This is a genomic window from Hymenobacter arizonensis, from assembly GCF_900115775.1.
Taxonomy (GTDB): domain Bacteria; phylum Bacteroidota; class Bacteroidia; order Cytophagales; family Hymenobacteraceae; genus Hymenobacter; species Hymenobacter arizonensis.
In genome coordinates this window covers 173015-288357 of the sequence record NZ_FOXS01000006.1, presented here as the reverse complement: position 1 = coordinate 288357, position 115343 = coordinate 173015, and the positions used below count along the sequence as shown (strand labels likewise).

Annotated in this window: 92 protein-coding genes (2 of these 92 running past the window's edge); 44 read left to right on the top strand and 48 right to left on the bottom strand. The window is 57.1% G+C overall.

Going from position 1 to position 115343, the window contains the following annotated elements:
- The 4 genes from BMZ66_RS19775 to prfB form a co-directional block, all read right to left on the bottom strand.
- Positions 1 to 2650 carry the 5' portion of a SusC/RagA family TonB-linked outer membrane protein gene (locus BMZ66_RS19775; RefSeq protein WP_092677554.1) on the bottom strand. Its footprint begins 728 nt before the window's first position, so 2650 of the gene's 3378 nt are visible here — the first part of the coding sequence; it begins with the start codon at positions 2648 to 2650; its stop codon lies off the left edge, out of view.
- A 544-nt stretch (positions 2651 to 3194) separates the two neighbouring features.
- Positions 3195 to 4622 (bottom strand): SusD/RagB family nutrient-binding outer membrane lipoprotein, encoded by a 1428-nt coding sequence (locus BMZ66_RS19770; RefSeq protein ID WP_092677552.1) that lies wholly within the window; start codon positions 4620 to 4622, stop codon positions 3195 to 3197.
- Between the two features lie 24 nt (positions 4623 to 4646).
- Positions 4647 to 7847: a SusC/RagA family TonB-linked outer membrane protein gene (locus BMZ66_RS19765; protein WP_092677550.1), complete on the bottom strand. Its 3201-nt coding sequence runs from the start codon at positions 7845 to 7847 to the stop codon at positions 4647 to 4649.
- Positions 7848 to 8045: 198 nt separating this feature from the next.
- Positions 8046 to 9123, bottom strand: a protein-coding gene (prfB, locus tag BMZ66_RS19760) for a peptide chain release factor 2 (protein WP_143080300.1) whose coding sequence is annotated in 2 segments (ribosomal slippage) — positions 8046 to 9062 and positions 9064 to 9123 — 1077 coding nt in all. Because the reading frame shifts where the segments join, the coding sequence is not laid out codon by codon here.
- 254 nt (positions 9124 to 9377) lie between these two features.
- On the opposite strand from prfB, the gene BMZ66_RS19755 reads away from it, so the two are divergent.
- Genes BMZ66_RS19755 through BMZ66_RS19745 form a run of 3 tightly spaced genes read left to right on the top strand, consistent with a single transcriptional unit; the run spans position 9378 to position 11834 of the window.
- Positions 9378 to 9752, top strand: a complete 375-nt coding sequence (locus BMZ66_RS19755) for a CZB domain-containing protein (protein ID WP_092677548.1) — start codon at positions 9378 to 9380, stop codon at positions 9750 to 9752.
- Positions 9753 to 9775: 23 nt separating this feature from the next.
- Positions 9776 to 11332 carry a sensor histidine kinase gene (locus BMZ66_RS19750; protein WP_234795173.1) on the top strand — a complete coding sequence of 519 codons (1557 nt, stop codon included), beginning with the start codon at positions 9776 to 9778 and terminating at the stop codon, positions 11330 to 11332.
- Between the two features lie 58 nt (positions 11333 to 11390).
- On the top strand, positions 11391 to 11834 hold the full coding sequence (locus BMZ66_RS19745) for a response regulator (protein ID WP_092677546.1): 444 nt from the start codon (positions 11391 to 11393) through the stop codon (positions 11832 to 11834).
- Positions 11835 to 11878: 44 nt separating this feature from the next.
- Here BMZ66_RS19745 and rnhB read toward each other — a convergent pair whose 3' ends face one another.
- Both rnhB and BMZ66_RS19735 read right to left on the bottom strand, forming a co-directional pair.
- Positions 11879 to 12469, bottom strand: a complete 591-nt coding sequence (gene rnhB, locus BMZ66_RS19740) for a ribonuclease HII (protein WP_092677544.1) — start codon at positions 12467 to 12469, stop codon at positions 11879 to 11881.
- A gap of 108 nt (positions 12470 to 12577) precedes the next feature.
- The gene (locus BMZ66_RS19735) at positions 12578 to 12829 is read right to left on the bottom strand and encodes a hypothetical protein (protein ID WP_092677542.1); all 252 of its coding nucleotides are present in this window, start codon (positions 12827 to 12829) and stop codon (positions 12578 to 12580) included.
- A 460-nt stretch (positions 12830 to 13289) separates the two neighbouring features.
- Here BMZ66_RS19735 and BMZ66_RS19730 point away from each other — a divergent pair, with 460 nt between their 5' ends.
- The 9 genes from BMZ66_RS19730 (at position 13290) to BMZ66_RS19690 (ending at position 22694) form a co-directional block, all read left to right on the top strand.
- Positions 13290 to 13871, top strand: a complete 582-nt coding sequence (locus tag BMZ66_RS19730; RefSeq protein ID WP_092677540.1) for an NUDIX domain-containing protein — start codon at positions 13290 to 13292, stop codon at positions 13869 to 13871.
- 68 nt (positions 13872 to 13939) lie between these two features.
- Entirely contained in the window at positions 13940 to 14758 is an 819-nt protein-coding gene (locus tag BMZ66_RS19725) for a lysophospholipid acyltransferase family protein (protein WP_092677538.1), read from the top strand.
- A gap of 25 nt (positions 14759 to 14783) precedes the next feature.
- Entirely contained in the window at positions 14784 to 15071 is a 288-nt protein-coding gene (gatC, locus tag BMZ66_RS19720) for an Asp-tRNA(Asn)/Glu-tRNA(Gln) amidotransferase subunit GatC (protein WP_092677536.1), read from the top strand.
- Positions 15072 to 15124: 53 nt separating this feature from the next.
- Positions 15125 to 17851 carry a tetratricopeptide repeat protein gene (locus tag BMZ66_RS19715; protein ID WP_092677534.1) on the top strand — a complete coding sequence of 909 codons (2727 nt, stop codon included), beginning with the start codon at positions 15125 to 15127 and terminating at the stop codon, positions 17849 to 17851.
- Between the two features lie 13 nt (positions 17852 to 17864).
- Complete coding sequence (locus BMZ66_RS19710) at positions 17865 to 18584, top strand: ABC transporter ATP-binding protein (RefSeq protein WP_092677532.1); 720 nt, start codon at positions 17865 to 17867, stop codon at positions 18582 to 18584.
- Between the two features lie 240 nt (positions 18585 to 18824).
- Positions 18825 to 19373 (top strand): cob(I)yrinic acid a,c-diamide adenosyltransferase, encoded by a 549-nt coding sequence (locus tag BMZ66_RS19705; protein ID WP_092677530.1) that lies wholly within the window; start codon positions 18825 to 18827, stop codon positions 19371 to 19373.
- Between the two features lie 166 nt (positions 19374 to 19539).
- Entirely contained in the window at positions 19540 to 20604 is a 1065-nt protein-coding gene (locus tag BMZ66_RS19700; RefSeq protein ID WP_092677528.1) for a branched-chain amino acid aminotransferase, read from the top strand.
- 157 nt (positions 20605 to 20761) lie between these two features.
- Positions 20762 to 21865 carry a glycine cleavage system aminomethyltransferase GcvT gene (gene gcvT / locus BMZ66_RS19695; protein WP_092677526.1) on the top strand — a complete coding sequence of 368 codons (1104 nt, stop codon included), beginning with the start codon at positions 20762 to 20764 and terminating at the stop codon, positions 21863 to 21865.
- An 88-nt stretch (positions 21866 to 21953) separates the two neighbouring features.
- Complete coding sequence (locus tag BMZ66_RS19690; RefSeq protein WP_092677524.1) at positions 21954 to 22694, top strand: 2-phosphosulfolactate phosphatase; 741 nt, start codon at positions 21954 to 21956, stop codon at positions 22692 to 22694.
- A gap of 14 nt (positions 22695 to 22708) precedes the next feature.
- On the opposite strand, the gene BMZ66_RS19685 is transcribed toward BMZ66_RS19690, so the two are convergent.
- Both BMZ66_RS19685 and dtd read right to left on the bottom strand, forming a co-directional pair.
- Positions 22709 to 23035, bottom strand: coding sequence for a nucleotide pyrophosphohydrolase (locus BMZ66_RS19685; protein ID WP_092677522.1), 327 nt, complete (start codon positions 23033 to 23035; stop codon positions 22709 to 22711).
- An 11-nt stretch (positions 23036 to 23046) separates the two neighbouring features.
- The gene (gene dtd, locus BMZ66_RS19680; protein WP_092677520.1) at positions 23047 to 23493 is read right to left on the bottom strand and encodes a D-aminoacyl-tRNA deacylase; all 447 of its coding nucleotides are present in this window, start codon (positions 23491 to 23493) and stop codon (positions 23047 to 23049) included.
- 157 nt (positions 23494 to 23650) lie between these two features.
- On the opposite strand from dtd, the gene BMZ66_RS19675 reads away from it, so the two are divergent.
- Positions 23651 to 24577 (top strand): glycosyltransferase family 2 protein, encoded by a 927-nt coding sequence (locus tag BMZ66_RS19675; RefSeq protein ID WP_092677518.1) that lies wholly within the window; start codon positions 23651 to 23653, stop codon positions 24575 to 24577.
- Between the two features lie 160 nt (positions 24578 to 24737).
- Positions 24738 to 26249, top strand: a complete 1512-nt coding sequence (locus tag BMZ66_RS19670) for a hypothetical protein (RefSeq protein WP_143080298.1) — start codon at positions 24738 to 24740, stop codon at positions 26247 to 26249.
- An 81-nt stretch (positions 26250 to 26330) separates the two neighbouring features.
- Here BMZ66_RS19670 and mltG read toward each other — a convergent pair whose 3' ends face one another.
- Together mltG and BMZ66_RS19660 are read right to left on the bottom strand one after the other, a co-directional pair.
- A complete protein-coding gene (mltG, locus tag BMZ66_RS19665) occupies positions 26331 to 27365 on the bottom strand; it encodes an endolytic transglycosylase MltG (protein WP_092677512.1) in 1035 nt (344 codons plus the stop codon).
- A 153-nt stretch (positions 27366 to 27518) separates the two neighbouring features.
- Complete coding sequence (locus tag BMZ66_RS19660) at positions 27519 to 29024, bottom strand: helix-turn-helix domain-containing protein (protein ID WP_092677510.1); 1506 nt, start codon at positions 29022 to 29024, stop codon at positions 27519 to 27521.
- 243 nt (positions 29025 to 29267) lie between these two features.
- On the opposite strand from BMZ66_RS19660, the gene aceB reads away from it, so the two are divergent.
- Both aceB and aceA read left to right on the top strand, forming a co-directional pair.
- Positions 29268 to 30893 (top strand): malate synthase A, encoded by a 1626-nt coding sequence (aceB, locus tag BMZ66_RS19655; RefSeq protein WP_092677507.1) that lies wholly within the window; start codon positions 29268 to 29270, stop codon positions 30891 to 30893.
- 214 nt (positions 30894 to 31107) lie between these two features.
- Positions 31108 to 32391, top strand: coding sequence for an isocitrate lyase (aceA, locus tag BMZ66_RS19650; RefSeq protein WP_092677505.1), 1284 nt, complete (start codon positions 31108 to 31110; stop codon positions 32389 to 32391).
- Positions 32392 to 32568: 177 nt separating this feature from the next.
- On the opposite strand, the gene BMZ66_RS19645 is transcribed toward aceA, so the two are convergent.
- Both BMZ66_RS19645 and BMZ66_RS19640 read right to left on the bottom strand, forming a co-directional pair.
- Positions 32569 to 33738 (bottom strand): ribonuclease D, encoded by a 1170-nt coding sequence (locus BMZ66_RS19645; RefSeq protein WP_092677502.1) that lies wholly within the window; start codon positions 33736 to 33738, stop codon positions 32569 to 32571.
- Positions 33739 to 34049: 311 nt separating this feature from the next.
- Positions 34050 to 34517 (bottom strand): hypothetical protein, encoded by a 468-nt coding sequence (locus BMZ66_RS19640; RefSeq protein WP_092677500.1) that lies wholly within the window; start codon positions 34515 to 34517, stop codon positions 34050 to 34052.
- Positions 34518 to 34662: 145 nt separating this feature from the next.
- Here BMZ66_RS19640 and BMZ66_RS19635 point away from each other — a divergent pair, with 145 nt between their 5' ends.
- Positions 34663 to 34893 carry a hypothetical protein gene (locus BMZ66_RS19635; protein WP_092677498.1) on the top strand — a complete coding sequence of 77 codons (231 nt, stop codon included), beginning with the start codon at positions 34663 to 34665 and terminating at the stop codon, positions 34891 to 34893.
- A 195-nt stretch (positions 34894 to 35088) separates the two neighbouring features.
- On the opposite strand, the gene BMZ66_RS19630 is transcribed toward BMZ66_RS19635, so the two are convergent.
- From BMZ66_RS19630 to BMZ66_RS19620, 3 genes are all read right to left on the bottom strand, one after another.
- Positions 35089 to 35445 (bottom strand): hypothetical protein, encoded by a 357-nt coding sequence (locus tag BMZ66_RS19630; RefSeq protein ID WP_092677496.1) that lies wholly within the window; start codon positions 35443 to 35445, stop codon positions 35089 to 35091.
- A gap of 73 nt (positions 35446 to 35518) precedes the next feature.
- Positions 35519 to 36799 (bottom strand): S-adenosylmethionine:tRNA ribosyltransferase-isomerase, encoded by a 1281-nt coding sequence (locus BMZ66_RS19625; RefSeq protein WP_092677494.1) that lies wholly within the window; start codon positions 36797 to 36799, stop codon positions 35519 to 35521.
- 69 nt (positions 36800 to 36868) lie between these two features.
- Complete coding sequence (locus BMZ66_RS19620) at positions 36869 to 37528, bottom strand: class I SAM-dependent methyltransferase (protein WP_234795172.1); 660 nt, start codon at positions 37526 to 37528, stop codon at positions 36869 to 36871.
- A gap of 352 nt (positions 37529 to 37880) precedes the next feature.
- On the opposite strand from BMZ66_RS19620, the gene BMZ66_RS25230 reads away from it, so the two are divergent.
- On the top strand, positions 37881 to 38513 hold the full coding sequence (locus BMZ66_RS25230) for a hypothetical protein (RefSeq protein ID WP_143080296.1): 633 nt from the start codon (positions 37881 to 37883) through the stop codon (positions 38511 to 38513).
- 75 nt (positions 38514 to 38588) lie between these two features.
- Here BMZ66_RS25230 and priA read toward each other — a convergent pair whose 3' ends face one another.
- From priA to rpsF, 6 genes are all read right to left on the bottom strand, one after another.
- Positions 38589 to 41132 carry a replication restart helicase PriA gene (gene priA, locus BMZ66_RS19610; protein WP_092677488.1) on the bottom strand — a complete coding sequence of 848 codons (2544 nt, stop codon included), beginning with the start codon at positions 41130 to 41132 and terminating at the stop codon, positions 38589 to 38591.
- Positions 41133 to 41199: 67 nt separating this feature from the next.
- Positions 41200 to 43299: a thioredoxin domain-containing protein gene (locus BMZ66_RS19605; protein WP_092677486.1), complete on the bottom strand. Its 2100-nt coding sequence runs from the start codon at positions 43297 to 43299 to the stop codon at positions 41200 to 41202.
- Positions 43300 to 43379: 80 nt separating this feature from the next.
- Positions 43380 to 45848 carry a GSCFA domain-containing protein gene (locus BMZ66_RS19600; RefSeq protein WP_234795184.1) on the bottom strand — a complete coding sequence of 823 codons (2469 nt, stop codon included), beginning with the start codon at positions 45846 to 45848 and terminating at the stop codon, positions 43380 to 43382.
- Between the two features lie 166 nt (positions 45849 to 46014).
- Positions 46015 to 46458, bottom strand: coding sequence for a 50S ribosomal protein L9 (gene rplI, locus BMZ66_RS19595; RefSeq protein WP_092677482.1), 444 nt, complete (start codon positions 46456 to 46458; stop codon positions 46015 to 46017).
- Between the two features lie 90 nt (positions 46459 to 46548).
- Entirely contained in the window at positions 46549 to 46782 is a 234-nt protein-coding gene (gene rpsR / locus BMZ66_RS19590) for a 30S ribosomal protein S18 (protein WP_035561439.1), read from the bottom strand.
- Between the two features lie 54 nt (positions 46783 to 46836).
- Positions 46837 to 47214 (bottom strand): 30S ribosomal protein S6, encoded by a 378-nt coding sequence (rpsF, locus tag BMZ66_RS19585; protein WP_092677480.1) that lies wholly within the window; start codon positions 47212 to 47214, stop codon positions 46837 to 46839.
- A 494-nt stretch (positions 47215 to 47708) separates the two neighbouring features.
- Here rpsF and BMZ66_RS19580 point away from each other — a divergent pair, with 494 nt between their 5' ends.
- The 19 genes from BMZ66_RS19580 (at position 47709) to BMZ66_RS19490 (ending at position 73592) form a co-directional block, all read left to right on the top strand.
- Entirely contained in the window at positions 47709 to 49073 is a 1365-nt protein-coding gene (locus BMZ66_RS19580; protein ID WP_092677477.1) for a c-type cytochrome, read from the top strand.
- Between the two features lie 97 nt (positions 49074 to 49170).
- A complete protein-coding gene (locus BMZ66_RS19575; protein WP_092677475.1) occupies positions 49171 to 52209 on the top strand; it encodes a TAT-variant-translocated molybdopterin oxidoreductase in 3039 nt (1012 codons plus the stop codon).
- A 21-nt stretch (positions 52210 to 52230) separates the two neighbouring features.
- Complete coding sequence (gene nrfD / locus BMZ66_RS19570; RefSeq protein WP_234795171.1) at positions 52231 to 53691, top strand: NrfD/PsrC family molybdoenzyme membrane anchor subunit; 1461 nt, start codon at positions 52231 to 52233, stop codon at positions 53689 to 53691.
- Positions 53684 to 54211 (top strand): DUF3341 domain-containing protein, encoded by a 528-nt coding sequence (locus tag BMZ66_RS19565; protein ID WP_092677473.1) that lies wholly within the window; start codon positions 53684 to 53686, stop codon positions 54209 to 54211. The genes nrfD and BMZ66_RS19565 overlap by 8 nt, the downstream gene beginning before the upstream one ends.
- Positions 54211 to 55011, top strand: coding sequence for a c-type cytochrome (locus BMZ66_RS19560; RefSeq protein WP_092677471.1), 801 nt, complete (start codon positions 54211 to 54213; stop codon positions 55009 to 55011). Before BMZ66_RS19565 ends, BMZ66_RS19560 begins: the two co-directional genes overlap by 1 nt.
- 3 nt (positions 55012 to 55014) lie before the next feature.
- Positions 55015 to 56349, top strand: coding sequence for a quinol:cytochrome C oxidoreductase (locus BMZ66_RS19555; protein WP_234795170.1), 1335 nt, complete (start codon positions 55015 to 55017; stop codon positions 56347 to 56349).
- Positions 56350 to 56442: 93 nt separating this feature from the next.
- Positions 56443 to 57516 carry a cytochrome c oxidase subunit II gene (locus BMZ66_RS19550; RefSeq protein ID WP_092677469.1) on the top strand — a complete coding sequence of 358 codons (1074 nt, stop codon included), beginning with the start codon at positions 56443 to 56445 and terminating at the stop codon, positions 57514 to 57516.
- Positions 57517 to 57548: 32 nt separating this feature from the next.
- Entirely contained in the window at positions 57549 to 59429 is a 1881-nt protein-coding gene (locus tag BMZ66_RS19545) for a cytochrome c oxidase subunit I (protein WP_092677804.1), read from the top strand.
- Between the two features lie 123 nt (positions 59430 to 59552).
- Positions 59553 to 60701, top strand: coding sequence for a COX15/CtaA family protein (locus BMZ66_RS19540; RefSeq protein ID WP_092677467.1), 1149 nt, complete (start codon positions 59553 to 59555; stop codon positions 60699 to 60701).
- Between the two features lie 66 nt (positions 60702 to 60767).
- Positions 60768 to 61619, top strand: coding sequence for a heme o synthase (gene cyoE / locus BMZ66_RS19535; RefSeq protein WP_092677465.1), 852 nt, complete (start codon positions 60768 to 60770; stop codon positions 61617 to 61619).
- A gap of 93 nt (positions 61620 to 61712) precedes the next feature.
- On the top strand, positions 61713 to 62300 hold the full coding sequence (locus BMZ66_RS19530; RefSeq protein WP_092677463.1) for a cytochrome c oxidase subunit 3: 588 nt from the start codon (positions 61713 to 61715) through the stop codon (positions 62298 to 62300).
- 21 nt (positions 62301 to 62321) lie between these two features.
- On the top strand, positions 62322 to 63092 hold the full coding sequence (locus BMZ66_RS19525) for a cytochrome c oxidase subunit 3 (protein ID WP_092677461.1): 771 nt from the start codon (positions 62322 to 62324) through the stop codon (positions 63090 to 63092).
- A 98-nt stretch (positions 63093 to 63190) separates the two neighbouring features.
- Entirely contained in the window at positions 63191 to 63532 is a 342-nt protein-coding gene (locus BMZ66_RS19520) for a cytochrome C oxidase subunit IV family protein (RefSeq protein ID WP_092677459.1), read from the top strand.
- A 3-nt stretch (positions 63533 to 63535) separates the two neighbouring features.
- On the top strand, positions 63536 to 64210 hold the full coding sequence (locus BMZ66_RS19515; protein ID WP_092677457.1) for a thioredoxin domain-containing protein: 675 nt from the start codon (positions 63536 to 63538) through the stop codon (positions 64208 to 64210).
- A complete protein-coding gene (locus BMZ66_RS19510) occupies positions 64194 to 64763 on the top strand; it encodes a DUF420 domain-containing protein (protein ID WP_092677455.1) in 570 nt (189 codons plus the stop codon). Before BMZ66_RS19515 ends, BMZ66_RS19510 begins: the two co-directional genes overlap by 17 nt.
- A 65-nt stretch (positions 64764 to 64828) precedes the next feature.
- On the top strand, positions 64829 to 65083 hold the full coding sequence (locus BMZ66_RS19505; protein WP_092677453.1) for a hypothetical protein: 255 nt from the start codon (positions 64829 to 64831) through the stop codon (positions 65081 to 65083).
- Positions 65083 to 65475, top strand: a complete 393-nt coding sequence (locus tag BMZ66_RS19500) for a DUF983 domain-containing protein (RefSeq protein WP_234795169.1) — start codon at positions 65083 to 65085, stop codon at positions 65473 to 65475. Before BMZ66_RS19505 ends, BMZ66_RS19500 begins: the two co-directional genes overlap by 1 nt.
- Before the next feature lie 250 nt (positions 65476 to 65725).
- Positions 65726 to 69610 (top strand): ATP-binding protein, encoded by a 3885-nt coding sequence (locus BMZ66_RS19495; protein ID WP_234795168.1) that lies wholly within the window; start codon positions 65726 to 65728, stop codon positions 69608 to 69610.
- Positions 69611 to 69770: 160 nt separating this feature from the next.
- Positions 69771 to 73592 (top strand): DUF8818 domain-containing protein, encoded by a 3822-nt coding sequence (locus tag BMZ66_RS19490; protein ID WP_092677451.1) that lies wholly within the window; start codon positions 69771 to 69773, stop codon positions 73590 to 73592.
- Positions 73593 to 73601: 9 nt separating this feature from the next.
- Here BMZ66_RS19490 and BMZ66_RS19485 read toward each other — a convergent pair whose 3' ends face one another.
- From BMZ66_RS19485 to BMZ66_RS19430, 12 genes are all read right to left on the bottom strand, one after another.
- The gene (locus tag BMZ66_RS19485) at positions 73602 to 74576 is read right to left on the bottom strand and encodes a hypothetical protein (protein ID WP_143080295.1); all 975 of its coding nucleotides are present in this window, start codon (positions 74574 to 74576) and stop codon (positions 73602 to 73604) included.
- Between the two features lie 122 nt (positions 74577 to 74698).
- Positions 74699 to 75310 (bottom strand): 3'-5' exonuclease, encoded by a 612-nt coding sequence (locus tag BMZ66_RS19480; protein WP_092677447.1) that lies wholly within the window; start codon positions 75308 to 75310, stop codon positions 74699 to 74701.
- Between the two features lie 48 nt (positions 75311 to 75358).
- A complete protein-coding gene (locus BMZ66_RS19475; protein WP_092677445.1) occupies positions 75359 to 76834 on the bottom strand; it encodes a DUF6056 family protein in 1476 nt (491 codons plus the stop codon).
- Positions 76835 to 76937: 103 nt separating this feature from the next.
- On the bottom strand, positions 76938 to 77588 hold the full coding sequence (locus tag BMZ66_RS19470; protein WP_143080294.1) for a hypothetical protein: 651 nt from the start codon (positions 77586 to 77588) through the stop codon (positions 76938 to 76940).
- A 139-nt stretch (positions 77589 to 77727) separates the two neighbouring features.
- Positions 77728 to 79782 carry a beta-N-acetylhexosaminidase gene (locus BMZ66_RS19465; RefSeq protein WP_092677440.1) on the bottom strand — a complete coding sequence of 685 codons (2055 nt, stop codon included), beginning with the start codon at positions 79780 to 79782 and terminating at the stop codon, positions 77728 to 77730.
- Positions 79779 to 81128, bottom strand: a complete 1350-nt coding sequence (locus BMZ66_RS19460) for a DUF58 domain-containing protein (RefSeq protein ID WP_439645768.1) — start codon at positions 81126 to 81128, stop codon at positions 79779 to 79781. The genes BMZ66_RS19465 and BMZ66_RS19460 overlap by 4 nt, the downstream gene beginning before the upstream one ends.
- Before the next feature lie 108 nt (positions 81129 to 81236).
- The gene (locus tag BMZ66_RS19455) at positions 81237 to 82277 is read right to left on the bottom strand and encodes an AAA family ATPase (protein ID WP_092677436.1); all 1041 of its coding nucleotides are present in this window, start codon (positions 82275 to 82277) and stop codon (positions 81237 to 81239) included.
- A gap of 6 nt (positions 82278 to 82283) precedes the next feature.
- On the bottom strand, positions 82284 to 82547 hold the full coding sequence (locus BMZ66_RS19450) for a hypothetical protein (protein WP_092677434.1): 264 nt from the start codon (positions 82545 to 82547) through the stop codon (positions 82284 to 82286).
- 148 nt (positions 82548 to 82695) lie between these two features.
- Positions 82696 to 84021 carry a DUF4350 domain-containing protein gene (locus BMZ66_RS19445; protein WP_092677432.1) on the bottom strand — a complete coding sequence of 442 codons (1326 nt, stop codon included), beginning with the start codon at positions 84019 to 84021 and terminating at the stop codon, positions 82696 to 82698.
- A gap of 96 nt (positions 84022 to 84117) precedes the next feature.
- The gene (locus tag BMZ66_RS19440) at positions 84118 to 84957 is read right to left on the bottom strand and encodes a DUF4129 domain-containing protein (protein ID WP_177204819.1); all 840 of its coding nucleotides are present in this window, start codon (positions 84955 to 84957) and stop codon (positions 84118 to 84120) included.
- A gap of 129 nt (positions 84958 to 85086) precedes the next feature.
- The gene (locus tag BMZ66_RS19435) at positions 85087 to 86037 is read right to left on the bottom strand and encodes a hypothetical protein (protein WP_092677428.1); all 951 of its coding nucleotides are present in this window, start codon (positions 86035 to 86037) and stop codon (positions 85087 to 85089) included.
- Positions 86038 to 86069: 32 nt separating this feature from the next.
- Positions 86070 to 87026 carry a stage II sporulation protein M gene (locus tag BMZ66_RS19430; RefSeq protein WP_092677426.1) on the bottom strand — a complete coding sequence of 319 codons (957 nt, stop codon included), beginning with the start codon at positions 87024 to 87026 and terminating at the stop codon, positions 86070 to 86072.
- A 173-nt stretch (positions 87027 to 87199) separates the two neighbouring features.
- On the opposite strand from BMZ66_RS19430, the gene BMZ66_RS19425 reads away from it, so the two are divergent.
- Entirely contained in the window at positions 87200 to 87934 is a 735-nt protein-coding gene (locus BMZ66_RS19425) for an RDD family protein (RefSeq protein WP_092677424.1), read from the top strand.
- 109 nt (positions 87935 to 88043) lie between these two features.
- On the opposite strand, the gene BMZ66_RS19420 is transcribed toward BMZ66_RS19425, so the two are convergent.
- From BMZ66_RS19420 to BMZ66_RS19410, 3 genes are all read right to left on the bottom strand, one after another.
- Positions 88044 to 89546, bottom strand: coding sequence for a RagB/SusD family nutrient uptake outer membrane protein (locus BMZ66_RS19420; RefSeq protein WP_092677422.1), 1503 nt, complete (start codon positions 89544 to 89546; stop codon positions 88044 to 88046).
- A gap of 15 nt (positions 89547 to 89561) precedes the next feature.
- On the bottom strand, positions 89562 to 92759 hold the full coding sequence (locus BMZ66_RS19415; RefSeq protein ID WP_234795183.1) for a SusC/RagA family TonB-linked outer membrane protein: 3198 nt from the start codon (positions 92757 to 92759) through the stop codon (positions 89562 to 89564).
- 747 nt (positions 92760 to 93506) lie between these two features.
- Positions 93507 to 94220, bottom strand: coding sequence for an SDR family oxidoreductase (locus tag BMZ66_RS19410; RefSeq protein ID WP_092677418.1), 714 nt, complete (start codon positions 94218 to 94220; stop codon positions 93507 to 93509).
- A gap of 249 nt (positions 94221 to 94469) precedes the next feature.
- Here BMZ66_RS19410 and BMZ66_RS19405 point away from each other — a divergent pair, with 249 nt between their 5' ends.
- Positions 94470 to 95000, top strand: coding sequence for a GNAT family N-acetyltransferase (locus BMZ66_RS19405; protein ID WP_092677416.1), 531 nt, complete (start codon positions 94470 to 94472; stop codon positions 94998 to 95000).
- A gap of 101 nt (positions 95001 to 95101) precedes the next feature.
- Here the strand turns inward: BMZ66_RS19405 and BMZ66_RS19400 are convergent, their stop codons facing one another.
- From BMZ66_RS19400 to BMZ66_RS19345, 12 genes are all read right to left on the bottom strand, one after another.
- Positions 95102 to 96739: a bifunctional GNAT family N-acetyltransferase/carbon-nitrogen hydrolase family protein gene (locus BMZ66_RS19400; RefSeq protein ID WP_234795182.1), complete on the bottom strand. Its 1638-nt coding sequence runs from the start codon at positions 96737 to 96739 to the stop codon at positions 95102 to 95104.
- A 488-nt stretch (positions 96740 to 97227) separates the two neighbouring features.
- Positions 97228 to 97887: a CoA transferase subunit B gene (locus BMZ66_RS19395; RefSeq protein WP_092677414.1), complete on the bottom strand. Its 660-nt coding sequence runs from the start codon at positions 97885 to 97887 to the stop codon at positions 97228 to 97230.
- A gap of 80 nt (positions 97888 to 97967) precedes the next feature.
- Positions 97968 to 99302: a serine hydrolase domain-containing protein gene (locus BMZ66_RS19390; protein WP_092677412.1), complete on the bottom strand. Its 1335-nt coding sequence runs from the start codon at positions 99300 to 99302 to the stop codon at positions 97968 to 97970.
- Positions 99303 to 99353: 51 nt separating this feature from the next.
- Positions 99354 to 100049 (bottom strand): CoA transferase subunit A, encoded by a 696-nt coding sequence (locus tag BMZ66_RS19385; RefSeq protein WP_092677411.1) that lies wholly within the window; start codon positions 100047 to 100049, stop codon positions 99354 to 99356.
- On the bottom strand, positions 100046 to 101290 hold the full coding sequence (locus BMZ66_RS19380; RefSeq protein WP_092677409.1) for a carboxypeptidase-like regulatory domain-containing protein: 1245 nt from the start codon (positions 101288 to 101290) through the stop codon (positions 100046 to 100048). The genes BMZ66_RS19385 and BMZ66_RS19380 overlap by 4 nt, the downstream gene beginning before the upstream one ends.
- A 184-nt stretch (positions 101291 to 101474) precedes the next feature.
- Complete coding sequence (locus BMZ66_RS19375; protein WP_177204818.1) at positions 101475 to 102701, bottom strand: carboxypeptidase-like regulatory domain-containing protein; 1227 nt, start codon at positions 102699 to 102701, stop codon at positions 101475 to 101477.
- 78 nt (positions 102702 to 102779) lie between these two features.
- Positions 102780 to 103772, bottom strand: a complete 993-nt coding sequence (locus BMZ66_RS19370; protein ID WP_439645767.1) for a bifunctional riboflavin kinase/FAD synthetase — start codon at positions 103770 to 103772, stop codon at positions 102780 to 102782.
- 83 nt (positions 103773 to 103855) lie between these two features.
- On the bottom strand, positions 103856 to 104701 hold the full coding sequence (gene truB, locus BMZ66_RS19365; RefSeq protein WP_092677403.1) for a tRNA pseudouridine(55) synthase TruB: 846 nt from the start codon (positions 104699 to 104701) through the stop codon (positions 103856 to 103858).
- Complete coding sequence (locus BMZ66_RS19360; RefSeq protein WP_092677401.1) at positions 104698 to 105507, bottom strand: undecaprenyl-diphosphate phosphatase; 810 nt, start codon at positions 105505 to 105507, stop codon at positions 104698 to 104700. Before BMZ66_RS19360 ends, truB begins: the two co-directional genes overlap by 4 nt.
- Positions 105508 to 105595: 88 nt before the next feature.
- Positions 105596 to 105922, bottom strand: a complete 327-nt coding sequence (locus BMZ66_RS19355) for a DUF3098 domain-containing protein (RefSeq protein ID WP_092677399.1) — start codon at positions 105920 to 105922, stop codon at positions 105596 to 105598.
- A gap of 116 nt (positions 105923 to 106038) precedes the next feature.
- Positions 106039 to 106938, bottom strand: a complete 900-nt coding sequence (locus BMZ66_RS19350; protein ID WP_177204817.1) for a cell division protein FtsX — start codon at positions 106936 to 106938, stop codon at positions 106039 to 106041.
- A gap of 162 nt (positions 106939 to 107100) precedes the next feature.
- Positions 107101 to 111702, bottom strand: a complete 4602-nt coding sequence (locus tag BMZ66_RS19345; RefSeq protein ID WP_092677398.1) for a translocation/assembly module TamB domain-containing protein — start codon at positions 111700 to 111702, stop codon at positions 107101 to 107103.
- Positions 111703 to 112145: 443 nt separating this feature from the next.
- Between BMZ66_RS19345 and tsaD the strand changes: the two genes are divergently transcribed.
- The 5 genes from tsaD to BMZ66_RS19320 all read left to right on the top strand — a co-directional run.
- On the top strand, positions 112146 to 113159 hold the full coding sequence (gene tsaD, locus BMZ66_RS19340; RefSeq protein WP_092677396.1) for a tRNA (adenosine(37)-N6)-threonylcarbamoyltransferase complex transferase subunit TsaD: 1014 nt from the start codon (positions 112146 to 112148) through the stop codon (positions 113157 to 113159).
- 130 nt (positions 113160 to 113289) lie between these two features.
- On the top strand, positions 113290 to 113730 hold the full coding sequence (locus BMZ66_RS19335) for a thioesterase family protein (RefSeq protein ID WP_092677394.1): 441 nt from the start codon (positions 113290 to 113292) through the stop codon (positions 113728 to 113730).
- A gap of 34 nt (positions 113731 to 113764) precedes the next feature.
- On the top strand, positions 113765 to 114223 hold the full coding sequence (smpB, locus tag BMZ66_RS19330; RefSeq protein ID WP_092677392.1) for an SsrA-binding protein SmpB: 459 nt from the start codon (positions 113765 to 113767) through the stop codon (positions 114221 to 114223).
- A gap of 114 nt (positions 114224 to 114337) precedes the next feature.
- Positions 114338 to 115108 (top strand): C40 family peptidase, encoded by a 771-nt coding sequence (locus BMZ66_RS19325; RefSeq protein ID WP_092677390.1) that lies wholly within the window; start codon positions 114338 to 114340, stop codon positions 115106 to 115108.
- Positions 115109 to 115297: 189 nt separating this feature from the next.
- Positions 115298 to 115343, top strand: partial view of an HNH endonuclease gene (locus tag BMZ66_RS19320; protein ID WP_092677388.1) — the 5' end (the start) only. 449 nt of this gene lie beyond the right edge of the window; 46 of the gene's 495 nt are visible here — the first part of the coding sequence; it begins with the start codon at positions 115298 to 115300; its stop codon lies beyond the right edge, outside the window.

Sequence of the window (115343 nt, the reverse complement as noted above, 5' to 3'; positions counted from 1 at the left end):
GCTGGCCCTGCACTGCACGCGACGACGTGCCCGTGAAGCCAGTAAGGAAGATTGATTCGGCACCAGCCAATTCGAGTACTTTGTTGCGGTTCAGCGAGAAGTTGGTTGCAACGTTCCAGGTGAAACCACCAGTTTTGATGACGTCGCCGTCCAAGCTCAACTCAAAGCCGCGGTTCTGAATAGAAGCCACGTTGCCGTTAGTGCTCTGGAAGCCCGTGGAAGCGGCTACTGGCACGGACAGAATGGCATCGACTGTTTTGTTAGCATAGCCAGTTACCGTCAAGCCAACCCGGTCGCTGAAGAAGCGGAGGTCCAACCCACCTTCAATTTCAGTTTTGCGCTCAGGCTTAAGTGTGGCATTGCCTTGGGTAGTGGAGCGTACGAAACCGCCGCCATAGTTGGCAGCGTCAATGGCAGTGCCCCAACCATCACCAATAATGGCGCTGCTGGCGCCGGTGTAGTATGTGCGGGTCAGGTAAGGCGTGGGCTGGACACCCACTGTGCCGAACGAAGCCCGTGCTTTACCAAAGCTCAGAATGCGATTCTCTGCCAAAGCACCGAGCTTGGTGAACTGCCACGCGGCCGAGGCAGCAGGGTAGATGAAGGTGCTGTTTGCCTCGTTACCAAAAGTCGAAGCTTGTTCGCCCCGAACCGTGCCGCTGAGGAACAACTGGTTGAAGAGACCTAGGTCTACTTGGCCGTAAAGAGCGGCCGTGCGCTGCTCTACCACCAAGTTGAAGGGCGAGCGGCTGGAAGCAGGCGTGTTGCTGAGCTGAGGCGGAGAGAAGGGATTGATAAACTGTGTAGCGGTAGCGCCTACCTGAGAACTGCGACGGCCATTAAGGTTATAGCCAATGAGACCTGTTATGGTTATGTTTTCGCTCAAGCTGCGGTTAGCTCGCAAAATCAGGTCATTGTTTACTTGGGTTTCTTGGATAACTTCCTCCGTAAGCGACCCTTGAATTGCAGCAGCAGCGCCCACAGGGAAATAAGCCCGACGATTGTCAGCGTAGGTGTCAACCCCAGTGCGGTTTAGTATGTTCAGCCATGGAGTAATGTCGTAAGTCAGTTCCAGCGCACCCAGAAAACGGTTCACACGGCTGGTGTTTTGCACGCGGTCCAGGGTCCAGAGAGGGTTGTCGTATACCGTGCGGGTGATACCGTCGGCCGAAACAGCTCCAATTTTATTACGGTAGCCCACCTGACGGTCAAGGAAGACGTTCCCATTGCGGTCGGTGTAATCACCCACAAAGCGGCTGTTGTCGAAGTCCGGGGATGTACGCAAACCGCCGAGGTAAATGCCACTGGTGTTGGAGCCCTGTTGAGCACGGTTCGAACGGGTGCGGATATAGGATGTGTTGACCGATGCGCGGAGTTTGTCGCTGAGTTGGCGGTCAACGTTTACACGAGCCGTAGTGCGGTCATAATCGGAGTTAAAGCGAGCAATGCCTCTCTGGTAGGTGTTGCCCAAGCTCACGTAGAAGTTGCCACGGTCATCGCCACCACTAAGAGTAGCAATATTATCCCAGGTAGACCCAGTAGTAAAAGGAGTACGGGCTTGGTCATATGTGTCGCGGCTGTTTTTGCCACCGTGAGGGTTAGCAGCTGTACCATTCGCTAAGGCATACCGACGTGTACCGTCAGCAAATGTTATGAAACCGTTGTAGCCAGGAGCCGATGGGTCAGTGATTTCGGTGTCAGGGCCACCGGTACGGTCGGCAATTTTATCGCCCCAGGAGTTACCCGTGGTTGTGTTGAAAAGGCCGTTAATGCCTTGGCCGAAGGAGCGCTGCAAGCCTGGTACCCGGTTAATCTGGTCGATGCCGTAGCTGGTGCGGTAGCTCAAGTTAAGTCTACCAGCGCTATTGTTACGGCCTTTCTTAGTAGTAATTACAATCACGCCGTTGGCAGCACGCGTACCCCACACAGCACTAGCAGCAGCCCCTTTAAGGACCTCCATGCTCGCAATATCGTCGGGGTTAATGTCACCCAAGCGCGACTGCTGTACTACCCCAGCAACTTGGTTGGAGCCGGCACCACCGTTGCTCACCAAGATGCCTTCATCTCCTACCGATGAGTTGAAGACAGGAATACCGTCCACTACAATCAGCGGCTGTAGGTTGCCGGTGATGGTGCTGGCGCCCCGGATTTGAATGTTAGCGCTAGCACCTGGGTCACCCGAAGTACGAGTGATAAGCACGCCTGGCGTTTTGCCTGACAAGGCCGTGATAACGTTGGTTTCACCTGAACGCACCAGTGCCTGCCCTTGTACCGTGGCTTGAGCCGTGCCCAACTCATCTCGGTTGGCCGTAAGACCTAGTGCCGTTACCACTACTTCGCTCAATTGCTTAGCATCCGTAGCCAAAGTAATGTCAATGGTGTTAGAACTGCCTATTTGCTGCTCTTGTGTAGCGTAGCCAACAAAGCTGAACACCAGAGTAGTAGCGCCGCTGGGGACGGACAAAGAGAAACCGCCATCAGCATTTGTGCTGGTGCCAACAGTAGTGCCTTTGGCCAGCACCGTAACCCCCGGCAATCCTTGGTTTGTGGACCTATCGGTCACCTTACCCGAGATGGTACGGTCTTGCGCTTGTGCCTGCTGCAACAGGGCCACAAAAAGCGCAAAAACCATAAATAATGATTTTTTCATAGGTAAAAAGTTTGGTGAGTGTGGGGAAAAGGGTGAGGAATTAAAAACTGATTATCATCAGCAAGTATAGCATAAAAATGTCTTGTAGCTTGCAACTTACCATTTCAAAGCATGTTGTGATTGCATACTGAGTAAGATAAAACTATTGCTATTCATTTGTAGCTTAGCTATATTGTTGTAATGTTTCATACTAGCGCTGGGACGTAGTTAGAAATTAAAATTGGGTTCAATATTCCACACTTGGATTCATTGACCATCCCTATAATAATCTACGAAAATTTATTGTATTACTTAGTTGCGAGCATATTTGATAAGTCATCGTTAGGTAGTTTAGATGAACCTCGTTCGTTTATTGCAATCCAGCAATTGCACTTACATGATTTTTCTGTCAGTTTAGTTTTGAAAGGGACACCGCAATAGATTCTCATACCAGGACTATACAGTCAGTCCGTTACAGCATGTAGTGTTCAGCATCACAAGGTATAATACAAAAAAGGGCTGCTATTAATAGCAGCCCTTTTCCAATTAAGGTTAAGATATAGTTCTAGAACTTATCCCAGAATATTTTAGTAGTTACAACATCACCGCCAATAGCAGAACCTGCTGATTTCGCATTGGCACCGTTTTGATTGAGCTCTGGCGTTGGGTAAGTGAAACGCTTAGGAATATCACTCAGAGCGTTGGCTGGTTTTACTAAGCTTGGTGAATCCAAACGACGCCACTCCGTCCAAGCTACTACGGGCTGGTCGTACAGAGCAATCCACTTTTGCACGCCAATTTTCTGCTTGTAAGTGCCGGTAGCAGTTGCGTACGCAACAGTAGGGCGGGCCAAGTAAGTAGCAGCAGCGGCTTGGGTGCCGCCAGCATGCAGAATCGAAGCCGTTACAGCAGCATTGTAGTGGGAAGCAGCAGTGCCACCCACAGCGAAACCGCGCTCTACCGATTCGGCCAACAGGAACTCTACTTCAGAGTAAGAGAGCAGCACACCGGGCAGGGTGGGGTCTTCCAACGCTGCGCCGGGAGCAGAGAAATCATCATAGTCGTTCAGGGCACCGTAAACGCCACCGATAAATCGGCCTGGAGCGGCTTCCTTGAAGTAATACGAGCGGCGGGGGTCTTGCAGGGTGTTCAGAACATCAATGAACGGGCTGGCGCCAACGAAGTCTTGACGGCCGCTGTTCACCAAGTCCTCATACAGGGGGTTGGTGTTCGGAACCGACGAAAGGAAAGCGAATTCAGCGTTATCTGCATTCGATGTGAACACCCCAGGAGCCGCCTGAACGGCCGCAGTTCTTGCCTTTGCAACATCGTCGTCGGCAATGGTTAGGGCCATGCGTAGCTTCAGCGAGTTGCCAAACTTTCTCCACTTAGCGATGTCGCCTCTGTAAATTACATCTGCCGAGCCCAAGCCGGCAGCTGTTGGGTCGAGGGAAGCTAAAGCGGCATCCAGACGGGTGAAAAGCGAAGCATAAATGGTCTTAGCATCATCATAAGCAGGCTGTGGCTTGGTGAAATCAAGCGCCTCCGTGTACGGGACGTTGCCGTAGGTGTCAACGAGGGTCTTCCAGGTATAAACGGAGAGAATCTCAACACAAGCCAATTGATTAGCTTTAACCTTATCAGCAGTTGCTTCGCTGGTAATTACCCTTCTGGCTTCGTTCAAGTTGCCCAATGAGTTTAGATATAGAGCGTTCCAGAAGGCATTGTTTATCTGCCGGGTCTGAATGTCGTAATTCGTCTCATCCGTATAAGTCGTTTCAGTCCAGTATTGGACATAAAAGCGGAACGGGTTCAGGTTTACGTTGGTGCTGGTGACGGTGCGAGCAATGGCGCGCTCAGCAGTGGTTACCAACGTGACGCCCGGCACAACAGTTGCCCTTTTGGCATCAACATTATATTCCTCTAAACTATCAACGCAACTCGTGGTAAACACGAGCATTAGGCTTGATAGCAAATAAAAGGCTCTTTTCATAATATGAATGGAGAGGAGATACGATTAAAAATTGAAACGAATGTTCGCGCCAAGGGTGCGGGTGGTTGGGTAAGAACCGGACTGATAGCCCTGGCCCAGGTTGCCCGAACTCAGGCCTTCTTCAGGGTCAGCATCGGGAAGGTTCTTATGGATAATCCACAAGTTCCGTCCGATGATGGAAAGGTCAATGCCTTTCACAAACCCGATGCGGGAAGTAAATGCCGTTGGCAACGAGTAGCTAAGGTTTACTTCACGCAGTTTCACGAAGCTAGCGTCGTACACAAAACCAGCATTGGGGTTGCCACCGTAGCCATAAGGAGCAATTTCACCGTTGTTTTCGATGCGCACGGTGTTGGGGGAGCCGTCAGCAGCTACGCCGGGCAGAATGATACCACCACCCTGTGCAATAGGTAGACGCGACTGGTTGCCCAAATCGTTCAAAGTAGCCGTTTCGGGCTGCAGGCCAGAAGACAGGCCATAGTAGCGGTCGAGCGAGAAGACGCTACCGCCTTTGCGCACGTCAACCAAGAACGTCAAAGACACATTCTTGTAGGAAACCGAATTGGTGATGCCACCGCGCCAGTTGGGGTTGGGGTCGCCGATGATGGCGTTGCCGTCGGTAGTAGCATAGATGCCGGTTTCCTGGTCTACCACGCGCTGACCGTTCAGGTAGATGTAGTCGCTGCCACGGAGGGCGCCAAAAGCTTGGCCCACGGTAGCGTTCGACGAAATACCACCCTGGTAGCTTGCCAGACGAATGGTTTCTACATCATCAAACAGCGACAGCACCACGTTGCGGTTGCGGGTCCAGTTGGCATTTACACGCCAGTTGAAGTTCTCGCTCTTCACAGGCACCACGAAGGCCGCAATTTCGACGCCGCGGTTGCGAACCTCACCAGAGTTAACGTAGCGCTGAGCAAAGCCCGTTGCCGACGAGATGTTAACTGGGATAATCTGGTCTATTGTATTCTGCTGATATATCGTGAAATCAAAACCGACGCGGCTATCCAGGAAAGCGGCTTCGACACCGGCTTCCGCGCTGCGGGTTTTTTCTGGCTTCAACTCAGGGTTGTTCTTAATCGTATTCAGGGCAAAAAGTGGCACGGAACCGAAAGCGGTCGGCTTGCTGTAGGTGTCAAGAACGCTGAGCGGTGCAGCACCTGCACCTACTTGGGCGTAGTTCACACGTACTTTGCCATAGGAGAGCCAGGGCGTTGTTTCCTTCAGGTCTTCGGAGAAAACGTAGCCCAGTGCTGCCGACGGGTAAACGTACGAGTTGTTGGCGGTGGGCAAGGTCGTGGATTTGTCCCGACGAACGGTCAGGTCCAAGTATACCCGGTCGCGGAAACCGAAGGTGGTGCTGGCGAAAATACCATCACGACCAATTCTGCTGAGTCTTTCAGTAGGAGGAGTGAGTGGGTCAACCGTGTTGCTAAGCGAGTACAAGCCCGGTACTACCAAGCCACCGTTGGTATTAGCAAAGATGCTTTCGCTGCGAATCCGGTTGATGTTGGTACCAATCAAACCTGCGAACGAGAAAGCATCACTCAACTGAAACTTGAAGTTACCAATCAGGTCGTAGTTGGCTTCGCGATACGTGTTGTTGTAGCGCGAGTAGTAAGGCAAGTAGCTGGCCGTGGTGCTGCCTACAGCAGAACGCTCTTCCTGCTGCTCGTCGTAGGTGTCAAGCGTAGCCCGGCCGAGGATGTTGAACCACTCACTGACTTTGTAGGTAGCAGAAACGTTGCCGAACGTACGGAAACGCGAGTCGTTTTCGTAGTTAGCAAAGCGCGTGAAATAAGGATTGTTCCAGTAGATAGCCGAAAGGTTGTTGGTTACTGGGTTGGTAAAGTTCCAAGTAGCGTTAGTGCGATTCCGGTGGAAGGCTGCTTCCTGCTCTTTAATGTCTACGTTGGTTGGCCACCACTGGCGAAAGCCTGACACCAAGTTCTCGGAGCTGTAGCCTGTTCCATAACGGCCCAGGCCATTGATGCGCGACACGTTTACCGAAGCGCTAGTCGTCAGTTTTGGAGTCAGATTTAAGGAACCAGCAAAGTTGACTACGTCCTTAGTTATCTTGCTGTTAGGCAGTACACCGCGCTGAATATCATTGATGTAACCAAGCTTGAAAGTAGCGGTTTCATTGCCACCATCAACCGAAAAACTGTTCAGGGTTGAAACGGCAGTTTCAAAAAAGGTGCTTGGGTCATTGGCAGCAGCAACCCATGGGCGGGCTTGGCCAAACGTAGGCGAGCCCGGGGTAAAGGCATCCCATTGTTTGATTTGCAAATTGGGGTCGAAGCGTGGACCATAGGACGCATCATCACCAGTGCGCACTACACGCGAGCCATCAGAAGCGGTTCTGAACGCTTGAAGGTATCCGCCACCGTATTCTTTTTGATACTTTATAAACGTGCTCTTATCAATACGGCCTGCAGTTACACCCGTGTTAATCGTCACGTTCAGTCCTCTGCGGCCTTTCTTGGTGGTTATTAGAATGACACCATTTGAAGCTCGCTCGCCATATAGCGCGGTTGCGGCTGCACCTTTCAGGACTGTAGTAGAAGCAATGTCGTCGGGGTTGAGGTCAGCGGCAGCGTTACCGAAGTCGTAGCCCGATTGACCTTGCTGCTGGCCAGCTGAGTTAGTGTTTTGGTTACTGATGGGCACACCATCAATTACAAACAGCGCTTGGTTATTGCCAAACAGTGACTTTGTGCCACGAATAAGTACGTTGCTCGAACCACCTAGGGTATTGCTCTGGGTAATTGCCAGACCCGCTACTTTGCCCGACAAACCATTGATTGGGTTTGGGTTACGTGCCACAGTAATGTCGCTTCCATCAACCTGAGTGGCCGAATAAGCCAGAGAATTGCGATTCCGCTCTACTCCCAAGGCGGTTACAACTACCTCATTCAACTGTTTGGTATCAGTAACAAGAGTAACGTTGATTGTATTGGAGGCACCAATAGCTTGTTCCTGCGAAGCATAGCCGACAAAGCTAAAAATCAGAGTCGTTGCAGTGCTAGGTACGCTCAGCGAAAAAGAACCATCGGCATCAGTGCCAGTGCCTACCGTTGTACCTTTAGCTAGCACCGTAGCTCCCGGAATGCCTTGGTTAGTAGACCTATCGGTCACTTTGCCTGAAATGGTTCGGTCTTGCGCTTGGGCCTGCTGCAACAGGGCCATTATAAGCGCAAAAACCAAAAATATTGATTTTTTCATGCTCTAAAAGGTTGGTGAGTGTGGATGGATTATTGGAAAAAGTGGGAGATTAAAAAATGATTAATAGTGGCAAGTATAGCATAAAAATGCCTTCTGAACTTAAGACTTGATAATTTTAAACGTCTTTTTGCTCTCTATACAGGGCAAAAAGCCCCGCGTTAATTGACGCGGGGCTTTTTGTTTTGTGTCCAACCGAACTCAACTCTGCATCAAAAACCCTTTGATGTACTCATCCAAATCGCCATCCAGCACGTTCTGCACATCGGTGCGCTCGATGCCCGTGCGCAGGTCCTTGATGAGCTTGTAGGGGTGGAGCACATAGTTGCGAATCTGGGAGCCGAAGTCGATTCGCTTTTTAGTTGCTTCCACTTTGTCGCGCTCGGCGTGGCGCTTGTCCATCTCTATCTGGTAGAGGCGCGACTTGAGCATGCGCAGGGCGTGCTCTTTGTTCATGAGCTGGCTGCGCTCAATCTGCACCGCGATGATGATGCCGGAAGGAGCATGGGTGAGCCGCACGGCGGTTTCTACCTTGTTCACGTTCTGGCCACCGGCGCCGCCGGCCCGGAACGTGTCCCAGGAGATATCGGCCGGATTGATTTCGATGTTGATGGTGTCATCGATTACCGGGTAGGCAAACACGGATGCGAACGAGGTGTGGCGCCGGCCGCTGCTGTCGAATGGCGACATCCGCACTAGGCGGTGCACACCAATCTCACTTTTTAGGTAGCCGTAGGCAAAGTCGCCGTCGATTTCCAGCGACGCGGACTTGATGCCGGCCCCTTCGCCGGGCTGGTAGCTTATTTGGCGCACGCCAAACCCGTGACTCTCGGCCCACATGATGTACATGCGCATGAGCATCTCGGCCCAGTCTTGGCTTTCGGTGCCGCCAGCGCCGGGGTTGATGTCGATGATGGCCGACAGTTGGTCTTCCTCATCGGAAAGCATGCGCTTGAATTCCAAGTCTTCTACTTTCTTCAGAGTGGCCTCGTAGTCGGCCTGCATCTCGTCTTCGGGCACCTCGCCCTCCTTATGGAAGTCGAACAATACTTCGGTGTCGGCCAGGGCCTGTTGCACGGCCTCGAAGTCGTCGGTCCAGGTTTTGATGGCTTTTACTTCGCGGAGCGTGGCTTCGGCGGCTTTGGAGTCGTCCCAGAAGCCAGGAGCGGTGGTTTGCGCCTCAGCGGCGGCTATTTGGGCTTTGCGGGTATCGTAGTCAAAGATACCTCCTCAGGGCCTCAACGCGGCCCTTCAAGTCCTTAATCTGGTCTTGGGTCATGGGTGGGGGAAATAATAAGAGAGCAGCCAACACGGCTCAGACAGGGTTGAGCCATGCCCAAATCGCAGTTAGCTGAGCACGAAAGTACCCAATTCTGACCTGGGAGCAGCCTGCGCTTTGACTTACCCGTGCTCAGTTACTCTAAATGTGAGTAGTGCTCCCTCCTTTTTGCTGCGAGTCGTAGAAGGCAGTAGCCAAAGGTTGAACAAGCTGCGTAAAGCTTCGGGTCCGTGGGGCATTGATTGAAATTAAGTATGACCAAAGAAGAGCTGAAGCAGGATTTTGACTCGGCGCGAATCAAGCATGTTCATTTTAAAGGCAAGCTGCGCACGCTTTTATTTGGCAGCGGCAGCGCAGAGGGCCCCACCCGCGACCCAGAGCAGTGCAGCCTCGGCATCTGGATTGCAAATCGGCTGCGTAATGGGGGGGTGTATGCGCATTTACCCGAAGCCCGCGAGTTTGACCATGCGCATAGGCTCATCCATCAAGTAGCCAATCGGTTGATGGATACGTACAAGGCTGGCCAACGGGAAGAGGCGCTGGCTGGATTCCCTCAGCTTCAAACCATTGCTGACAAGATGATGAGCCAGCTCCAAACCATGGAAGCTAAGATGCGTACGGAAGCCTAATTAATGCACTGGCGTGCAATTGCATGAAAATTACACTCACCACAAAGCTCTTCGCCGGATTCGTATTGTTGCTGGCCCTGTTCGCGATTGTGGTACTGTTCTATTCTCAGCTGGCCCGACAGGTGCTGCGCAACTCCGCTAAAGTGGAGGATTCGCAACGCGTCTCCAACAACGCTTCGACCCTGTTGCGCAACATCATTGACATGGAAACGGGCTTCCGGGGATATTTGCTTATTGGCAATGAGCAGACCCTGGCGCCGTACTATGATGGTGAACGACAGCTAGTGGGCCGGTTTGCACAGATTCGCAGTCTCGTCATCGATTCGCCCGACCAAGTTGCGTTGATTGACAAAACGCAGCGCCTGTTTCAGCAATGGGCTGGGTATAGCCACTTGCTGGTAGCCGAGAAGCGGGAAGCCCGCCGCCTTAATCCTCGGCAAAGCGGATTGGAGGGCATGCCGCATCGCCGCATCGCCGAAGGACTATCCGGCAAGCAGGTGATGGACAACATTCGGCTGCGGCTGGAGGTCTTTGAGCGGAGTGAGGCGCAGAAGCGCCAAATGCTGCGCAATCAGCTTCAGGACAGCATCGAGCGAGCCCAATGGCTGTCGATAGCCCTGGCCGTGGCAGCGCTGGCGCTGGGGTTATTATGGGCCATTTACATTGTGCGGTTGTTTTCCAGGCGCTTGCGCAGCATGTTGGACCTGGCGCGGCGCATGGCCGATGGCGACTACAATACCCAGATTGTGGATAACGCCCGAGACGAGGTTAGTGAGCTTATCTCGGCCCTGAACGTGATGGCGCGCACTGTGGGGGCCAACATCCGGCAGTTGGAAAGCCGCAACCAGGAGCTCGACCAGTTTGCCTACGTGGTGTCGCACGACCTCAAGGCTCCGTTGCGTGGCATAGAAAGCGCCTCGCGCTGGATTGAGGAAGACATGGGCCAGGAGCACCTGCCCGAATCCATTCGCGAGTTTTTGGGCATGATGCGGCAACGGGTGCACCGGATGGAAAAACTCATTACCGGTATTCTGGACCTGGCCCGCGTGGGCCGTGTCGCCCAAGCTGATGAGACCGTGTTTGTGCGCACGCTGCTGCGCGAGGTGATAGACTCCCTAAATCCACCACCCGGCTTTCGCGTCGAATTGCCGTTTTTTCTGCCTACGCTTACTACCAACGTGGTTCAGCTGCAACAGGTGTTCACCAACCTCATCAGTAACGCCCTGAAGTACCACGACCATCCCGAGTCGGGAACGGTGCAGATTGGCTGCGACGATGCAGGCGAATTTTATCTTTTTTCAGTGGCCGATGATGGGCCCGGAATTGACCCGGAATACCACGACCGTATTTTCGTTATTTTCCAGACCCTCACCGAGCGCGACACCTTGGAGAGCACCGGTGTTGGCCTGGCCATTGTGAAAAAAATTGTGGAGCGCCAGGGTGGCCGTATCGGGGTCAAATCGGCAGAAGGGCAGGGGGCTAAGTTCGTATTTACGTGGCCCAAGCAGCCGCCCAAAGCCAAAATTTCGTCGGCTACTATAGACGCTGTGTCCACTTCTGCCGTACCAACCATTACCTAAACCCAGTTTTGTGCTGGTTTTTGCGGGCATATTCCCGCTTGTGAAACTTACTACGCCTATGTCCTCCGACCATCCCACGCCCAGCATCCTGCTCGTGGAAGACGACCAGATGGACGTCATGAACGTGCAGCGGGAGCTGCGCCGTCAAAACATTGACGTGCCATTGGTGCACGCCCGCAACGGCCGCGACGCTCTCAAAATGTTACGCGGTGAGGGCGCTGAGCCCAAAATCGCGAAGCCTGATGTCGTAATGCTCGACATCAACATGCCCCGTATGAACGGACTGGAGCTGCTTGAAGTGCTTCGTTCCGACCCCGAATTTGTGGGCTTGAACGTGTTTATTATGACCACCTCCGACCTTGAGTCGGAACGACTGAAGGCCCAGCAATTGGCGGTGAGCGGCTACATCATCAAGCCCCTGAGTTTCGACAAGTTTGGCGAAGGCGGCACCAGTGTAGATGGTTTCAGCCTGTTTCTGGATTTGCTAAAGCTGAAGCAGTAAGCTTGGAATGCAGCGCGGGTTCGCTTGTGCTGTAAACCGACTTCCTATCCATTCAACGATAGCAGTCGGAACCCCATGCGGTGATGGGCGCTAGGCCCGTGCACCTTGATTGCCGCGCGATGGTTTTGCGTAGGGTATCCCGCATTCTGCTCCCAGCCGTATTCGGGAAACTCTGCGGCCAGGACCTGCATGTGCTCATCCCGAAAGGTCTTAGCCAGAATAGAGGCGGCGGCTATGTTGCGGTAGAGGCCATCGCCGCCGATTACACAGGTGTGCTCATAGCCCGGCAAGGGTCGAAATCGGTTGCCATCGACCAACAGGTGGGCCGGAGCTATTGCCAACGCTTGCACCGCCCGGTGCATGGCCAGATAGCTGGCCTGCGCAATATTGAGAGTGCCTATTTCGGCTACCGAAGCTTGGCCTACTGCCCAAGCCACGGCCTCGGTGCATATCACGGGACGCAGGGCCTCGCGCCGCTTGGCGGTGAGCTGCTTGGAATCGTTGAGAAAGCGAGGATTGAAGTCGCTGGGCAGGATAACGGCCGCCGCAAATACGGGACCCGCCAGACAGCCGCGGCCAGCTTCATCGAGGCCAGCTTCGAGGGCCTGGCCGGTGTAAGAGGACAAAAGGGGCATAGGCCCGCAAAAGTAACGGCTTGAATTTCCACATCACCTTTGAAAAGCAACGCCCGTTAGGCCGCAGTAGAAGCGGCCTAACGGGCGTTGGAGGTAATAGAAGTGCGGTTACTTGCGGTCGCCGGCGTTGCTGCCAATGACATTGTCTTCGCTTTCGCCGCGGCGGAAGCCTTGGCTGTCGCGGGGGCCTTCGTCGATTTCGCTGTCTTCGTCGGTGCTCACGTATTCGTTGGTTACGGGACCCAGGCCACCGGTTTTCGCGGCCAAGTCGGCCTCGGCTTGGGCATGCTTCAGGTTAAAGAGCGGGTCGTGCTCGTCTTGATTTGCGTTTTGGTTAGATTTCGACTTGGACTGAGCCATGGGGAGAGTAGCGACCGGAATGTGGGCGGCCGCTGCCTAGTGGTACGGGGCCACGCTAGCCAAGGTTGAAAGCTCAAGAGCAGGGCTTTTATAGACAGATAGTTACACTGTGCTGCTGGCTTTTTACTAGAGGCTGGGCACAAAAAAAGGCCATCGCACAAGTGCAATGGCCTTAAAGTGGCGGGTCTGGCTTGAAGGTGTCTACCCCACCTTTTCAGCCAGAGCGCCGCCGCACGAGAGGTCCTTCCTTTCCACATTTCCAGCCCGTGCGGGGGTACTTATGATTCAAAGGTACGCCAAGGGGCGGGCGACATGCAATAATTTTCGGACTAAACGTCAACAATAGGCGCCCAATGGCTGATTCGGCACGGTGAATGGAACGATAACATGTTTTATGCTTGCTTAGCTGTTGCGGCTAAAGGTGTAATTTTACGACTCAGTTCTGCTTTATTCAGTACATATGCCACACACTACCGCGCCCGAAGTTGACGAAAACCACAACCCCTGGCAAATCCTGAGCACTGAGGTTAAATATCAAAATCCCTGGATTTCGGTGCGCGAAGACCAGGTGCTGAACCCGGGCGGTGGCCGCGGCATCTACGGGGTGGTGAGCATGAAAAACAAGGCGCTGGGCATCATTCCGGTCGATGCAGAGGGCAATACCTGGCTGGTGGGCCAATACCGCTACCCGCTGAATGAGTACAGCTGGGAAATACCGATGGGCGGCGGCCTCATTGAGCGCGACATACTGGAGTCGGCGCAGCGCGAGCTGAAGGAAGAAACCGGCCTGCTTGCCGCCCGCTGGACGCGCATTGCCCGCCTGCACACCTCCAATTCCGTGACTGACGAGGAAGGCTTCGTGTACTTGGCCGAAGACCTTACCCAGAGCGACTTGGAGCCCGAAGAAACCGAGGACTTGCGCCTTTGGAAACTCCCGCTGGCCGAAGCGGTGCGCATGGCGATGGACGACCGCATCACCGATGGCATTAGCGTAGCGGGTTTGCTGAAGGCTGAAAAAGTGTTGGCTGCGCGAACTGCTTAAGGAAGCGGCTGCCGGCTCCTTATCCTTCCTGCCTTCACCTCCTCGCTTCATCCGCTAACTTTGCCGATATGCGCCACCTGCTTCGTTACATCGGCCAGCGCCTCTACACCACCTGGGCCACGTTCTGGTTTCTGGTGCCGTTTGTCCTCACGTTTCCGCTTCAGTGGTACTTCAGCCGCCGGCCCGATGGCCACGGCGTGGTGCACGCGCTGAACCGGTTTTGGTCGTGGTTTTCGATTACGATGTGGGCGGTGCCCATTGAGGTGGTGCGCGAAAGCAAAGGGCCAACTCCACAGCCTTGCGTGTATGTGGCCAACCACGGCTCGTATGTCGATATCATGATGCTGTTCAAGTATATCCCGGGGTTTTTGAACATGATGGGCAAAGCCTCGCTGGCGAAAGTGCCGGTGTGGGGGCCCATCTTTGGCAACGTCTACATCACCGTAGACCGCACCAGCGCCGTGAGCCGGGGGCGTGCTATGGTAGCGGCCCGGCGCGGGCTGGCGGCGGGCAAGAGCATTGCCATTTTTGCCGAAGGCCGAATTTCTCCCACGCCTGGCAAAGAATTGCTGCCCCTGCTGGATGGGGCCTTTCAGCTAGCTATTGAGATGAGGGTGCCGCTGGTGCCCGTGGGTATGCCCTTGAACCACATGTTCATGCCTGATGTCGCGAAAGACCTCCGCGTACGCTACCACCGCCTCAAAATCGTTTTCCATCCTCCCATTTCTACCGACGGACTTACCCTGGCCGACATCCCAGCCCTGAAGCAGCGCGTAGCTGCCCAGCTAACCAGCGACTTCCTGCCCGAAGGCGCCGTGAAACCCGGTCCGAGCACCTGGCGTGCACCTGCTGTTTCGCAGGAGCAGCCACAGTCCGTCAATTCCTGATTCGTACCCTTTAACACCCACTTCCGTGAGTACTGACCTTGGCACCCTGCGCGGCCTGGCCCATCTGGCCCGCCTCGAATTTGATGAAACCCGCGAGAAGCAGATGCTCGGCGACCTCAACAACATCCTCGATTTTGTGGCCCAGCTCGAAGGCCTCGACACAACCGGCGTGGAGCCGCTGGTGCACCTCTCGCAGGAGATAAACGTGCTGCGCGACGACGAGGCCCGCAACACCGTGAGCCACCAAGATGGCCTGCGCAACGCCCCGCGCAAAGACTCGGATTATTTCCGGGTGCCCAAAGTGCTGGAATAAGGGTGGCGCAACCAACTCCTCAACGGTTCGGACTGCCTACCTGGCTGGCTGTATTGGCCGCGCTGGCCGTAGGGCTGGCCGTGTTTTATTATTTCACAGGCAGCACCGCCACGCTGCCCCTCACGGTGGTGCCCCACCTGGAGGACGTGCCTCTTACGGTGGAGCAAGTGGCGCTAGGCGCTGTGAGCCTGCCGGTGCAGGTGAGCGGCTTTGTAGTGAGCCTGACGCACGATGTAGCGGGGCCCTTTACGCAGCCGCTGGCTGCTAGCTTGTTTTTGCTGCTGCTGGCTTTTGCGCTGGCCGGCTGGCTGGCGGTGGCCAGCACGTTGCCCCGGGCGGGTTTTGTGGCCGGCATGGTGCCGGTCATTTTTCTGCTGATGTCGCTCAACCTCGACGCGGTAGGCGTATTCGAAGCGGGGCAGCGCTATTTCCTATACCTGGCACTGGCGGTGCTGGTGGGGGGCGCCTTTGGGCTCCACGCATTTGCTGAGCGCCTGCGGCTGGGTTGGCGCTGGCTGATTTTTGGTTCTCTCGTTGCGGGGTTGAGTGCGCTGCTGTTTGTGGGGAGCGACTTGCCGCCGACCGAAACAGTCTTGCAGCTGTCAGCCTACGCTACCACGGGGGGCGCCGTGATGGTGGCACTGCTGGTGTTGTGGGTGGGGTTTGAGAATATTCGGGCGCTGCTGTGGTTTAATACCCAGGCCGAGCAACCAGCCAGCCGATTTGGCGTGGTGCCGTTTGTGCTGGCCAGTGGGCTGTACTTGGGTGCGCTTTTCTGGCTAGTTTGGAACAACGGCAGGCTCGAGCTTTTCCCGGGCGTGCAGCTCGACCCGCTGGTGCTGTTGCTGCCCGCCGTGGTTACCGCCGGCCTGGGCCTGCGCTTGCGGGCGCCCTCCTACACGGATTGGGTTCCGTATACGCGGGCGACCCAGTTGTATCCGTTGCTGCTAATGGCCGCGGCCGGAGCTTTGGGCTACGCGTTTGCTACTGCTAACACGCCCTTGCTGCGAGCTGCGCGCGACTTTACGTCGCAGGCGCTGCTATTCTTGGGCGGTGCTTTCCTGGCATATGTGCTCCTGAATTTTGGACCACTTATCCGCAAGCGGCTGCGGGTTTATAAGGTGGTCTTTGAGCCGCGGCGCCTGCCTTTTTACCCAGTCTATATTTTGGCGGTGGGAGGGCTCATTATGGTGCAGGTGCGCAACAACCGTCCCTTAACCGACCAAGTTGCGGCCGGTGAATACAACCACCTCGGCGACCTGACCCGGCAGCAGAGCGAAGCTGACCCCAGCAACCTCAGCCTGGCGTTGCTAGCCGAGCGGTACTATGCCGAGGCGGGCGACGTGCTTTATCGCGGCGACCTGCACGCCCAAATGGGACGTGCGGCTCTTTACCGTTTCCGGCAGCAGCGCCAAAACGAAATCAACGCGCTGCGACGGGCGCTCTTGCGCGGCCCCAACGAGAAAATCTCGCTTCGGCTGGCTGCGCTGTTCAATGACCCAGCCGACTTGTTCGAGGGCCTGGAAGTGCTGCGGCTTGGCTTAAAAGCCGAACCAAGAAGCGCCGCCCTAGCTGGCGATTTGGCGCAGCTTTTCACCCGCACCTCGCTCACCGATTCGGTCGCCTTTTACTTAGACAAGACCGAACAGCTAGCACCAGGCAGCTACGCAAGCCGCACCAATCAACTCGGCTTTTTATTAAGCCAGAACCTACTAGAAGAGGCGCGCAAGCTCAGTATTGACACCAAAGTGCCTGTTGATGAGCCAGGGCTAGCCAGCAATTACACGCTGCTGCAGCTGCAAACGCCCGCCTCGAGCAAGGTCCCTGACGGACCACCTACCAGTATCAGCCTACTCGACGATGCCAGCTTTGCGCAGCTCTATCATTTGGTGCTATTCAATGTAGCCAAGCGCAAAAACCAGCTTACGCCGGCGTTGTTGGGGCGCTTATCAACGCTTGCCAACGAACCAGCTAATGCGAATTATTATGAGCAGCTACTGTTTTTGCAAGCCTTAGCGCGCCACGCAAGAGGGGAGGAGCAGTCGGCCCGACAGCTACTGGCACCGCTAGCGGCCGGCACCAGCGCCAGCGCGGCTTACTACCAACAGCTCTTGGGACTATGGCAGCTGCAGCAAGGGCAGTACGCCACCGCTGCCAACCAGTTGGCCTTTGCGGCTACGCACGGGGCTACGTCGGCCTTACAGGCCCGCGTGTATGCGCTGGCCTTGAGCGGCCGTGCCGACTCGGCCCTGGCAGTGGCTGGCCGACTGGTGGCGTCCTCTGACTCTGTGCAGCGGCAGCAGGGGCAGCAAGTGCAGCAGCAGTTAGCCGCTGGCAGTATTGTCCCGGTCAAGAATACAGCTGGCCGGGTTGGTAATAATTGGCTGGCGCAGGCGCAGCAGGCCGAGCAGCAGAACAAGCCAGTTGAAGCAACTAAGAATTACCAGCGCATTGTGCGCGAGGCTCCCTTCAATGAGGACGCGGTGTTGGCGGCGGCTAGCTTCTACACGCGCCGCCGCAATTACCAAGCGGCTTACGAAGCCGTACGCGCCGGGCTCGACGAAAACCCTCGCTCGCTCCCGCTGTTGAGAAGCTACGCACTGGCCGCGGCCGACGCCGGCCTGAGCGACTATGCCACCGAAGCGTTGGCTCAGCTGAGGCAGCAGCTTCCACCCGATGCCTATGCTACTTTAGCTACTGAATACGCTGCGCGCCAAGCAGCCCGCGCAGCAGCGGCGGCGTCATTCTCTGGGGCTCCGACCCCCTCACCTCTGCAATAAGCCCCAAAGTGCCATGAATTCAAACGTAATTGAGACAACGGACATCGCAAAAAACTACGTGATGGGAGCGGAAGTTATTCACGCGCTGCGCTCGGTAAGCATTCAGATTCCGCGCGGTGAATATGTAGCCTTCATGGGGCCGTCGGGCTCGGGCAAGTCCACGCTGATGAACATTGTGGGCTGCCTCGACACGCCTTCCAAAGGGCAGTACATTCTCAACGGCCAGGACGTGAGCCGGATGAGCGACAACCAGTTGGCCGAAGTGCGGAACAAGGAAATTGGCTTCGTTTTCCAGAGCTTTAACCTGCTGCCCCGGGCCAGCGCCCTCGATAATGTGGCGCTGCCGCTCATCTATGCCGGCTTGAACAAAAAAGAGCGCAACGAGCGGGCCCTTGAGTCTCTGCGCTCCGTGGGCCTTGCCGACCGGGCTTCCCACCGGCCCAACGAGCTTAGCGGTGGTCAGCGCCAGCGCGTGGCCATTGCCCGAGCCCTCGTCAACAACCCCAGTGTGCTGCTGGCCGACGAACCCACCGGTGCCCTCGACTCCAAGACCAGTCACGAAATCATGGACCTGTTTGAGGCGCTGTACTCAAAAGGCAATACCATCATTATGGTGACGCACGAGGAGGACATTGCCCGCTACGCGCACCGCATTGTGCGCCTGCGCGATGGATTGGTGGAATCGGACGAGATAAACAAGGATGTCACGACGCATGCCTTAACGAGCCATTAAAAAATCTCCTCCTCAGATGAGGAGGGGACGCTGGCGCGTAGTGCCGGCTGGGGTGGTTGGATTCGGTGAACCGAAGGTCGGCGGAGTCAACGATACCCGAACAGTTCTCCTGCAATTCGTTCAGCCATCGTTGGCTCCGCCGACCTTCGGTTCACCGAATCCAACCACCCCCGTTTTCGCTGCGCGAAAACATCCCCTTCTTATCCAAGGAGGGGAGTTTGACCGCTCTTTTTCCAGCTTATGAAAATCTACACCAAAACCGGCGACAAAGGCCTTACTTCCCTCATTGGCGGCACCCGCGTGCCGAAGAGCAGCCTGCGCATTGAGTGCTACGGCACGGTCGATGAACTGAATTCCTACATCGGCTTGGTGCGCGACCAGGACGTGAATGCTACCCGCCGGCCATTGCTGAAGGAAATTCAGGACCGGTTGTTCACCATGGGTTCGGCCCTGGCCGCCGACCCCGAGAAGTCGAAGATGAAGCTGCCCGACCTGCACGAGGCTGATGTGACGCTGCTGGAAGACGAAATGGACCGCATGAATGCCGAACTGCCGGAGTTGCGCGCTTTTATTTTGCCTGGTGGCCACCCCGCCGTGAGCCACGCCCACGTGGCCCGCTGCGTGTGCCGCCGCGCCGAGCGCATGGTTATTCTGCTCAGCGAAGAGTCGTTTGTGGCCGAGTTGGTGGTGGTTTATCTGAACCGCTTGTCGGACTACCTGTTTGTGCTAAGCCGCTACATGGCCCACGAGCTTGGCGTTGAAGAAGTGACCTGGAAGGCACGACTTTAATCGAATTTTAGTTAATGGGTACTGATGCGCGTAAAACCTGGAATACCAGGCTGCATCGCGTCGATAATCCCTTTGCCGCTTCTTTGAGTTCTTAATTATAGCCACCCTGCCTCCATCCTCCGTACTCGGAAAATCCCGCCCACTTGTACTCAGAAAACTTCATCCTATGATTGACATTCTTCCCATTCGCACCCAACGCACCACGGCTTCGCGCCTGACCGACCTTGACCCAGCCAACCTGGAGTTCGGCAAGGTGTATTCGGACCACATGTTTGCCGTGGACTACCACAATGGCGAGTGGCAGGAGGCCCAAATTGTGCCTTACGGCGACATGGCCGTGAGCCCCGCCAACTCGGCGCTGCACTATGGCCAGTCAATCTTTGAAGGCATGAAGGCCTACCACCAGAACGACGGTGGCGTGGCCCTGTTCCGCCCGCTCGACAACTGGGCCCGGCTGAACGCCTCGGCCGACCGCATGTGCATGCCCAACATCTCCGAAGAGCTGCTTATGCAGGGGTTGAGTGAGTTAATTCGCATCGATTCGGCCTGGGTGCCTACCAGTGAAGGCAGCTCGCTCTACATCCGGCCGTTTATGTTCGCCACCGACGGCTTCATTGGTGTGCGGCCTTCGGAGTCTTACCGTTTCATGATTTTTACCTGCCCCGTGGGCTTGTACTACAACAAGCCCCTGCGCGTGCGCTTCGAGCAGAAGTACGTGCGCTCGGCCGAGGGCGGCGCAGGCTATGCCAAGGCGGCCGGTAACTATGGCGGCGCCATGTACCCCACCAAGCTGGCCCAAAAGGAAGGCTACAACCAGCTCATCTGGACTGATGCTACCGAGCATCAGTACGTGGAGGAGTCGGGCACGATGAATGCCATTTTCGTGATTGACGGCCGCGTGGTGACGCCCGCCCTGAGCACGTCCATCCTCGACGGGGTGACCCGCCGCAGCGTGCTGCAGCTGGCCCGCGACATGGGCATTCCGGTAGAGGAGCGCAAAGTGAGCAGCCGCGAAATAATGGAAGCTCTGGCTGCTGGCAAGCTTGAAGAAGCGTTTGGTGCTGGCACTGCCGCTACCATCGCGCCCATCGCTACCATCGGCTACGAAGGCAACGACTACGACTTGCCCAAAGTGGGCCCTAATGCTTTCTCTAAGCGCGTAGGCGCAGCCCTCGATGCGATTCGGAGCGGCGAAGGGGCCGACGTACACAACTGGATGGTGCGGCTATAAGCACTCCCAAATGGCCGAGCCGCAGCGTGGTTGCGGCCGCTTTTATTTGACTAAGAAAAGAAAAGCCGCTTCGCTCAGAAGCGGCTTTTCTTTTTTGCCCCACCTTTGCAGCACCAAGTACATTCCCACTCCGTCAATCCGCCAGTCAGTCCCTCTCATGACCGTTTCTCTGAAAACCGTTACCCTCAACGACACGCACCAAAAGCTGGGCGCTAAAATGGTGCCCTTCGCCGGCTACAACATGCCGGTGCGCTACTCTTCCGACCTGGACGAGCACCACACGGTGCGCCGGGCGGTGGGCATTTTTGACGTGTCGCACATGGGCGAGTTTCGCTTGCGCGGAGCCCAGGCCCTCGACCTGATTCAGCGCGTGACCAGCAACGACGCCAGCAAGCTCACTCCGGGCAAAGCGCAGTATTCTTGCCTGCCCAACCGCGACGGCGGCATCGTGGACGACCTGCTCGTGTACAAGCTGGCCGATGAGGATTATTTGCTAGTGGTGAATGCCTCTAACATCGAAAAAGACTGGAACTGGATTCAGCAGTTCAACAACCAGGGCGTGGAGATGGAGGATATTTCCGACCGCACCAGCCTGTTTGCCGTGCAGGGCCCCAAAGCCAGTGCCGCCTTGCAAACCCTGACCGATGTGGACCTGTCCAGCATCCCGTACTACTCCTTTGTGCAGGGCACCTTTGCCGGCGCGCCCGATGTCATTATTTCGGCTACCGGCTACACCGGCGCGGGCGGATTTGAGCTATACATTCCGAACGAGCACGCCGCCGAGGTCTGGGATAAAATCATGATTGCCGGCCAGGCCCACGGCATCAAGCCCATCGGCTTGGGTGCCCGCGACACGCTGCGCCTCGAAATGGGTTTCGCTCTTTACGGCAACGACATCGACGACACCACTTCGCCCCTGGAAGCCGGCCTGGGTTGGATTACCAAGTTCACCAAGGATTTCACCAACGCCGAAAATATTAAAAAACAGAAAGAAGCTGGCGTCAACAAAAAGCTGGTGGCTTTCATCATGGACGGCCCCGGCATTCCGCGCGGCCACTACGAGCTGGTGGACGCCGAAGGCCAGAAAATTGGGGACGTTACCAGCGGTACGCAGTCGCCTTCTTTGAGCAAAGGCATTGGCATGGGCTACGTGAAATCGGAGTTCGCCGCGCCCGGCACGCAGATTTTCGTGCAAATCCGCGGCAAGAACCTGCCCGCTACGATAAGCAAATTGCCGCTGACTAAGGGCGCTGAGGCGTAGGCTAATTTATGGTTGGGTGCGGGCTGTTGGTGAGCAAACGCCGCGAGCCGCAACCCGCACCCAACAACGAGCAACTGACAACAGACAAGTGCCCAAACTAGATATTTGCTATTCTCCCGAGCTGCTGCCGCTATACGACCTCACGGGTCAGGTAGCAGTCATTGTTGACATTCTACGGGCTTCCAGTACCATCGTAACCGCGCTGGGCGAGGGCGTGACGCACGTATTTCCCGTAGCATCTTTGGAAGAATGCACTGCGTATGGCCAGCAGCACGGGTGCCTGACCGCCGCCGAGCGTGACGGCGTGCCCGCTGTTGGGTTCGACCTAGGCAACTCGCCCTTTGGCTTCCTGGACGCTGCCTTCCCGGTTTGGGGCCGCGCCCTTACCATTAGCACCACCAACGGCACGGCTGCCCTGCGGCGCTCCTTGGCCGCAGAGGCAGTGGTAGTGGGGTCGTTTTTGAACTTGGGGGCCGTGGCTGAATTTGCCCGTCAGCAGGGCCGCGATGTGCTAGTGGTTTGTGCTGGCTGGAAGGGCCGGTTCTGCCTGGAAGACACCGTATTTGGTGGAGCCTTGGCCGAATTACTGGCCGATGAGTTCGATGTCCGCAGCTCCGACGCCACCTTGGCCGCGCTGCACCTTTGGCAGCAGAGCAAAGCCGATTTAGCTGGGTATCTGCTGCAATCGGCCCACGTCCGCCGTCTCAATTCTTTGGAAGCCAGCCAGGACTTTGACTTTTGCCTGCGAATAGACGCTTACGCCGATGTGTTGCCTATCTGGAAAAAGGACCGGCTGGTTCTGAATCAAGGGCAATTAGTGGGCTCTTGAGGCCGAAAAGGAAATTATTTTAGCTTCTCATTATCGTGATGACGCTGGCTGTCGCGCTGGGTTTTCTTGGCTAAGTTGCGAGTCAGAGCCTCAGTCAAATCGACACCAGTTTGGTTGGCTAGGCAGATGACGACGAATAGCACGTCGGCCAGCTCATCGCCCAGTTCGCGGCCCTTGTCAGATTCCTTGAACGACTGCTCGCCGTATTGCCGCGAAATCAGCCGGGCCACTTCGCCCACTTCCTCGGTGAGAATGGCCATGTTGGTGAGCTCATTGAAGTAACGAACGCCCGTGGTGGTAATCCATGTGTCGACGGTCTTCTGGGCTTCTTCTAGGGTCATGGATGTGATTTTTAGGCGGGTGTATCGATTACAATTGTTACCGGGCCATCGTTGAGCAGGCTCACTTTCATATCGGCGCCAAAAACGCCAGTGGGCACGGGCTTGCCCAACTCTGCCGCCACTATGGCTACAAATTGTTGGTACAGCGGCTCGGCAATGGGCGGAGGGGCGGCGCCTATGTAGCTGGGGCGGTTGCCCTTGCGCGCATCGGCCAGGAGAGTAAACTGGCTCACGATTAATATTTCCCCATTGGTATCAACCACGCTGCGGTTCATTTGGCCATTTTCATCGCCAAAAATGCGTAGCTGCACCAGCTTGCGGCACATCCAGGTAAGCGAGGCGGTAGTATCGGTGGGCGCAAACCCAGCCAGGGCGAGCAGCCCCGGACCGATGCGCCCCGTAATCTGGCCCTCGACGGTGACCTGGGCTTCGCTGACGCGTTGGATAACAAGACGCATAGAGGGATGTGGCCCGATGTGAATTCGTTTTTATGGCGCCACAGCCGCAAACTTAGGCATGGGTCGGCTCTGGGTTTAGAAGCACAGAGGTTGGTTAGTACTTTTGAGCGGGTGGTACTTGCCCGTTTTGAGGCGAGAAGACAATATCATCTGTGCAATGGATTTATCGGTCATTATACCCATATACGACGAGGAGTCTAATGTCAATGCATTGTATGACAGGCTATCAAGTGTAATATGGGGGCTTGGTTTATCTAAGTTTGAGCTGATTTTTGTCAACGACGGCTCTAAGGATAATTCTTTGGGGCTAATCAAGAAATTGGCGAGTCAAGACCCGGCCGTTCGATATGTTGATTTAACCCGCAATTTTGGCCATCAGATTGCCATATCTGCAGGTCTTGATTTGTCGGTGGGGAAGGCTGTAGTCATCATTGATGCCGACTTGCAAGACCCTCCTGAGCTGATTGAGCCATTATACCGAAAGCTAAGCGAGGGCTACGACGTGGTATATGCCAAGCGCCGCTCGCGGGAAGGTGAAAGCTTGTTTAAGCAGCTTACAGCGAAGCTATTCTACCGTTTGCTGACTCAGATAACGGAAGTAGAAATCCCCGTTGATACTGGTGATTTTCGCATTATTTCGCACAAGGTGGTGGCAGCCCTGCGGCAAATGCCAGAGCGAAGCAAATTTTTGCGCGGTCAAATTGCTTGGGTGGGCTACCGGCAGACGTTTGTAGAATACGACCGGGCCGGGCGGGCGAGTGGCGAGAGTGGCTACACTTATCAGAAGCTGCTTCAGTTGGCCCTCGATGGCATAACGGCCTTTTCCGACGTTCCGCTCAAAGCTGCTACCGTTTCGGGTTTCGGTGTATCATTCATTGCGTTTGTCGCAACGCTATACACGTTGTATTCCAGATTCGTAGCCCACAACTATGTGCCAGGCTGGCCTTCGCTTATGATTAGCGTGCTTTTTTTAGGCGGCGTTCAACTAGTAGCTATCGGGGTAATAGGTAAATACCTCTCGCGGCTGAATGCTGATGTGCGCCGTCGCCCGCTGTACTTGGTTGCCAACTCAAATTTGACCTGAGCAAACTTCCATAAACAGCACGTACGGTGTCGCGACAAGGGATATCTGTGCGCTGGGGCAGCAATAGGAGAGAGCGTTCGATAGAGCTATTTGAATGGGCTTTGCCGACCTTTGTAGCTGCTCAGGTAGTGGCAGCGGCAAACATTAATCTATGCATCCTTTGGCAGCTCCTATAACTGAACGTCAGCAGCAGGGCCGGCTCTTGTGGCTACTCATGGCGCTGCTGCTGGTGAGCGTGCTACGCTTGTGGCGCTTGCCAGAAGCTGGGCCGTCGGACTATGACTCGGTGCACAACTGGAGCATCATACTCGAAGTAGCGCAAGGTAATTTCTTGCATCTGTTCCACTTGGGTAGCCCTGGTTTTTACTTGGCTTATGCCCCGTTGGGGCTATTCACCAGCAATTTTTTGGTCTTTCAAACTACCAATGCGTTGCTAAGTATAATTGGACTGGGCTTGTTTGTGGCGTGGGTTTCGCAAAAAGCTGAGTTTACGGGGCCCGAAACAGCGGCCCTAACGCTACTGGGCGGAACATCGTTGCTTCTCACCTTTTCGGGCCGCGACTTCACGATGAGCTCCCTCAACCTGATTCTGTGTGCGGGCCTTATGCGAAGCCACTACGCCCGGATGCAGCAACCTAGTGCGGTAAGGATTCTGCGGGTGGCCGTCTGGTTGGCAGTTGGCTTGACCTGCAGCTACAAGTTTCTGTTCGTTGTGCCGATTGTGGTTGCGTTGGAGCTGTGGCAGGCTGACCCCTTGTGGCGGCAGCGCAATCTTTGGGTGAAGGTGCTGCTCATATTAGCTGCTCCTTACGTAGTGTTTGGGGTAGTTGCGGTGGCTATTGGCTTGCCCTGGTACCGCTGGCTGGCATTTTACGTCCTCCAAGTAACGCTGCCCAAACCTAATCTTTCCGGTCGCGAAAACACCTTCAATCTGGATTTGCTGTATTACTTCCGGTACCTAGCAAACTATGAGGCGCCCGTCCTACTCATTGGGCTTGTGGTTTCGGCCTGGTTGGTGTGGCGGGGTTGGCGCCGAGGTGCTATGATGTGGGGAAAGGCTCTGCCTCTGCTCCCGTATTTATTCGTGTGGGCTTGTTGCTTACTGGCGGGGATGTCGCTACTGGTGAAGGCCCCGCGCGGGATACTCTTTGCCTACCTTCCGCTGGCGGCGTTGGTACTGCTGAGCGCCCGGCAATTGCTGCCTCGCCTGGTAATAATATTCTTGGTATTGGCTGTGGTAGGACTGAATGTCTTTCGGGTTCAGCAAGAGCTATACGCTGCACTGCCCACACCCTACCCCCTCGTAGCTGCGTGGCTGCAGGCCCACGGCGCGACGAAAGTAGCCAGCACTGTAAGCCAAGGAGTGGCGCCCTACCTAAGCAGCAGCCAAACCCTGAAAGTTGTGAATAACGAGCGGCAGCTAGCCAGCCTGCGCCAACAGGGCTACGAGTACGTACTGCTCGACGGCTACTGGCGCGTGGCGGGTGTGCATCAGTTCGACTCCCTGCGCCGGACTACTCCCGTAGCCGCGTGGCCCGCGCCACATTTACAACAGGCCCTGTTGTTTCTGGAGCATTCGGAGTATACCGGAAACGGCTTCACCGAAACACTGGCCGCTCAGCAGGAAGCCGCCGCCGACAGCCTGCCGCTTCGGCTGTATCGGTTGCAGTAGCCCTTCGTACGGGTTGCCCATAACACTTTGCAGAAACGAGGCTAATTTCCAAGACTAGCGTTACCGACTACTAGAATCGGTCTAGCGTTTTATACCCAAGCTGTCGAGCCGGCGGTGGTAGCGCCGGGCGTTGAGCTTGTGCTCGGCGTAGGTCTCGGCAAAGTCAGAAAAGCCGCTGCCATCGGGCCGAGCGCAGAAGAACAGGTTCTTGTTGTGAGCCGGGCGCAGCACCGCATTGAGGGAACTGGGCAGTGGCGTGGTGATGGGGCCTGGTGGTAGCCCCTTGTGGCGGTAAGTATTGTAGGGAGAATCTACCTTTTTGTCCACGTTGAGCACGCGCTTGCGGGTGCCCAGGCCGTGCAGGGGCCAGAGCAGGGTAGGGTCGGCCTGCAGGGGCTGGCCGTTGCGCAGGCGGTTGAGGTACACGGCTGCTATCAGGGGCTTGTCGGTGAGCTGGGCCGTTTCGCGTTGCACAATGCTGGCCAGCACGCTCACCTGCACGGGCGTGAGCTTCAGAGAATCGGCCTGGGCCCGGCGCGCGGCGGTCCAGAAGCGGCGGTGGTTGGCCGCAATAGTATCCAGGAAGGTGGCGGCATCGGTATTCCACAGCAGTTGGTACTTCCCGGGAATAAAGAGCGTGCGAATGGTGCAGGTGTCGAGCTGATAGCGGCGGCGCAGGCCGGTGTTGTCGCCTAAAAGGAGTTCCAGCTTGAAAGAGTCGGTTTCGAGCTGGCGGCTTACTTGGCGCGGCAGGCGGTCGAGGTAGTGAAAGGGCTTGAGCTCGAACTGTATGGTGTCCTGGAGGCCAGCGGCCAGCATTCTCACCAGGTCCAGGTTGCCCAAGTTAGGCTCTAGCCGGTAGCGGCCGGCCTTTACTTGTGCGGGATAGTTTTGCTGCTTGGCCACCCAGGCAAACGTTGCGGGCTCCTGCAGCAGCTGGTGTTTGGTTAGCGAGTCCTGCACTGCGGCAAACCCGGTTCCGGTGCGGATGTAGAGGTAGGCGGGAGCTTCGGGAAAAGCCGCCACATTGGGCCGATAAAAAACCCGCCACGCCGCATAGCCACCCGCAATCAGGAACAGCAATAAAGAAAGTCCCCCGATGAGAGCTAAACGCATAAATTAAGATAACGGCAGAGAAGTAGTTCAGGCTTCTAACTCCACTGCAACAAAAATGAAGCCGTGCCTAGCCCATCCCATCTCGGCCTTCAGGAATTCCAGCCAGACAGTTGCTCATCAGCACACGGCTTAGCCAACGAAAATTCGCCGGCGTTAGTGCTCGCCGTTCACTAGAGCGTTTACTGCCGCTTCAAACGCCTCCCGCTCGGCCTGTCTTACAATTTCGGTGGGAGCCGCCGCCCGCGATTCGCAGTCGGCAATGGGGCAGCGCTCGCAGGTCTCGTTTACAATCCGGAAGGGCAGGGCCGGGTCGGCCAGGAAGCGGACCTGCGTGCGGAGGTTGTCGTCGCAACGCAGGCCGATGGTCACGCTCAGGGCCTGCTGAGTGGGCGTGCCGGCGCGGGCGAGCGTGAAGCACAGGTATTCATCGTCGGTGCCGAAGTAGTGCGATTTCTGGGCGCCCGCTACCGTGACGGGAGCTGCGGCCGTATCGGGTACGGGCAGGGCGCGGGCCTCGTCCATGAGGCGCAGGCTCACCCAGCGGCGGCAGTAGTGTTCGTTCAGCTCGTTGCCGTGCGGGTTGTGCAGGCGGGCCAGGTGCAGCTCCTTGGTCAGTTCATATGGAGTGTCGGCACTGGGCTGGTCGAAGCGCAGGAAGAACAAGCTTTGCAAGCCAAAATGACGCGGGAGCAGGGTAGTCAGGCGCTGCATAAACATCTCCGGGCTAACGTCATACTGCTTCAGCAAATCCAGCAGCAGGTTCGGGTTCCACTTTTTGGCCCCAAATACCTTGCGTAAATCGCGCAGCAGGGTCTCTTCCTCCATCAGCAGCGCTCCGGCGAAATACGACGCTTTGAAATTGTTGAGCACTTCGTCGAAGGAGCGCACCTGGGTGCTGCTGCTCACATAAGGCCGTTCTGCCAGTTTCAGGTAGTTGAAGGCTACTTCGCGGCCCAATACGAAGGCCTGCTGGCCCCGGCTTAAGCCCGGGCGCATGAGCAAGCGTTTGGTCTTGGGCTGAAACACCGACCGCAGCCGGGCTTGCGTGGCCACAGCGTGGTGGCCCAGCGTTTCGCGGTCCAGGGTGTAGCCGTATTCTTCGGTGAGCACCCGCTCTAGCTGGCTCAGGTCGAAAGGCGCCGTGGTCGCAAGTTGGTGGCTGCCCACAAAAGCACGCACGTCCTGCTCCAGGTCCTCAAAATAGTTGTCGTGCATCTCCTGATACGAGCGCAGGGCAGCCAGAAACAGGTGCTCCTGCCGCATCTCGTAGTTCCGGGCAATCTCGAAAATGGTGCTGATGAAGGCGTTCATCTTCGCCGGGGCGTTGGCAATCAGTTCGATGATGCGCGCCGGTTCCAAGCCGTACATATCCAGCGGAAACTCCTTCAGCATCTTGGAGTTCAGCAGCTCCGCGATGGGCTCGAGACGGCGCGGCAGCTGCAGGGAAGTCAGCTGGTCGTATCGCACGCCCAGGCACTGGCTCAGGCTTAGGATTTTGTCGGCCTTGGGGTACTTTTTTCCTTTCTCTATCTCATTTAAGTAGCTGACCGACAAATCACAAGTACGCGCCAATTCGGCGGGGCTAAGGCCGCGCTCTTGGCGTAGCTCGCGCAGCTTTAGGCCAAAAATGAGGCGGACTACTTGGCCGTGGTTAAGCATTTGTATGCAGTGCTAAAATTTTTACGAGCCGATGTCCTAGCTTTTGAAAGTTACAAAAGGGGCTTCACGGGCAAGGATGAGGATTTTTTTGTCCGTCGTTGCAAGGACCAAAGTTAAGAGCTTTTGCAAATTTTGATATTTTAGCGAATATTCGCTAACAATTAGAATTCGCTTTCGTATGTTTGTGTAGGCCGCTAGCCAAACGCCACGTTTTCAACTCCTCACCTTCACACATCAGCCGCTATGACTTTCACCGACACTGCTCTTGCCCCTAAGCCTACCTACCTCACTCCCGAGCGGGTGAAAATCATCGGCAGCTTTTCGCCGGAGTTTGCTGAAATCCTGACTCCCTCAGCATTAGCCTTTGTGGCGGAATTGCATCGGCGGTTCGACTCTACGCGTCAGGCCCTGCTTGCCCGCCGAGCCGAGCGTCAGGCTGATTTTGCCGCGGGCATCCTTCCCGATTTTCTACCCGAGACCAAGCGCATCCGCGAGCAGGACTGGACCGTGAGCCCATTGCCCGACGACCTGCTCGACCGCCGCGTGGAAATTACCGGCCCGGTAGAGCGGAAGATGATTATCAACGCCCTCAACTCCGGCGCCAGCGTGTTCATGGCCGACCTGGAAGATTCCAACGCGCCTACCTGGGAAAATGTAGTGCAAGGCCAAATCAACCTGCGCGACGCCGTGCGCCGGACCATTTCGCTGAGCACACCCACCAAGGAATACCGCCTCAACGAGAAAACCGCCCTGCTCATGGTGCGCCCCCGCGGCTGGCACCTGGAAGAGAAACATGTGCTGGTCGACGGCGAACCCATCAGTGCTTCCCTGCTCGACTTTGGTCTCTACTATTTCCACAATGCCCACGAGCTCTGTGCACGCGGCTCGGCCCCGTATTTCTACCTGCCCAAGCTGGAAAGCCACCTAGAAGCGCGGTTGTGGAACGACGTGTTTGGCTTTGCCCAGTGGTCGCTCAAGCTGCCCAAGTGCCTCATCAAGGCCACCGTGCTCATTGAAACCTTGCCTGCGGCCTTCGAGCTCAACGAAATTCTGTACGAGCTGCGCGAGCACAGCGCCGGCCTGAACTGCGGGCGCTGGGATTACATTTTCAGCTACATCAAGCGCCTCGGCCTGAACCCTGATTTCCGCTTGCCCAACCGTGCCGATGTAACCATGACGGTGCCCTTCATGGCGGCCTATTCTCAGCTGGTCATTCAAACCTGTCACCGCCGCGGGGTGCACGCCATCGGGGGCATGGCCGCCCAGATTCCTATTAAAAACGACCCCGCCGCCAATGAAGCGGCCCTGGAAAAAGTGCGCCAGGATAAAATCCGCGAAGCCACCAACGGCCACGACGGTACTTGGGTAGCGCACCCCGGCCTAGTGCCCGTAGCCATGGAAGTGTTCAACCGCCTCATGCTCGGCCCTAACCAAATCGAGAATAAGCGCCTCGACGTGCAGGTATCGGCCGCCGACCTAGTGCGTGCCCCCCAAGGCGCCATCACCGAAGAAGGTCTGAAGCTGAACATCGATGTGGCCATTCAATACATTGCTTCCTGGCTCGGCGGCAACGGCTGCGTGCCCATCTACAACCTGATGGAAGACGCCGCCACGGCCGAGATAAGCCGGGCGCAGGTGTGGCAGTGGCTGCATACCCCCGGCACCACTCTCGCCGACGGCCGCCCTGTCACCGCCGAGCTATACCGCTCGCTGGTACCCGGCCAACTCGATAAAATCAAAGCCCAGATAGGCGAGGAGGCGTATGAAAAGGGCCGTTTCCTGGAAGCTGCCCGCTTATTCGACCGCTTGGTGATGAGCGAGGAGTTTATTGAATTCCTGACCGTGCCTGCCTACGAGCAACTAGCATAAACCCAGCTTGGTCCAGCCTGGCGGCCGTCTTCAGCGCACGCAGTGTGCGAGACTGCCAGCCACGGAGACGGAAGCAGTCTCCAGACTGCCGCCAGATGCCCTAATGAAGGGCTTTAACCAATAGATTTTCCAAGAAAAAAAGCTGCTCTCTAGCCAGCCGGGCAGCGCCTTGCCTTTTCCTAACCATCATCTCTCACCTCAATCACCAATTCCCATGAAATCAAAACAGCAACGCAGCTCCGAAATTTCCCTTGATTGGGCCAACAACCCTCGCTGGACAGGAATTCAGCGGCCCTACTCCCCCGAAGATGTGGTGAAGCTGCAGGGCTCCGTTCACATCGAGTACTCGCTGGCCCGCCAGGGCGCCGAGCGGTTGTGGGAATTGCTGCACTCGCAGGAATACGTGGCCGGCCTGGGTGCCCTCACCGGCAACCAGGCGGTGCAAGAGGTGCAGGCCGGCCTGCAGGCTATCTACCTCAGTGGGTGGCAGGTGGCGGCCGATGCTAACGGCGCCGGCCACATGTACCCCGACCAGAGCCTGTACCCCGTGGACAGCGTGCCGGCCGTGGTGCGCCGCATCAACAACGCCTTGCTGCGGGCCGACCAAATTCAGCACCTCAGCGGCGAAGGCAAGGTGCACTGGTTGGCGCCCATCGTGGCCGACGCCGAAGCCGGCTTTGGCGGCAATTTGAACGCCTTCGAGTTGATGAAGATGATGATTGAAGCCGGCGCGGCTGGGGTTCACTTTGAAGACCAGCTTTCTTCCGCCAAAAAGTGCGGCCACCTGGGCGGAAAAGTGCTGGTGCCCACCCAGGAAGCCATCAACAAGCTGGTGGCCGCCCGCCTTGCCGCCGATGTGTTGGGCGTGCCCACGCTCATTGTGGCCCGCACCGACGCCGACGCCGCCGACCTGCTGACTGCCGACGTGGACCCGCGCGATGTGCCCTTCATATTGGAGGAAGCCGAGCGCACCAACGAAGGCTTCTACCGCATCCGCTGCGGCGTGGAGGCAGCTATTGCCCGCGGCCTGGCCTATGCTCCCTATGCCGACCTGATTTGGATGGAAACCTCGCACCCCGACCTGGAACAGGCCCGGCAGTTTGCCGAAGCCATCCACGCGCAATACCCTGGCAAGTTGCTGGCTTACAACTGCTCACCTTCCTTCAACTGGGCTTCTAAGCTGAGCGTAGCGCAAATGGAAACCTTCCGCGAGGAGTTGGCTGCATTGGGGTATAAATTTCAGTTTATCACCTTGGCCGGCTTTCACGCCCTCAACACCAGCATGTTTGAGTTGGCGCAAGCCTACCGCCAGCGCGGCATGGCGGGGTATTCAGAGCTGCAGGAGCGGGAATTCGCGCTTGCCAAAGACGGCTATCAGGCCGTGAAGCACCAGTCCTTCGTGGGAACCGGCTACTTTGATGCCGTGCAAAACGTGGTGACTAGCAACCAGACTAGTACTTCGGCCCTGGTTGGCAGCACCGAGGAAGCTCAGTTTTAAGTCTGAACCGCGGATTTATCGGATTGGTCGGAGTAGTCGGATTTTGAGGCCGATTCTCTTAAGACCCGAGAGCCGATTGTCTGAATGAAAAAAGGCCGCCTAACTAGGCGGCCTTTTTTCATTCAGACAATCGGCTTCAAAATCCGACTACTCCGACCAATCCGATAAATCCGCGGTTCAGCCAAATGGCTCAGCTATCAGGCTGAAGTCTTCGCCATGGCGCGCAGCCGACTCGCGGAGTAGTTCCTGCTGCCAGGGCCGTAGAGCCGCTACTGCGCCTTGCTCAATGATTTCGGCAATCAGCCGATTGCTGAGCACCATGTTGGCCATGGTGGCGCCGTGGTCAGCAGCAAGATGTAGCTTAAGGGCGTTGAGCAAGGTTTCGCGGGCTTCGGCACGGCTGGCAGCCGCACCATTGAGCCGGCGCCGAAACGGGAACTTGCGCTGTTCGGGTGCCAGGGGCGCTTCAGGAGCCAAATCGGTGGTGCCAATGGCCAGCAGCTGCTCGGCGTACGGCGAGCGTTTCAGCTCGGGGTGCAGGCCGTTGGCAGTGCGCAGCTGGTTAGGAGTTTCAATGGGCTGGCGGGCCAGCTCAGCCAGCCGGTCGTTGCTGAGCACGTGGTAGGGAGGCCGGTCGAGCTGGCGAGCCACGGTGTCGCGCAGCATGTATAGTTCTCGGAAAGCAGGCATCTCCTGCGGCGAAATCTTGTATTTGGCTGCGTTACGCGACCACGGGCGAGGGTCGTCGCGGCCGTAGCGTACGGCTTCTAGGGCCAGGTTTTCCTGCGCAGCCCACTCGCTGCGGCCCAGCTCGGCGAGGCGCAGGCTGAGGCGGTCGGTAAGCTCGAACAGGTACAGCACATCGTTGGCGGCGTATTCCATCTGGGCATCGGTGAGGGGGCGCTTCAGCCAGTTAGACTTCTGCTCACCCTTGTCAACTTCAAACCCGAGCTCGGCTTGGATAAGCCGACCCAGTGAAATATTGTTGTCCTCGGCAGCCAGTAGAGTGAATTGCACACTGGTGTCAACAATGTTGCGGCAGTGCACATTGAAGACTTCGTCGAGGAGTAAAATGTCTGATTTGCAGGAATGAAACACCTTGGCCACGGCCGGGTCACGCAGCACTGCAAAGAGGGGTTCGAGGCCCGCTGCCATGTCAGGCAGTGGCAACGGGTCGATGACATACGCTTCCTGGCCATCAAATATTTGAATCAGAGCCAAGTGGCGACCGTAGCGGTGCCGCATGTCATCGAACTCCAAGTCTATACCTATACGCGGCAGGGTGGCAAAGTGGGCAGCCGCGGTGGCAATTGCTTCGGCCGTGGTGAGGTGATGAATCGTTGGCATTAAGACGGAAAACAAAGGAGCCAGCTATAATTGCGGCGGTGGTTAACGAAAGTAAAGGTAGTGATATGTGGTATGGCTCCTGAAGCTAGTAAAGGCCTCTTCAAGTAGGTCGTGTGCGCGTATTTAATACAGCTCGCTGAGTTGTTTAACTTGAAAAAAGCTACGTATGGTTAGTATTTTGAGTAGTTTCGATACTGCATTAATACCTGTTTACCTTTTGTAATTCTGGAAGTCATCTCATGCTGTAAATATCAGGGTAATGTACTAATACGAATTACCTCCGGTTCATTACAACATCCTGCCTACTACAACTAATTGTCATCTTCGTTCTCACTGAAGTCAATAGTGCGAGCCAAATCCACCGCCTCTTGGGCCACGTCTTCAAGGAGTTCTGGAGCGTCGGCGTCGAGGGTGCGGCCAAATAGGTTGAGCAATTCTTCACCCTGTTCGTTCACGTACAGGTTTTCGTAGAGCCGGTCGAATAATTTAGCCTCCCGGCCCACAATGCGGTCAATGTCCTCCGGTGAGCGGGCCTCGCTCAGGGCGCGATGCAGCACATCGAGCACCTGCCGGCTCTCGTCGTGGTCGCCGAGTTCCGATACCAGCTTTAGCAGGCTCATGGCCACGCCCAAGCGCACTTGCTCGAAGCGGAAAGGGCGTTCGGTTGGCTTGGCGGCACGCAGTTGGTCGTAGGCCTGCAGGGTGGTAGGAGTGAGGTAATACTTCACATCGTTGGGAGCGGTGAAGGCTAGGTGGAGAAGTTGTTCGTAGGGAGTCATGGAGCAGGACAAGCCAAAAGGCCGTAACACCGCCTTGTGCGGCACGTAATTAGAAAGGCCGAAAGGTACGGGATGCAAATAAGCTCCCACGCTATTCAGGCACTTGCCATAAGATTTATACGCTCACCTCTCATTTATTCTCAGAATGACACACAAAAATAAATGGCTTCTTTTCGCCCCCGCGGGCTTGCTCACCATCGGCACTGGTGCGTGCCTGATACAGTGGGCCGGTAGCCTCAAAGAAAAGCAAGTTCACACCTCGAAGTGGGTGGCCGCCGGAACCGGTGCACTGGTTGTGTTCAACGCTGGCATTAGTTTATTTGGTCGCGGTGTGTTGGAAAGAATGCGGCACGAGCTTCACGAAAAGCAGTCGTAGACTTATTGAATTGTTCTCTTCTATAGCTTCCTGAGCTATGCGAGGGACAATAGACGCATAGAGTCAAAAGTCGTAGCGGTGATGCAGAGCGAGAGGGAGCACCTCGCAACTATCATTGAACGACTGCATAACCACAATAAAAAAGGCCCCAACTGTAAAGTCGGGGCCTTTTTTATTAAACTAACTGAGCAATGTCTACTCGGTTTTCTCTTCGAGCTTGTTAGTGCCTTCTTTGGCCGCGCTGCTGGTTTTTTGAGCACCGCCACGAACCGCGTTAGAAGTCTTGTTGGCACCTTTTTTCACTACGCGACCAGTTTTCTTGGCACCGCGCTTCACCGCGCTACCGGTCTTGCTGGCTACGTTACCGGCTGCATCCTTGGTGTTGTCCAGGGCCGCGCCAACGTTGGTTTTGCCAGTCTTAGTAGTGGTTTTTACAGTGCCATTATCACGCACCTTTACGTCGGTTTTCGGAGTGGCAGGCGTAATATCTTGAGCGTTGGCAGCGGTGGTGGCGAGGGCCAGGCCAGCGAGCAACAGAAGGGTCTTTTTCATGGGAAAGGTCTTTAAATAAAGAAAAGTAAGGCTTGTACGCACCATTGAGGTAGAGGTTTTAGTGCCCCATGCGTTAGCTTATGCTGCTGTTGTCTATTATCGTGCCAGGTAGCAGTAGCGAGCTGTCGCCGTAGCTCAGAAACCGATAGCCCTCAGTCAGAGCGTGGTTGTATAAGGTCCGCCATTCTGGTCCCATTAAGGCCGCTACCAGCAGCAGCAGAGTGCTTTCGGGCTGATGAAAGTTGGTAATCAGTCCATCGACCAACCGAAATGTATAGCCCGGCGCAATAAGCAGGCGGGTGCTGGCCTGCAGAGTATCTGTGCCAGTAGCTGCGAGATGCTGGAGCAGCGCTTCCAGGGCCATTTCGGCGCTGATGCTGGCAGCGGCTTCGGCCATGTCGTAGGGTTGCCACTGCGTCATCCGTAGCTCGCCGACTTCCTGCGTGGCATCGACTTCGGTCGCTCGAAGGAGCCCCACGCCCAGCCAATACAGGCTTTCGAGTGTGCGCAGGCTGGTGGTGCCCACCGCCAACACCGGCCGCGGGCGGTGCGCCAAAAGCTGACGCAACAGCGCAGCCGAAACTAAAATTGGCTCTGTGTGCATAGGGTGGTCGGCCATGTGCTCGGCCTTCACCGGCTGGAAAGTGCCAGCGCCCACATGCAGCGTAACGTGGCCCGTCGAAAACCCCTGCTGCTGCAACTCAGTCAGGAGCTCGGGGGTAAAGTGCAAGCCAGCCGTGGGCGCGGCCACGGCACCTTCGGCAGCCGCGTACACCGTTTGGTAGCGGACGGCATCGGTGGGGGTATCGAGGCGGCCCAGATAGGGCGGGAGAGGAAGGTGTCCACCCGCCCGCAGTACTTCCGCAAACGGCAGCGAAGCCGGCTCCCACCGAAAATCGATGAGTGCCGTGCCAGCTTCCTGGGCCTGGCGCTCGGCCCACAGGGTGGCTTGTTGACCGTCTGCTGTCTCAAATTCCAGCAGCACGGGGCCTTCCTTCCAACGGCGGCCATTGCCTACCAAGCAGCGCCACGTGCACTGGCCTGTTTGCTGCAAGGCTAGCTCCAAGCTGCGGTGCGGGGCCACGGGCTCCAGGCAGAACAACTCTACCTGCCCACCAGTAGGACGCCGGGCCAGCAGCCGTGCCCGTACCACGCGGGTATCGTTGAAAACCAGCATCGCTCCCGCCGGTAATTCATGAGGCAAGTCTCGAAAATGTTTGTCGGTAAGTGTACCGTTCCTGCTTACCAAAAGTCGGCTGGCGGTGCGGTCGGGCAGAGGCTCAGAGGCGATGCGCTCGGCCGGTAAGGGGTAAGTAAAGTCCTGGATGGAAAGGTGGCGGGGGTGGGCATTCATGCCCGCAAAGGTCGGACAAGTAAGGCAAGCTTTAATCCCTGCCGCCCCGTTGCCCAACCAATGCTGCGGTTAGTTTGGCCGCCGAAAGAAAAGCAGATGCTGCTGCGGCAGCGTTTCCACCCTTTCCGCCAGTTCTAGGCCAATGGCAGCCATTTCCTTTTGCGCTTGTTCCACTGTCATTTTGTGAATGCGCTTAATGGGCACATTCGGGTCTTCGGCGCGGTACTCAACCAGTGCCAAGCGGCCGGTGCCGGGGCGCAACGCCCGTCGGATGGCGCGTCCCATTTCGCGTGGGTGGTCAAACTCGTGGTAGGCGTCTACAATCAGAATCAAGTCCAGGCTATCGGCTGGCAGGGCGGGGCTGGTGGTGTTGCCCAGCACCGGGCGCACGTTCATTATATTGAATTTGCGCCGATTGGCCTTGAGCGAGGCAATCATTTCGGGCTGGATATCAACGGCCAGCACTTGGCCCTGAGGTACTTTTTTGGCTAGCTGAAACGAGAAGAACCCAGTGCCCGCGCCAATGTCTGCCACCACATCGGTGGGCTTGAGCTTAAGCGCGTTGATTAGGACATCGGTTCCTTCTTCTTGCCGGCGGCCGCTGCGCTCAAGCCAGCTGGAGCCCTCGTGGCCCATTACGTGGGCTATTTGGCGGCCCATATAATACTTGCCGATGCCGTTTAAGTCACGGGGAGGGGCTATTTCATAGCCGCTGGTGTCAGCTTTCACCTGCGCCAATAAGCGCCGCTCAGCATTGGCTGAAGGCCGCGTTTCGGCAGGCAGTTGGGTGCAGCTAAAAGCCAGAAGACTCGCGCTGGTACACGGCGCCAGCACCAGTAAAAGCTGTTGCCAAGATGAAAAACAATACCTCATACAGTTTGCAAGTAAGCACATTTGGCTCTTCCAACAGCAATGCCGAGGAGAGCGTTCAGCCAAGATTCGGCCAAACTTTTCCGAATTTATAAACAGCCGTAAAGGACTAACGGCACATGCTTAAGTAAACAAAAAGGCGCCAGAAGGCACCCATGTTGCTTTTTGTTCGTAGAACGAAGAGTTACTCATTCTCATATACCCATTACCCATGAAGAACACTTTTTCTCCCTTCGCCAAGCTCATTGCTATAGCAGCCTGTGCATTATCATTAGGCAGCTGCAATCGTGCCGAATACGCCATGCTGCCCAAAAGCGGCTCGTATCACGGCGTAAGCCGTGCTGCCACGCCAGTTCCCGCCCCGGTCCAGCGCAGTGTTGCTCAAGAGGCTCCTGCTCCAATCCAGGCTGTGGCCCAAGAAACTAAGGTCGCTGCTCCCCGTGAGTCTGCAAAGTCCGTTGCCGTGGCTGCCCCTGGCGTAGCTTCAAAAGAAGTTGCTGCTGCTCCTGCTGCTCCGGTAACTGCCAGCGCCGACGAAGCAGCTACTGCTGCTACCGTTGCAACGCTGCCCCAAGCTTCTCGCAAGCTCACCCGGGTACAGAAATTTGCAGCTTCGCGGGTAGGTCGTATTGCAAGCGAAGTATCTGGCATTAGCCAGTTCAAGCGCACGATGGAAACGGCCAAAGCCGAAAAAATTGGTGGTAATCTCCGCACGGGTATCATCTTGCTACTGGTTGGTTTGCTAATTACCCTAATCCCAGGCCGTCTATTTAGTCTCGTAGGGGGCATCATTGCAGTTATTGGCTTGATATTCATTGTACTGTGGTTGTTGGACGCTTTGTAGGAAGCACTTAGCATCATACTGAAAAAGGCCCGCTCGTATGTCGAGCGGGCCTTTTTTGTTTCTAGTGCCGTGGTCTTACATTGGGTCCACGTCGGCTACCAAGCGGGCTTGCTTGAATTCTTTCTGGTCCTTCACTACGTCCATTGCCGCACATATCTGCTCCTTGGCCCATTTCAGCGCCGTGTGGGCCCGGTCGAGCTTGATGGTGATTTCCTGCAGGTAAAAGTTGCGAATGCGGAAGATGTACGGAGCCTCCGGGCCCAGCACGGCGGCCCGACCCAGCCGGTCGACCAACTCCTGCGTCAGCAGAATAGCTGCCTGCTCGCCCAGGCCCTGTTCCATGTGCTTTACCGTCATTTTAATGATGCGCATGAAAGGCGGGTAGCCATGCTCGTGCCGCTGCACGATTTCGTAGTTGTAGAACTCCGTGTAATCGTTGCGAATCACCTTGTCAAAAATCACCTGCGTCGGGTCGGAAGTCTGAATGATGACCTTGCCCTTCTTGCCCTTGCGCCCGGCCCGGCCGCTCACCTGCACAAACATCTGGTAGGCTCGCTCATGCGCCCGGAAGTCCGGGTAATGAATGATGCTGTCGGCGTTGATGATGCCCACTAGGCTCACGTTGGCAAAGTCCAGACCTTTGGTTACCATTTGGGTGCCCACCAGCACGTTGGTGTTTTGCTTTTCGAAGTCGGCAATGATTTGTTGGTAGCTGTTTTTGGCCCGCGTGGTGTCCAAGTCCATCCGTTGAATGTTGGCCTGAGGCAGCATAATTTTCAGGTCGTCCTCAATCTTCTCGGTGCCGAAGCCTTGGGTTTTCACGGCCCGGGAGCCACAGGCGGGGCATTTGGTTACCATGGGGTCGTGGTAGCCGCAGTAGTGGCAGCGTAGCTCGTGGCTGTGCTTGTGGTAGCTCAGGCTCACGGCGCAGTTGGTGCACTTGGGTATCCAGCCGCAGTCCTGGCAGGCCACCACGGGCGCGTAGCCGCGGCGGTTCTGAAACAGAATAACCTGTTCCTGCGCGCCTAGCTTGCGTTCAATTTCCCCCAGCAAATCGGCCGTGAAGTGGTTGTGCATGGTCTTTTTCTCCCGGGCCTTGCGGGTGTCCACTAACTCTATGTCGGGCATGCCGGCCTCGCCGAAGCGCTTGGTGAGCGACACCAGCCCGTAGCGCCCCTGCTTGGCTTGGTAATAGGTTTCCACGGCTGGCGTAGCCGAGCCCAGCAGGGTTTTGGCGCCCTGAAAGTTGGCCATCATCAGGGCCACTTCGCGGGCGTTGTAGCGCGGGGCGGGGTCGTATTGTTTGTATGAGGACTCGTGCTCTTCGTCGACAATAATCAGCGCGAGGTTATCAAACGGCAAGAACACTGCCGAACGCACCCCCACCACCACCTGAAACCTACCCGAAAGCACACCATTCCATACCTCCACCCGCTCGTTGTCCGAGAATTTAGAGTGGTACACGCCTAGTCGTGAGCCAAACACGCGCAGCAGTCGGCCCACAATCTGGGCGGTGAGGGCAATTTCGGGCAGCAGGTACAGCACCTGGTCGCCCCCGTCCAGCGCCTTGCGGATGAGGTCGATGTAAATCTCAGTTTTGCCAGCGCCGGTTACGCCGTGCAACAGCGCAATGTCCTTCTCGGCAAAGTGCGTCATGATTTCATCGCGCGCCGTAGTCTGAGCCTCCGTGAGCGTGAAATGCAGTTTAGCCGTGGGTTCATCTTCCAGCGGAAAGCGCGAGACAATGACGTCGAACTGCTCCAGCACACCGTTTTTGATGAGCGTATTCACCGCCGAAGCCGATAAGTGCGGGCTGCTGGTCAGGGCTGCTTTCTCGATTCCGTTCTGATTGGAATACTCATTCTGGTACACTGGCACGCGCTGCAGGTACTTCATCAACACATCCAACTGCTTGGGCTTGCTAGACAAAGTGCCAAATAGCTGCTCAATCGACGCCTCCGACACGAAATGGTGCGCCAGCCGCACTTTCTTCACCACCTTGGGCGAGTACTTATCAGCTGTGTGCTCGAAGAGGAAGATGACATCCTTGTGCATCAAGGACTTTATCACTTTGTGAAACGAAGTGATGCCCAGCAAATCGCCCACTTCGGTAAACGTCAGGGCTTTGCCATCTTCCGTCGCGCCCAGCGCATCCACAATCTGCTCTTCCTGTGGGGTGAGCGGGTACTCGTTTTCCTCCCGCGAAAAAGCTGGGTGCAGCTGAATGCGCGACTCCGAGCTCAGCTTCAGCGCCGAGGGCAGCGCCGCGTTTATCACCTCGCCGATAGTGCACATGTAGTAGTCGGCCATCCAGCGAAACAGCTTTAGCTGCGGCTGGGTCACCACGGGTGCATCGTCGATGAATTCGAGGATGTATTTGGCCTGGTATTCCTTCGGCGCGTTCTCATGCACGGCCGCCACAATGCAGCTGAGCGTCTTTTTGGCCCCAAACTGCACAATCACGCGGCCCCCAATCACCACATTGTCGTTCAGCTCATACGGCACCCGGTAGGTGTAGAGCCGCGGCAAGGGCAGGGGCAGAATAACGTCGGCAAACAGCGTAACCCGGTCGGCGGCGGGGGCCGCTGAGGGTGAAATAAAATCGAGAGCGAGACTCAAAACAGCAATGGGGTAGGGGGCGGATAGTAAAGATAACAGGACGGTAGCGCCCGCCTACACCACGGCGCTACAACGCTGCCAAGGCTTCAGCAACGCTATATACCGGCGCTAAACAGGCCTGATTTCGGCAGATATGCAACGCAGTACGCCCCTTAGCGTCGGGCTTCAAGTGCTTTAGCAACGGCAAGTCCGAACGTTCTTCGGTGCCGGCAATGACAGTATCAAACAAAAAATGCCGGCTAAGTTCTTCGCGAAAAGTATCAGCCTCGGGCCCGATGATGGCGATTTCGGTGCCCGGCCGCAACAGCGCCGCGTACAGCGAAGCCCAATTGGTGAGGTGCTGCGGTTCGTTCACTACCAAGGGCTGTACCTGGGCCAGCATATCGGCGGCCAGGTCCACGTAACGGGCGTTCTCCAAGTGACGGCCCAGCCGGCGCAGGTTGTGCGCCATCACGGAGTTCGACGCGGGAATTACATTGTCGAACAGTTCTTTTTTGCGCGCAATAAGCGGTTCTGCACTGCTGTCGGTGTAGAAAAACTGAGTTTCGGCGGGGTCAAAGAAATTATTGAGCACGTATTCTGTCAGGGCCTTCGCCTCCCGCAGCCACGTTTCCACAAAGCTCACCTCGTATAGGTTAATGTAGGCCTGGATAACCAGCGCGTAGTCTTCCAAGAAGCCATTAATGCTGGGGCGGCCGTTTTTGCAGGTGCGATACAGACGTTCGCCGTCGCGCAAGTTGGCTTGAATGAAGCGGGCATTGCGCTCCGCCACCACCAAGAATTCTGGCTCCGCGAAGGCGCGGTAAGCATCGGTGAGGCCCTGTAGTAGCAGAGCGTTCCAGCCAGTGAGAATTTTGTTGTCGAGGCCTGGCCGGACGCGGGTGGCCCGCACGGCCATGATTTTTTGCTTCCAGCCCACCACCAGTTCCGGCACAACACCGGGAGCCAACTCGTGGGCAGCGGCAAAGTTCTCATCGGTTTGGGTGCGGTGCAGAATGTTGCGGCCGTGCTCCCAGTTTCCCACTGCTGTGCAGTTGTAGTAGTCAGAAAAAAGCGGCTCCTCTTCCCCAATAATTTCGCGCAGCTCTTCTTTGGTAAAAACGTAAAACTTGCCTTCTTCGCCCTCACTGTCAGCATCAAGCGAGGAGTAAAAGCCGCCTTCCGCATTAGTAAGCTCCAGCCGGATAAACTCCACAGTGTCGTACACCACCTCACGAAATAGCTCCTCCTGAGTTATCTGGTAAGCTTCGCTGTAGAGACTAACCAGCTGCCCGTTGTCGTACAGCATTTTCTCGAAATGCGGAGCCAGCCACTCAGCATCTACCGAATAACGAGCAAACCCGCCGTGTGCCTGGTCGTAAATGCCGCCCCAGGCCATTTCGCGCAGAGTCAACGCCGTTTGGTGCAGCAAAACTGGGTCGTCGCTGATGGCATGGGCCCGTAGCGCAAAACGCCAGATGCTAGGCATCGGAAACTTGGGGGCGCCGTTCATCCCGCCCCGCTGCCTGTCAAATTTCACCCCCAGATTAGATACCAACGTGTTGAATTCCGCATCCGAAACGCCTCCTGGCGTAGTGTCGGCCGGCTCGCCAATGGTACCTAGCCCTTGTGTGTCTGTAGTTGACTTTGGGGTGTTCCGGTTTTGCTTCTTGTACTTCTGCAGTTCACTGGTGCCGATGACTTCCATAAACCGCTCTGCCGACTGCTCTAGCTCTGCCCGGTGCTCGCCCGCATAGGCTTCACCTATGTTCTTGAGTAGCTTAACCCAGTTGCCCTTAGAAAAATAAGTCCCTCCATAAAACGGTTTCGCATCCGGAGTCAGAAATACATTGAGGGGCCAGCCCCCTTGCAAACCCATGGCGTGCAAGGCATCCATGTAAAGCTGGTCTACATCGGGCCGCTCTTCCCGGTCTACTTTGATGCACACAAAATGTGCGTTCATTACCGCCGCCACGGCCTCGTTCTCAAACGACTCGCGCTCCATTACGTGGCACCAGTGGCACGCCGCGTACCCTATGCTCACCAGTATGGGTTTTTGCTCCGCCTTAGCCTTCCCCAACGATTCTGGCCCCCATGGGTACCAATCCACGGGGTTGTGGGCATGCTGCTGCAAGTAGGGGCTGGTTTCCTTAGCGAGGCGGTTGGTCGATTGTGAAGCGTGGGCCATAGCAGAAAAGATAGGGGAGGGGCTGAAACACCAAACCCGGCGTATTCGGCCGGGTTTGGAAGATAACAACACAGATTTATTTAAGCCGGTTTTTCCGGCTTACGCGGAGCCTTGGGTTTCGGCGTAGCAGCTTTGGCCGCATTTGCCTTAGGCTTGGGTGCGGGCTTAGCTTTTGCTTCAGTAGGCGTCTTTTTAGCAGCAGTAGCCTTTTTAGCTGGTTTGGCTGGTGCCTCGGGGGCTTGAGGCTCGGGCGAAGGCTCGGGTGTCGCAAGGGGCGTCGCTTTAGCCTTAGGAGCAGCTTTCTTAGGTGCAGAAGCTTTTTTGGGCGCTGCCGCTTTCGGCTTAGCCGTTTTTGCCGGAGCAGCTGGTTCCGAAGTTGGCTCAATCAAAGTAGCAGAAGAGCCCATCATGCGGCCTGCCGCCACCTGAGTGCGTAGCTGGAGTGCATCCGGCACCGGAATAACGGGAGTATCCACAGCCGGCTTTTCTGCCCGTGCACCGCTAACTGCCCGCTTAGCTCGGTTAGAGCGCCGAGCCGGTGCAGGCGCAGTTGTCGCTTCTTCATTAGTCGAAGGAGCTTCAGAAGCAGTAGTATCCGTTTGCTCAGCCGTCTCAAATGCTTGCGACTGCGTCTCAGGCTGATTGCTACGCTGGTCACCGGAGGCTGTTGCCCCTGAAAGTTCTTCGGCGCTGACAATTACAGCACGTGGTAGCGTTTCAGCAGTAAGTACAACATCTGAGCTTGCAGCCTCAGGTTGGCTGGCGGGGGCATTGTTTCTCCTATCTCTATTTCGCTGATTGCGCGGATTAGGCATCGTGCCTGTAGGCTCAGTTACTGGCGCATCAGCAATTAGTGCTGCTACCTCAACGGGTGCCATATCTGTTTCCACAACCGGAGCTTGCGCGTCAGCTGTAGGAGCCAATTCGTCACTAAAAGGCGCATCAGCAGGCGGCGCAAACAAGGCTACACGGGGCACGCGGTTGGTTTCATTACGTCGCCCACCTCGTTTTACCGGCACAGATTTGGCGATTACCGAAGACTTTTTAACTTCTGGCTGAATATCGCGGCCTGAAGAAGCCGATTCAAGCCCAGCAGTATCATCTGTCACTTCAGGCAAATCATCAGACTCATCTCCGGGAGCAATCTCACCAGCGGCCATCCGCAAGGCATTTTTGCGCGCAGTTCGTTTGGCCCCGCCTCGCGAACGCCGCTTCCGCTTTTTCCCTGGGTCTTGTTCACCAGCAGTAGCGTCCAGACCAGTAGTAGTAGCTGATTGTTCCAGCAACTGCTCGGTTGATTCCACCTCAGCAGGTATCGGAAGCACTGGCGCAATGACACTGTTGCCTTCGGCCTGGTCGTCAGTTGTAACGCCAGAAGTTTGGAAATGCTCGTTCTCAGTCGGAACCTGCGCTTGGCCTTTGCCATGACCATCGCGGCGGCCACGCTCCGGCCGGCCCGAACGCGCAGCTCGTTGGGCTCGGAATTCCTCCGGCGACAACCGAGGAGGACGCCCATCAGCAGCTGGTGCCAGTGGTGCTGTTGCCTCGCCAGTCGCAGAGGGCGCTGCGTAATCTCCAATATCAATGCGCTCCTCATCATCCTCCGGAATAGCTTCCGGTTCTGGAAGCTTAGGTACCGGCAGCGCCATGATTTTGGCGCGCACCTCGCTCAGCTCAGCATCTACTCCCACCTTGCGCAAACTCAGCTGCTCCAACTTCTCCATGGTGTTCACCAGGAATTGGCGGTGCTCAGGTGCTCCCTCATGCAGTGGCCGATGGCCCAGCGACTGCCGCACCGAAGCCCATTCCTTACGGAACCGGCCGAAGTCCACATCAAAATAAGTCCGGGCAAATTTGTCCCAGATATAATCCTCGGCTACTTCCGAGGGATGCAGCATATCCGAGGCATAAAAGCGGTAGTCTCGCAAGTCATCCACCAGCAGTTCGTAGGCAGGAAAGTAGGCCACGCCCGGCAGCAAGTCGCTCACAATGTGAGTAGCTACCCGCAGCACCGACTTGCTCACCGAGTTCAACGGCAGTGTGTCTTTCAAGTGCCGCACCGGGCTCACCGTCAGCACAAACCGCAGGTTGGGGTTGATGCGACGCAGATAAGCATGCGTTTCGGCCAAGCCATTGATGATTTCATCCGGCGTCAGCAGCTCTTTCACAAACAAGTCAGCGGGCTGCTTGTGGCAGTTGTTCACCAGTTCGCCCGTCTCGCGTAAGCGGTAGGTCCAGGCCGTGCCCAGCGTGAGTAGCACCACATCAGCTTGCCGCAAAAATTCACCTGTGCGCCGCACCAGCTCCTGAATGTGCTGAAGCAAATCAACCGGTGAGTCGGCCCCAATGCTGCCATGCAGGTCGTAGCTCTGCCAGCGCCCGCGGGCTTGCACCAAGTGCTGCTGCCAGTCCACTTCCTCGCCTGCCGCCGCTCGCAGCAACCGCGCCAGCGCCAGCGGCTGAAACACCGTTCCAAAGGGGTTTACCAGCGTTTCTACCTTATTCGTGGCAAGGCGCGCGCCGATGCTTTCGGCAAAGCAAGAGCCCATGGTGAGGACTCGTGCGGTGCGGGGAAGCTGGTCGGTAGCCGGAGCAATGGGGATTTCGGTTCTAAACATCGGAGCAAAAATAGCCCTTAACCCGTATTTCAGGCAGAGGGGTAATAAAAAAGCCCTACCAGAAGGCAGGGCTCTTTTAATTGTTGTTGAGCACTAACTACTCAGCTACAACGCGGAAGTTAATCGTCTGTTTAACTTCTTTGTGCAGGTTAGCCGTTGCAGTGTAGTCGCCAGCAGCCGAAGGCTCCTGGTCGAACGACAAGCGCTTGCGGTCTACGTCAACACCTTTTGCTTTCAGCGCTTCAGCCAATTGCAACGTGGTAACGCGGCCGAAAATTTTGCCGCTCTCGCCCACTTTGGCGCGAATTTCCAGGAAAGCGTCACCAATTTGGTCAGCAATAGCCTGGGCGTCGCCCTTAATCTTGTCGGCTTTGTGAGCCGCCTGGCGCACGTTCTCGGCCGTGATTTTCTTGTTGGTTTTGTCGGCCAGCATGGCCAAACCCTGTGGCAGCAAGAAGTTGCGACCGTAGCCCGATTTCACGGTCACGATGTCGTTCTTGTAGCCGAGGCCCTTAACGTCGTCTTTGAGGATGATTTCCATGTCTTGGAGAAATTCTGAATCCTGAATTCTGATTGCTTTCGTGGCCAAAGCCCCGCAAACACTTAAAATTCAGCACTCAACATTCAAAATTTATTTCAGAGCGTCGGCTACGTAAGGCATCAAGGCCAAGTGGCGGGCCTTCGCGATGGCCTGAGTCACTTTGCGCTGAAACTTCAGGCTGGTACCGGTGAGGCGACGGGGCAGCACGCGGCCCTGCTCGTTCACGAACTTCAGCAGGAAGTTCGGGTCTTTGTAGTCCACGTACTTAATGCCGTTCTTCTTGAAGCGGCAGTATTTCTTGCGGGTGTCCTGCGGCTTGTTCATAGCCGACCGGTCGTTATTCCGGTTGAATGCGGGAGTTGCCATATTAATACTGGATTATTGGGCTACGGCTTCGGTTTCTTTTGCAGCCTTTTGCAGGTTCATCTCGCCGTTGCGGCGACGGTTGTTGTAGTCCACTGCGTGCTTATCGAGCACAGTGGTCAAAAACCGGATGATGCGCTCGTCGCGGCGGAAAGCCAGCTCTAGCACGTCAACAATGTTGCCTTCTCCAGTGTACGACAGGCAGTAGTAGTAGCCTGTAGTTTTCTTCTGAATCGGATAAGCCAGCTTGCGCAGGCCCCAGGCTTCAGTGGACAAAATGGCGGCGCTATTTTCCTTAAGCACCTGGGTGAACTTCTCGACCGTCTCTTGCACCTGGCTCTCGTTCAACACGGGAGTTACGATGAAGACCGTCTCGTAATTTCTTACTTCCATTACGACGGGGTGAAAATTTGGGGGTGAAAAAATTTGATTGGGGCGCAAAGGTACTGACTTTCCGGCATATTGCCAAAGGCACCATAGCATACTTTAGTACAATGCATGCAGGAGTAGGTCTACAGCTTGCGGCCCATATGCATAGTTCACGTCATAGGACTAAACCATGACTGTTTTTACTGCATAATGCAGCTCAAAAATTCTTCTCAATTTATTAGATGACTCTGTAACAAATCCCTGTGTTTTGAAGTTGTAATTCAGGGTATTAAGCACAATTTAATGTCTATATTACAGGGGCGGGCAGTGGCATTCCTAATAAGTAGGCTACTGATGAGATAAATGGTTGTGGGCACGGGAGAAGAGCATGTGAATGGCCCGTTGTGCCTAGCCAGGTATGTCCAGAAAATGCATTTCACTTTTTGCCGCCTACGATTCCTGACCTACATTTGTGGCCTTGAAATGCCCTAGCGTTTCGTTTTACCGTCTATTTTCTTATGAATAGCATTCGACTTCGTTCGTTACCTCATCTGCTGCTGGCACTGTTTCTCACGTTTGCCGGCGCTCAACAGGCTGCCGCTCAACAAACAGGTGCTGCCGATGTAAAAAAAGAGGGAGTAGTTCCTGGCGCAACTGATGGCGCTACCGCTGCGACTGCCGCAGCCCCAGATGCGGGTGGCAGTGGCGGCAACGGTGGTGGCGGTGCCGATGCCGCAGCTATCTCCGCCGGCGACGCTCTCTTCAAAAACAACTGTGCGCAGTGCCACGCCGTGAATGAGGTGGTGGTAGGCCCTGCTCTGGCCGGCATCACCAAGCGTCGCACCGTTTCCTGGTTGATTCCTTGGATTAAGAACTCCAGCAAAGTAGTAGCCAGCGGCGATGAGTACGCTGTAGCTATCTATAACAAGTACAACAAGCAGCAGATGCCCTCCTTTGCCCTTTCGGACCAGGAGATTACCTCTATTCTGGCTTGGGTAAATGCAGAAGAAGGTAAAGCTACCGCTACCAGCGGTGGACCAACCGTTGGCAATGCTGCTACGGCAGACGGTCAGGCCGATGGCGGCGGTGCCGAAGCTGGCGCTGGCAAATACGTTGACATCCTACTTATTGTATTGGTAGTGGTGCTGATTGTGCTGGTTGTAACGCTTGTTATCATCGGCAATTTGATGAAAGACGTGTTGCGTGGCCGCAAAGACCTCGACGGCCGTGACGTTGAAATTCTAGAGCAGCGCTTTGACTGGGGTAAAATGTACCGCTCGCCTTTGTTGCGCGGTATAGTAGGAGCTGTCTTCGCAATCGTGTTGGTATACGCTGGTGTACAGAGCGTAATGGCGGTAGGCTTGACTCAGGGCTACCAGCCCACTCAGCCCATTGCCTTCTCGCACAAGCTACACGCTGGCGAGCACCAGATTAACTGCGCTTACTGCCACACTTCAGTTTATAAAAGCAAGTCCGCTAACATCCCTTCGGCTAACATCTGTATGAACTGCCACTCGCAGATTAAGACGGAGTCGCCGGAAATCAAGAAAATCTACCGGGCCATTGAGCGCAAGCAGCCTATTCAGTGGGTACGCATTCACAACCTGCCCGACTTGGCTTACTTCAACCACTCGCAGCACACGCAAGTAGCTGGCCTGCAGTGCCAGACTTGCCACGGCCCTATCCAGAACATGGAAGTGGTGTACCAGTATTCAGCTCTTACCATGGGCTGGTGCATCAACTGCCACCGCGAGATGCCAGTTAATGCCAAAGACAACAAGTACTACGACAACCTTGTGAAGCTGCACGACACCAAAAATGCTGGTGCTCCTTTCACCGTATCGTCGAACGGCGGTACCGAGTGCTCGAAGTGCCACTACTAATAAATTGATTCTTAGTGGTCGGTACTGGGTAGTCAGTATTGAGACTACTGTTGCTGACTACTGACTACCCAATACTGATTACTGATTACCCTCCCAAATGAAGTACTGGAAAGGAATTGAGGAACTGGAAAGCGCACCGGAGTTCATGCAATCGGCTTTTGCCGAGTTCATGCCGGTCAAGGAAAGCCACGCGAGCAAAGATGCTACTGCGGCTCCTCGTCGCGACTTCCTCAAACTAATGGGTTTTGGTGTGGCTGCGGCCACCTTGGCATCCTGCGAAGCACCTGTTCGCAAGGCCATCCCTTATTTGAATAAACCTGAGGAGATTGACCCGGCCATCTCCAACTTCTACGCTTCGACCTACTTCACCGGCGCTGACTACAACGCCGTGTTGGTGAAGACCCGCGAGGGTCGGCCGATTAAGCTAGAAGGCAACCCTGAGTCGCCCATCACCAACGGTGGTTTGTCGGCACGGGCGCAAGCTGCTGTTTTGAGCCTCTACGACGGTGGTCGTCTGCAAAACTTTGCCATCAAATCGGGCAATGGCTATGAGAAGGCGGAAGTAGCTGCTTTTGACCGAGCAGTGCGCAGCAAACTGGCTGCTACCACCGGTCGTATTGCCATTGTTTCGCCCACCATCATTAGCCCTACTACTAAGCGGGCTATTGCTGAGTTTGCCGCTCGTTACCCCAACACCACGCACGTCATGTATGACGCGCAGTCGGCGTCAGCTTTGCTGCAAGCCAACGGTGGAACGGTACCCGGCTATGATTTCAGCCGTGCCAACATCGTCGTGAGCCTCGATGCCGACTTCCTTGGTACTTGGATTTCACCTGTTGAATATGGCCGTCAGTACGCCATGACTCGCAAAGTGAACCGGGACAAGCGCACGATGTCGCGCCACTACCAGTTCGAAACTGCCATGACCCTTAGCGGCTGTAACGCGGACATCCGTGTGCCAGTGAAGCCTTCGGAAATGGGCCAGGTTGCTTTAGCATTGTACAATGCCGTAACCGGTGCTGGTGGTGCCTCAGCCTACAAAAACGACAAACTCACCCAAGCTGCGCGGGACCTGACTGCCAATCGTGGCGCCAGCCTAGTAATTTCTGGTTCAAACGACCCAGCTGTTCAGGCTCTGGTAACTGCTATGAACGCGGCACTGGGTAGCGTTGGAACTACCATCAATCCTAATGCCCCGAGCTATGTCCGCCAAGGCGACGACGCTCGCATGGCGGCTTTAGTGAATGACATGAACAACGGCAGCGTTGGTGCAGTCATTTTCTACAACGCCAACCCCGTATTCAACCACCCATTGGGTGCCAAGGTAAAGTCAGGCATTGCCAAAGTGCCCCTGACTATTTCCATGAACGACCGGTTGGACGAAACCGGTGCGCTTTGCCAATACGCTGCTCCCGATAGCCACTGGCTGGAATCGTGGAACGACTATGAGCCTAAGCGCGGCTTCTTGAGCTTGGCTCAGCCCGTCATTACGCCGCTGTTCTCAACGCGCCAGGGTCAGGAAAGCCTGTTGCGTTGGGCTGGAAATAACACGACGTATTATCAGTACCTGCGCGCCACTTGGCGTGCCCTGACCCCCAACGACGCCGCTTGGGATAAGGTGGTGCACGATGGTGTTGCTACCGGTACGGCACTAGCTGCTGCCCCTGCAACAACCGCTGCACTGAGCCCTGCAGCAGCTATCGACCAGATTGGCCGTGCTCCTAAGACTGCTGCCAACGCTGTTGAATTGGCTCTGTATGAAAAAGTAGGTCTGGGCGCTGCTGGTTGCGAAGCTAACAACCCTTTCCTGCAAGAATTGCCCGACCCGGTTTCTAAAGCTACCTGGGGTAATTACGTTGCCGTGCCACGCAAAATGGCAGTTGACAACGAGTGGGAGCAAGGCGATGTAATTCAAGTGACTGCTAACGGTTACACCGTTGAGCTGCCCGTGTTGATTCAGCCTGGTCAAGCCAATGGCACTGTGGGTATAGCGCTCGGTTACGGCCGTACGCAGTCTGGCAAAGCCGGCGACCAAGTGGGAGCAAATGCAGCTCCGCTGGCGATGGCGGCCTCAAATGGTTTGATGTACCGCAATGTGGTAACGTTGAAGAAGACGGATGCTACTTCACCCATCGCCCAAACCCAGACTCACCATACCATAATGGACCGCAAGCCAGTTGTTCAAGAGAACACCCTGGCCCAGTACATTAAGAATCCTAAGGAGGTAACTGAGTACGAGAAAGTTGCTACGCCTGATGGCTTGGAGAAGCCCAACAAGGTTTCGCTGTGGCAGGACTACCAGTACAACAACCACCATTGGGGGATGATGATAGACCTTAATTCGTGCATTGGCTGCGGCTCGTGCGTGATTGGCTGTCAGACTGAGAACAACACCGCCGTAGTGGGCAAGCAGGAGGTTATTAACCGCCGCGAAATGCACTGGATGCGTATTGACCGCTACTATAGCTCAGACCACCACAAGGATGAGTTTGAGACCGTAGGCAAAGTTGGTACCTACGCTGCCATGGAGGACCCGTCTGACAACCCACAGGTTATCTTCCAGCCGATGATGTGCCAGCAGTGCAACCATGCACCTTGCGAAACGGTATGTCCAGTATTGGCAACCACGCACAGCTCGGAAGGTCTGAACCAAATGACGTACAACCGTTGCATTGGAACTCGCTACTGCGCCAACAACTGCCCATACAAAGTGCGTCGCTTCAACTGGTTCTCTTACTACTCCAATGAGAAGTTTGAAACCGTTAACGGACACATGTTCACGGACCTCGGCCGCATGGTGTTGAACCCCGACGTAACTGTTCGCGCCCGTGGCGTCATGGAGAAATGCTCGTTCTGCATTCAGCGCATCCAGTTGGGTAAACTCGAAGCCAAGAAGCAGAAGCGTCGTCCCATGGACGGTGAAATTGTTTCGGCCTGCGCCCAGTCGTGCCCGACGGAGGCTATTGTGTTCGGCGACATGCGCGACCCAAACAGCCGCATCAGCCAGTTGATGCGTCGTGAGGATGGCGAACGTGCTTTCCACGCTTTGGAATCCATCAACGTGCAGCCGAACGTGACCTACTTGACCAAGATTCGCAATGCAGAATCAGAGTTCTTCGCTAAAGAAAACGCTTAATAATCACTAACCTATAAGATTATGCAGCACGTATCAGCCGTACGCGAGCCGCTCGTAACCGGGGGTAAAACGCTACACGACGTAACGCAAGACATCTGCTACCAGGTAGAAGCCAAGCCCAACATCCGTTGGATGGCTGCCCTAAGCGTAGCTCTGTTTTTCCTGGGTATCTTTTTCTATTCTGTATACCGCACTGTGTGGTACGGCATCGGAGAGTGGGGCCTGAACAAAACCGTAAACTGGGCCTGGGACATTACCAACTTCGTGTGGTGGGTAGGTATCGGCCACGCAGGCACGCTGATTTCGGCGGTACTGTTGCTGTTCCGCCAGAAGTGGCGTTCCTCCATCAACCGGGCTGCAGAAGCTATGACGATTTTCGCCGTAATCTGCGCCGCCATGTTCCCAGTTCTTCACATGGGTCGCCCATGGTTGGCTTATTGGGTGTTCCCATTCCAGAACACATTCGGTTCGCTATGGGTGAACTTCAATTCGCCACTGCTGTGGGACGTATTCGCTATCTCGACTTACTTCACGGTGTCTCTGGTATTCTGGTACATTGGTCTGATTCCAGACTTTGCTACTATCCGTGACCGTGCGAAGGGTTCTATTGCCAAGTTTAGCTACTCGATGCTGAGCTTCGGTTGGAAAGGTTCGGCCAAGGCTTGGTCTCGCTACGAGACAGTGTCGCTGATTCTGGCCGGTGTTTCGACACCCCTGGTACTCTCGGTACACACCATTGTATCGATGGACTTTGCTACCTCTGTCGTACCAGGCTGGCACACCACCATCTTTCCTCCCTACTTCGTAGCAGGTGCCATCTTCTCGGGCTTCGCCATGGTACTCACGCTGATGCTGATTACTCGCGTGGTGTTCCGTCTGGAAGATTACATCACCCTGGAGCACATTGCCCTCATGAACAAAATCATGATGGTAACCGGCTCTATTGTAGGTGTGGCTTACATCACAGAGTTCTTCATTGCTTGGTACTCGCAGGTTGAGTTTGAGCAGTATGCTTTCATCAACCGTGCTACGGGTCCGTACTGGTGGTCTTATGCCGCTATGATGACCTGCAACGTAATCACTCCGCAGCTGGTGTGGATTCGCCGGGTACGCTACAGCATCCCGCTGACTTTCGTGCTCTCGATAATCGTGAACATCGGTATGTGGTTTGAGCGCTTCGTAATCATCGTGACCTCGCTGCACCGTGACTACTTGCCATCGAGCTGGGCTATGTTCTCGCCTTCTATCATCGACATCGGGCTCTACGTGGGTACCCTCGGCTTGTTCTTCACACTGTTCCTCCTTTTCGCCAAGTTCTTCCCTGTTATTAACATGGCCGAAGTGAAGACCATCTTGAAGTATACTGTGGACAATGGCCCGACTTACAATCCGCAAAAGGCTGCCCACGCTACTCCCGCTCCTCAACCTGCCATTCACGGGGCTCCTGCTTCGGCACCCGTAAACTACAATAAGCATGACTAAGCGCTATGCCCTCGGCATCTTCGAAGACGAAGACGTGCTGCTGCACGCCGTAGAAAATGTTCGCGCCGCCGGTGTGAAGATTTACGATGTGTTCTCGCCCTATCCTGTTCACGGAATCGACGATGCTCTCGGCATTGAACGTTCGCGCCTCCCTATTGCCGCTTTCTTTTTCGGCATGACCGGTTTGTCCTTTGCGCTGTGGATGCAGATTTACATGCTTGGTTTCGACTGGCCAATGATTATTGGTGGCAAACCGCACATTGCGCTGCCCGCCTTTATTCCGGTTGCATTCGAATTGACCGTTTTCTTCACTTGCCACGGCATGGCGCTGACGTTCTTCACTATCACGGGGCTATATCCTCGCCCCAAAGTGCCAGTAATGGACGTGCGTGCAACCGACGACAAATTCGTAATGGCCATCGAACTGGATGAAACCAGCTCGCAATTTTCTCGGCTGACTCAACTGCTGCGCGATAACGGCGCTTCAGAAGTCAACCAAAAAGAAATGACCACTAAATAATGAAGCATACGCTGAACCTGAGCTTGCGCGTTTCGGCGCTGTTCTTATCCCTAGGGCTTGCTCCGGCTTGTACTCCTCGGCCTGATGACCCGGGCGTGCAGTACGCGCCAGAGATGTACGACCCCATCCCTTACGAGCCGCTTAAGCAAACGAACTTTAACAAAGTCAATGCTTTCGGCATTAATCAGCGCACCCCACCAATTGCCACTGTGCCATTGGGCAAGCTCGATTATTACAACCACATTCCAAAAGATAGTGTGGGTATCGCTGAGCGCAAGCTTCGCAATCCTTACCCTTATACCAAGGCAAACTTGGAAGAAGGAAAGGTGCTTTATACTCGGATCTGCTCGCACTGCCACGGTGAAGCAGGAGCTGGCGATGGCCCAGTTGGCGCTAAGTTCAAAGGTGTTCCCAACTACGCGGCTGGGGCTTACAAAACCATGAACGACGGCCACATCTACCACGTCATTCAGTGGGGACGTAACCGCATGATGCCGCATGGTTCGATTGTGAACCCTGAGGAGCGTTGGAAGATTGCCATGTATGTGCGGGTACTTCAGCGTGGCGAAGGCCCTGATGCACTCGAGAAACTCGTTGCACAAGGTCCTACTACAAGCACTGGCACTGCTAATGCTAGCCCAACTGAGCTGACTGACCGCGCTTATCAGGGTCCAGTAGGCGAGGCGCAAGCTAATAAAGCGTCCGCAACCCCGGGGCAAGGTGCTGCATCTCCCGGTCAAATGCACTCCATTGCTCCCAATGGCTCGGGCGTAACCCATTTCTCCTCCGGCACGAAATAACCTATGGCAACTCTGACGCATCAAAATAGCGCCACGGCTGAACAATTAGTCGTTACGGATGGCGCCCGTAAAACATTTATCACCATCATCGTTGCAGGCGTGGTGGTGCTCATCCTTGGCTTGATAGCTGCCATCTTTCATATTGGTGAGGGAGAGCATGCTGCCGCTACTGAAGCTGCAGGGCACCTTGGCGCATCTGCAGGTCATGGCGCTGGAGCTTCAGTTCATCACGAAGGCAGCCCTGTTTGGCAGAAGCGTGTGTTGGTAAGCCTTTGGCACAGCAACATCTTCTTCCTTGGTGTGTCGACCATCGGCACCGTGTTCATGGCCATCAACTACGTGGCCTACGCTGGTTGGTCGGTAATGATTAAGCGCATTGCAGAGGCTCTGAGTGCTTGGATTATTCCCGGCGCGGTCATTTTGTTGGTTGTGTTTCTGTTGGGTCGTCACGACATTTTCCACTGGACGCACGAAGGCATTATGGACAAGGGCAACCCTAACTACGATGCTATCATCGCTGGAAAGAGCGGCTTCCTGAACCTGCCTTTCTACCTCATTCGCACTATCATCTACCTCGGTATATGGGCATACTTCAGCTGGAAGCTGCGTCAGCTTTCGCTGGCCGAAGACCAGTTGGGTGGTACGGTTTGGTTCCACAAGAGCATTAATGTTTCAGCGCTGTTCCTGGTTCTTTATGCTGTAACCTCGTCTATGTCGGCCTGGGACTGGGTAATGTCGGTTGACACACACTGGTTCAGCACCATGTTTGGCTGGTATGTATTCGCTTCGTGGTGGGTGTCAGGTATTGCTGCTATCGCACTCACTGCAATTTTCCTGAAACAAGCAGGCTACTTAAAAGCTTTAACTTCAAACCACTTGCATGACCTGGGCAAGCTGATGTTCGGCTTCAGCATCTTTTGGACTTACGTTTGGTTTTCGCAGTTCATGCTCATATGGTACGCCAACTTGCCTGAGGAAGCTGTTTACTACAACCAGCGCTTAGGAGGCTTTGAAGGTCGCTATACTGGCATCTTCTTTTTCAACCTGATTATCAACTTCGTATTTCCATTCTTGGGCCTTATGACTCGGGATGCCAAGCGTCAGATGATTATCATGAAAATCGTTTGTATTGCCATTCTGATTGGCCACTGGTCCGACTTCTATTTGATGTTCATGCCGGGCACTATGAAGGCTGAAAGTGGGTTCTTAATAGAGATTGGCATTGCGGCCATTTTCCTCGGTGCCTTCCTCATGCTTTTCGTTCGCCGTCTGGCTTCTGCCTCGCTTGTTCCGGTTCATCATCCCTTCCTGGACGAGAGCGTTCACCACACCACGTAAATTATTGGCATATAGGAGTCAGAAAGTTGGTATAGATATCATGTCTCTTCCTTTGTTTCTGACTTCTGCATCCTAACTCACAAATTCCAGATAATGACGGCTCTTACTATTGTGCTTGTGTTGGTGTTGCTGCTGGTCGTCTTCGGCCTGCTGTTTCGCTTGCAGATTCTGACTTCTATTTTTTCGGGCACTTTCACTCGGGATATTGGCATGAGCAATAGCGTAAATGCTATTCTGATGCTCGTGTTCATGGTGTTTGGTGGCGCTTGGTTTGCTTATTCATTCGTTGAGAATTTCAACAAAATGAATCCTCCCATTGCCTCTGTGCACGGCCACGAGATGGAGCGCATGTTCTGGACAACTATGGCTGTGATTGGAGTTGCCTTCCTTATCACGCAAGCTCTGCTTTTTATCTACTCTTACAAGTATCAGTACAAAGAAGGCCGTCGGGCTTACTTCTTTGCGCACAATAACAAGATTGAAGTTATCTGGACAGTCATTCCAGCCATTGTCATGGCGGCACTGATTTTCGCAGGTTGGAAGGCTTGGACTCGCATAACCGGACCAGCTCCCAAGGAGTCGGTTGTAGTTGAAGTGATGGGCAAACAGTTCAACTGGTTGGTTCGCTACCCTGGCCGCGATATGAAGTTGGGTGTGGTTAATTATCGCATGATTGATGCGGTTAATGAATTTGGTTTTGACTTGAGCGACAATGCTGCTCTTGATGATTTCACGACGAACGAAATCCACGTGCCCAAAGGCGTTCCGGTCCTGATTAAGATTCGTTCGCGCGACGTGCTACACGCCGTTTACATGCCGCACTTCCGCGTGCAGATGTATGCAGTACCTGGCATGCCTACCCGTTTCTGGTTCACGCCAACAATGACTACCGATGAGATGCGTGCTAAGTTGGGCAATCCAGGCTTCAACTACGAATTGGCTTGCAACCAGGTATGCGGTGGTAGCCACTTCGCTATGAAAGCAACTGTTATTGTGGATGAGCCAGACGATTACCAGAACTGGTACGCCGCTCAGGAGTCGTTCGCAAAGAAAAATCCAGAAGTATTGGCTGCTCTCAAACAGAAGCCTGCCGCAACGGTTTCACAAGTAGCTGAACCCGCTGAAGCTAAAGAAGCTGCTCCATCGCCACTGGCTGCTTCCTACTAAATCACTATTAACGGTATCCATTTATGTCAGACATGGCAGCCAAACCCAATCTCTCGCCAAGCGTGCAAGAAGCGCAGGGCGGCAGAGGCTCCTCGCCAGTGCCCGCTACTGAGCACGGCGACCACCTGCACCACGACGACCACGAGCACCACGACCAGCATTGGCTGTGGAAGTACGTGTTCAGCCAAGACCACAAGACCATTGCCAAGCAATTCCTGATTACGGGTATGATTTGGGCCATCTTGGGTGGCACTCTTTCGAGCTTGTTCCGCTTACAGTTGGGCTGGCCTGAAGGTTCGATGCAATGGTTAACTCCCTTCCTGGGCAAGTGGATTCAGGCTGGCAAATTGAACCCAGAGTTCTACCTCGCACTCGTGACAATGCACGGAACCATCATGGTGTTCTTTGTATTGACAGCTGGCTTGAGCGGTACGTTTTCTAACTTCCTGATTCCTCTACAAGTTGGTGCCCGCGACATGGCATCGGGCTTTATGAACATGCTCTCGTACTGGTTCTTCTTCCTGTCGAGCATCGTAATGTTCTCATCGCTCTTCATTGAGACTGGACCCGCATCCGCTGGCTGGACAATTTATCCTCCACTTAGCGCATTGCCCCAATCGATTCCTGGTTCAGGTGCTGGTATGACTTTGTGGTTGGTTAGCATGGCACTGTTTATCGTTTCGCAGCTCTTGGGTGGCGTAAACTACGTGACCACCGTTATCAACATGCGTACCCGTGGCATGAGCATGAGCAAGCTGCCACTTACCATCTGGGCCTTCTTCCTGACGGCTATCTTGGGTATCCTGTCGTTCCCAGTGCTATTCTCGGCTGCTCTGCTGCTGATTTTTGACCGCTCGTTCGGCACGTCGTTCTTCTTGTCTGACATCTACATCGCTGGTCAGGCCTTGAGCAACCAAGGTGGCTCGCCCGTTTTGTTCCAGCACTTGTTCTGGTTCTTGGGTCACCCTGAAGTGTACATCGTAATTATGCCTGCCATGGGCATGGTTTCGGAGGTATTGGCTACCAATGCACGCAAGCCTATTTTCGGCTACCGCGCTATGATTGGCTCGCTGATTGGCATTTCGTTGCTTTCGTTCGTTGTGTGGGCTCACCACATGTTCGTGACGGGCATGAACCCTTTCCTTGGTTCGGTCTTCATGTTCCTGACCTTGATTATCGCCGTTCCCTCGGGTGTGAAAGTGTTTAACTGGTTGGCTACCCTGTGGCGTGGTAATATCCGCTTCACTGCGGCCATGCTCTTCTCTATCGGCTTCGTGTCGTTGTTTATTGCAGGTGGTTTGACCGGTATCATCCTCGGTAACGCTACCCTTGACATTCAGATGCACAACACCTACTTCGTGGTAGCTCACTTCCACCTAGTAATGGGTAGCTCGGCATTCTTTGGTTTGTTTGCTGGTGTCTATCACTGGTTCCCAAAAATGTTTGGACGCATGATGGATGAGAAGCTTGGCTATATCCACTTCTGGTTGACTTTCGTGGGTGTTTACTTGGTGTTCATGCCAATGCACTACGTGGGAATTGCCGGTTTCCCCCGTCGTTACTATGCTTGGACTGGCTTTGATGCCTTCTCGCAATTCGCTGACTTGAACAAGTTCATCTCTATTGCGGCCATCCTTGCCTTCTTCGGCCAGTTCATTTTCATCTTCAACTTCTTCTACAGCATCTTCCGCGGCCGTCGTGCTACCCAGAACCCCTGGAATTCGACTACGCTGGAGTGGACTACGCCGGTCAACCCCGGTCACGGCAACTGGCCCGGCGAGATTCCTGCTGTTTACCGTTGGCCTTACGATTATAGCAAGCCCGGCTCGGAAGTGGACTTCATTCCGCAAAACGTACCGTACTCGAAGACGCAGTCTTCTAACTTGCCGTACGAGCAAGACATGGCAGAATAGTTTGCTGCATAGCTAAAGTCCCAAAGCGGGCCGCCTGACCGGCGGCCCGCTTTTGCTTTATAGCGCTAGTCTTTTTAAGTAATTCTCCGGCACAATTGGGTAGGGTACGTTGTTTATAAAGAGATGAATAGTTTACAAATAAGTCCAGCCGTTCGCCGTTTTAGATTTGTAGGGATTCTGACTGTTGTTTCGGTGTACCTGCTGATTTTGGTTGGCGGTATAGTGCGCAGCACTGGCAGTGGAATGGGATGCCCAGATTGGCCCAAGTGCTTTGGTCAATGGATTCCGCCTACGGAAGCCAGTCAGCTGCCCGCCGACTATAAAGAGATTTACACTGCTCAGCGGGTGGCGAAGAACCAAAAACTCGCGAGGACTTTGGAGCGGCTAGGTTTTGCGCAAGTGGCGGGTAGCATCTTTGCGCACCCTACTCAGTACATAGAAACAGACTTTAACGCTGTCAAAACGTGGATTGAGTACGTCAACCGCTTGCTGGGGGCATTAATTGGGGTATTTGTATTCCTGACGGTGATTTTTGCCTTCCCGTATTGGCGCCGCGACCGTACCATTTTCTGGTTGGCATTTGCTTCCTTCGTCTTGACTGGTGTACAGGGCTATTTGGGGTCGCTGGTCGTTTCAACGAATCTGCTGCCCGTGATGGTTACCATCCACATGGCACTGGCACTCGTAATTGTGGCCTTACTATTATATGCAGTTGACCGTGCAGAATGGCGGCTCGAAAAGCTTGGAGTTGTAAAAGAAGAGGAAGAGAGCGAGGTTCTTAATTCGTCCAATCTTCGGAAAGCCCCCTCTAGCAGCCTGCAGCTGGGACTATGGGCAGCCTTGCTGCTCACCTTCTGGCAGATTGTGCTTGGCACCCAGGTGAGAGAAGAAATTGATATCGTATCGGCTACAGCCGGACACCTGGGGCGGGAAACGTGGGTAGAGCAGTTAGGAACCACGTTCAGTGTACACCGCACCATGTCGGCGTTGGTACTGCTGGTGAATGTGTACGTGTGCTACGAGCTTTGGCAGTTAGGGCGGACCCGCCTGACCAAATTGGCCATGGCCATGCTTGGAGTTGTGGGTTTGGAAATTCTGGCTGGCATCATCCTAGCCTATTTTGCACTGCCCGCCGCGGTGCAGCCAATACACCTTACGTTGGCCACCGTATTGTTTGGCGTACAGTTTCTGGCATTGCTTGCGGTGGCTAGGGCACGAAAAACCCCGGAAACTATTGCGCCTTCGGATGCCGCCCGGCGCGTTGTTGCGTAACTTTGCGGCCCCGTTTGGGCTGGGTTGCTCAACCAGAGTCCAACGACGAAACTTTTACAGGTATAAATGATAAAGGCCCGCGCCTATTTTCAGCTGCTCAAATTCCGGCTTTCGCTCACGGTAGCGTTTTCCAGCGCTATTGGGTACATGCTTGGGGCGCGTGATTTTAGCTGGAGCCAGGCCCTGCTTGTAATGCTGGGCGGTCTGCTGGTGACAGGTTCGGCTAACATTATCAACCAAATTCACGAGCGGGAGCTGGACAAACTGATGACCCGAACGGCCCAACGGCCCCTTCCTCTGGGCATTCTTTCGCCAGCAGAGGGTTGGGTGTTCTGTGTGTTGTTGGGGATTAGTGGGTTAAGCTTGCTTGCTTATTGCTTCAACCCACTTACAGCAGCTTTATCATTGCTGTCGCTCATTCTCTACGGCTTCATCTATACTCCGCTCAAAACTATTTCACCGGTTTGTGTAGCAGTAGGGGCTATTCCGGGTGGGTTGCCGCCCCTTATTGGTTGGGTTGCAGCCACTGGCTACATTGGGGTTGAGGCGTGGGTGCTGTTTGGCATTCAGTTTATGTGGCAGTTTCCGCATTTCTGGGCCATTGCTTGGGTTGCCGATGATGACTACAAGCGGGCGGGCTTCAAGATGTTGCCGTCACCTGGCAATCGGGATTTGCGTACGGCTTTCCAAATAATGACTTATACGCTCTTGCTCATTCCGTTGAGCTTGCTGCCGTTGGTATTTAACATTTCGGGTCGGGTCTCGGCACTAGTAGCGGTAGTGTGTGGGGTGCTGTTTTTGTTGCTTACGGTGCAACTAATGCGTACTCAGTCGCGCAAGGCCGCACTACGAATCATGTTTGCATCTTTTCTGTACTTACCTATCGTACAAATTGCGTTGGTACTGGACAAAATGTAGCCTTTTGTTGTTATAAATGAGCGCACACGTTAGCGGGCGCGTTCTCATTTTTATCCATAATCTACGTCGGCGTAAGCGGGCGTTCCCATCATTATGAATCCTTCCGAAACGTTGTCCGACAAGGAAGTTGGACTTGGCTGGCATCCTAAGCGCGTGTTGCTTGTTCTGCTGATTTTCAGTATAGTAATGATGTTTGCAGCTTTCACTAGCGGCTACATTGTTCGGCGCGATGAAGGCAACTGGCGCGAGTTTGATTTGCCCTTCTCGCTGTTGATTAATTCTATTATCATTGCCCTGAGCAGCGCTAGCATGCAGTGGGCTTACGCCGCGGCGCGGAAAGATGAGATTGGCCGCGTAAAAACCGGGATGACGGTAGCATTAGTATTGGGCCTGGCTTTCCTGGTTGGGCAGTATTACAGCTTCGGTGACCTTGTTGCGGGCAACACGTACTTTGGGGGAGCAGACGCCAATCCTTCCGGCTCATTCGTATACGTCTTGATGGGCGTGCACGCTTTTCACTTAGTTACCGGCCTTGTTTTTCTGGCCGTAGTGTTGAGGCGGGTCCTTAATTATCAGGTGCATTCGCGCGCTCTGCTTTCGATTGGCAATGCTACCTTATACTGGCACTTCCTGGGCGGGCTTTGGCTGTACCTGTATTTGTTCTTACTTTTGAACCACTAAAACGACGTTACGCTGTCCGCTATGGCCCAACCGACCACTTTGCAGTCACCCGCTGCTTCCGCTACCCAAGACGCCCCACGCACTGGCAACTGGGATGGCGGCAACGAACCTTTCAAAGCGAGCTACGGCAAGCTGATGATGTGGTTCTTTCTGCTCTCTGACGCATTCACCTTTGCCGCATTTCTAACCACCTACGGCCTCATTCGTCATAAGCACGAAGTATTTACAGGGACTGGAGAGTTCGTGTTCAGCACCCGTTGGTGGCCTGTTCCGGACCGTGTGTTCAACGCCTTCCCGGGCTTGCATGGCATGGACGTGCCGCTGGGCTTTGTGGCGTTGATGACGATGATTCTGATTTTGAGCTCTGTGACGATGGTACTGGCCGTAGAAGCTGGCCACCGCATGGATAAGAACGATGTGCAGAAGTGGCTGCTGTGGACTATTCTGTTCGGTACCACCTTCCTGCTCAGCCAGGCCTGGGAATGGAGTCACTTCATCCACGGCACGGAAAAGGGCATGCTGATGGCCGATGGCACTACTTTTCACGGAGCCAACCTGGCTATGAATGAATACGGACCGGTGCTATTTGCTGACCTGTTTTTCTTCATCACCGGCTTCCACGGCACGCACGTGCTTTCCGGGGTCTGCCTGCTGATTTGGTGCTTTATCGCCACCACCAACGGCACCTTTCACAAGCGTGGCCACTACGAGATGGTTGAGAAAATCGGCTTGTACTGGCACTTTGTAGACTTGGTGTGGGTATTCGTATTTACGTTCTTCTACCTCGTATAAGTAGTGAATGAGCGAATGAGTAACTAGACGACGACCTGTATTCTGGTTACTTATTCTCTGCAAACTCACTCGTTCACTCAATTACTCAATTACTTGTTATGGCTGCTCACGCAACTGATGAAAATACCCCGGTAGGGGAGATTGCCAAGCCGAATACCGGTTGGATTTGGAGAACCTTCTTCATTTTGGTCGGCATAACGGCCGTGGAATTCGTGTTTGTGTTCCTGATGGAACCCAGCACTTTCCGCAATAGCATCTTCATTGTGCTCACCATTATGAAGGCGTTCTTCATTGTGGCTGAATTCATGCACTTGAAGCACGAGACGAAGGGTCTGATTTGGACCATTCTGGTGCCGATGGCTTTGTTGGTGTGGTTGCTGGTTGCTTTGGTTACCGAGGGCTCCTACGTAGGCGAGGTACTGCAAAACATGTTTAAATAGCAGATGCGGCCCCGCCAAACCTTGTTGCTGGGGCTGCTGCTGTTGTTGCCGGTACTGGCTTTTTTGTTTCTGTTCAGCTTCGGCAAAAACCGTTACGCGCTGCCATCTTACTTGCCCGACCGAGTGGATTCCACTCAGGTTGGCGGTAAGTGGCAGCGCGATACTGTTTTCCACCAAATTGCGCCGTTCCAGCTTTCTGCCTCCACGGGCCGGCAGGTGAGCAGCCAGGAACTTAATCAAGGGCTGTACATAGCTCAGTTTTACGCAGACGATGAAGCCAGCGCCCGCGTAGCTCGCCAGTTGCTACGGGTTCAGGAAAAATTTCGCAAGGAGCAGCGGGTGCGGCTGGTCACCTTTGTGTTGAGTGCGGACGCCGCGAATCCAACTGCTTTAACTCGCTTGGCTGAGCAATATGGTACCATTGCAGGTAAGTGGTTTTTTGTTACCGGAGCACCTGACACCCTCAAGCGCCTGACGCTTCAGGAATTTAGACTGACGGCAGACCCCAAGCGACTCCCCGGCGCAGTTTTTACGGCTAACATACCGGCGGGTCGGCTGTTACTAGTTGACAACCAGCGTCGGGTGCGTGGCATCTACGACGGCACCGACGGCCGCGAAATCGACCGCTTACTCACGGAAGTAACCGTGCAGCTTTACGATTATGAACACCCCCACTGAACAACTGCATCCGCCCGTGATGGCGCCGGGCGACTACACGCGCTATAAAATCATCTTGGGCACCCTGGGAGTGGTAGTGCCACTGCTGGTGGCGGTGTTGTTTTCGTTTCCCCAGCTATTTCGCATACCGGGCGCGGAGGTAAAGTTTCTGCCAGCCGTGAATGCGGTGCTGAACTCCCTCACGGCGGTGTGCCTGGTAGCCGGCTATTACTTTATCAGGCAGAAGCAGGTGCTGCGCCACCGCGCAATGATGGGCACTGCCTTCGCGCTGGGTGGGCTGTTCTTGCTTTCCTACGTGGCTTACCACTCGCAGGTAGACAGTGTGAAGTTTGGGGGCGTGGGCGCCATACGCTATGCGTATTTCTTTTTGCTGCTTACGCACATCGCTCTTGCAGTTGTGACGGTGGGCTTGGTGCTATTCACGCTGTATTTTGCCCTGACCGGGCAGTACACCAAGCACAAGTCTATTGCGCGGTGGACCTTTCCTGTCTGGCTGTATGTGTCAGTGACTGGGGTTATCGTATACTTTATGATTTCACCGTATTACACCTAATCAGCAGCCGGAGACAACCAATGCTGAGGCGGGAAACTTTGCTTCTATCCTAGTGTTCTAATAACATGAAAAAGACATTTTTTGCGGCCTCTTTTGCCCTATTATTGGGCGTATTGCTGAGCTTGGCGCCGCTGGCGGCCAGCGCGCAGTGCGTGATGTGTAAAACCCAGGTAGAATCTGCTCGACAGGAGCGTGATGACTACGATGTAGCAGGCCTCAACAAGGGCATTGTGTACATGATGACTGTGCCCTACATTCTGATGGGTGCGGTAGGATACTTTTGGTACCGTCGTACGCATCCCAAGCCAGCTAAAAAATAGTGGCGAGTAATTCGTCGCTGCTCGCCTTGCTGGCGTTGCGTTGCCCGCGCTGCCACCAGGGCAAGCTGTTTTCGCATTCGGCCCTGAATCTGCGAAAGTTCGATGAAATGCCGGAGGCGTGCCAAGTTTGCGCACAGGCCTTTGAGCCGGAAGTGGGATTCTACTGGGGAGCCATGTATATCAGCTATGGGTTTTCCACTGTTATAGTGGCCATTGTGGGTGTTATGCTGTATTTCTTGGCTAATGACCCCGAGGTGTGGGTGTATGTGGTGGCCGTGGCGGCCGCCGTGCTGCTATTCACACCGCTTATGTTCCGGTATGCGCGCGCTGTGATGCTCTACGCGTTTGGTGGCACGCGGTACGATGCCGGGTATGCGCCGAGGGCTATGTAATCATTCGGTTTTGATATTCGGAAATGCCACCTTTGGGTGGCATTTTTGTTAGGCTTGGATTTTGCATAGAGCCAATTGCTGAACAACGGCCCGCTAGTTGATTCTTTATAAAGCTTAGCAACCTGCCGTTTATTAGGCTTGTACTTTGCTTAATACCGCAGAATATCGTGTGTATTAAGGCTAGGCACGTGCCTTTGGGCGGGACCTGGCAATTTCTTTGTGGTAATTCCTTCAAAACTCAAGCATAAGAGTGGCTCAACTTTTCGCGCGGCGTCGTCTGTACTGGCTGTTGCTGCTGGCCGCGGCGTTGTGTTTTGTGAATGGGTACTTGGCCAGCCGGTATGCGCAGGAACCGGCCGTGGTGCAGCGAACCGATTTGACGCGCTTGCAAAAGCTGGTGCGCGATGCCGAGACCAGAGCCCGGCGCGAAGCCGATACCGTGGCGGTGCACCTGAACAGGGGCGACTACAGTTTTCAAAAGCTGCTGGGCCAGGTAACGTACCCCACCTGTGTGCTCGAGAACGGCGAGCTACGGTACTGGTCCGATGCAACGCTGCGACCGGAGTCCAATGTAACTATATTGGCTGCTCAGCGGGTAGTGGAAACGCCAGCGGGGCACTTTATGCTTTTGCAGAGCCCTGCGGGCCGGTACGTCGTGCTTACCTATTTGCCACTGGAGCGACATTATAGCATCAACAACCGCTACCTGCGGGAAGGGGGGGAACAGGCCTTGTTTCGTGGTTTGGAGCTGCAGGTGGTGGTGGACAGCACCGCCAAAGGCCTGGCGCGCTTCGAATCGGCCAATGGCCACTACGTTTTCTCGATAAAGCGACTGCAGCCCAACCCGCTGACCGGCCAGTACGTGCCGCTGGCTCTGCTGGCTTTAGGCTGCCTGCTGTATGCAGCGGGATGGCTGCTGCTATCGCGGCGGTGGTGGCGGGCGCGGCGGCCCGGAACGGCTGTATTGGTGCTGTTGCTGCCGCTGATTTTGCTGCGGGGAGCGTTGCTGTATTTGGGATTGCCCTACTCGTTTATTGAATTGCCGTTGTTCGACCCGCGGGTGTACGCCGCTGCCTGGTGGGCACCGTCGCTGGGCGACCTGCTGATTAGCGCCATGCTCACCTTGCTGGTGGCAGCGGGCGGCATGGCGCTGTGGCGAAGCCTACGGGTGCTGGAGCGGGTGCGGGCGCCCCGTTCGCCGGGTGGGCAGGCGCTGGCCGCGGCGGGCGTGGGCGTGTTCTTTGCCGGGTGGCTGGTGCTGCTTTTTATGTACTACACCACGGCGTTTGGCAGCTCGCAGCTAAGCCTGGACATAACCCGGAATCTGCAGGTAACAGGGTTTTGGGTACTGCTGGGACTGGCGGTGCTGTTGCACACGGCTGCGTGGCTGGTGGTCTTTTTTGGGTTGACGCAGCTGGCGGGAGCGCTGCTGCAGCACGTGCCACGGCGTACGTTGCTGCTGGGGCCGGCCGTGACGGCGCTGCCTTTGTTGGGCGTGGGCTTGGCCTGGGAGCTGCCTTGGGTGCTGCTGGCCGGGGTGTTGCTGCTGTTTGCAGCGCTGGTGCGGGCCGTGAACCTGCGCGCCGAACCGCTGACCGGAAGCTACCAGTCTTCGGTGCTGATAGTGCTGCTGCTGGCGTTGGCCTCGGCAACCGGTGCGCTGGCACTTTACGCCCATTTCGAGAAGCAGCTGCTGGTTGATAAGGAGAGGGTGGCGAGCAACTTGCTGATTGATAATGATTTTTATGGAGAGATTGAGCTGGGCGAGCGGATGCGGGAAATTGCCCGCGACCCGTTTGTGCGCCGTTCGCTTTCGGCTGCTTTTGGCCAGCCCGAAGCCGTGCGCCAGCGCATTGCCCGGCAGTATTTGAGCGACTACTTCGATAAATACGAGAATAACATCATTCTCTACGACGAAGCGGGTGAGCCCTTGGGCGCCGCGCCCGGCACTCCCAGCTTTGTAGAGTCGCGGGCCGAGCTGGAGCGCACGGCTACCCCAACCGGCCAGCGCGGAGTGTTTCTGCTGCATTCGGGTAATCCATTCAGCTCCCGCCGCTATGTCGCTCAGGTTAAGGTGCCGGGCAACCGCGTGAGCGGGTCTGGCTTGCCCCTAGGGGCGGTGCGGGTAGAGCTGACGCTGAAGCAGCTTACTTCCTACAGCGTTTTGCCCGAGTTGCTGGTCGACCAGAAGTTCTTTCAGCCTAGCCTCGCTACCGAGCTCAGCTACGCTGGCTACACCAAGGGCGGACTGATGTACAGCGAAGGCGACTTTGATTACACGAACCGGCTGCCCACCAGCCTGCTGGCCGAACCGCGCCTGTACGACGCGGGAATAAGCCTCAATGGCTACCATCACTACGCCGTGCGCGGCTCCTTGGACCGGACCGTGGTGGTAACCACGGCCACTTACTCGCTGGGCGACTGGTTGGCCAACTTCTCGTTCCAGTTCCTCATGTCGTCGTTTTTCTGGCTGCTGGTGGTAGGGCTGTTGCTCCTGTTACGTCGGGAGTCAATTGCGCGTTTGCGGCTCAATTTCAGTGCCCGTATCCAACTGCTGCTGAATGTGGGCATTGTGGTGCCGCTGGTGGTGGTGAGCGTGGCCACGGCCAGTCAGCTTATTTCCTCTTACCAGCGCGACCTGACCCGCACGTATGAGCGCCGCGGCCAGCTGGCCCTGGAGAGCCTGCGCCGGCAGCGCCACTTGCTCTCGGATAGCACGGCCAAGCCCACGCTGGCGGCACTAGCGAAGAACGTGGCGGGCCTGACCGAAACCGACCTGAACCTCTACGATGTGCACGGGGAGTTGCTGGCCAGCAGCCAGCCCTTGATTTTCGATGCCGGGCTGTTGGGGCCGCTGCTGAACCCACAGGCTGTGGTGGCGCTGCGCGAACAGAACAAGCAGCGGGCTTTGCTCACGGAGCGGGCGGGGTCGCTGTCGTTCAACGCGCTGTATTTGCCGGTGCGGGCTGGGGTGGGGGAGCTGGTGATATCCGACCTGGCGGGGCATGCCATTGGGCAGAGTAGACACCGTCGGGGCGGCAAATCGTCTGCAAATTTCGACGGCGACGCCTCGCTGCAGGATGAATTCAACAACGACTCGGCCGATGATACTGCCCTGCCCACTGGGCCTATTCTCGGGTACGTGGGGATTCCATTTTTTGACTCTGAGAAAGAGCTGAATACCAAGCTAACCGAGCTATTTACGACCATCTTGAACATCTTTACGTTGATGTTTTTGCTGTTCTTGGGCCTGGCTTTTGTGGCAGCGCGGCAGCTCACGGCTCCGCTTAAGCTCATTACCGAAAAGCTGACGCTAACCACTCTGACTGGCGAAAACGAACTGCTGGACTACCGCAGCTCCGACGATGAGATTGGTCTGCTGGTGCGCGAATACAACACCATGCTTACCAAGCTAGAGGCTAGTAAGCGGGAGCTGGCGGCTCAGGAAAAAGAGGCGGCGTGGCGCGAAATGGCCCGGCAGGTGGCCCACGAAATCAAGAACCCGCTCACGCCGATGAAGCTGAGCCTGCAGTTTCTGCAGAAAGCAATTAACGAGCGCCGGCCGAACGCTGAGGAATTGATTGGGCGGATTTCTCAAACCCTTATTACTCAAATCGACGTGCTGAGCGACATTGCCACGTCATTTAGCACGTTTACCAACCTGCCGGCCATGCGTCCCGAACGGCTGGATGTGGCGGCGATTCTGCGCCGTTGCGCGGCCCTGCACCAGCCCGACACCAACGACGGCGCCCTGGAACTGCACTTGCCTCCGGACTCGGAAAGCGAGCGCTACGTGGTGTACGCGGACGAAAACCTGCTGGTGCGCACCTTTAACAACCTGCTGATAAACGCGCGGCAGGCTGTGCCCCACGGCCGGGAGCCGCACATTGGCGTGTCGCTGGTGCCGGCCGACAGTGGCCGCCTGCGGGTGAGCATTTGCGACAACGGGGCGGGCATTCCCGATGAGGTGAGAGGAAAGGTTTTCGTGCCCAATTTCACGACTAAGGAAACGGGGTCCGGCATTGGGCTGGCGGTAGCCAAGCGCGGCATTGAGAGTGCGGGAGGACGGATTTGGTTTGAAACCAAAGTGGACGAAGGCACGCAATTTCACATTGAGCTGCCGCTGGCTGGGTGAGGGTCGGTTCGGTCTGAGCTGATGCTTGGCTGAGAGTAGGGTTGGGAGCCGCTGCGCAGGTGACGGGGTTAATTGACAGAGCAGCTTAAGCCATTCTAAAACAAGGCACCAAACCTGAGGCTTTGGGCGTTGTGCCGACACTTCTCCCGACCTTTACTGCATGATTCGCCGCTTACGCCTGTGCTTACCCTTCGCGGGCCTGCTCGTTGCGGCGCTATTATTCCTGACCGGGCGGGCGGAGGCACAGGTGCGGCCCGTTCGTCCGGGCGAAGCTACCCCGCCTAACACCCGGCGCTGCCGCTACGTGCCGCTGGCGCTGGGGCGGGACACCACCACATTTGCCCTCGTCGATACGCTCACGGTAGTGCCTTCTTCGGTGACGGTGCAGGGGCAGGCGGTGGCGTATGACGCGCGCACTGACCGGTACAGCTGGATTCGACCGGCCCCGCGCGATACCAGCGACTTGCCCGTGCCCGACTCGCTGCTGCTGTGCTACCGGGTGCTGCCCCTGCAGCTGTCGGCGGCACGTTTTCGGCGGCCCCTGAGCCTGATGGACAGCCTGAGCTTCCGGCGCGACGCCATGCGGTACGAAGACTTCTCGGTGAAAGAGCAGATTCTGAGCACGCCGGGCATCAACAAAACCGGCAATCTGGCGCGGGGCATCAGCTTTGGCAACACCCAGAACGTTTTTGTGAACTCGGCCCTCAACCTGCAGCTGGAGGGCAAGCTGGCTGAAAATATCAACCTCACGGCAGCCATCAGTGACCAGAACGTACCCTTTCAGCCGGAGGGCAACACCCAGCAGCTGCAGCAGTTCGATAGAATATTCATCACCCTGACCAACCCGAACTGGAACCTGACGGCCGGTGACGTGGTGCTGCGCAACAAGCCCGATTACTTTCTGCGCTACTACAAGAACATACAGGGAGCCGCGGCCGAGGCCAATTTTGGGCCACCCATCGTGGGGCTGGCCGGCCTGGGAGCCATGCAGGGCGTGTCGAACGCCGTGTTTCTGAACGGGCAGGCCGGGCAGGTGCCGGGGGGCATGCCCAATTCCTTGCCCAACGGGCCTTCGCCAGTCACCCTAAACCCACCCGCCATCAGCCAGCCGCAGCTCACCGACCCTAACCGGCAGGGCGTGGGTGGGGCAGATGGGCCGCCGTTGCCCCAAGGTGACAGCGCTCCCGTAACGGGGGCTACCGTGAACAGTGCGGGCGTGCGCCGGGGCGTGGCGTGGCAGTCGTCGACCTCGGCTGCGGGCGGGGTGGCCAAGGGCAAGTTTGCTAGTATTGAGATTCCGCCCATTGAGAACGTGCAGGGGCCTTACCGCCTCAATGGGCCCAATGGCGAGCAGTTCATTATCGTGCTGGCTAATTCCGAGCGGGTGTACCTCGATGGCCGCCTGCAAACCCGGGGCTTCGACGCCGACTACACCATTGACTACAACTTGGCCGAAGTCACGTTCACGCCGAGCCACCTCATCACCCGCAACTCCCGGATTAAGATTGATTTCGAATACTCGGACTTGAACTACGCCCGCTCGCTTTACGCCCTGAGCCACTACCAGCAGCTAGGCCGGCTGCGTGTGCAGGGCAATTTTTACCAGGAAGCCGACAACCCCGACAATTCGCCCAACCTCAACCTGGACGAAACCCAGCGTGCGCAGCTGCAGCAGGCTGGCAACGTGCCGTTTGCGGTGACGCGCGGCGAGGAAGTGGTGGGCTACACGCGCACGAAAGTGCTGTATCGTCGCGATACTACCACGGGCCGGTTTAGCCGGGCGGTGGGGGCCGATACTCTGGGCGTGGTATATGAGGTGCGGTTTACGGACGTGGGGCAGGGCAATGGCGACTACGCCCTGTCCAATGACCCCAGCGAGGTGAGCAGCAACGGCCGCGTCTACCGATTTGTGGGGGTAGGGCAGGGGCGCTATGCCCCGGTGCGGCGGCTGCCCACGCCGCTGCTGAAGCAGATGGTTTCGGGGAGTGTGAGTTATCAGGTTGACAGCAGTACCACTGTTTTTTTTGACGCCGCCCGCTCGCGTCTCGACCGCAACCGCTTTTCGACCGAGCGGGACGAGGACGGCGCCATGCGCATGGGCTACGTGGTGCAGGACCGCCAACTGCCCGACGCCCTGGCGCAGGGCGTGCTGCGCAACTACCGCTTTCGCTCTACCTTGGACTATGAGTACACCGGCAAGCGCTTCTCGCCGATAGACCGCTACCGCGACATTGAGTTTGACCGCAACTGGAGTGCTACCAACACGCTGCAAAGCAATGCCAACGGCTTGACAGCACAGTCCGATAATATTTTCAATTTCAGCCTGGGGCTGATGAAAGACGCCAACAACGGCGTGAGCTACCGGCTCAGCCGCCGTTTCCGGCGCGGCGAGGTAAGCGGCTTGCAGCACTGGGTAGATGCGGCCCAGAAGGTGGGCAACCTGGAACTGCGCGGCTCGCTGTTTGTGCTCAACTCCAGTGCCGGCCGCTTCCAGTCCGACTGGGCCCGGGGCGAGGCCACGGGCCGCTTCGTGAGCGGGAAGGTAGTGCCGGGCTACACCTACCGCTTCGACAAAAACCGGGTGAGCTCGGCGACCACCGACACCGTTCGTTCGGCCAACTACTTTGATGAGCACAACGTGTTTATCCAGAGCCGCGACTCGGCCCGCACCCAGTACCGCCTCGATTACAGCTACCGACGCGACCAAACCCCCAACCCCGAGCAAAACGCCCTGCGGCTGCGCGGCACGGCCCAAACCTGGCAGGGCACATTGGCCTCGCGGCTGGGCAAAACCCAGGACGTTCGACTGCTGGCCACCTACCGCGACCTCGACTCCCTGGGCCTGGCCCGCAATCGCACGGTGCTGGGGCAGGTGTTCTACAACGCCAGCCTGCTGCAAAATCAGATTCGTTCCGAGCTGAACTACAGCGTGGCCACGGGCCGGGAACTGAAGCGAGACTTTTCGTTTATTGCCGTGCCGGCAGGCCAAGGCACCCATTTTTACGGGGGCGACGCCGACGGCGACGGGCAGCAGGACAAGGACGAGTTTTTTGAAGCCCAGACCTCGGACGCCCAGTATCGGACCTTCATCAAGGTGTATTTGCCAACTTCGGACTACATTACGGCCTTTACCAACCGCCTCAGCTACCGCCTGACCACGGCTGCCCCGCGCGGCTGGCGCGAAGCCGGCGGCCTGCGGGCAGCCGCTTCGCGCTTCGCTACCCTCACCAGCATCACCGTGGACCGCCGCACCACCGACCCGTCGCTGCTTTCGCGCCTCAGCCCGTTTAGCTACGACAAGGAAGACGAGCAACTGATTGCCTTCAATCAGCTGATGCGCAACACGCTGTACTTCAATCGGTCTAATCCAATTTTTGGGGCTGAATTCACGGTACAGCAAACCCAGCAGAAAACGCTGCTGGCCCAGGGCGCCGACTTGCGCAACCTGAGCACCCAAAGCCTGCTGGTGCGCCGCACCCTGGCCACTTCGTTTACGGGGCGCCTCACCGGCACCCGGGAGATTCGCGAGTCGAACAGCACCTACTTGCTCACCCGCAACTACCGCCTGCTCATTTATACCGCGCAGCCCGAAGTAAGCTACCAGCCCACGCCCAGCCTGCGCCTCACTGGCACCTACCTGCACACCCGCAAGCAAAATACCCTCGCTATGGAAGGCGCCGAGCTCAACCCCGGCATCTTCGACGAGTTGGGCCTCGAGACCCGCCTCAGCCAGGTAAACAAGCGCATCATCACGGTGGCTACCCGTTACACCAACGTCAAGTTTGAGGGCACCAACCCCAACTCCGTGGTGGCCGTGGAAATCCTCAACGCCCTGCGCCCCGGCAGCAACTACACCTGGAACCTGAACGTGGAGCAGCGCCTCAGCAACGGCCTGAACATTACGCTGGCCTACGACGGCCGCAAAGCCAGCGGCTTGAATACCGTGCACACCGGTCGCATGCAGGTGGCCGTGCTGTTCTAAAGCTTCCCTTTACCGGCGCCGCACCAGGGTGAAGAGCAGGCGGCCGCGAACCAGCACGGGCAGGGTGTATTCGTCTTCGGTGCCAGCCACCAGCTGCGGCTCTACGGTATCGGCGGCGTACAGACGCAGGGTATCGGCCCGGTGGCTATAGCCCATCAGTCGGGTGTGCTTGGTTTGGGGGTCTAGGACGAGGTGGTCGATGTCGTTGCCGGGTCCGCCGCTGAAGTCAGTGTTCACGGTATAGGTTCGGAACCCTTTCAAGCCTTTCAGGCGGCCGTTGGCGGCAAACTGCATGGCCGCGGGCTTGCCTAAGGAGTCGACACCAGTGTAGCTTCCCACGAACAGCCGCTGGTTTACGGCGCGGTTCAGGGCACCCAGCGTACCGACTTGGGCCCCTGCCACGCGTCGGTACGCCGTGCGGTTCAGGGCCCGGCGGCTCCGACTATAGGTAGTCAACAGCAGCGTGGTGTCGCGGGGGCCGAGGCGGTAGCTTAGCTCGGCGTAGCTGCCCGGCGAGTCGTAGTCGCGGTAGCGGGTGGCCAGAGAGTTTGGCTGCTGGCCGGGCCGGTAATAGAGGGTAGTGTTACCGCCCTCGTGGTTGCCAAACCCCACGGTGAGCACAAGGCTGTCGCCGGCCCGGGCTGCCGGGTTGATGTGGATTTCCGATACCGCGCCCACTGCATCGGCAGCCTTCAACGGAGACTTGGACTTTTGCACGGCTTCCAGGTAGCCCGTCGTTACCCAGGCCCCCCGGATGATGGGGTCGAAGCTCTGCGCTAGCGTTCGGAGTTGGGCAGGACTGGCCGGAGGCGGGGCCATGGCCACGGGTGGAGTGCCTACGGGAGGGGCAGCAGTAGGGAGGTTAGCCCGCTCTTCGGTAACACTGCTGGTGGCCTTTTCCTCTGATTTGGAGGACTGACAAGCGTTGCCCAGCGCCAGTATTAGACATAAGCCAACCCAGCGGAACAGTCGCAGACGCTTCATCTTAAACGGGTTTGAAAAGACCAAAGTCGACAAGCAGGGCGGCACGAGGCTGCTAGCTTGTTCATTATACGGCAGGGATGCGCCGTGGGAAACCGCCAACTTAAGCAAAAAGGTGTCGGCGGCTAAGCGTGCTTGAAGGAGGGGGCCGCCACCCGCCGCGCCAGCCCTGCCGTAAGCTCTCGTTGCTTGAAGCAAAGGGGCAAATGGGTGCCAGAACGAAAAGCTTGTACGGTAATTTCGGCACAGGCGCGGGCGTCGGAAAGCGCATCGTGGTGGTTGAGCGGAATGCCGAAGTAGGCCGCTACGTGGTCGAGCTTGTGGCGCTCGAGCTGAGGCCAGGCCACTTTGCTCAGCTTCACCGAGCAGAGGCAATGAAAAGGCGGGACGGGCAGGTCGTAGTCGCGCAGGGTGTGCTCGAGCACGCTCACATCGAACGCCGAATTGTGCGCCACCACGGGCTGGCGGTGCAGGTAGGGCAGCACTTCGGTCCAAACGTCGGCCAGGGTAGGAGCGCTGTGCAGGTCGGTCTCGGCAATGCCGTGCACCTGGTAGTTGCGCCAGTCTACGCGCAGCTCGCGGGGGCGCAGCAGGGTTTGGTAGGTTTCCACAATCTGGCCGCCCTGCACCCGCACCACGCCCACAGCGCAGGCACTGGACCGGCGTTCGTTAGCGGTCTCAAAATCGATGGCCGTGAAGTTGAGCCCTGCCAGGGCCTGGGTAATTTCTGCTTGCATACTGCCAAGATAACCGAGGCAGCTGGAAAGCGCCTGGGCTACGCGTACTTATTTCTGCTTGTTAAGGGCCGGCGCACGCGTGTCACAGCACACATCGGGTACCTCAAAATAGCGCTCCATCACGCCGTTAATGTTGCCTTCGCAGCCAGGAGTGAGGTCAATATCAAACTCAATGAAATTGCTGAATTGACGGAGTGGAATGAGAATGTGGCCGTACGGCAGCCGCAATGGCGGCAGCGTCACAGTCGGCTCTTGGGCGCGGCTGGTACTGCGGAGGCGGGCAAATCGGGCCTGCATCTGGGCATCAAAAGGCGCGGCGCTAGTCAATAGCTCCCGCCATGCCTCGGGCACGTGCCCGCTGGCAGACAGGCCGAACAGCCCCAGAATCAGCAAGCTGCTGTGTCGCAGCCGGCGCGGGAACCAAAAGTGTGGCTCCGGCAGCTGCTGGGCTGCGGCCCAAGCCACTGCCGCCACCGAAATCAACATCACCAGCAAGATTTCATTTTGGGCCCGCAGCAAGGGCGCTGCCACGGTGAGGTAGCGAAACAACAGAAATCCGATGCCATTAAGTATTCCAAATGCCAGCAGCACCGCTCCCCATTGGCGGGGCGCTAGCCGCAACGACGCAGTTCCCGCAGCCCGCTGCCGGTAGCCTAGCCACAAGCCCATGGCCACTGCCGCCAGCAAACTAAGGGCCGTGAGTGGGCGCGCCAGAAATAGCATCGCTGAGTATGCCGTGCGGGGCAGCAGCACCAGCCAGCGGTAGGCCTGGAGGGCATCGTCGGGAGCCATGGCGCGGGCGCGGACCCAGTTGCCGGGAGCCACGGTAGCCAATGCAGCCGCCATCGCGCCAATGGCTAGCCACAGCCACCACTGGGGGCGGCTACTGGCGGGCAGGGCGTAGCCTAGTAGGGCCAAAATTGGGAGGGCCTGCACCAGCGTCAGCTCATTGCCGGCTAGGGCGAGCACCAGCGGGCCACAAGCCAAAAATGCACTTTGCCAGCGGTTCGCCGGTATTCCCCAACCCGACCGAAGCGCCAGAGCGGTGAAATTTAATAAGCCAATCAAGGGTATCTGGTAGGCCACGGCGCCGCAAAACCAGTACAGAAAGGAAAAGGGCGCAGGCGCCGCGTTGCAAAACAGTGCCAGCAGCAGCGCCGCACACCAAAAAGCATCTTGCCAGGAAAAAGCAACCCGAAGAGCAGTATGGAAAAGTGCCCGCAGAAAATGACCAATACTGGCCCACTGCACCACTATCAGAACGGCCGCCACCAGCTTCACGCCCCCCAGCCAACCGTAGGTGACGGGGTTGAGCACAGTCATGAAAAACGTGGAAGTGAAGCGCCCAGTCCAGGTTTCAAACAGCCAGGCCTGCACGCCCCAGGTGCCGTGGGCCCGCGTCCAGTAGGCGTTGCGGAAATCGTCAAAAAACGGCTGGTTGTAGGCCGTGAGTAGAAAAAACGGCGCTAACGCCAGCAGCAAGCCAAGCCGAAAGAAAAGAATGCGGGGGGAAAGGGTTTTCAATAAGAAAACTGTTGACGCAGATATGAAAAGTCCGCTGCCCAAAGTATCAGGGCAGGGTTGCATTGCCCGCCGAGATTGGGGAATGACGTGGCAAAACTAGCCGCTAGCTGAGTTTAGCCACAAATGTGACGGCCAACCAGAAAAGGATCAGCCAACCAAATCTGCTGTAGAGCTTAATCCGCTTGTCAATGTCTTTGCTGTGCTGTATTATCCATTGTGAGTAGCCCAGCCCGCCAATGAGAATGGTGCCAACGAGCACCGTAACGGCCTTGCTCTCGCTGGTGAAAAAAAAGTACATCAAGGGCAATACTGCTAACCCAAGCAGTGAAGCATACCTCCGGTACCAGGCCGGGGCGGGCAAGGAAAGCACTGGACTAAATGAACGCAGTTCTTCGGCCAGCTTTTCCGGAAACTCCACTTGCGCAGGCATCCAAATCATGTCAGCGGCCCGCTTTCCGTTTATGGCAAACACGCCCGACCCAAAGTGCTCGATGCGGACTATGTCGCTTGCCGCCAACGTTTTTGTCGGCGTGTCGAGTTGGGTGCGTGTAATGCCTGCGTCGTTCACAATCAGCTCGGTACTCTCAAAGAGTAAGGCTTGCCTTTTCATGGTTATGAACCAAGTGAACGCCGCTATGCCTGCGAACAAAGCGCCAGTAAGCGCTACGGTTGGCCAGACCGATGCGGAAGCATCGTAGTTGAGGAAGACAAAGGCGCCTGCCAGTGCGGAGTAGACGACGGCCGTGCGCCGCAAGAGCTGCCCTCGCAGCTCCCGAAAGCTACCCGGCCGGATACGAAATGTAGACATGAGTGAGCGAGGCCTGCTTTATGCGAGTTCGCTGCAAAGTAGGAAGCAACAGGGTAGCATCAGAGCTGAGCAGCCCTAATCTCCATCACGGCAAACCTACCAGCTTGCGCGCCGCCGGAATAATGGCCAATTCAGCCTGGCCTGCCGGGGCCTGCGCAGCCGTGAGCGTAGTGCGCGCCGCCGCCAGCCACGCGGCAGACGGCGCCTGATGAGACTGCAGTTGATTCAGACGCTCCAGCAGCAGCGTGGCCACTGAGGCTAGCTGGGTAGAAAGCGGCCCGTACTCGCGTAGCGCTGGGTTGAGCACCAGCAGCAGCTGTAAGCCTTTGTCGTTGGTCTGCCACTGCAGTAGCTGAGCCCGCAACGCCGCCAGCTGCCGGAGCGAAACGGCCGGCCGGGGCGGCTTCACCGCGCCGCTTCCCACCACGCTGTCGACGAGCACGGCGAAGCAACGGGCCACTTCTGACTCTGCGGGCGCGGCGTCGACCAAGCGGTTCAGCGGAGTTTGGGGCGTGTAGACCATGCCCTGAAAATGGCGCTTGTACTCCTTCACAGGCTCCACAACCGCGGCCAGGGTGCGCAGCGGAGCCACGTTGCCGGTGCCGGCCATCTGGGTTAGCAGTAGCTCGGGGGCGCGGCGGTGGCGCAGGCCCACAGTTTCGAGAAATACCGAGACCGAACCGAGCCGGCGGTACATGTCGGCCACGTCCTGGGTGGTGGCCTGCGGCGACCACAGCCGCTCGGCCACGACCGCGGCGCGGGGCCAGATGCGCGAATCCAAAATCACCGAATCGGCAAATTCGACCCACATGGCCGCCTCGCCGCCCAGCACCAGCTTCTGTTGGGCGGGGGTGAGGGTGGTGTTGGCGGGCAGCGGGTCGGGCAGGTAGTGGGAGGCGGCGGTGTAGTTCAGGTCGAGGTAGTAGCCGTCGGAGAGCAGGGCGGGGTGGCCTTGCTTCACGGCGTCGTCCAGCCACTTTTTGCCGCGCCAGCTCTGGATGATGATTTCCTTGGGCAAGTCCGGGCCCAGGATTTCATCCCAGCCTACCATGATTTTGTTGCGCTTCTGGAGTAGGGCCAGCACCCGGCGGTTGAAGTAGGTTTGCAGCTTGTGCTTGTCCACGGTTTTACCGTCGGCTTTCACCATGCCGCGCTCCCGCATAAAGGCCGAAATGCGCGGGCTGCGCCGCCACTGGCGCCCGTCGTTCTCATCGCCGCCGACGTGGAAATACGGGTCAGGAAAGAGCGCCGTCATCTCCGTAAACAGCGAATCTAAGAACGTGTAAGTCGTTTCCCGCGTGGGGTCGATGGCAATGTTGGACGTGCGAAAGCTGCGGTACACACCGTAAATCGAGTCGTTGGAGGCCAGCCGGGGGTAGGCCGCAATCCAGCTGGTGGTGTGGCTGGGTACGTCAAATTCAGGTAGCACCCGAATGCCTCGCGCGGCGGCGTAGGCCAGCACGTCGCGCACTTCGTCCTGGGTGTAATAGCCATCAGCGCCGCCCACCTGGTGCAGGCGCGGCAGCACTTTGCTCTCGACCCGGAAGCCTTGGTCGTCGGTCAGGTGCCAGTGCAGCACGTTCAGCTTCACGGCGGCCATGCCGTCGATGTTGCGCTTGATGACCGGCACTGGCATGAAGTGCCGGGCCGCGTCAATCAGCAGCCCACGCCAGGCAAAGCGGGGCTGGTCCTGAATGTCGACTTCGGGCAGGTAGCGCTGGCGCTTTTCCGTGTAGGCCAGCTGTTCCAGAGTGGCCAGGGCCCGCAGCACCCCCAGGCTGGTGGGCGCGTCGATGGTCACGCCCATCGGCGTAACGCGCAGGCTGTAGCGCTCTTCTTCAAACTTTTCCGGCACTCCCACGCGGCCGTAGCGGATTTGGAGTAGCGGCCCCTTCGCCGGCTGGCCCGGGCCTTGCAGCCGCAGCAGCGAGCGGCGGGCCGCGGCCTCCACCGCCGAGTCGGCCGTCTTGTCTACCTGAAGCTTTAGCGGCGTTTTCAGGCTCAGGCGGCCTTTGCCCCAGCGCATTTCGGCGGGCACCGGCATCAGGTTGTGCGGCGTTTGGGCCAGCGCGTTGCCCGGACCTCCCAAGGCCAATAGCAGTCCCCAGAAAAGCACCACGGCCGGTGTCAAACTCCTCATATTAGTCCCCTCGCTTTGAATTCTAAGTATTTATTAATCGTGTTTACGGTCAAATCCTTGGGCGCGGTCAGCAGGGAGTAGATGCCGTAGCGCTGCAATTCGAGCACAATCTGGCGCTTTTCCTGGGCAAACTTCTCGGCAATGGTTTGATTATACACGTCTTCGACGGCGGTGGCGGGCACGTCTAGGTACTCCCGCAGCTCGGTGTTTTCGAAGAAAATTACCAGCAGCAAATGGTCTTTGGCCATGCGGCGCAGGTAGGGCAGCTGCCGCTGCATGCCGTGCAGCGTTTCAAAGTTGGTGAACAGCACGAGCAAGCTGCGCTGCTTAATGCGGGCCCGCACCGTGGCGTAGAGCAGCTCAAAATCCGTTTCGAGGTACTTGGTTTTTTGCCGGTACAGGATTTCCAGCAGCTTCAGCAAGTGGCCGGGGCGGCGGTCAGCGGCCAGGGTGGCGCCGGGCCGGTTTGAGAACGTGAGCAGGCCGGCTTTGTCGTGCTTGAGCAAGGCAATGTTGCTCACCACCAGCGTGGCGTTGATGGCGTAGTCGAGCAGGCTGAGGCCCTCAAACGGCATGCGCATCACGCGGCCTTTGTCGATGAGGCAGTACACTTGCTGGGCGCGCTCATCCTGAAAATGGTTGACCACCAGCTCGTCGGCCACGCCAGTGCCGGCCCGGCGGGCGGTGGCTTTCCAGTTGATGCTGCGCGGGTCGTCACCGGGCACGTAGGGTCGGATTTGCTCAAATTCCAGGCTGTGGCCCACCCGCCGAATGCGCTTCACGCCGACCTCCGTCAGGCGGTTGTGAATGGCCAGCAGCTCGTACTGCCGCATTTGCAGAAAGGACGGATAGACTGGCACCGTCCGGTCTTGGTCGTAGCGAAAGCGGCGGCGCACCAGCGCCAGGGGCGAAGCCGCATAAATGTTTATCGCCCCAAAGTGGTACTCGCCGCGCTTGGTAGGCCGCAGCTGGTAGTTGATAATCTGCGTTTCGCCCGGCTTGATTAGTGCCTTAAATAGGACGTCGCGCCGTTGAAACTGGTGCGGAATCTCATCTATCGTTTCGGTCTGAATGTGAAACCGGTAGTTGTTCTCGATGTAAATCTGAATGTCGTTGTCTGAGCCATTCGCGAGTTTGTCGCCCATCACGCGGCGGCCGAAAACGGGTGCCACATTATTCTTCGCCGGGGCGTAGAGCAGCAGCGCATCAAGTAGCGTGAGCACTACAAACAGCCCCAATACGATGCGCATCGGCCCCAACAGCCACGGCAGAAAAAAGGCCACCACGAAGCCCGCCACGAGACCGGCAATGAGAATAAAGAACCTCTTGGTCAGAAACAAGGACATATAGCGCAAGGTCTCGCGAAGTTTTAAAAGGAAGTCTCGCAAAGGATGAATGCCTTAATGAAGCCGACTTAGCGAGACTTTCCTTAAAGCTTTGTGAGACTTTGCGCGCTAGCGCGGCACTTCAATGGCCTGCATAATCTGCCTTACCACCTCATCGGGCGTGCCGCCTTCCATCTCGCGCTCCGGCGTGAGCATGATGCGGTGGCGAAGAACACTCGGCGCCAGAAACTGCACATCTTCGGGCGTTACGAAGTCGCGGCCGCGCAGGGCGGCCAGGGCCTTGGCCCCATTCAGCAGCGCCAGGGAGGCGCGGGGCGAAGCGCCCAGGTACAAGGACCTGTGCACCCGCGTCTGGCCCACCAGTTTGGCGATGTATTCCAGAATATTGGGCTCCACGCGCTGTTGGCACACTTGCTGGCGCAGGGCCTGCAAGTCGGCGGCCGAAAGAATGGGCTGCACCGCTTCCAGGTGCGTGCTGCCCAGGCCGGCGTGATGGCCGCTCAAAATCTGCACTTCCTCGGCCAGCGTCGGGTAGCCCACGTGCAGCTTAAATAGGAAGCGGTCGAGCTGGGCCTCGGGCAGGCGGTAGGTGCCTTCCTGCTCGATGGGGTTTTGGGTGGCCAGCACCAGGAAGGGCTCGGCCATAGGGTAGGCCGTGCCGTCCTGGGTCACGGTGCGTTCCTCCATCACCTCAAAAAGCGCCGATTGGGTCTTGGCGGGCGCGCGGTTGATTTCATCAATCAGCACCACGCTGGCGAAAATAGGACCGGGGCGAAACTCAAAATCCGACTTGTTCTGCCGGAACACCGACGTGCCCAACACGTCCGACGGCATCAAATCGGGCGTGAACTGGATGCGGCTGAACGGCACTTCCAAGGTGCGGGCCAGTAGTTTGGCCATGAGCGTTTTGGCCACGCCCGGCACGCCTTCGAGCAGCACGTGCCCATCGGCCAGCACCGCCGTGAGCAGCAGCTCCAGCAATTCCTGCTGGCCCACAATGATTTTGCCGATTTCCGCCCGAATTGCGTCGGTTTGGGCCGTGAGGCGGGCAAAGTCGGTGCGCGGAGCGAAGGCCGATGCAGGCGTTGGCGCACTTGCTGCTTCTACTGCCGTGGGGTCTGGGTTTTGAAACGTGTTTTCGTTTTCCATTTACTTTTAAAGGGTACTGGCGTAGCCAATGAGCATCTGAGCAGTTTCTTTATCGGCGCAGGCCGCGAGCAGCCGGCTGTGAACATCCTGAGCGTATTCCTTGGAAACCAATTTTCGGGTGACGAGCACCAGGTCCTGCACCAGTGATGTATACTTGTCCCATTCTATATCGGCTAGTAACGCTTTCTCGGTGGGCGAACCACTCCGGGCATACAGGTCTTCATCGCTATTGAATGTTAGCAGAATCGTTAGCTTCTCAACGGTGAGCATAGCAGGCAGAGCAGATTTAAGCGAAGAGGAAACTAAGCGAAGAATAGCAAAAAGCCTCAAAACAAGGCTAATATAATGTTGCAGGTGGGGTTATTAGTAAAGTACAATTGCTGAAAATCACAGTTTATGAGTACAGTGCAAAAACGGCTTAATGGTCAGCCTCGCGCTTAAAATCACTTAGCGCTTTACTCAACGACAGCAGTTCCCGGTCGTTCATCTGGGGCGCGGTGCGGGCAAAATTTACCACGCGCAACAGCTCATCCACGCGCGGCCGGGCTACGCCCGACTTTTGGCTGAGCCGCTCCCGAAACTCGGCATCACCAAAATCCGGGTTGGATTCGTGAAAGCGCGTGCGGAGGTAATCCATAAATAAACCGACCTTTTTCTCGGCAATGAGGGCGTGGCTGCTGCCCTGCTGGTAAAGGCTGGCCACCGTCCGGGTGAAAGCCAGGGTGTTGTTGGGCAGCGCCTTGATGATGGGAATGATGCGCTGGCGCCGTCGGGCCGCCGTGAGCACAAACAGCAGCCCGCCGGCCAGCATGAGGTAATAGGCCACGCGGAGGGCATCGTGCGCAAACACTACCCGCAGCAGCGACTGATTGCCCAAAGGGCCTTGCTTCTGAAATTCATCCCACCAAGTGCGGCGGGCCGGCAAGTAAGCCAGCGCAGCAGCTGCAAAGGCAGTGGTGCGCGGCCGCAGCAGGTAGTAGTTGGTGAAAGCCACTGGCGCCAAGCAAAAATAGAAGTGCCCCCGGCCGTGGTCGAGCCTAATGAAGACTGCCTGTCCGGCGTCGTTGGTGGCCAGCGTACGCCCCACGCGGCCCGAGTCTACGGCCAGGTAATGCCGGAGCGCGGTGCCGGGCAGGCGGATATGCGCCTTGGCCAAAGCTGGATTAGTAAAGCGCAGGTCGACCGAGTCAACCACCGGAAAGCCTTTGGGGCCTTTGTGGGTGGCCAAATCGGTTTCCTTCAAATCCAAACCCAGGCTATCGCGCAGCAGCTTGCTGCCCCTGACGCTACCGATGCTTTGGGTAGCTACAAAGACATCATTGCCCGCCGCCACGTATTTCAGCAGGGTGCGCAGGTCGAGTGGGCTGACTTCGAAACCATCGTTAACAAAGAGGTAATTGCTGGGCCCCGAGCCCCGCGGCAGCTCGACACTGCCATAGCTGTCTTGTGCTCTCTGGTACCGTGCATCCGATTCCGGGGGAGTCGCCCCTTCGGTGGTTTGCGCTAGAGCGCGGCCAGTGAGCTGGCTGTACACGGGCAGGCGCACTGCCACTATCGAGTCAGTACCCAGCAGGTTTGGGAGCTGGTCATAGAGGGCGTAGGTGCCGTAGGGAATCTTGTCCTTGTTGGCGTAAGTGGGCCGCCAGTCCACGGGTTTGGGCCGGTTATACTCTAGCGTGACGTAGCCGGCGAACAGCACCGCAATTCCCAGCAGGTAAAGACGGAAAGTGGTAAGCTGCGGCATCAGGTGCGCAAGGTATTTAGTGTCAGGAGAAAAATAAGAAGCATTGAAATTGATTACTGCACAAGGTCAGACGCAAAGCAACCGCGTGCCTGCTGCTCAGCCGGGAAGTGCCGTGGCCCGCAGGGTGCCGCGGCGGTGGCCGCTCAGCAAACTGCTCACCACGCGTTGGCCGGTTCGGGCTTCGTGGTAGAGCGTGGAAGTCAGGCGCAGGTCGCCGTACCACACGTATTCAAACTGCCAGGTGGCACTGCGGAAAGCCTCGCGCAACGGGCCCGCGGCCAGTTCCGATAAGTAGGCGTGGTTGGTTTTGTCGGGTTGCCAGCGAATGAAGCCGCCGTCGGTGAGGTGCTTGAGTACTTCGAGGTAGCCCAGGCGCGTGGCCAGGCGGAAGTTGCCCGCGGCCTCGGCCTCGGCGATGCGAGCAGGGAAGTCTACTTCGTGAATGTCTTCCGTCGCGGTGTCGTAAGCCAGCGGCTGGCGTTGGGCCGAGCGTCCAAAAGCTCCGGTGATGTCCACTTGCAACAGCTTCAGCACCGCAAACACCAGGATGCCAAGTGCCACGGCGTAGATGACGTATCGCCAGGGGAAGTTCCCAATGCGGTGGTCCAGCAGCCTCCCAAGCCGTTTCCACACCCGCGCCCAAAAGGCATCCCAGGCGTCGGTAGAGGCTTTGGGCTCCTCGTAGCGGAAGTCGCGCTGTCCGGCCAGTTCGCGCAGCTGGTTCGCATCGGGCCGGCGCGGGGGCAGGGCCGTGCTGAGGTCGGGCGGCAGCGGCTGGCTTTGCTGGCGCTGGGCAGCGACCTCGGGTGTTGCACGCGCCCTTGCCGAGGGGGCCACCCCTGCAAGGCACAGCAGCAGCAATACCCACCGGAGGTGCTTACCGGCGTGGCTCACGCTGGGTAGGACGAGCAGCAGGTTGGCGAAGAATGGTAGCAAGTAGTGGGTTGGTTGCGGTGGAGGTTGGGTAGGGGCAAGCAAAGAAAGAGAGTCTGTTGGCTCAGCGGCCGGCTGTAAAGCCCAATAGCAGTAAGCTTGATTTATGAGTCACATGCGAACGCACCGGTTTTAATATTCGCCCTCCTCATCGAGCTGGTAGGTGCTGTTGGTCGCTTGCGGGGCCGTGGTTTTTCCCAGGGAGTCTATCAGGCGACGCAGGCCGACTCCATCGCGGCGTTCTACCAGGTTAAAATACTGAAAGGCCAGCGCCACGAGCAGGGGAGGGAACAGCAACAGCAAGACCAGGCTATTGATGCTGGCCATGATAATGCTGAACACAGGCGAGTGCAGACGGCTAACCTGAAACATGGCGGACAACCCTCCCGAAAACAGCGTTACGGAAATGCCAATGCCAACTATCACCAGATAAAAGATGAACAGCATGATGGCTATCAGCCCGAAGGTCGACCACCATTTCCCGCTGGTCAGTTGCAGGCAGCGGCTGAGCGTTTCGCCAAACCCAGTGCCCTCCACCACCTTCACCACGAAAAAAAGGCTAAGCGCGACCGAAAAGTAGATGCCTGGAATTACTAGGAGGAAGAAGCTAGCGGTGATTAAAAAGCTAAGCGCCCACGCCGAAAGAAAAGTGCCGACAAACTCCCGGCGCACCACGGCCCACACCTCGGCCACGCTCACCTCGCCACTCGTAAGCTGGGGTCGCAGGCACAGCTTCACGTAGCCGTACACGCTGAGCAGCAGCAATGTAAAGGCTGCCGTGCCCAGGATTGTCTTTATCCAGTAAGCCGGGGCACTCAGCATGGCTCCCCACATCCCTCCCTGAAACAAGCCGGCGAAGGTAGAGCCCTGCCCTCGCATGGCGCCCTGCACCGAACCAAAAAGCTCGGCATCGAACAAGGCCGAGGCCAGCGCCTGCAGCAGCACCGCGGGCACTACAAGGTAAAGCAGCACACGGCCCAAAGGCCGAAAATGCGCCGTGATAAACTCGAGGGTAGCCGAAATCTTCTGACCGAAATCCCGTTCCTGACGGAAGTCTAGTTCGTGGGTAAACTTCGATTTCATAGTGGATAGAATAATTCAGCCTGAGCTGGCTGTCAGGCTGCAGCGCCCTGCTCCAGGCGCCGCACCAGCTGACGGGGATAGAGAATAAAATACCAGCCAATGAACGCCGCTGAACTGCCAATAATGGCGAGGCTGGCCGCAATCGGCATTTCGGTGTGGCGGGTCACAAAGCCTTCCAGAAAGCCCGCCAATACAAAAATTGGAACCAAGCCAATGGCCATCTTCAGGCCGTCGCGCGCCGCTTGGCGGAAGGACTCGCCCCGCGCGTAGGTGCCCGGGAACAGCAGCCCCCGCGCCATCACAAAGCCCGCCGCGCCGGCCACGATGACAGCCGAAATCTCCAGCGTGCCGTGTATCCAGATGGTGAGCACCGAGGCCTGCAGCACGTGGTACTGGTGAAAAAAATACTGAAACGAGCCCAGCATAATGCCTGTGCGGAACATCTGCACGAAGGTGCCAATGCCCAGCGTCACGCCCTGCACAAAGATGCTGAGCGCCACATAGATGTTGTTGGCCGTGATGCCCAGGAACATCAGGGTTTGGCCCTCTTGCTTGTACACGGCCATGGGGTCGCCCCGGCGAATGTTTTCAATGGTCTGGTTCACATAGGCGTCGCCCAGCACCACACGCACAAAGGAGTCGTCGTAGGCCGCTGAAAGCGCCCCAAGTAAGGTAAAAACCAAAAACAGCAGCGCCGTCACGGCCAGGGTGTGGTGGTGCCGGGCCACTACCAGCGGCAATTCCACGGCCCAAAACCGGCCAATACGGCCGTGGCCCTGCGGCTTGTTGGCGTAGAGGCGCTGGTGCACCTTGCCGGTGAGGCCGTTGAGGTAGGCGGTGGTAGGCGAATCGGGGTAGAAGGTTTGGGCGTAGGCCAGGTCGTCGGTGAGGGCCACGAAACGGGCCGCCAGCTCGTCGGGCCCGGCAGCAGGGCGCTCGTATTGCTGCCAACGCTCCTGGTTCTGGCGCAAAAAAATGGCTTCTCGCATTTCTCGATGTTGAAGGCCTTAAAGATAGGACGTGCCCGGCTTGGGAAGGTGCAAGAACAGGGCTGGCGTGGAAGTATAAAACCGCACATCAAAAACTCGTGTTCAGAAAGTAATGTTGGTGGTTTTGCGCGTTACTTGCCGCCCTTTTCGACTACTTCTTTCTGCTTCTCCTCATGGCCACTATCCGCGTTCAAACGGCCCAAAACGTTACGGTTGAGTACGAAGTCGCCAGCCTGGGCGACCGCGTGGTGGCCGCCATTCTCGATAACCTGGTGCTCATTGCCTGGGTAGTGGCTTGCCTGCTGTTGGTTAGTGTCTTAACTGCACGGAGTAGCACTGGAAATACCGCTGTCTTTTATAGCGTAGCATTGCTGGCAGCTCTTCCCTACGTGTTCTATCACTTGATATGCGAAGTATTTTTCAATGGCCAAAGCATCGGCAAGAAGGCCCGCGACATCAAGGTGATGCGCCTCGACGGCACGGCGCCCAGCATCGGCGACTACCTGCTGCGCTGGCTGCTGCGCATCATCGATACGGGTCTATTTGGCGGCTTAGTGGCCATCGTAACCATTGCCGCCAACGGGCGCGGGCAGCGCCTCGGTGACCTCGCGGCCGGTACCACCGTGCTCAAGCTGCGTCCCAAGGCCCACGCTTCGCCGCTGGCCAGCGCCGCCCTGCTGCCGAATTACCAGGTGGTATTTCCGCAAGCCGCCCTGCTCGCCGACCACGACGTGGCCCTCATTCGCCAGCTGGCGCAACGCGCCAAAGCCCGCGGCAACTACGAGGTGCTAAACGAAGTTGCCAACAAAGTGAAGTCCTTGACCGGCATCCACACCGATTTGCCCGATGAAGATTTTCTGCGAACCGTGCTGCGCGACCACGCGCATTTAACGGCCAACGGAGCGTAAATGAGCAGGCAGCAGTAGCGCGCCACTGCCCGGCCGGACACCCTACAAAAAGAGCGGCTTGCCCATTGGGCAAGCCGCTCTTTTTTGTAAAACACGCAACGGTAATACTCTAGTTGCGGGTCATCAGGCTGTTGGCAGCCAACTCCGTGTTCGGAATCGGCCAGATGTAGAGCGCATCAGTAGGGTTGACGGCTCCCACTGATGATTTACCGGGGATGGGTTGGAGCAGGCGCAGCAGGTCGGTGTTGCGCAGGCCCTCGCCCAGGAACTCGATGCGCCGCTCCAGCAAAATGGCGTCAGCCATAGCGTTGGACGAGGCGAAACTAGCAGCCGTGTAAGTGCCGCCGTTCGAGCGGCCGCGCACGGCGTTGAGTAGGGCCAGAGCCTGTGGGTCCACGGTGTTGGTCGAGCGCACCCGCGCCTCAGCTAGGTTCAGCAGCACCTCGGCGTAGCGGATGACAGGGGCCGGGTCAGTGTAGGGCGTACCAGTGGGATACTTCCGCAAATAAAATTCGGTGCTAGGAGGCGTACCGCTGGTTACACTCTGCACGAAGTTGGTGCGGCGGGTGTCGGTGGCGGCCCAGCGGGGGTCGTTCAGGATGCCGCCGGCGCCCGGGTTGAGGCTGTACTCACCGTTGCCCAGCGGCGGGGGCAGGAAGTAGAAAGCCAGTTGGTTCTGAGTGCCGGGCGCGTCCTGCGCCGTGAAGGGAAAGGAGAGAATGTTCTCCGGTGTTGTTCCGCTCGTGAACACGGCCGGTAGCGACGGGTTCAGCGCGTGAGGAACGCCAGTAGGGGCCACGAACGGCGCCACGGCCGGCACGAGCTTATTGGCCTCGGTGATTACGTCGGCGTAGCGGCCCATGGTCAGGAGCACCCGCGTTCTCAGCGCGATGGCCGTATTGCGGTGCGCCCGCGTGGTGGCAATGCCGGCGGCGGGAGTCAGGGGCAGGTTGTCTTCCGCGAACTTCAGGTCCAGCAGAATCTGGTCGTACACTTGAGCCACGGTACTGCGGGCCAGGGCGTTGTTATCGTTGTTAGTTTCGCCTCTCAGGCGCAGCGGTAGGCCGGGCCTGCTGCCGTTGCCGTCGGCGAAGGGCCGGGCGTAGAACTGCAGCAAGTGGTAGTAGCAAAGGGCGCGCAGAAACCGGGCTTCGCCTTCGTAGCCGAGCGCCGTCGCGGCGAAGGTGGCCGGGAAGGTGGGCGCCGTATACTTGCCCGTGTTGGCGGTGAGGCCGTCCAGAAACACGTTTATCTGGTTAATGGCTTGGTAGCCGAACCCCCAGGTATTGATAACGTCGTTCTGCGACTGCTCAGTAACCGTGTGGTTCCAGACTAGCAGGCCCGTTACGCCGTTGTTGGTGCGGTTGATGAAATCGTTGGCGCGGATGTCGCTGTGCACCTGCACCCGGCCGCCCAGAAAGCCGCCGGTCTTCACGTAGCGGTACAAGCCATTGACTTGCAGCATGATGCGGGCTGGCGTGTCGAAAGACACCGTATCCGATATCTGAGCTTTCGGGATGGGATTGAGCCGCTCTTCGCTGCAGCCGAGGGTGCCCAGCGTGAGCAGGCCCGTCGTCAGGGCCAGGGTGATGCGTTTTGCAATAATAGTCATAATGCGATGATGCGATTAAAAGCCCAAGGAAAGGCCGGCCGTGAAGGTGCGTGCCTGGCCGATGGAGTTGCGGTCGACACCGGCACCGGTGTTGCTGGCGCCGTTGGTCGAAATTTCGGGGTCGACGCCCGAATACTTGGTCAGCAGGGCCAGGTTCTGGGCCTGCACGTACACGCGGGCCGAGTTCATTTTAGCCTTGCTCAGCAAACCCGAAGTGAAAGTGTAGCCCAGCGACACGTTGCGCAGGCGGGCAAAGTCGCCCTTCTCCACGTTCGACGACAACACCAGGGCCGAGCCGTTTGAGACGTTGTCGGTGTACACCACGCGCGGGTACTTCGCGTTGCCGGAGGCTTCAGACGTCCAGCGCTCCAGAATGTCGCTGGCGTTGTTCCAAAACCGCTGGTCATGCAGGCCGGCCTTGGTACCGTTGTAGATGTAGTTGCCGCCCGAGAACTGCACGAACACGCCTAGGTCGAAGGCCTTGTAAGTGAAGGTGTTGTCGAAACCGCCGTACCAGGTGGGCAACACCGGGCCGAAGTACACGCCGTCGGCAAGCTGGCTCGGGGCCGGCACGTTGGCGCCGGTCGATACCAGCGTCCAGCCAGTTGAGCCGGGGCCGCTCGTGCCCTGGTGGTTGTACTGAATCAGGGCACCATCGGACTTTCGTTGCACGAGGCGCTGGCCGTTAAGCGGATTCACGCCGGGCGTGGGCACGGCCAGAAGCGAGCCTACCGAACGGCCTACGGTCGTGAAGTTCACCGTTTCGAGGCCCGAGGTGGCGGTAGGAATGCTCTGGTCGTTGTTGGCCAGCTTCAGTACCTCGTTCTTAAGCGTGGTCAGGTTGCCGCTCACCGTCCAGGTAAAGTTAGTTTTCTGAATGGCGTTGAAGCGCAGGTTTAGCTCAACCCCTTTGTTAACCATCGAGCCCACGTTGGCCAGAATGGAGTTCTGCAGGTTACCCGGACCGGCCGTGTTCGGAATGCCGATGGAAGGCGCGGCGGGCGCGGGCAGAATCAGCTGGTCAATCAGGTTGCGATAGTACGTTACGTCGCCCGTCAGCCGGCTGCCAAATAAGCCAAACGACAAGCCCACATCGGTCTTGCGGCCAATCTCCCAACGAAGGTTCGGGTTGCCCGCCTGCGAGTAAAACAATGTGGGGTTGGCCCCGTAGAGTCCCGATGCATACAGCTGTTGCGTGGCAAAGTCATCGATACCCTGAAAGTTACCAACGTTGCCATAGCTACCTACCACCTTCAAAAAGTCTACCTTGCTGGCCAGGGCGCTGTTTTTCCAGAAATCTTCTTCTGAGATAACGTAGCCGGCCGACGCCCCGTAAAAATTTTCAAACCGATTGTTCCGTGCGAAAGCCGAGTAGCCGTCGCGGCGGGCCGTGGCGGTGAGCAAGTACTTACGAGCGTAATTGTAGTTCACCCGGCTGAAGAAAGACACCAAGTAGTTGGCGCCCTGAAATTCACCCGATGGGGTGATGTTGGTGAAGTTGCCCTGGATGGTGGTGAAGAACGGGTCAGCCACCTGGGACCGGTTATAACCCGAGCGCAGCACGTCGGTTTGCTGCTGCTCATTACCCAGCAGCACCGAAAAGTTGTGCTTCTCGGCAAACGTGCGGTCATACTGCAGCGTGTTCTGCCAGTTCCAGCGCTTGTTGGTGCGGAGGAAATTGCTGGCCGAGCCTTGCGTCGCGAATCCGTCGCCGGCAATCGAAGTCAGGAATGAACGGTCTTCGAAGGTAATGTTATCGATGCCGTACTGCGTGCGCAGGTTCAGGCCTTTCAACACTTCCCAGTTGGCGAATAGGCTGCCCTGAATTTGGTTGCTCTCCGACGTGAAGTAGTTGTTAGCCAAATCCACCACCGGGTTGTAGAAGTTGCCGACAAGCGGGGCATTCGTGGTGGGGTTGAGGTTGGGTCCCGCGCCCAGGCCGGCGCCGGAGGTGTTGGGGCTGCCGTCGGCATTAAACGGCGCCACATTAGGCTGCAATACCAGCGGCAGGCGCCCCAGGCCAGCGGTGCCGAAGGCCGCGTCGCCCACCGAACCGGAGTTAGGCGAGTCGTTGCGGGTGTTGGAGTAATTAACATTGGTGCCCACAGTTACGCGGTCAAACAGCTTGTGGTCCACATTGAGGCGGGCGCCGTAGCGCTGGAACTCGTTGTTTTTCAGCATGCCGCGCTGCTTGGAGTAGTTCACCGACGTGAAGTACGTCGTGCGGTCAGTGCCACCCGAGAAATTCAGGTTGTGGTTCGACGAAACGCCGGTCCGGTAGATGTAGTCGTACCAATTCGTGTCGATGTTGTTGCCGTTGGCGTCCTGCCCGATTCGGAAGCCTTCAACGTTTGGAGTGGGGAGCGGTTGACCAGGTGGAGTAACCCGTACTCGGTTGTCGTTGAGGTTGCGTACGGCTTCGTTTTTGATGGTCACGTAGTCCTGAGCGTTCAGCACCTTCAGCAGCCGCACCGGCTGCGTTACGCCCACCCAGTTGTCGAACGAAAGCCGCGGGGCCTGCCCCTTGCGGCCGCGCTTGGTCGTAATCAGGATAACCCCGCCGATGGCCCGGGAGCCATAAATGGCCGCCGCCGAAGCATCCTTGAGCACTTCAATGCTTTCGATGTCGTCGGGGTTGATGTTGGCCAGGGGGTTGTTCGGCACGTTGGCCACCGCCGAGTTGTTGCCGCTGAAGGTAGGAATGCCATCCACCACGAACAGGGGAGCCCCACTGAGCGAAATCGAGTTCACCCCGCGGATGCGGATAACGGGCGGAGCGTTGAGCACCCCGTTGGGGGTCGTAATCTGTACGCCCGAGGCCCGGCCCTGCAAAGCCTGGTCGAAGCTTTGCACCGGCAGCGTCTTGATTTCCTTGCCGCTGATGGTAGCCACGTTGCCCGTCAAATCGCGGCGTGACTGCGTACCGTAGCCCACCACCACTACTTCGTCGAGTCCGGTGGGGTTTACCTTAAGGGTTGCGTTGACAACAGAGGCTCCACCGATGCTTACTTCTCGGCTGTCGTAGCCCACAAAAGAGAAGACCAAGGTGGTAGTTCCTTCCGGAACCGATAGAGAATACTTGCCTTCAACATCCGCTGAAGTTCCTAGTTTGGTTCCCTTGGCAAGCACTGTTGCGCCAGGAATCGTTGCGCCATCGGACCCAGTTACCGTGCCGGACACTGTCCGACTCTGGGCCCGGAGGTCTTGCGCCATCAGCGCTAAGACCATAACGAGCATTAGTAGTACTGCTTTTCTCATGTGAATGGTTTTTGGTAAAAAGGGAGTCTATTGGCGAATATAGTGGCCCATTTTTAAGCACAAGGGGCTTTTTATGTAAAAAATTTAATTTAATAGCTCTTCTAGGGGTTAAATAATTAAAAATCAGTAACTTAATTCTAAAAATAGGATTGGTGTAAGAATAAATAGTCAGCTATCAAATTTGCTGGACCTATGATAAAAGGTTACTGCAGCCTGATTAACCTATTATTTCTGAGTCGAACACGGATTATAAGACATAATGCATACAAAAAAATACTACTGCCTAACTTGTGGAGCTATAGAACTAGGAATAATACAATCCGACCCGAAGTATTGAATTGAGCAAGTCTTAAATTATGAGGTGTAAGCTTAGGTAACAGCGTTTCTACTCGTTATTGACCGCCTTATTCGTTTATCAAGCGTTATAGTAGCTGGTCTCAAGTGACCCCAATTTGCTTCGCTTAAGTTGTGCTCAATTTTTTGTCTATTCATCCCCTTAAAACTAAGGATATAATTCTTACATAAGATTGGCCTTTGAATAGCTTGACAAGCGCTTATGAATGGTGTTTCAACCTCTATTTTTAATTTGGGCTCCTAATCATAAAAAGCATGCCCGCTGGATGATTGCTCAACAAACGGGCATCCTGTAGTAAGATTTAGTATGGCTGTCACAAAATAGAACAGCCTAAAAAGGCATGTGGCCTACCAAGGGACGGGTTGCCCCTGCCAGGTAACGAAGCTGCCGTTTTCCTCGGCGTGCAGTTGGTCGGTGAGGCGGATGATGCCGCGGGCCGAGTCGGCGGGGTCCTGGGTGGCATGGTCGCCACCCATGTCGGTACGCATCCAGCCCGGGTCCACTATTACCGAGATGAGGCCCATATGGCCGATTTCGGCGGCCAGGCTGCGCATGTACATATTCAGGGCCGCCTTGCTGGCGCTGTAGTGGTAGGGGTCGCCGGTGGCTTTCCAGGTGAGGGAGCCTTGGCCCGAAGAAATGCTCAGGATGCGGCCCTTGTTGCCGGCGCGCAGCAACGGCAGAAGTGCCTGTGACACCAGCAGCGGCCCAATGGCATTCACTTGCATGGTCTCGATGGCATCGTCGTGGGTGAGTTGGCCCAAGCGTTGATGGGCGTCGCCGGAACCCGCGTGCGGATACACCCCGGCATTATTAATGAGCACGTCGAGCGCATCGGTGTTGCTGCTCACAGCCTGGACGCCGGCCGCAATAGATGCTGCATCGGTTACGTCGAGGGGCAGGAGCACGAGGCGGTCGACGTACTGTTGGTGGAGCTGCTGCAACTCAGCCGCCTCGGCGGGGTTGCGGCTGGCGGCAAACACTTGGTCGCCACGCTCCAAGTACTGGCGGGTTAGTTCGAGGCCCAGGCCCCGGTTGGCTCCGGTGATGAAAGCGCGCATGTTTTATTGGGTGATGTAAAAAGGCAGAGAAACAACTTGGAGGTGCAGTTTACGCACAAAAGCCTGTCTGGCTATCTTGCCGGGGTTGATTGAAGTTGGCATTGATGATTCTCATTCTGCACTGAGAGTCCCGCAGCCTTGCCGGGCAAACCTGAACTCGGCTTTGCAAGCGCAGGCTTTGGAGCTACCGGGCTTGCGCGCCGCAGTTATTTTCACTTATCCTTCTCTATACAATAGATACGACACGCCATGAACCCCATTATTTCAACCCTAGCCTCCGAACAGATTGAGCAGGCATTGCCGCAGTTGGTGGCTTTGTTTCAGGATGCTATTGCATCGGGAGCCGCGCTGGGGTTTTTGCCTCCGCTTCCCGCGGAAGAAGCCAGCAGCTTCTGGCGGCGAGTGCAGCAGAGTGTTCGGGCGGGTACGCTGGTCTTGTTTGTGGCCCGCCACGGGGGCAACAAGGAAATAGTGGGTACCGTGCAGCTGGCCTTGGCTCTTCAAAGCAACGGCAGCCACCGGGCCGAAGTAGCTAAAATGATGGTGCACCGCTCCGCTCGCCGCTTGGGCATTGGACGGCTGCTGCTGTGCGCCCTCGAAGCCAAAGCAGTGGAGCTAGGCCGCATCACGCTGGTGCTCGACACCCGGCAGGGCGATGCTGCCGAGCACCTTTACCAATCCTTGCACTACCAGATAGCCGGAGTCATACCTAGTTATGCCCAGAACGGCGACGGCACCCTGCACGCCACAGTGGTTTACTATAAACTACTCGGTGCTTAAAGAATAGCAGGTTTCGACAGTTAAAGTAGACAAACAAAAAACCGGCCCTACATAGTCACTATGTAGGGCCGGTTATCAGTAGATATTTAACAAGCTAACTTTTAGCCGGCCGCAACCGCCTTGCGGCGGCTGGTGCGCGGCAGGCGCTCCACGCCCTGCTCCAGCAATTCCTCGTCGCGCTCGGTCTTTTTGATAGTCCAGCTCAACGAGTACAGGTCGCGGCGGCGGTCGCGCAGGTTTCGCACGGCGCCGCTGGTGTTCAGGTCCTTGAGCAAGTCGAGGTCGAGGTCAGCAATAAGGGTCATCTCGGTGTTAGGCGTAGCCTCGGCCACGATGGCGTCGTGGGGGAAGGCAAAGTCCGAAGGACTGAATACGGCGCTCTGCGAGTACTGAATGTCCATGTTCTCGACCCGCGGCAGGTTGCCCACCGAGCCGGTAATGGCCACGTAGCATTCGTTCTCAATGGCCCGGGCCTGGGCGCAGATGCGCACGCGCTGGTAGGCGTTTTTGGTGTCGGTCCAGAAAGGGACGAACAGGATTTTTACGCCTTCTTCGCTCAGCATGCGGGCCAACTCGGGGAACTCCACGTCGTAGCACACTAAGATGCCGATTTTACCGAAGTCGGTGTCGAAGCACTTGAGCTTGTCGCCGCCGCGCATGCCCCAGTAGCTGGCTTCGTCGGGGGTCACGTGCAGCTTGTACTGCTCGTCCACGGTGCCGTCGCGGCGGCAGAGGTAGGCCACGTTGTGCAGCTTCTCGTTCTCATACACCGGCATCGAGCCAGCCACAATATTGATGTTGTAGCTCACGGCCAGCTCCATCATCTTCGCCTTGATAGGCTCAGTGAAGGCCGCCATGGCCCGGATGGCCACTGCCGGCGAATCCTCATTCGTCAGCGCCATGAGCGGGGCGTTGAAAAATTCGGGAAACATCACACAGTCCGATTTGTAGCCCGACACCGTGTCCACGAAGAACTCAATCTGCTGCAGCAAGTCTTCGAGACTGCGCGTGGCGCGCATCTGCCACTGCACAATGCCGATGCGGACGTTGGATTTGGTATTGCCGATGAGCTTTTCCTCTTCCTCGTAGTACACGTTAATCCACTCGAGCAGCGTGGCAAAAGCCTTGCTTTCGGAGTCGTAGGGCAAGTAGCCGCGGATAATTTTCCGCACGTAAAACTCGTTCGAGAGCTGGAACGTGAGGATGGGGTCGACCAATTCCTTGTTACGCACCATCTCCACGTACTTAGCCGGGGTCATCTCGCCTGCGTAGGCGGCGTAGCCGGGAATGCGGCCGCCGGCCACCATGGCGCGCAGGTTCAGGTTCTCGCACAGCTCCTTGCGGGCGTCGTAGAGGCGGCGGCCCAATCGGAGCGACCGGTACTCGGGGTCTACAAAAACGTCGACGCCGTACAGGGTGTCGCCGTTATCGTTGTGCGTGTCAAACTTGCCATGACCCGTAATCTTAGCGTAAGTGTGCTTGTCACCGAAGTCGCTGTATTGCACGATGATGGCCAGGGCGGCGGCCACCAGGCGGCCGTTGTCCTCAATGCCAATCTGGCCTTCGGGAAATTTGCGAAGCAGGGCCGCAAACTCATCGGCAGCCCAGGCGCCTTCCATGTTGGAATACACCTTGTCCATGATTTCCTTCACCGCCTTAAAATCGGAGCGGCGCAGCGTGCGAAGCACCAGCTTGTGGGCTGGCACGGCGGTAGGCGTGAGGAGTTCCAAGCCTGCCATTGCCGGATTGGGTTTGCCCACTTTTTTGGCGTGGGAGCCGCTAGGAGCGGTTTTGCCGTTTGAAGAAGTTGCCATATTGTTGAAAACGAAACTGCGAAAGAGAACGGGGGCGGAGGTGCAACTGCTGCTAGTGGCAACGGTTCGGCCCATTAAAATTACCCGTTAAAAAAGCTATAACCTGAGGAGGCCAACGGGGTACTTAACGCAAATTCAGGCAGAACGGTGCAAAATGATTGCGCGTCCTACGTTGTGGCACTGAAGCGGCAGGCACAGGCTCCTCACTGCAATGCACCTCGCATTGCTTTGTTTAGGCAAGGCAAGGTGCTGGTACAGCCCAGTTTATCAAAGGCAAAAGCAACATCTCAGGCGGTAATGGCGGCGGGAGAGTAAGCTAGTGCCCTCTGCTGTTGATTCACGGTTTTTGCATGAAGGCCGCCCCACAACGCCTCTGCTTCGACTTGGCTAGTTCAAATCTCACCAGTTGTTTGCTATACGCCCTGCATCTCGGGCACCTCGCCTTCGGGCACCACCAACTTGCCAGCCGTAGCAGCTATAATCTGCTCCACGCTCACGCCCGGGGCGCGTTCGCGCAGCACAAAGCCGTCGGGCGTCACGTCGAGCACAGCCAGCTCGGTTACAATTTTTTTCACGCAGTGCAAGCCCGTAATGGGCAAGGTGCAGTCGGGCAGAAGCTTGCTGGAGCCGTCTTTGGCTACGTGCTGCATGGCCACGATGATGTTTTTGGCCGATGCCACCAAGTCCATGGCGCCGCCCATGCCTTTCACCATCTTGCCGGGAATTTTCCAGTTGGCAATGTCGCCGCGCTCCGAAACCTCCATAGCGCCGAGAATGGTCAGGTCCACGTGCTCGCCGCGAATCATGCCGAACGAGTCGGCCGAGGAGAAGATGCTGGAGCCGGGCAGGGTGGTCACGGTCTGCTTACCAGCGTTGATGAGGTCCGGGTCTACTTCTTCTTCGGTGGGGAAGGGGCCCATGCCCAGCAAGCCGTTTTCGGACTGCAACTCCACGTTGATGCCAGCCGGTATGTAGTTGGCCACCAGCGTGGGAATGCCAATGCCGAGGTTAACATAGGAGCCGTCTTTTACTTCCTGGGCGATGCGCCGGGCGATGCCGTGTTTGTCTAGCATAAGGTTGTCTGAACCACGGATTCATCCGGATTAATCGGATTTCGCGGATTTTGTGGGTGGGTTATGGGAGAGGTGGAATGTTATTTGGCTGCCGGCAGTGCGGAACTGGCTTCGGCTGCTGACTGCGGCACAAACGACTGATAAACTGCTGTTTTGAACTTGTCGGCCAAGTCGCGGGCCGTGCCGCTGGGATACTTCTGGGTATAAATCAGGGCCACCAGCTTTTGCTTGGGGTCGACCCAGTAGGTGGTGCCAAAAATGCCGCCCCATTCGTAGGAGCCTTCGGAGAGGCCCGGCTGCCTGGCGGCCGCGCTCTGGGCCGTAGTGATGCTGAAACCGAGGCCAAACTTGTTGTTGCCCTGGCTTACCTCGCCCATTTGGTTCTGGGTAATGAGGGCCACGGTGGCGGGCTTGAGCAGGCGCCGCCCGTTGTGCGTGCCGTTGTTCAGCATCATTTGCAGGAAGGTCGCGTAGTCGTCGATGGTCGACGACAAACCCGCCCCGCCCGAGAAATAAGTGCCCTGCGCCTTGGGATAATCCGGAATCATGCCGTCGCGCGGGGCCATCGGCACGGTGTTTTTGGCGGCGTCTTCGGTATAGAGCTTGGCCAGCCGTGCCTGCTTGTCGGCGGGCAAGTAGAACCAGGTATCCTTCATGCCCAATGGCTCAAAAAGGCGCGTGCGCAGGTACTGGTCGAGCGGCTGTCCCGATAGCACCTCAATCAGGCGGCCCAGCACGTCCACGCTCAGCCCGTAGGTGAACCGCTCGCCCGGCTGGTGCATGAGCGGAAGTGGCCCCAGCGCATCCATGGACTTGGCCAACGAGCCCCCTGGCGTGCCAATGCCGCTGGGAATACCCGCTTTGGCATAAATGGCTTTCGCTTCCCTGCTGCCAATTACGGGGTAGCTGATGCCCGAGGTGTGGGTAAACAGCTGCCGAATGGTGATTTCCCCCTTGGCTGGCACGGTGGTGTAGGTCGAGTCTTTCTCATTGAAAGTAGCCAGCACCTTGGGGTCAGCGAAAGCCGGCAGGTACTTCGAGACGGGGTCATCGAGCTGAAACTTGCCTTCTTCGTACAGCAGCATGAGGCCCACGCTGGTCACTGCTTTCGTTTGTGAAGCGATGCGCATAATGGCATCGGGGCGGAGCGGAGTTTTGGCCGCTAGGTCATCCACGCCAAACGCTTTGCGGTACAGCACTTTTCCGTCGCGCATCACCAGCGCAATGGTGCCGGGCACGCGGCCATCGGCCGTGTAGTCCTTCAACAGCTGGTCGAGGCGCTGCGCGTCTACGGGCTTCGCCGCTACCCGTGCGGTTGTTGCGCGCCGAGCTTTAGGTGCTGCTGGAGCTGCTACCTGAGCAACTGCACTATAGCCACTCAGCAGCAGCAAAAAGGCAATGGAATTTCTTTTCATAGCAATAAGGAATTCTTCAGAACGCGGCCTAAATTATGCTTTCCGCAGCTGCTAGCTGCGCACCGTGCGCTGCTCAATCCGCTTTTCGTAGCGCTCGCCCTGGTAGATGCGCTGCACAAAAATGCCGGGCGTATGAATCTGGTTGGGGTCGAGCTCGCCGGCGGGCACCAGTTCTTCCACTTCAGCTACCGTGATTTTGCCAGCCGTAGCCATCATGGGGTTGAAGTTGCGGGCCGTGCCCTTGTAAATCAGATTACCGGCCGTGTCGCCCTTCCAGGCTTTCACGAAGGCAAAATCGGCGATGAGGCCAGTTTCCAGCAAGTACATCTTGCCGTTGAACTCGCGGCTTTCCTTGCCTTCGCCCACTTCGGTGCCGTAGCCGGCCGGCGTAAAGAAGGCCGGAATGCCGGCGCCACCGGCCCGGCAGCGCTCAGCCAGGGTGCCTTGCGGAATCAACTCCACCTCCAACTCGCCGCTCAGCAGCTGGCGCTCAAATTCGGCGTTCTCGCCTACGTAGCTGGAAATCATCTTCTTCACCTGCTTGGTTTGCAGCAACAAGCCAATGCCGAAGTCGTCGACGCCCGCGTTGTTGCTAATGCAAGTGAGGTTTTTTACGCCCAGGCGGAGCAACTCCTGAATCGAGTTTTCGGGGATGCCGCAGAGGCCAAAGCCGCCGAGCATCAGGGTCATGCCATCGGCGATGCCCTGCAGAGCTTCCTGGGCGTTGGGAACGGTTTTGTCTATCATTGGGTGGGAGGTTGGGGGCTGGGCCCCGTAGTCGGCGGTTGGTAATTAAGGGGTAAAAATTCACCCATTTTTTCGAACCCCCAGTATTCGTCAGTAAATACGGCCAGCGGGTTCACGAGGTGGCCATTGGGTTGAATCTCCATTTCGCGAGTCATCAGCACAAGCAACGACACTTGGCGACCAGTGGGCGGAGCCACAGCCGGTTCGGTAAGCGAATTGCTTTGCACCCGGTACAGCGGGTCCGGAGACTCGCGCAAGTAACTCACCTGCAAGTTGTCGGTGAAGCGCAGAAATACCTGGGCCCCGTCGGCGGAAACCCGTCGGAGGCTATCGATGGGTCGTGGGGCAGTGTAAAGCATCGAAAAAGCATTGGGCTCTTTTGTCCAGCGCGCCAAAGAGTCATTCTCAGCCGCCGTAAGTATGTTGCGCCGGCTCCGAACCAGTTCCCGCCGCAAGCTGTCGGCCCGTGGGTAGCGCCGGTTGGGCACAATGCGCAGCTTCTGAACCAAAAAGCCCTCGGATGTTACTTGGTTGTCGTGCACACTTTTCAGGAAATGAGTAAGTGAGCCGCGATAGGCTTTTGCACGGTTGGCCTCCCAAACTCTTTGCTGCCTTGCGCTGCGCGCCTTCATTTCCTCAAATGCCGGCTCACCATAAAACGTAACAACGCTCTTCTTAAAATTGCAGGAGAACCGCAGTCCAAAGTACTTGATGCGGTAACCCAAGGCCTGATTATCAACCAACACAAACTTGTAGGCAGAAGCCGTGAGCTCACGCTCGGCAGGGTCAAAATCTACCAACACATCATCGGGGTTGCGGATGCGGCACTGACGCGAAAACGAAGTTCTACCCAGAAACAGCTCCACAAACTTTTGGTAATCGGATGCGCGATTGGGGTTGGGCCGCACCACCACCTCCGCCAGCCGGTTGGCCGATGGCGCTAGTTGCAGGGTGAGCTGCTGGGGTGCCGCTCCTACCACCACGGCCTGCTTTGCAAGCCGGTAGCCTACGTAAGAGCCCACCACGTCGTAGGTGCCCGCGGGCACGCTGGGAAACACAAACTGCCCTTGCTCGGTGGTAGTTGCCCCTAGGGTAGTATTGGCCAGGAACACACTGGCAAAGGCCAGCGGCTGCCGCGTCACCGAGTCCAGCACTACGCCGCTCAGCCGCCCCTGCGCGAGGGCCGCATGGCCGACAATCAACACCAAGCCCAACAGAAAGCAAAATCGCAAGAGGCGCATGAACGAGAGCCGCGGTTTATGAACCGGCAATCCAAAAGTAAGGACTGCTGTTGCGCGAGCCGGCGATAAAGCTAACGGCTGTCTGGTTAAACAGGCGAAGCCCTTCAATTCAGCTACAGGTAATGTAGCGTTGAATGGCACTCCACCGGCTCAGTCAAACAGCCGTCAGCGCGGGAATCAAAATTTATCTGCTGCTCGCTTTTGCGGGCGGGGCCGAAGAAGCAGGCGCCGCCCCTGCCGCGGTAGTGGGCGCGTAGTCGACGGGCAAGAACTCGCCGATGCGCTCAAAACCCCAGTACTCGCCATTGTAAGCATCCAGCGGGTTCATCAGGGAGCCGTTGGCCTGAATCTCGGCCTGGCGGCCGCGCAGCTTCAGGCGCGATACCTGGCGCTGGACCGGAAAGGTCTTGCCGGGAACGCTGCCCAGCGGCGACATCCGTTTTTTGTAGCGCGGGTCGGGCGCCTCGCCGAAGTAAGCCACCTGCAGTTCGCCGTTGAAGCGCAGGTACGTGCGGCGCCCGTCGGCCGAAACCCTGCGCACGCTGTCGATGGGTAGCGGGGCCGGATTCAGCGTTGCCGATACCGGCGCCATGGCGTCCCATCGGGACAACGAATCTTCTTCGGCCGCAGTGAACGGGCCATCGGGCTTTTTCTCCACTAAGATGCGGCGCAGTTCCTGCGCTCGCTCGTATTGCGGGTGGTATACCACCTTCACCTGCTGGGCCATGAAGCCTTCGGCCTGCATGCGGTTGGTGTACACGCTGCGCAAAAAGTGCATGAACGAGCCCCGGTACGCCGTGGCGCGGTTGGCGGCCCACTGGCGCCGCTGCTTGTCATCGCGCGGCTTTATTTCCTCGAACACGGGCTGGCCATAGTAGGAAATGGACCCGGATTCTTCGTCGTAATTAAAATCCAGGCCGTAGTACTTCAGGCGGTAGCCCAGCGCCTCGTTGTCAATCTGTACAAACTCTTTGGCCCGCACGGTGAGCTCCTTGGTTGAGTCGTCGTAGAGCACGCGCACTTGGTCGGGGTTGCTGATGCGGCACTGCTCCGAGAACGTGGTGCCGCCCAGGAATAGCTTGGAGAATTTCTCGTATTCTTCCGGCTTGTTGGGCGCGGGCTTGACCACCACTTCTCCCAACTGGTTGCCGGTGGGGGCCAGCCGCAACGTTACTTGCTGGGGAGTAGGGCCCACCGTCACGGATTGCTTGCTTAGCCGGTAGCCCACGTACGAGCCCACGATGTCGTATGTGCCCGCCGGCACGCGGGCAAACTCAAATTTGCCCTGCTCAGTAGTGGTCGCGCCCAGGGTGGTGTTGGCCAGAAACACACTGGCGAATGCCAGCGGCTCATTGGTGACCGAATCCAGCGCCACGCCGGTTATTTTTCCTTGCGCCTGAGCCGAACCCATGGCAAAGAGCCAGCAACCACACACTAAAAATAATTTTAAGTAACTCATCAATAGAAGGCTATGGTAAAGAAATGCAGCTTATAAAGCCAACGCCGCCCGCGTGTTCTGAGCATCCAACGATAATTGTGCCGTTAACGCATGCAGGCCGTCGTATTTTTCTTCGGCCCGCAGCCAAGCCACAAATTCCAAGGTGAGTTCCTGGTCGTATAAATCGCCGCTAAAATTCAGCAGGTTCACCTCAATGGTCTGTTCCAGGTCCTGGCCGATGGTGGGCCGCACCCCGATGCTGAGCATGCCCGGGTGCCGGGTGCCCGCCGCCGTGGTGGCCCACACGGCGTAGATGCCGCGGGCCGGCACCAGCTTCAGCGGCTCGGTCGTGACCATGTTGGCCGTGGGGTAGCCAATGGTGCGGCCCAGCTTCTGGCCGTGCACCACCAGCCCGGTAACGGGGTAGAGGTAGCCAAGGTAGCGGTTGGCCGTGGCGATGTCGCCCTGCCGCAGGGCCTGGCGAATGCGGGTGCTGCTCACGCCCACGGCGTCCACGTCCTCGCGCGGGATTTCTTCCACGGTCAGGCCGTAGCGGTCGGCGTGCTGGCTGAGGTAGTCGAAGCCGCCTTCCCGGTTTTTACCAAAGCGGTGGTCGTAGCCAATCACCAACTGCTTGGCGCCCACGGTTTTCAGCAGCAGGTTCTGGATGTACTCTTCCGACGTCCACTGCGCAAACTCCTTGGTGAAGGGCACAATCAGCAGGTAATCAACGCCCAGCTCGGCTAGTTTGGTTATCCGCTCATCCAGCGTATTGAGCAGCTGCAACTCCAGCAGCTCGGGGTGGGAAGGGGGCGGCCCGAGCACCAGCCGCGGGTGGGGCCAGTAAGTGATGACCACGGCGGGGCCGCCACTGACCTGGGCTACCTCGCGCAGCCGCGCCAGAATGCGCTGGTGCCCCACGTGGACGCCATCAAACGTGCCGCTTGTGACAACGGCATTGCCGAGAAAAGGAAACTGGGCCGGGTCGCGGATGACGTGCATTGGGGCGCCGGAGAAGCGAATGAGGGGAATTGAAAGTGCCACGAAGGTAACGGGCCCTTACCTGAACTGCACGCCGAAGCCACTCGGCCTCCGGCCGGAGGTTGGCTGCTGGCGTTACCCTGAGACTACTCGGGCGAGGACTCGGGCGCCGCCGGGGCCGTTTCGGTTGCTTGGTGCTCTTTGGCTGCCAGGGCATCGGCCTGTAAGGCGGCATAGTATTGCAGGCCGGCCCGGTTGGGAGCCGTGCGGGGGCGCTCGATGCGCGGGCGGCCTTCGCCTTCGGGCCGCGGCGGGCGCAGGGCCTGAATGGCTTCGAGCGAAAAAGCATCCTCGACGCGGTACTCGCCGATGCGGGTGCGCACCAGCCGCGTGAGGTGAGCGCCGCAGCCCAGGGCCACGCCCAGGTCGCGCGCCAGACTGCGGATGTACGTGCCCTTGGAGCACACCACCCGGAAGTCTATCTCGGGCAGGGCAATGCGCGTCAGCTCGAAAATTTTGATTTCAACCGTTTTGGACTTGATTTCAGCTTCCTGGCCGTTGCGGGCAATTTCGTAGGCCCGCTTGCCGTCAATCTTTACGGCCGAAAACAGCGGAGGCGTTTGCTGAATGGTGCCCACGAAAGGCAGCGTGGCCGCCAAAATCTCCTCATCGGTGAGGTGAGCGTAGGGCCGGGCCATGTCCACGGCCGTTTCCAGGTCGAAGCTGGGCGTGGTTTCGCCGAGGCGGAAGGTGCCGGTGTATTCTTTTTCCTGGGCCTGAATTAGGTCGATTTCTTTGGTTTTCCGGCCCGTGCAAAGGATGAGCAGGCCGGTAGCCAGTGGGTCGAGGGTGCCCGCGTGGCCGATTTTCTTGATACGCAGGGCGTTTTTAACCTTCCGTACCACATCAAACGATGTCCATGTCAGGGGCTTGTCGAGCAAGAGGACTTCGCCCGTCTCAAAATCAAACTCAGCTAATGTTTTCGCACTCATACCAACTGTAGATTAACACCCAAGCCCAACATTATCAGCAACACGCCGCCTACAATAATACGATAGACACCAAAAGCCCGGAAACCGTACTTCGTGACAAAGCCTACAAATACCCGGATGGCCAGCAACGCCACTATAAACGCCACCACATTGCCGAACAGCAACAGCTTGATTTCGGGCATCGATAGGCCGGCTTCGCTTTCTGTATAAAAGTCGTACAGGTCTTTGGCCGCCGCCGCCGTCATGGTCGGCATGGCCAAAAAGAAGGCAAACTCAGCGGCGGCCCGGCGCGTGAGCTTCTGGGTGAGCCCCCCGATGATGGTGGCCGCCGAGCGGCTGACCCCCGGCACTACCGCCAGGCACTGAAACACGCCAATAATAAAGGCCTGGCGCCAGCCCGGGTTTGTGACGGGGTGGCCGCCCTCGCCCGGGTCTTCCTGCGGAAACCAGCGGTCGATAAACACCAGCACGATGCCACCGAGCAGCAGCGTGGCGGCAACCACCGTCACGGATTCGAGCAGGGCGTCGATGTGCTTTTTGAGCAGCAGCCCCACCACCACTACCGGCAGAAAAGCCACCAGTAGCTTGAGGTAAAAGTCTATGCTCTGAAAAAAACGCCGCCAATACACCGCAAAAACCGATAGAATGGCTCCGAGCTGAATGACGACCAAATAAAGCTTAGTGAAGGGGGTAGCAGGAATACCCAGCAGGGCAGACGCAATAATCATGTGCCCGGTGCTGGACACGGGCAAGAATTCAGTAACGCCCTCCACAATAGCGAGGAGCAGCGCGTGCCAATAAGTCATTTTTAACAGAAAAGGAAGGAGTTGATTAGTGGTAGAGAAGGGAGCGGGTAGTGCAAGAACGCAAGCTCAAGACACTAGCCAGCAACCACTAATATGGGCGTTTGTAGGCAGGGGCAGTGGTGGGAGCGGCCGCAGTGGGAGCACCAGCAACTACCGTGGCGTTGGCAGTATCGGCAGGGGTTTCAATGGTCTGAGCCAGGCTTTTATCGCGCACCATGATGGCGGCAAACTCAACCAGAAAACCGGCAATGAGCAGCAGCGGCCCCAGCGTGATGCCTACAAAATCCTCGCCGTAGTTTTCCCGGTCGCCAAACATCATGGTGATGAAACCGGCGGCCAGTACCGCCAGGCCTATCCACATCAGGCGGTAGTTGCGCGGGCCAAAAGCAAAACGAGGAGCAGGGGAAGGTGTCATTAATAGGTAGCAATTATCATTTAACAATGGTCTACTATCACTAATAATCAATATTTAACGGCCTGCCCCAGAGGGCCTGCCCAACTGTTAAATGTTAATTGGTAAATGATAACTGACTAATACAGGTCGTCGAGCGACATTTTTAGGTATTTGTGTACGGCGCGGGCAGAGCTGAAAAAGCCGATGATAACCCCCAGAGCGACCACGCCCAGCAGGAGCACAGCCAAGGCAACGTCATCGCGCAGGAGCCGCAACGGCTCGACTTCGAGGTAGGCGTATTGCAGCAGCGCCACTAGCAACAACGAGGCCAGCACGCCGCTGGCCAGGCCCTGCCACGTAGCCCGTCGCAAGAAAGGCTGCTGAATAAAGAGCGGGGTTGCGCCCACTAGTTGCATGGACCGGATTAGAAAGCGCTGCGAAAACAGAGCCAACTTAATGGTATTGTTGATGAGAATGACCACCACCAGTACCAGCACGGCCGCGAAGCCCAGCAGCACCAAGCTCAACCGGGTCAGGTTGTTGTTGATGCTGGCAAACAGGTCTTGCGGGTACTGCACCTCGAACACGCCGCGCTGGGCCGACACGCTCCGGTTGAGCTGGCGCAGGTGCAGGGTGTCGGTATATTCGGGCTTGATTTTGAGCACGTAGGCGTCGCGCAACGGGTTGTCGCCCAGGAACTGGCGGAAGTCCTCGCCGGTGCTTTGCAGCAGCTGGCGGGCGCCTTCTTCCTTGCTCACAAACCGGATTTGGGGCTTGCCGTCGCGCTCGGCCACGAAGGGCAACTGGCCCAGGTCCTGCTGCAAGCGCAGCAATTCCGTCTCGGGCAGCTCGCGGTCGAGGTACACTTGCACCTCCAGGTTTTCGCGCACCACTTCCGACAGCTTTTGCGCGTGCACCAGCAGCAAGCCAAACAACCCAATCACCACCAGCGCCAGCGTGATGCTGAACACCACCAGCAAGGTAGGATAGGAGCCAAGCTTTTTCTTGCGGGTGGAAGAGGAGATGGGAACGGCCATATTTTGGCAAAGGTAGCGGGAACGGAAGTAGGGTAAGAGGGTACGGGGGTAGGAGGGTAGGAGTTTTTTGAAGAGCCAGGAAACAATATCCCATAATCAGGTCCGACTGTCCTTCCGGATTGCTTAACCGTCCTTCTACTTTCGTCCTTCCGATTTCCTACCCTACAAATTCGTGCGCGGGTCCTCGTCTACATTCAATACCTCGCGGCCTTCGCGGGCTTTTTGGGTATTCCGCTCCCTCCGTCGGGGGTTTCTGCGGCTAAATAGCTCGCCAAACGTGTTGAACTGCTCGGTGTGCAGCAGCGAGAGGCCGGCGCGGGGCTGGTTGATGGTTTCCAGGTCGCGTGGCGTGGTTTCGTAGCGCAGCTTGGTGCGAAACTTGCCGTCGGGCCGGAGGTAGTATTCCAGGCTCAGGTCGCCGAGCAGCGAGGCCTGGCCGGCAGTGTTGCCAGCGTTGGGCAAACCAGTGCCTGCGTTCACCAGGTTGGCGTTGCTGGTGAAGCCGCCCTCGCGCGTTACCCGCAGGCGACCGTTGAGGAAGGAGTAGCTCAGGCGCACTTGCAGGGCCTGCAGCTGCTCGGCGGTGAGGCCGTTGATGTTGAAGTCAATTTCCAGGTTCTGGTCGATTTGCGAGGTGAGCAAGCCCAACTGCGTGCTCAAAATCTGGCCCAGGCTGTTTTGCACCGTGTTGTCTTGGCCCCGAATAGAAATGGTGTTGCCAAAGGAGCCCTGTGGCGAGAGCTGTTTAAATACGAGCAAGCTGAATACTTGCCGGTTAAGCTCCTGCTCGTCGTTGCGGAGCGAGGCCGTGAAGAAGGCTAGGTCGCCCTGCAGCGTGCCCGGCGCATCGTTGAACTCCAGGTTGAGCTTGATGGCCGGCAGCAGCAGCGGGCCGCTCAGGTTCATCACGGCCGTAACGGGCACTACCGCGGCGCTGCCGTTGCTGGCGTTGCCCAGCACCGGTGCCAGCGAGGTGCGCTGGGTATAGGTAGCCGTCACGTTCATTTCGCCGGCCAGCGGGTCGCCGTTCCAGGAGATAATGCCGCCCGGCCGTACGACAAACTCTTTGTTAATCAGGCCTTGCAACGTGAAGTTGTAGGCGCCGCGCACAATTTCTACCTGCCCGAACATGTTGAAGTCGCCCCGCGTGTCGATGGCCATGCGCAACTGCCCTGCCGCCGAGCCACGGATGACGTCACCGGTGCTTTCATCCAGCAGAATCTCCAGGTAGGCGTCGGGGGTGATGGTCAGGTTCATGTCGAGCTTCAGGCCCGAAAGGTCGACTTTCTGCTGGGCCGTTACCTGCTCGGCTTTTTTCACTATCACGGTATCGCCGACCGTGTTGTTATTCACAAACGTGATGTAGCCGGCTTTCTGGGCCCGGGCGGCATTGTCGAGGGGCAGCGAAATACGGGTGCCCGACTCGCTGGTGGCCCGCACGTTGATGTCCAAGTCGTCCGTCGGGCCGGTTACCCGAGCCGTGCCGGTAGCGTAGGCCGTGCCGAAATACAAGTCGTTGTCTTTGCGGGTGGTATTGAGTACCTGCATTTTGCGAAAATTGGCCGCAATGTCCAGGCTCATTTCTTTGAAACCGCGGTGGCTCACAATGCCATCTACTACGCCGGTATTGCCCAGCACGTCGCGCAGCCGCACTTTCCGGAATTCAATGGACCGGTTGGTGAATGTGATGCGGTCGGTGAAGGTGTAGGTAGTGCCCAGGTAGCCGAACGTGAGGCGCCCGTTGCTCACGTCGACGTGCCCCAGCAGATTAGGCGAGTCAAACCGGCCCGTCAGGCGGAGCTCGCCCCGGCCGGTGCCGCCCAGGTTCCGGAACAGCGTGCCCAGAAAAGGCTGGGCCAGCACCACGGGCGCATCGTTGAGCGTGCCCGTGAGGTTGAACTGGTTGGTGGCGTCGCTGGGCGCAATGTCACCGAGCACCGTGAGCACCGATTGGCCCGAGCGGGCCACGTCCAAGTTCATGCGCAGCTTGCTGGCGGTATTGTCCCAATCGGCCCGGCCCGCCACCTGCCCAATGAGGGTGCCGTCGTACATCAACGAGTCCACGCCCAGCGTGCTGTTGATGGTGAGCGGCCCGTACACGCCGGTCATGGTGCCTTGCGCATTCACGCGGCCCCGCAGGTTCTGGCCGGTCAGGGTATTCAGCGTGGCCAACTCGAAGTCCTTCATCAATAGCTGCAGCGCGGGCTTGCTGGCATCGGGCGAGATGAAGCCTTGCGCGCCTACAAACTGCACCCCGTTGCTAAACGTGAGGTTCGAAATGTCGAATTCCCGTCCGTAATCCGAAATGCGCACCGAGTTATTTTCCGCTATGGTCCATTCCTTATCCAGCAAGTGCACGCCCGACTGCCGGAACACAACCTCCACCGCCCGTGGCAAAAAGCCCAGCGAGCCGTTGATGGTCGCCCGGTTGGTGGTGCCGGTTTGGGCCAGCGAGGTCGAGAAATTGATGCGCTCCTGGTCCCACACGCCCTCCACAATAAACTTTTCGGTGCGCCCCAGCGTGGGCAGCACCTGCTGGTCGCTCGTGATGCTGGCCTGGGCCAGCACCTCGGGCTTGTAGGGCAGCTTCGATGTCAGGAAGTCGAAATCGTTGTTTATCGCCTGCACCGGGCCGTAGCGCAGGCTGTCGAGGTGGCCGCCAAGCTGGAAAATCGACGTTTCGCCGCTGCGGAACGAGCCGTCGATGCGGCTGCCGTTGGCCACCTGCAGCTCGGGCACAAACAGCTTCAACACCGGGTTGGGCCGCTTCAGGTTGAGCAGATAATCAATCTGATACACGGGCAACTCGCGTTGTCTTTTGCGGCTGTAATACTCGGCCGTGGCCACGTCATTACTCTCAAAATTGAGGCGGTATTCCGTGAGCAGGGTCTGCACGTCGCGCACCACGTCGGAGGTGTTGAAGGTGCCGGCCACGCGCGCGTCCACCGCCTCGGAGCGCACGGTCACTTGGCGCTCGTTGCGGCCGTTGCGGGTGCTGATTACGTCCAGGGTGTCGAGGCTGAGCGCGCGGCCATCCAGGCTGAAAGTCGACTTGCGCAGGTAGGCATGGCCAATGAGCGAATCGAGCTGCACGCCGCGAAACTTCACGTCGGCCGTGGTGGCCACCGTCAGGTTCTGGTCGGTGAGGCCCAGGGTGCGCAGGTTGGCCCTGTCAATTTTAGCCTTAATGTCCACGTCCTGGTGGGCGCGGTCGAGGTCAACCCGACCATTGGCCACCATCCGCACGGCGGGGTCGTTGATGCTCAACTGACCGCTGAATGCTTGTTTCTGATAGTCGCCGTCGAAGGTGATGTTGCGGTAGCGATAGCCGTTCAGCCAAATGCTGGCCACCGTGGCTTTGGCCCGGCCCCGCGCCGCCGGAGGCAGAAAGCCCACGCCGTTCACTTGCCCGTTCAGGGTTACGTCCCGAATCACGCTTTCGTCCCCCAGGAATTTGCCCAGCTGAAACGCATTGGAGCGCACCGTGCCTTTGTAGGCTGCGCGAGTAAGGTCAGTTTGGGTTTTGAGGTTTACATCCGTTGCCACAAAGCCCAGGTCGGTATCAAACGAGGCATTGGCCACAAAGTCGCTGTAGAAACCCAGTATCTGGCCCTGCAGCTTCACAGTGCCCAGGCGTTGCACAATCTTGTTAGCCGAAGCCGGCAGCCAGCGCTTCAGGTCACTGGTTCGCACCACGGAGGGCAGCAGGCGCAGGTCGATGAAGCTTTCGCGGTAGTTGGGCAGGTTGTCGGCGTGGGCGCGCTTGGCTACTATGTGCGTGCCCTTGCCGTAGCGCACGTCCAGGTTGTTCACTTTGAAGTCGCGCACGTAGCCCGAAGCCTCGCCCGAAATGGTGATGGCGTCGTGCATAGTGGCCAGCTGCGGCGCAAACTTGGCGATGTCGTCCGTGTACACCCGCGAGTTGCGCAGGCGGGCAATGGTCTTCATCGAGTCGTTGTAGTCGGCAAAGTTGCCGAACACGCGGTACTCAAACCGCACGTAGTCTTTGATTTGGCTGCGGCCCACGCGCAGACTCAGGTTGTCGAACTCCCAGAAATGCGGCCCGTACGTCATATCGGCCGTGATTTCGCGCAGCTGCGTTTTGGAAGGTGTTTCTACCGCGTGCAGGTTGCTGATGCGCAGGCGCAGCGTATCGCCCAATTGGATGTTTGAAACGTCGGCGTAGATGCTATCCACCAGCATGTGGTCGTAGTCTATGCTCTGGCCGTAGGTTTTTGCCCGCGGCACGTCCTCCTTCATAATGGAAAAATGGCCATTGCGCAGGGCCACATCGGCAATCTTAAAGTCGAACGGGGCCGACCTTGTGGTGTCGCTCGGGCCCACCAGCCGCTGCACCGCCGCCATAAACTGGTTGAACGTGGTGGAGTCGGGCTGCCCCGCCAGGTTTTTTAGCACGAAGCGTGGCTCGTTCAGCGTGAGCTTGGCGATGTGCAGGTGCCGCAGGTCAAATACCGAAAACAGGGATATGTCGGCGTCGGCGCGGCCAATGCTGAACAGCTCGCCGCCGGCCCGGTCCTGCACCAGCACGCCTTCTAGCAGTAGGCTCGAAAAGGGCCGCACATCTACCCGCCCTATAGTCACACGTTGGCCCAGCTTCTCGGTGAGCACGTCGGCAGCCTTGTGCGCCAGTCGCGTTTGCACGCTAGGCACCCGCAGCGCCACCATTGTTACCACTATAGCCAATGCCACTACCAGCCCAATGCCCAGCAGTATTTTTAGCAAAATGGTGAAGAAACGACGCACCGGGTAGGATGGAAATAAGCGGGAAACGCGAGGTAATCTGCAAAGTTGCGGTTTTTTAGCCGTTTGCGACAACTACAGAGCCCCTCAACCAACTATCAAGCCAAGGGAACGGCCGGGCTTGGAGTTGGGTTCAACGCTTTCGGCCTTGCCTCAGCTTACTTGATAGAAAGCACAAGTGTAGCCTCGCATGGCACCGTTACCTTTGCCGTAAGCCTTCTCAGTGTGTAGCCAGGCGCGAACACTTGACGAACTTCGACTAACCGGGAGCCCACGCACCTGCAAACGGCCAGCGTTATTTAATGACCTCAGACCTAACGGCCCAGGTTTAAATTTTATAATTCAAAATTAACAATGGCGCTGTTTAGGGAAACACCAGCTGGTGCTACCAAGGCCCACTAGTTAAGTTGACCTAACTGTAAGTACTACACAGCCTCAATCTCAGAATGCCTGCCCATCCCATCATTCTCGCCATCGAATCGTCGTGCGACGACACCGGCGCTGCCGTTCTAGCGGGCGGCCAGCTGCTCAGCAACGTGGTGGCCACCCAAAAAGTACACGAGCAGTACGGCGGCGTGGTGCCTGAGCTGGCCTCCCGCGCCCACCAGCAGCACCTGCTGCCCGTGGTGACGGCCGCCCTCAAAGAAGCCGGCATCACCAAAGACGACCTCGACGCTGTGGCCGTCACCCAGGGCCCCGGTCTGCTCGGGTCCTTATTAGTAGGAGGGATGTTTGCCAAAACCCTGGCCCTGGCCCTGGGCAAGCCGCTGCTGGCCGTGAACCACATGCGGGCCCATATCCTGGCCCACTTCATCCGCGACCCCAAACCGCGCTTTCCCTTCCTTTGCCTCACCGTAAGCGGTGGCCACACCCAACTGGTGGTCGTGAAATCGGCGCTGGAAATGGAAGTGATGGGCCAGACCATCGACGATGCGGCCGGCGAGGCGTTCGATAAAACCGCCAAGCTGCTCGGCCTGCCGTACCCCGGCGGCCCTCATCTCGACAAGCTGGCTCGTCAGGGCAAACCCACGCGGTTTGCGTTTCCGGTAGGCGCCATGCCCGGCTATGACTTCTCATTCAGCGGCCTGAAAACTTCGGTGCTTTATTTCCTGAAAAAGGAAACGGCCGCCAATCCCGGCTTCGTGGCCGAGAACTTGGCCGACCTCTGCGCCAGCATTCAGCACACCATTGTGGCCACGCTGCTGCGCCAACTCCGCCGTGCTGTGGCCGACACTGGCCTCACGCAGGTTGCCCTGGCCGGTGGCGTGGCCGCCAACTCCGGCCTGCGCACCGCCCTGGAGGCCGAAGCGGTAGCCCAAGGCTGGGAAGTATTCATCCCGGACTTTGCCTTTTGCACCGACAATGCGGCCATGGTGGCCATGACGGCGCATTTTCAATACGAAGCCGGCGACTTCGCCACCCAACTTACCAGCCCCGACCCGCGCCTGAAGCTGACGTAGTGCGAGTGTAGCGCGGTCGTACCCGGAGGGACTTTGTAGTCCGCGTCCCCGCGCCTTTAAAGCTTTTGCTACAATTATCGTTCTGGGACGCGGACTACAGAGTCCCTCCGGGTACGACCGCGCTATACACATGACCAATCCTTTCCACCCCGGCGACGTCAAAACCCACCACTACACCGTGCGGCCAGAAGACTTTGCCGACTTTGGCCCGGACACCGGCGGCTTGGTGCACCAAGTGCTCAGCACCTTCGCGCTGGGCCGTGAGATGGAGTGGGCTGCCCGCCTTTTTGTACTGGAGATGAAGGCTGCCGATGAGGAAGGCATCGGCACCGAACTTTCCATTCAGCACCACGCCCCCGCCTTTGCCGGCGAAACCGTGGTTCTAACGGCTACCTTTGGCACCCTCGACGGCCCCGCGCTGCGTTGTGCCGTAGAAGCTCGGGTAGGCGCACGCCTCGTAGCCACCGGCCACACCGGCCAACGCATCGTAGCCCGGACCCGCCTGGCAGCTCGCTTTGCCGCCCTACAAGCCGAAGCTGCCTCACCCCAATCCCCCGCACCGTTGGCATAACAACGGGCAACGAGCAACTGATAACTAATTAAGCATGGCCAAAGACGATAAACCCGCCATCATCAACATCAAAAACCGCCGCGCCAGCCACGAATACACCTTCCTGGCCAAATACGACGCGGGCGTTATGCTGCAAGGCACCGAAATCAAAAGCATCCGCGAAGGCAACGTGAACCTGACCGACGGCTATTGCCTCTTCCACACCGACGGCAGCCTCTGGATTCACTCCATCCGCATCGCTCCTTATTCACTGGGTACTTACAACAACCACGACGCCATGCGCGAGCGCAAGCTCCTGCTCAACAAGCGTGAGCTCAAACAGCTTGCCGGCAAAAGCGTCGACCAGGGCCTCACCATCATTCCCTTGCGCCTTTTCGTAACCGACCGCGGCTTTGCCAAAATTGAAATCGCCCTGGCTCAAGGCAAAAAGCTGTTCGACAAGCGCAACGACCTCAAGGAAAAAGCCCAGAAGCGCGACATGGAACGCATGTAGCAGTGAATTGGTGAGATGGTGAAAGAGTGAGTTAGCAGATAGCTGCCGTTCTTTGCATCAACTCACCACCCACTAGTTCATAATTTTAACGCTTTGAACCCCGGTATCTGCGCCTTGAGCGCTGTCCCCGTCCGTGCCGAGCCCACTGACCGGGCCGAGCTGGTTACCCAACTCCTCTTCGGCGAATGTTACCAAATACTGGTCACCCAGGACAGCTGGCTGCAAGTGCAGCTGGCCGCCGACGGCTACGTGGGCTGGATGGACGCCAAGCAGCACACACCCGTCTCGGGCGAATATTATGCCGCGTGGTGCGCCCAGGACCACCCCCGCGCCCTCGATGTGGTGCAGGCCGTGAGCGACGCTACGACCAAGATACCTCTCACGCTGGGTTGCCGCCTACCCTTTTTCGATGGCATGAACCTGCGGCTCGGCGACCAGCAGTATTTTTTCAACGGCACCGCCACCAACCCCACCGCCGCGCCCGACCCCGCCCGCCAGGCTGCGCTGCTCCGCAAAATGGCCCTGCTCTACCTGAAAGCGCCCTACGTGTGGGGTGGCAAAAGCATCTTTGGCCTCGATTGCTCCGGTCTTTGCCAGCAGCTGTATGGTCTCGTAGGCATTCAGCTCCCGCGCGACGCCCGCCAGCAGATTGACCACGGCCGCCCCGTGCACTTCGTGGCCCAGGCCAAGCCCGGCGACCTCGCCTTTTTCGACAACGCCGAGGGCCGCATCGTGCACGTAGGCATGGTAGTGGACGAAGGCCAAATCCTGCACGCCCACGGCGAAGTCCGCATCGACCCACTTGACCACAACGGCATCTACAACCGCGGCCGCCAGCGCTACTCGCATAAGTTACGGCTGCTGAAGCGCCTGCTGCCAGAGTAGGGGAGGCCCTAACGCACCGTCCCAGTGGCACCTTACCCCCTGACCCCCTCTTTTTTGGAGAGGGGGTCAGGGGGTAAGGTGCCACTGCGTTAAAAACGTCTCGAACACCGTTGAACTTAACTATTCCGCGCTTGTTTATCCGCTTGGAAACCGCTAGCTTTCGGCGGGTTATCCGAGCCCCAAGCGTGTATGGACCAAAAAGTATTAGTGCTGAATGGCGACTATACCGCCATCA

What these genes read in the sequence shown, in the direction of transcription:
- BMZ66_RS19770 (WP_092677552.1), bottom strand. Translation starts at nt 4,622, where the DNA reads ATGAAAAGAGCCTTTTATTTGCTATCAAGCCTAATGCTCGTGTTTACC.
- BMZ66_RS19765 (WP_092677550.1), bottom strand. Translation starts at nt 7,847, where the DNA reads ATGAAAAAATCAATATTTTTGGTTTTTGCGCTTATAATGGCCCTGTTG.
- BMZ66_RS19755 (WP_092677548.1), top strand. Translation starts at nt 9,378, where the DNA reads ATGACCAAAGAAGAGCTGAAGCAGGATTTTGACTCGGCGCGAATCAAG.
- BMZ66_RS19750 (WP_234795173.1), top strand. Translation starts at nt 9,776, where the DNA reads ATGAAAATTACACTCACCACAAAGCTCTTCGCCGGATTCGTATTGTTG.
- BMZ66_RS19745 (WP_092677546.1), top strand. Translation starts at nt 11,391, where the DNA reads ATGTCCTCCGACCATCCCACGCCCAGCATCCTGCTCGTGGAAGACGAC.
- rnhB (WP_092677544.1), bottom strand. Translation starts at nt 12,469, where the DNA reads ATGCCCCTTTTGTCCTCTTACACCGGCCAGGCCCTCGAAGCTGGCCTC.
- BMZ66_RS19735 (WP_092677542.1), bottom strand. Translation starts at nt 12,829, where the DNA reads ATGGCTCAGTCCAAGTCGAAATCTAACCAAAACGCAAATCAAGACGAG.
- BMZ66_RS19730 (WP_092677540.1), top strand. Translation starts at nt 13,290, where the DNA reads ATGCCACACACTACCGCGCCCGAAGTTGACGAAAACCACAACCCCTGG.
- BMZ66_RS19725 (WP_092677538.1), top strand. Translation starts at nt 13,940, where the DNA reads ATGCGCCACCTGCTTCGTTACATCGGCCAGCGCCTCTACACCACCTGG.
- BMZ66_RS19710 (WP_092677532.1), top strand. Translation starts at nt 17,865, where the DNA reads ATGAATTCAAACGTAATTGAGACAACGGACATCGCAAAAAACTACGTG.
- BMZ66_RS19705 (WP_092677530.1), top strand. Translation starts at nt 18,825, where the DNA reads ATGAAAATCTACACCAAAACCGGCGACAAAGGCCTTACTTCCCTCATT.
- BMZ66_RS19700 (WP_092677528.1), top strand. Translation starts at nt 19,540, where the DNA reads ATGATTGACATTCTTCCCATTCGCACCCAACGCACCACGGCTTCGCGC.
- gcvT (WP_092677526.1), top strand. Translation starts at nt 20,762, where the DNA reads ATGACCGTTTCTCTGAAAACCGTTACCCTCAACGACACGCACCAAAAG.
- BMZ66_RS19685 (WP_092677522.1), bottom strand. Translation starts at nt 23,035, where the DNA reads ATGACCCTAGAAGAAGCCCAGAAGACCGTCGACACATGGATTACCACC.
- dtd (WP_092677520.1), bottom strand. Translation starts at nt 23,493, where the DNA reads ATGCGTCTTGTTATCCAACGCGTCAGCGAAGCCCAGGTCACCGTCGAG.
- BMZ66_RS19675 (WP_092677518.1), top strand. Translation starts at nt 23,651, where the DNA reads ATGGATTTATCGGTCATTATACCCATATACGACGAGGAGTCTAATGTC.
- mltG (WP_092677512.1), bottom strand. Translation starts at nt 27,365, where the DNA reads ATGCGTTTAGCTCTCATCGGGGGACTTTCTTTATTGCTGTTCCTGATT.
- BMZ66_RS19660 (WP_092677510.1), bottom strand. Translation starts at nt 29,024, where the DNA reads ATGCTTAACCACGGCCAAGTAGTCCGCCTCATTTTTGGCCTAAAGCTG.
- aceB (WP_092677507.1), top strand. Translation starts at nt 29,268, where the DNA reads ATGACTTTCACCGACACTGCTCTTGCCCCTAAGCCTACCTACCTCACT.
- aceA (WP_092677505.1), top strand. Translation starts at nt 31,108, where the DNA reads ATGAAATCAAAACAGCAACGCAGCTCCGAAATTTCCCTTGATTGGGCC.
- BMZ66_RS19645 (WP_092677502.1), bottom strand. Translation starts at nt 33,738, where the DNA reads ATGCCAACGATTCATCACCTCACCACGGCCGAAGCAATTGCCACCGCG.
- BMZ66_RS19640 (WP_092677500.1), bottom strand. Translation starts at nt 34,517, where the DNA reads ATGACTCCCTACGAACAACTTCTCCACCTAGCCTTCACCGCTCCCAAC.
- BMZ66_RS19635 (WP_092677498.1), top strand. Translation starts at nt 34,663, where the DNA reads ATGACACACAAAAATAAATGGCTTCTTTTCGCCCCCGCGGGCTTGCTC.
- BMZ66_RS19630 (WP_092677496.1), bottom strand. Translation starts at nt 35,445, where the DNA reads ATGAAAAAGACCCTTCTGTTGCTCGCTGGCCTGGCCCTCGCCACCACC.
- BMZ66_RS19625 (WP_092677494.1), bottom strand. Translation starts at nt 36,799, where the DNA reads ATGAATGCCCACCCCCGCCACCTTTCCATCCAGGACTTTACTTACCCC.
- BMZ66_RS25230 (WP_143080296.1), top strand. Translation starts at nt 37,881, where the DNA reads ATGAAGAACACTTTTTCTCCCTTCGCCAAGCTCATTGCTATAGCAGCC.
- BMZ66_RS19605 (WP_092677486.1), bottom strand. Translation starts at nt 43,299, where the DNA reads ATGGCCCACGCTTCACAATCGACCAACCGCCTCGCTAAGGAAACCAGC.
- BMZ66_RS19600 (WP_234795184.1), bottom strand. Translation starts at nt 45,848, where the DNA reads ATGGGCTCTTGCTTTGCCGAAAGCATCGGCGCGCGCCTTGCCACGAAT.
- rplI (WP_092677482.1), bottom strand. Translation starts at nt 46,458, where the DNA reads ATGGAAATCATCCTCAAAGACGACGTTAAGGGCCTCGGCTACAAGAAC.
- rpsR (WP_035561439.1), bottom strand. Translation starts at nt 46,782, where the DNA reads ATGAACAAGCCGCAGGACACCCGCAAGAAATACTGCCGCTTCAAGAAG.
- rpsF (WP_092677480.1), bottom strand. Translation starts at nt 47,214, where the DNA reads ATGGAAGTAAGAAATTACGAGACGGTCTTCATCGTAACTCCCGTGTTG.
- BMZ66_RS19580 (WP_092677477.1), top strand. Translation starts at nt 47,709, where the DNA reads ATGAATAGCATTCGACTTCGTTCGTTACCTCATCTGCTGCTGGCACTG.
- BMZ66_RS19575 (WP_092677475.1), top strand. Translation starts at nt 49,171, where the DNA reads ATGAAGTACTGGAAAGGAATTGAGGAACTGGAAAGCGCACCGGAGTTC.
- nrfD (WP_234795171.1), top strand. Translation starts at nt 52,231, where the DNA reads ATGCAGCACGTATCAGCCGTACGCGAGCCGCTCGTAACCGGGGGTAAA.
- BMZ66_RS19565 (WP_092677473.1), top strand. Translation starts at nt 53,684, where the DNA reads ATGACTAAGCGCTATGCCCTCGGCATCTTCGAAGACGAAGACGTGCTG.
- BMZ66_RS19560 (WP_092677471.1), top strand. Translation starts at nt 54,211, where the DNA reads ATGAAGCATACGCTGAACCTGAGCTTGCGCGTTTCGGCGCTGTTCTTA.
- BMZ66_RS19555 (WP_234795170.1), top strand. Translation starts at nt 55,015, where the DNA reads ATGGCAACTCTGACGCATCAAAATAGCGCCACGGCTGAACAATTAGTC.
- BMZ66_RS19550 (WP_092677469.1), top strand. Translation starts at nt 56,443, where the DNA reads ATGACGGCTCTTACTATTGTGCTTGTGTTGGTGTTGCTGCTGGTCGTC.
- BMZ66_RS19545 (WP_092677804.1), top strand. Translation starts at nt 57,549, where the DNA reads ATGGCAGCCAAACCCAATCTCTCGCCAAGCGTGCAAGAAGCGCAGGGC.
- BMZ66_RS19540 (WP_092677467.1), top strand. Translation starts at nt 59,553, where the DNA reads ATGAATAGTTTACAAATAAGTCCAGCCGTTCGCCGTTTTAGATTTGTA.
- cyoE (WP_092677465.1), top strand. Translation starts at nt 60,768, where the DNA reads ATGATAAAGGCCCGCGCCTATTTTCAGCTGCTCAAATTCCGGCTTTCG.
- BMZ66_RS19530 (WP_092677463.1), top strand. Translation starts at nt 61,713, where the DNA reads ATGAATCCTTCCGAAACGTTGTCCGACAAGGAAGTTGGACTTGGCTGG.
- BMZ66_RS19525 (WP_092677461.1), top strand. Translation starts at nt 62,322, where the DNA reads ATGGCCCAACCGACCACTTTGCAGTCACCCGCTGCTTCCGCTACCCAA.
- BMZ66_RS19520 (WP_092677459.1), top strand. Translation starts at nt 63,191, where the DNA reads ATGGCTGCTCACGCAACTGATGAAAATACCCCGGTAGGGGAGATTGCC.
- BMZ66_RS19515 (WP_092677457.1), top strand. Translation starts at nt 63,536, where the DNA reads ATGCGGCCCCGCCAAACCTTGTTGCTGGGGCTGCTGCTGTTGTTGCCG.
- BMZ66_RS19510 (WP_092677455.1), top strand. Translation starts at nt 64,194, where the DNA reads ATGAACACCCCCACTGAACAACTGCATCCGCCCGTGATGGCGCCGGGC.
- BMZ66_RS19505 (WP_092677453.1), top strand. Translation starts at nt 64,829, where the DNA reads ATGAAAAAGACATTTTTTGCGGCCTCTTTTGCCCTATTATTGGGCGTA.
- BMZ66_RS19490 (WP_092677451.1), top strand. Translation starts at nt 69,771, where the DNA reads ATGATTCGCCGCTTACGCCTGTGCTTACCCTTCGCGGGCCTGCTCGTT.
- BMZ66_RS19485 (WP_143080295.1), bottom strand. Translation starts at nt 74,576, where the DNA reads ATGAAGCGTCTGCGACTGTTCCGCTGGGTTGGCTTATGTCTAATACTG.
- BMZ66_RS19480 (WP_092677447.1), bottom strand. Translation starts at nt 75,310, where the DNA reads ATGCAAGCAGAAATTACCCAGGCCCTGGCAGGGCTCAACTTCACGGCC.
- BMZ66_RS19465 (WP_092677440.1), bottom strand. Translation starts at nt 79,782, where the DNA reads ATGAGGAGTTTGACACCGGCCGTGGTGCTTTTCTGGGGACTGCTATTG.
- BMZ66_RS19460 (WP_439645768.1), bottom strand. Translation starts at nt 81,128, where the DNA reads ATGTCCTTGTTTCTGACCAAGAGGTTCTTTATTCTCATTGCCGGTCTC.
- BMZ66_RS19455 (WP_092677436.1), bottom strand. Translation starts at nt 82,277, where the DNA reads ATGGAAAACGAAAACACGTTTCAAAACCCAGACCCCACGGCAGTAGAA.
- BMZ66_RS19450 (WP_092677434.1), bottom strand. Translation starts at nt 82,547, where the DNA reads ATGCTCACCGTTGAGAAGCTAACGATTCTGCTAACATTCAATAGCGAT.
- BMZ66_RS19445 (WP_092677432.1), bottom strand. Translation starts at nt 84,021, where the DNA reads ATGCCGCAGCTTACCACTTTCCGTCTTTACCTGCTGGGAATTGCGGTG.
- BMZ66_RS19435 (WP_092677428.1), bottom strand. Translation starts at nt 86,037, where the DNA reads ATGAAATCGAAGTTTACCCACGAACTAGACTTCCGTCAGGAACGGGAT.
- BMZ66_RS19430 (WP_092677426.1), bottom strand. Translation starts at nt 87,026, where the DNA reads ATGCGAGAAGCCATTTTTTTGCGCCAGAACCAGGAGCGTTGGCAGCAA.
- BMZ66_RS19425 (WP_092677424.1), top strand. Translation starts at nt 87,200, where the DNA reads ATGGCCACTATCCGCGTTCAAACGGCCCAAAACGTTACGGTTGAGTAC.
- BMZ66_RS19420 (WP_092677422.1), bottom strand. Translation starts at nt 89,546, where the DNA reads ATGACTATTATTGCAAAACGCATCACCCTGGCCCTGACGACGGGCCTG.
- BMZ66_RS19415 (WP_234795183.1), bottom strand. Translation starts at nt 92,759, where the DNA reads ATGGCGCAAGACCTCCGGGCCCAGAGTCGGACAGTGTCCGGCACGGTA.
- BMZ66_RS19410 (WP_092677418.1), bottom strand. Translation starts at nt 94,220, where the DNA reads ATGCGCGCTTTCATCACCGGAGCCAACCGGGGCCTGGGCCTCGAACTA.
- BMZ66_RS19405 (WP_092677416.1), top strand. Translation starts at nt 94,470, where the DNA reads ATGAACCCCATTATTTCAACCCTAGCCTCCGAACAGATTGAGCAGGCA.
- BMZ66_RS19400 (WP_234795182.1), bottom strand. Translation starts at nt 96,739, where the DNA reads ATGGCAGGCTTGGAACTCCTCACGCCTACCGCCGTGCCAGCCCACAAG.
- BMZ66_RS19395 (WP_092677414.1), bottom strand. Translation starts at nt 97,887, where the DNA reads ATGCTAGACAAACACGGCATCGCCCGGCGCATCGCCCAGGAAGTAAAA.
- BMZ66_RS19390 (WP_092677412.1), bottom strand. Translation starts at nt 99,302, where the DNA reads ATGAAAAGAAATTCCATTGCCTTTTTGCTGCTGCTGAGTGGCTATAGT.
- BMZ66_RS19385 (WP_092677411.1), bottom strand. Translation starts at nt 100,049, where the DNA reads ATGATAGACAAAACCGTTCCCAACGCCCAGGAAGCTCTGCAGGGCATC.
- BMZ66_RS19380 (WP_092677409.1), bottom strand. Translation starts at nt 101,290, where the DNA reads ATGCGCCTCTTGCGATTTTGCTTTCTGTTGGGCTTGGTGTTGATTGTC.
- BMZ66_RS19375 (WP_177204818.1), bottom strand. Translation starts at nt 102,701, where the DNA reads ATGGGTTCGGCTCAGGCGCAAGGAAAAATAACCGGCGTGGCGCTGGAT.
- truB (WP_092677403.1), bottom strand. Translation starts at nt 104,701, where the DNA reads ATGAGTGCGAAAACATTAGCTGAGTTTGATTTTGAGACGGGCGAAGTC.
- BMZ66_RS19360 (WP_092677401.1), bottom strand. Translation starts at nt 105,507, where the DNA reads ATGACTTATTGGCACGCGCTGCTCCTCGCTATTGTGGAGGGCGTTACT.
- BMZ66_RS19355 (WP_092677399.1), bottom strand. Translation starts at nt 105,922, where the DNA reads ATGACACCTTCCCCTGCTCCTCGTTTTGCTTTTGGCCCGCGCAACTAC.
- BMZ66_RS19350 (WP_177204817.1), bottom strand. Translation starts at nt 106,938, where the DNA reads ATGGCCGTTCCCATCTCCTCTTCCACCCGCAAGAAAAAGCTTGGCTCC.
- tsaD (WP_092677396.1), top strand. Translation starts at nt 112,146, where the DNA reads ATGCCTGCCCATCCCATCATTCTCGCCATCGAATCGTCGTGCGACGAC.
- BMZ66_RS19335 (WP_092677394.1), top strand. Translation starts at nt 113,290, where the DNA reads ATGACCAATCCTTTCCACCCCGGCGACGTCAAAACCCACCACTACACC.
- smpB (WP_092677392.1), top strand. Translation starts at nt 113,765, where the DNA reads ATGGCCAAAGACGATAAACCCGCCATCATCAACATCAAAAACCGCCGC.